Consider the following 110,636-nt stretch of genomic DNA (forward strand, 5'->3'; position numbering starts at 1 on the left):
CGGGTTCCCGTGTGAAAGTAGGTCATCGTCAGGCTCTTACAGCCAAGAAAAGCCCAGCCCCGAAAGGGTTGGGCTTTTTCTTTTGTCAGTTTAATAAAGCGCATTGTCTCCGACGGGCGCTTTTCTGTTGACCAAACATCGCTTGGTCTGTATCAGACGTTTCGGATGTATTCGCCGTCCACTGCAGCGGCGCCCGATGCGGCCAATTCCTTCAGAATCTCGCCGGCCAGCGCATCCAATGCCATCGCGGCAAAAAACCGCGATCGGATGCTTTCGAGATAAGGGGTACCGGTGATCCAACCGGCCCACTCCGTCCTGTCGACTGACTGGAGTTCCAGCAGCTTGAACTTCATCAGCACCTTGATGGCGTGTCGCGCGTGTTTGACAGGATCCCGCTGGAAGCCCTCGAGCCGCCGCCTCGCGGCGGCCAGCGCGCCCGCCACCTCCGAGAAGACTGCGCCATGGCCCGGAATGACCTGCTGCGGGCCCAGGCGCTCGATGCTGTCCAGCGTGGCCGCCATATCGTCGAACGACGGTTCGCCGACCAGCTCGGGAAAGGCGACGCCGAAGCCGTTGGCCCAGAGCGCGTCGGCAGAAATCAAGGTTCGTGAAAGCGGCTCGAACAGAATGACCGAATGCGGATCGTGGCCTGGTGCACCGTGCACCTGCCAGGGCGTTCCGCCCAACACGCATTCGGTCCCGGGCCGAAGCAGCCCGGTGAATCCAAAACGTGCGCAGCGCTGGCCGGTTGCCCTGAAGCTCAGGGCCTCTTCGTCCCATGCCGAGACCAGCCCAGCATCGCCGGGCGGGATGTCCGTGAGGAGCGCCGGATAGCGTTTCTGCAGGGCGGCGTTGCCGCCGCAGTGGTCGCTGTGCAGATGGGTATTGAGCACGCGGTCGAGCGGCCTGCCGCCGAGTACGCCTTCCACCAACGCGAGCGTCTGCCCGGCATGCGCCACATAGCCGGTGTCGACCAGCGTGGTCTCGTCCGCGCCGGTGAACAGCACGTTGTTCGACGACAGCCAGCCGCGCTCGAAAACGACGAGGTTCGCCGGCAATCCGGCCGCGGCAGGGTGGTCGCTCATTCAGGCATGCGTGTTGGTTCGAAGCTCGCGTCGAAGGATCTTGCCGACGTTGGTCTTCGGCAGCGCGTCGCGGAATTCGATGTGCTTGGGCCGCTTGTAGCCGGTCAGCTGGCTGTGGCAGTACTGCATGACGGCCTCTTCGGTCAGTGCGGGATCACGGCGGACCACGAAGACCTTGATCGCCTCGCCTTGCCTTTCGTCGGGCACGCCGATCGCCGCGCACTCGATCACGCCAGGACACAGAGAGATGACGTTCTCGAGCTCGTTGGGAAAGACGTTGAAGCCGCTCACCAGGATCATGTCCTTCTTGCGGTCGACGATGCGGGTGTAGCCGTCGTCCTGCATGACGGCGATGTCGCCCGTGCGCATGAACCCGTCCGCAGTGAACGCCGCGGCAGTCTCCTCGGGCTGGTTGTAGTAGCCCCGCATCACGTTCGGTCCCCTGATGCAAAGTTCGCCCGGCGTGCCCGCAGGCAGCGAGTTGCCCTCGTCGTCCTTGATGGCGATCGCTATGCTCGGCAGCGGCAGGCCGATCGTGCCGGTGAACGTGGTGTTCGACACCGGGTTGTTGGTGCCGATGGCGCAAGTCTCGCTCATGCCCCAGCCTTCGATCATCGGGCAGCCGGTGACCTCGAACCAGCGCCGGGCCGTGCCTTCCGACGCTGCCATGCCGCCGGCCTGCGAAACGAAAAGGGTCGAGAAATCGATCGACTTGAACTCCGGATGCATGAGCAGCGCGTTGAACAGCGTGTTCACCGCGGGCAGCATGTGGAAAGGCCGCTTCTTGAGTACCGCGACGAATTTGTCGAAGTCGCGCGGGTTCGGAATCAGCGTCATGTGCGAGCCCTGCCGGATCACCAGCAGGCACAGCGTGAGCGCAAAGATGTGATAGAGCGGCAGCGCCGCAATGCTGTTGACCTTGGCAAGGTCGCCGGCGCGCGCCAGGGCGGGGGTGAACCAGGCCTCCGCCTGCAGGGTGGCGGCAACGATGTTGCGGTGGGTCAGCACCGCGCCCTTCGAAAGGCCCGTGGTTCCGCCGGTGTACTGGAGGAATGCGATCGAGTCGAGCGTGGTCTGGTCGGGCCCGAGCGTGCGTCCGCGCCCCTCTGTGATCGCTTCGGAAAACGGCGTCACGGTGCGCCCGTCGCCGATGGGCAGCTTGAAAGGCGGAACCATCTTCGCCAGATGCCGGACCGCCACTGTGATCCAGGTGCCGTACAGCCCGCCGAGCAGGTCGCCCATCGACGTGATGGCCACATGCCGTATCGGCGTGCGGTCGATCACCTGCTCGAGTGTCGCAGCGAAGTTCTCGAGGATGACGATCGCCGTGGCGCCCGAGTCCTTGAGCTGGTGCTCGAGTTCACGCGCCGTGTAGAGCGGATTCACGTTCACGCAGGTGTAGCCCGCGCGCAGCACGCCGCACATCGTGACGGCGAACTGGGGAATGTTGGGCAGCATGATCGCCACGCGGGCGCCTGGCTCGAGCCCGAGCGACTGCAGCCACGCACCCAACGCCTTCGACAGCGTGTCGAGCTCGCCATACGACATCCAGCGCTCCATGCAGACCGAGAACGGCCGATCGGCGTAGCGGCCGAAGGCCTCGTCGAACATGTGGGGTAGGGACCGGTACGTGTCCGGGTCGATCTCGTGCGGCACGTCGGCCGGATAGTTCTGTCGTTGCGCGGATGTCTGCATGCGAGCTCCTTTGCGCGAATTGTGAGAGCCGCGTAGGCCCGCACGCCAGCGGGCTTGTCCTAGGAGTCTTGCGCCCGCTGTCGCCTGAGCGATAGCGAGCGAAGAAGAAAGAAACCAGAGCCGCCGGGATCAGGCCTTGCCGGTTTCGCCCGGCAGCAGCACCCCGGCGGGAACGTCCGGCTCGACTTCGAGCGCGCGATAAAGCGGCGTGAAGTCCGGCGCCGTGAGCTCGAAGAGCTGCGCGAAGCTCTCGATGACGAAGTAGTTGCTCTGGTAGGTGTCGATCTTGTATTGCGTGCGCATGGTGCGCATCAGGTCAAGCGGCAGCCGATGCGGCTCGCTGCTGCGCACCGCGTGCTGCAGTTCCCCGACCGAGCTCAGGATGCCGGCCCCATAGGCGCGCAGCCCGTCGGTCTGGCGGATCAGGCCGAATTCGACCGTATACCAGTACAGCCGCGCCAGCTTCTCGCCTGCACCGAGTTCGTGCGCCTTGATGCCGCCCTGGCCATAGCGCTGCACGTAGTCGGCGAACACCGGGTCGAACAGCATCGGCACATGGCCGAAGAGGTCGTGGAACACGTCGGGCTCGACGATGTAGTTGAACTCCTCGGGCTTGCGGATCCAGTCGGTCACCGGAAACTTGCGGTTGGCCAGCAGGGTGAAGAACGGCAGCTCCGGGATCAGCCCCGGCACTGCGACGATCTCCCAGCCCGTGGCCTTGTGCAGGCGCTCGTTGATCTCCTCGAAGCGCGGGATCCGGTCTTTCACGCCCAGCAGGGGCAGCGCCTGGATGAACGCATCGCAGGCAAGGCCCGGCAGCTGCGCCGCTTGGCGCTCGTAGAGGCGCTTGTAGGTGTCGTGATCCGCCGCCGTGTAGCTGGCCCAGTCCTGCGGGCAGGTGTAGTCGGCATGAACGGCGCCGCCGCGCGAATAGTCGCCGCGCGGCGGGCGGTCCGAAGCGCCGTAGACGGCCGGCGCCACGACAGCAGCAGTGGCAGGAATTTCCATGGAAGTGCTCTTCTCGGGTTAGGTGGGCCAGCGGTTCATCGCGGCCGCCTACTTTGTGGCGGTCAGCACGCCCCGACGCATCTGGTCGAGCTCGATGCTCTCGAACAGTGCCTTGAAGTTGCCGTTGCCGAAGCCGTCGTCGCCCTTGCGCTGGATGAACTCGAAGAAGATCGGCCCGAGCTGGTTCTCGCTGAAGATCTGCAGCAGCAGCGCATCCTTCTTGCCGTCGATCAGGATCTTGCGCTTGTGCAGCTCGGCCACGTCCTCGCCGTGGTCCGGAATCCGCTTGTCCACCAATTCGTAGTAGGTGTCGATGGTGTCGAGCAGCGTCACGCCCTTTGCGCGCAGCGCATCGACCGTCTCGTAGAGGTTGTCCGAGCCCATCGCGATGTGCTGGATGCCTTCGCCGCGGTACATGTCCAGGTACTCCTGGATCTGGCCGGCCTGTTCCTTGCCTTCTTCGTTGATCGGGATGCGGATCTTGCCGCAGGGGCTGGTCATGGCTTTGCTCTTCACACCAGTGACCTGGCCCTCGATGTCGAAGTACTTGACCTCTCGGAAGTTGAAGAGCTTCTCGTAGAACGCCGCCCAGGTGTTCATGCGGCCGCGGTAGACGTTGTGCGTCAGGTGGTCGATGTAGGTCAGTCCGTTGCCCTTGGGCGCGAGCGCTTCCTGCGAGGACACGCCGGCCAGCGGCTCGAAGTCCACGTCGTAGAAGCCGATGTTGCCGATGTCGCCGGGCTTCGCCCCGTTCTTGCCGGGCCAGCGGTCGACGAGATAGATCAGACTGTCGCCGATGCCCTTGATCGCAGGAATGTTCAGCTCGCCCGGGCCGGCCTTGTCGGCAAAGCCCCAGGCACCGAGCGAGATGGCGCGCTCATAGGCCTGCTTGGCGTCCTGGACGCGGAAGGCGATGGCGCAGACGCTCGGGCCGTGCTCGCGCGCGAAGCGCTGCGCGAACGAATCGGGTTCGGCATTGACGATGAAATTGATCCCGCCCTGGCGGTACAGCAGCACGTTCTTGTGACGGTGCTTGGCCACGGCGGTGAAGCCCATGCGCTCGAACACCTGGCCCATGGCGACCGGGTCCGGCGCCGCGTACTCGATGAATTCGAAACCGTCGGTGCCCATGGGATTCTCCCAGGGGGTGAAGGCGGGGGCGTCGGTGTGGCTCATGGGCAGTCTCCGAAAGAGGAATGTGGGGGCTGAAATGAAAGGTGGCAGCGAAAGGCCAGTCCCCACAATGTAGGCTGGAAGGCGTTCATGATTTCAGCGTTGTCGGGCGCTGAAGCAAGCCGCAGCGCAGGAAACCTGCAAAAATGCGTCCATGGAAGCACTGGACAAGATCGATCGGCTGATTCTGCGCACGCTCCAGGCAGACGGCCGCGCCACCTACGACCAGATCGCGGAGCAGGTCAGCCTCTCGCCGAGCGCGGTGCTGCGGCGAGTCAAGCGTCTCGAAGAAAGCGGGGTGATCGACCGCTACGTCGCACTCGTGCGCCCCGAAGTCGTGGGCCTCGGACTCACGGCCTACCTGAACGTCAGGCTCGAAAAGCACACCGAAAGCCACAAGCGCAATCCTATGGACCTGTTCCGCGCCAGCGTCCAGACCTGGCCCGAGGTGGTCGAATGCGCGGCGCTCACGGGCGAGATGGACTATCTGCTGCGCGTGGTGGTGGCCGACATGGGCCACTACAGCCGTTTCATCATGGACACCCTGCTCAAGCACCCCAGCGTCGAGGACTGCAAGACCAGCTTCGTGCTCGATCGTGTAAAGGCGACCACGGCTGTACCCGTCTAGCCACGGATCGGTGGCGCCAATGCCATGGGCGATCCACAATTGGTTCACAAATGAAGCCGGAAAGTACCCCTGTGGACTTGGAAGTTAAGGGAAAACCCTTATATTCGAAGCATGCTTACCGCCAAGACCCTTCTGCAGGCGTCTCTCGGCCTCGGCTCATTCCTGAAGGCGCCGATGGTTGAGGTGCAACCGCGCGCGACACCCGCGCCCGCCCCCGTCATGGTGCCGATCCGCTCGATCGGCCCACGCGAGCGCGACCGCATCGCGCGCCACCTGCTGGCGCTTTCGCCGCACGATCGCTACCTGCGCTTCGGCTATGCCGCGGGCGACGCCCAGGTCCAGCGCTACGTCGACGGGCTCGATTTCGACCGCGACGAACTCTTCGGCATCTACAACCGCCGGCTCGACCTGATCGCCATGGCGCACCTCGCGTTCGCGCCTGCGGGCCAGCACAGCGACTGTGCCGAGTTCGGCGTCTCGGTGGCGGCGCATGCGCGCGGCCGCGGCTACGGCGCCCGCCTGTTCGAGCGCGCCGTGGTCGTTGCACGCAACGAAGGCGTCGGGATGCTCTTCATCCATGCACTGAGCGAAAACGCCGCGATGCTGAAGATCGCCCGCAACGCCGGTGCGACCGTGGTGCGCAGCGGTTCGGAGTCCGAGGCACATTTGCAACTGCCCGGCGCCACCCTCGACAGCCGCATGAGCGAAATCGCGCTCGAGCACTTCGCCGCGGTCGACTACCACCTCAAGAGCCGCGCCAAACAGTTCTGGGCCTTTCTCGCGAGCCTGCAGGAAGTGCGCAGCGGCATCCGCGATGCGCGCGGCAAGTCGGCCCAGTAGGCTGGTCAGCCGGGCTGCGCCGCAAGCGGCTGCATCCTCCCTTGGCGCCAGGGATTTGACGGGGGTAGAGCCTGTCACACGCAATCCGGTATCCTTGTGCCTCTTCAACTACGCCTCCCGCAGTGGCCGAACCTCACCCTGAACGCGCTCCCGTCGAACGGGAAGACAAGCGCGGATTCCTCCAGAAACTGGCCGAATTCATCCATCCCGGACCCGACTCGCGCGACGAGTTGATCGAGACTCTCGCGGACGCCGAGGACAACGAGGTGATCGGCGCCGAGTCGCGCGTGATGCTCGAAGGCGTGCTGCGCATGGCCGACATGACCGCGGGCGACGTGATGGTGGCCGCGCCGCGCATGGATCTGGTGAACATCGACGCACCCTACGACGCGTTGCTGCACCTCGTCATCGACACCGCGCACTCGCGCTTTCCGGTGTACGAAGGCGAGAAGGAAAACATCATCGGCATCCTGCTCGCGAAGGACCTGCTCAAGCTCCAGCGCGCGCCGGGCCTGAACATCCGCGCGCTGCTGCGCCCCGCCACCTTCGTGCCCGAGAGCAAGGGCCTGAATGACCTGCTGCGCGAGTTCCGCGGCAACCGCAACCACCTTGCGATCGTGATCGACGAGTTCGGCCGCGTGGCCGGCCTCATCACCATCGAAGACGTGCTCGAGCAGATCGTCGGCGAGATCGAGGACGAGTTCGACATTGCCGAGGACGAAGGCGACATCTTCGGCCTGGCCGACCACACCTATCGCGTCTCGGGCGACACGCCGATCGAACGCGTGGGCGAGGCCTTCGGCATCGTCTTCGACGAAGAGCAGCTCGGCGAAGACTTCGACACCATCGGCGGCCTGATCGCACACGAGATGGGCCGCGTGCCCAAGCGCGGCGAGCACCACGCGATCGGCGGCTTCGACTTCGTCGTGCTGCACACCAAGGGCGGCGCGGTGCGCTGGTTCAAGGTGTCGCCGGCCCGCGGCGCCGACGCTTCCGATTGATGCGGCCCGCCGTCGGCCTGCTGCGCGTCTTCGGCTTTGCTTTCGCGGGCCTCGCACAGGCCGCGGCCATCGCCTGGCCCGGCAACGGCCGTCCGCTTTGGTGGCTGCAGCTCGTCTCGCTCGCCGTGCTCGTGGGCCTGCTCGGGTGGCTCCGCGCCGAGGGTGCGGGCTGGCGCCGCGCGGGCCTGCATGGCTGGCTCTTCGCCACCGCCTGGCTCACCGGCACCTTCTGGTGGCTTTTCATCTCGATGCACACCTATGGCGGGCTGCCGGCACCGCTGGCGGCCATCGCGGTGCTGTCGCTCGCGGCGGCGCTCGGGCTCTACTACGCGGTGGCCTGCGCCTGGTTCGTGGTGCGCGGCCCGCGCCGCGCCCTGGCCGGCGCGCTGGTGTTCGCGGCGCTCTGGACCCTGGCCGAACTCGTGCGCGGCAGCTGGTTCACCGGTTTTCCGTGGGGCGCTGGCGGCTATGCTCATGTCGACGGGCCGCTGGCCGCCTGGGCGCCGTGGATCGGTGTCTACGGCATCGGCGCGGTCGCGGCATTCGTGGCCGCGCTCGCGGGCCTGCTGCGGCCCGCGCGCACCAGGGCGGTGTTGGGCGCCGTGCTCGTCGTCGCGGCGGCGCTCGCCGCGCCGCACCTCGTGACCGCGCAGGGCGCCAAGGCATCGAGCGGAACACTGCAGGTCGCGCTGCTGCAGGGCAACATCCCCCAGGACGAAAAGTTCATCCCCGGCGGCGGCATCGACCTCGCGCTGCGCTGGTATGGCGAGCAGCTGCGCGATGCGACGGCCTCGCTGGTCGTCACGCCCGAGACGGCACTGCCGCTGCTGCCGCAGCAGTTGCCCGCCGGCTACCTCGACGCCATCCAGGCGCGCTACAGCCAGGGCGAACAGGCCGCGATCGTCGGCCTGCCGCTCGGCGGGCAGGGCACCTACCGCAATGCCGTGCTCGGGTTTCGGCCTGGTGTGGCCGAGCCCTACAGCTACGGCAAGCACCACCTCGTGCCGTTCGGCGAGTTCATCCCACCGGGCTTCCGCTGGTTCATCGACATGATGAACATACCGCTCGGCGACTTCGCCCGCGGCGGCCTCGCGCAGGCGCCGTTCGCCTGGCAGGGCCAGCGCATCGCGCCGAACATCTGCTACGAAGATTTGTTCGGCGACGAGATCGGCGCCAACTTCAAGAATGAGGCGAGCGCGCCCACGATCCTGCTCAACGTGAGCAACATCGCCTGGTTCGGCAACACCGTGGCCATCGACCAGCATCTGGCGATCTCGCGCATGCGCGCGCTTGAGTTCGCGCGCCCGATGGTGCGCGCCACCAACACCGGCGCCACGGTCGTCATCGACGCCGAAGGCCGCGTCACGCATGCGCTGCCGCGGCTCACGCGCGGCGTGCTCGAGGCGACGGTCGAAGGCCGTACCGGCCTCACGCCGTTCGCACGCTGGGTGGCGCCGTTCGGGCTCTGGCCGCTGTGGGGCCTTGCCTTCGCCGTCGTGGCGATCGCCTTCGCGCTGCGCCGCAAGAACTGAAGCAACGCGAAGCCGACGTGCGGCTCAGGCCGCGAGCGGCTCGGCTTTCTTCACCGGCCAGTCGCGCAGCTTGCCGGGGTTCAGGAGCCCCAGCGGATCGAAGCGCTGCTTCATTGCGATGACCTCGGGCGGTAGCGGGCCGCCCGCCTTGCCGTCCTCGACGATGTTCACATGCGGGTTGTTGATGTGCACCTTGTGCGCGCGGTGGATCTCGATGATCTCGGCAAGCCGCTCCTCGGTGCTGAAGCGCACCAGCTGGAGACCGCTGCAGGTCATGAGCCCCGCCACGTTGCGGATGAACTCGATGTGCATCATGACCTCGCCGCCAAGCAGCTGCTCCATCTCGGTGACCTGCGCCACATGCTGCCCCGGCACGAAGCCGCTCTGCAGGTAGGTCAGCGTGGGGTCGACCTTCAGCGCATGCAGCGTGGTGTGGTTCCAGGTGAACTCCGCCAGTGTGCGGTTGCTCTTCTGCACCTCGGCGGCCGTCCTGCGGTAGCTCACGTTGCCGCCGTGCGCCTCGGCCAGCTGCAGCATCGCGGCCTCGCACGACTCGGCCACCAGCGACAGTACCGTGTGGCAGCCCTTGGGCAGGTGCGCTGCGAGCTGCGCCAGGTGGTCCGCAATCGGTGCGGCGAAGAAGGCGATCTCGCGCTTGACGATGCCCGGCGCGTTCGCGAGCTTGTCGGCGAAGTGCAGCGCGTCGGCAAAGCTGGCGAATGTCACGAGCGTCTCGAGCCACGGATGCGCGGGTGCGAGCGCGATCTCGATTTCAAGCACCAGCCCGTTGGTGCCCCAGAGATGGTGCATGCGCATCGCCTCGGCGCCGCGCAGCTCGACCACCTGCGGCTCGGGCTCGATGGTCATGGCGCGGATGCCGAGCACATTGCCGGGCGCGCCGATCGGCCCGTAGTTGATCGAGCCCACACCGCCGAATCCGCCGCCGAACAGGCCGCCGAGCGTGGCGCTGCGGTAGGTCGAAGGCACGCTGCGCATCTCCTGCCCCGAGGGCCGGGTCTGCTTCTCGAGTTCGCCCAGGCGGATGCCGGCCTGCGCGCGGGCCACGCCGGGCTGCACCCAGAGGAACGCGTTGTAGCCGGTCATGTCGAGCACCACGCCGCCCGCGAGCGGTGTGGTCTGGCCGTAGTTGCCGGTGCCGCTGCCGCGGATCGTGATCGGTATGCCGCGCCGTGCGCAGGCGCCGACCACGGCGCGGATCTCGTCCTCGGTGCGCGGCCGCACGACGGCGTCGGCGCGCTTGTCCTTGAGCTGGCGGTTCAGCACCGGGCTGAACCAGGAGAAGTCCTGCGACAGGCGTGCCACGCGGCTTTCGTCGGTGATCCAGTCGAGGTTCGGCAGCTCGAACAGAAGTTGTTCGATGGCGGAGATGGAAGCGTTCATGGTCAAGGTCAGTCCTGAGAAAGTTCGCTCGCGTGCCACGATCCGAGCGCGAGCTTGGTGAGCCAGGCCATCAGCACGAAGAGCGCGACGCCGGTCAGTGAGATCAGGAGCAGGGCCGCGAACATGCGCGGGATGTTCAGTTGAAAGCCGGCCTGCAGGATCTGGTAGGCCAGCCCGGCGCCCGCGCCGCCGGTGCCGGCCACGAACTCGGCCACCACCGCGCCGATCAGCGCCAGGCCGCTCGAGATGCGCAGCCCGCCGAAGAAATACGGCAGCGCGCTCGGAATGCGCAGCCGCACCAACTGCTGCCAGCGCGTCGCGCGGTTGAGCTTGAAGTAGCTCTGCAGGTCGGGGTCGATGCTGCGCAGCCCGAGCGTGGTGTTGCTGATGATCGGGAACAGCGCCACGAGCGCCGCGCACACGGTCATTGCCGCTACAGGGTTCTTCACCCAGATGATGATCAGCGGCGCCACCGCGACGATCGGTGTCACCTGCAGCAGCACGGCATACGGAAACAGGGCCGTCTCGATGCCCTTGCTCTGCACGAACAGGAACGACACCAGCACACCCGCCACCGTGGCGAGCGCGAACGACAGCAGCGTGATCTTCAGCGTGACCCAGAGCGCACTGCCGAGCGGCGCCCAGTCGGTGACGAGCGTCTGCACCATCAGGATCGGCGAGGGCACCAGGTAGGGCGGCAGCTCCATGGCCACCACCATCCATTGCCACAGCGCGACCAGCACCACGCCGATGAGAAGGGGATAGACAACGCGCTGCACGCGCGGCCGGGCCAGCAGCGGCGGGTTCTTTCGGGCGGTCGTCGTCATCGTGCGTGCTCCTCGTCGGCGCGGCTCGCGCGCAGCAGGCTTTCCTGCAGGCCGCGCGCATGGCGGGCGAATTCGGGTGTCACCATGAAGTCGGGGCTGCGCGGATATGGCTCGTCGATCACGAACTGCTCCACCACCCGGCCGGGCCGCGCAGCCATCATCACCACCCGGGTCGACAGAAACACCGCCTCGTGGATCGAATGCGTCACGAAGACCACCGTGAGCTTCTTCTTGCGCCAGAGATCGAGCAGGTCGGCGTCGAGCTTGTGGCGCGTGATTTCGTCGAGCGCGCCGAAGGGCTCGTCCATCAGCAGCAGGTCGGGCTCGGTGACGAGCCCGCGCGCGATCGACACGCGCATCTGCATCCCGCCCGACAACGCACGCGGCAGCGCGTCGGCGAACTTCTCGAGGCCCACCAGCGCGAGCGAGTCCATCACCCGTGCCTCAGCCTCCCTGCGCGGCACGCCGGCCAGGTCGAGCGGCAGCCGCACGTTGGTCTTCACGCTGGCCCACGGCATCAGTGTGGCCGACTGGAACACGAACGACAGCTTGCGCGGGCAGCTGTGGATTTCCGCCACGGGCTTGCGCCACACCAGCAGCCGCCCGTCGCTTGGCTCGAGCATGCCCGCCACCATCTTGAGCAGCGTGCTCTTGCCGCAGCCCGAAGGGCCGAGCAGCGTGACGAACTCGCCTTCGGCGATCGACAGGTCCACCGGCAGCAGCGCCTGCGTGCCGTTGGGGTAGGTCTTCTCGGCCGAGAGCACTTCGACCGCCGGCACGGTGGGCGCGAGGCCGGCCGGCGGCGCAAGCGTGTGGGGTTCGATGCGGTTCATGCGCGGGCCTCCAGCAGCGTCGGCTTCAAGGCAGGACCTTGGCGTCCTTCACGAACTCGGTCGTGTAGGTCCTGGCGAGTTCGACCTTCGCAGGATCGAGCAGCTTGGCGCTTACGAGGAAGTCGTAGCTCGCCTTGGCGCGTGCATCGGTGATCACGCCGATGCCGAGTTGGCCCGCATCGCCGCCGGTGATCATGCCCATCTCCTTGAGCTTGGCCACGCTGTAGGCGAGCTGGTCGTCGGTCATGTTGGGGTTGTCCTTCTTGATCAGCGCGTTGGCGGGTGCGGGATTGGCGAGGTAGCTCTTCCAGCCTTCGGCCGAGGCCTTGATGAAGGCCGCCACCTGCTTGCTGCGCTCCTTCACTGTCTTCTCCATGCACGAGACCGTGGTTGCATAGGCGGGGAAGCCGTGGTCGCTGAACATCAGCACGGTGCTCTTCACCCCGGCCTTCTGGATCGCATACGGCTCCGAAGTCAGGTAGCCCTGCTGCGCGGTGTTCTTGTCGGCCACGAAGGGCTGGATGTTGAAGGTGTAGGGACGCGTCTGCTCGTCCTTGAGGCCGAAGCGGGCCTTGAGCCAGGGCCAGTAGCCGCGGTTGGCCTGGGCGCCGATCAGGAGCGTCTTGCCTTTCAGGTCCTCGAACTTCTTCACGTCGTCGTGCGCGATCAGCACCTGCGGATCCTTCTGGAAGAAGGCCGCCACGTTGACCACCGGCACGCCGCCTTCGCGCACCTGCATCATCTGGATGTCGCTCGAGCCCATGATGCAGTCGGCCTGGCCCGCGGCCATCATTTGCGTGATGTTGACTTGCGGGCCACCCATCCGGATGGTCACGTCGAGCCCGTGCTTCTTGTAGATGCCTTCGGCCACCGCCTGGTAGAAGCCGCCGTGCTCGGCCTGCGCGTACCAGTTGGTCATGTAGGTGAACTTGTCTTCGGCGTGCGCGGGAGCGGCTGCAGCGAGGAAGACGATGGCGGCGGCGCCGGCCAGGGAGCGTGCGAAGGAGCGCATGGGAGTCGACCTTTCGAGAGTGCGTGAGGTTGGGAAGAGAGAGAGCTACGGAAATGCCGGATGCAAGAAGCAGGCTCAGGCCGGCGCGAAATGCTGCTGGACGAAGCCCTGCTGGTGACCGCGCTCCCAGGTGGCTTCCTCGCGCACCAGCCAGCGCAGCGCATGCAGTTCGGTCAGCGCCTGCACCCAGCTGTCGGAGAGCGTCTCGAGGATCTGCTCGCCCTGTTCGCGGGTGGCGGTGGTCGGGTCGCCGATCACGCCGCTCGGGCCGAAGTCGCGCGCGGTCCAGGCGCAGGCCGGCCGGCCGTCGGGCGACAGCAGCTTGATCGGGAACGGAGGCGGAAAGTTGGCCACGGCGCGCGCCATGTGCACCGTGTCGGGTGCGAGCGCGAGCATCAATGCGGTCTCCGAATGGCCTGCGTGCATCGCGAGCTTCTTCTCCTGCTCGCTCACCTGCTGGCTGGCCGCGCTCGGCAGCCGCGAGACGCCGTGCGGCACCACCACGAAGTCGCCATGGCGCAGCCGCAGCTCGCGCGCCGCCATCTCGAGCACCTGCGGCTGGCCGCCGTGCCCATTGGCGAAAAGCAGCTTGCGAAAGCCCGAGCGGTACACCGATTCGCCGATCTCGATCACGGTCGACAGCAGCGTGGTGCCGGTCAGCGTCATGGTGCCCGGAAAGTGCAGGTGCTCTTCCGACTTGCCGTAGGTGATGGTCGGCAGCGCGAAGGCGCGCACCTCCGCGGGCAGCTTCTCGAGCGCCTTGCCCATCACGCCCGAGCAGATCACGCTGTCGACCGAGCACGGCAGGTGCGGGCCGTGCTGTTCGATTGCGCCGCAGGGCAGCACGATGACGGTGTTCTCGCGGTCCGGCAGGGCCGCGATCTCGGTCCAGCTGAGGTAAGGCAGGAAGCGGTGGGGTGGAATGTAGCCGTGGAGCATGGGCGCCTTGTGGGTTCTCTACGTGGGAAGAAACGGGGTCGGGTCGCCTTGCGTCACCTGGCCGTCGCGCAGCACCACGCGCTGAGCGCTGCGCGAGGGCCAGCCGTGGCGGTCGGCTTGCGTGAACAGCACCAGGTCGCCGCTGGCGCCGACCAGCGTGGGCACTGTGGCCGGCTCGCGCCGCAGCCAGTCCGCGCGGCACAGCGCCTCGGACCAGGTGTCGAAAGGGTCGTCGAGCTGTGCCACGAGTGCGGCCGTGCCCAGCGCCTCGACCGGATCGAAGCTGCCGAGCCGGCAGAAGGGGTCCTGCACGTTGTCGCTCGCGAACAGCACCGGGATGCCGCGCTCGCGCGCCTCCTTCACCAGCGTGATGCCGCGCAGGCGCGGCGTGCGGCCGGTCACTGCGTCCTGCAGCAGCAGGTTCGTGGCGGGCAGCGAGACCACGGTGATCGGGGCGCGCGCCACCGCGTCGAGCGTGGCGAGCGCCTGCGCTTCCGGCTGCACCGCCAGTGCGCAGACATGGCCGCAGACCACGCGGCCGCCATAGCCGATTTCGCGCAGGATGCGGGCCGTCGTCTCGAGGCCGACCGCCTGCGCGTTGAGTTCCTCGTCCACGTGCAGGTCCACGTCGAGCTCGCAGGCCTGGGCCGACAGCAGCAGGTTGCGCAGCGCGGTGTTGCTCCAGTTGGTGGAGTGCACGAAGCCGCCGAGCAGCGCATGCGGCCCGGTGGCCTTCACCTGCTGCGCGAGCCGCAGCGCCTGCGCGGCATCCTCGAACAGCGGCAGCTTGATCAGGCCGACCTGCTCCAGCCGCACGCGGCCGCGCCATTCCTGTGCAAGCTCGGCCAACACCGACCAGGCCATCGGCAACGCATCGGGCTCCCACCAGTCGACGTGCGTGCGCACCTGCGTGGTGCCGCATTCCCAGGCCCATTGCAGCGCGCGGGCCGCTCGCTCGCGCACATCGGCAGGCGTCCAGTGGGCGCGATCGGCCAGCATTGCATCGATGGCGCCAAGCAACCCCGGCTGCACCTGCTGCATGCGCGGCAGCGTGAAGGCCTTGTCGAGGTGCGTGTGGGCGTCCACGAAGCCCGGCAGTGCGAGCGCGCCGTCGAGGTTCCACCCTGCGGCAGAGCGGGCCGCATCGGTGGCAGGGCGCACCGACTGCACGCGGCCGGCCTCGAGCGCGATGCGTGCGAGCACGGGCACGCTCTCGCGCCCCGGCCAGTCGGCCGGCAGCAGCCAGCGCGGCAGCCGCACGTTGTCGAGCAGAGCGGGCGACGCGGTCATGCGAAGCGCCCCATCGCCCGGCCCACGCGCGCCATGAAGCGCTTCAATTGAGGCTCGGTCGCCACGTTCATGTGGTAGTGGGCGTGGTAGTCCACCGTTGCGCGCCGGCCGGTCAGCCGCAGCATGTAGCGGGTGACGATCTTGCGCGGCGGGTCGCCCATGTACCAGGCGACCCAGCGCGGCCGGCCGTAGGTCACCACGGCGCTGATGCGCTTGATGTGCGTCAGCATCGGCTTCACGTTGGCCGGATCGCTGATGTCGAAAGCCACGCCTGGCATGAACAGCCTGTCGAAGTAGCCCTTGAGCATGGCCGGCAGCCCGAAGCACCAGGTCGGGAAGCAGAAGACGATGCCCTCGGCCCATTGCAGCCGGGCGACATGGGATGCCAGCGGCAACCGGTTTTGCGGCACGTCGTGGTAGCCCAGGCGCTCCGCGCGCGAAAGCACCGGGTCGAAGCCCTCAGCGTAAAGGTCGCAGTCGTCCACCTCGTGCCCGGCCGCACGCAGATTCCTGAGCACCTCCTGGTGCAGTGCAGCGTGGAAGCTGGTTTCAACCGGATGGCAGTAGACGACGAGCACGCGCATGGTGTTTGACCGCTTAATCAGAGCAAGTGGTCAGGTTATGCAAGCGACGTGCCAGCGCGGAGGCACCGGCTTGGGGCGCAGAGGCGCCGATTCAGCGGAAAACTAGGCTTCGATACCGCAGCCGCTCAACACGAAGCCGACGAGCTCGCGCGCGATCGGCTCGCGCTCGATGGGCGCGTCGGGCGGCAGGCCGAGCATCACGCGCGTCTGTATCGCGTAGTCGGCATAGCTCTGGGTCATGGCCCAGATGTGCATCAAGAGCAGCCGCGCGTCGAGCGGGCGCATCTGCCCGCGCGCGATCCAGCCGTTGATGATGTCGACCTTCTTCTGCGTCCAGGCGCGCGCGTTCGGCCAGTAGCGGTCGAGGTTGCGGCCGCCGTCGAGCACTTCGCGCGTGAAGATGCGCGAGATCTCGGGGTTGTCGAAGGCATGGTCGAGCTTCTTGCGGATGTAGTCGCCGAGCACCGTGGCCGGGTCGCTCGCGTCCTCGAACGAGAACACCACCTTCCAGGCATGCAGCACCTGCATCAGCAGCTCTTCGTAGAGCTCCTCCTTGCCGGCGATGTAGTAGTGCAGCTGCGGCTTGGTGAGGCCGGCGCGCGCGGCGATGGCCTGGGTCGACGTGCCCTTCAGGCCGTTGAGGCTGAATTCGGCGATGGCCGCTGCCCGGATCGCCGCCATGATGCGCTCGCGCCCGGGCCGCGCCCGCGACAGCGGACCCTCGGGCGCGGGCATCTCCAGGGCAGGGGCGGGGGGGAGGGCGGCGGAATCGGCGTTCATGGGCGGGTGGCGGCAGTGCGCCGGCCCGATGGTAATCCCACGCGCATGGCCGCATGCCATGGCGGCATGGCCGGGGGCGGCATGCCGCCATGGTTCATGTATCTTCTCGCCGCTTCGCAGAATTGTTAACGCAAGGAGTTGTGCATGTACCTTTCATCCCGCCTTCGGGCCTTCGCGGCCGGTGCCGCATTGCTTGCCGCCAGCGCCATCGCCCAGGCGCAGCAGGCGCTTCCCAATGTGGTGATCCTGGCCACCGGTGGCACCATCGCAGGGGCCGGTGCCTCGGCCGTCAACAGCGCCACCTATGCGGCCGCCAAGGTGGGCGTCGACAAGCTGATCGCCGGCCTGCCCGAGCTGACGAAGATCGCCAACGTGCGCGGCGAGCAGGTGTTCCAGGTCGCGTCGGAGAGCATGACCAACGACCACCTGCTGACGCTCGCCAAGCGCGTGTCGGCGCTTTCGAAGCAGGCCGACGTGGACGGCATCGTCATCACCCACGGCACCGACACGCTCGAGGAGACCGCGTACTTCCTGACGCTCACCGTGCACACCAGCAAGCCGATCGTGGTGGTCGGCTCCATGCGCCCCGGCACCGCGCTCTCGGCCGACGGCGCACTCAACCTGTACGACGCCGTCAGCGTGGCCGGCAGCAAGGACGCGGCCGGCAAGGGCGTGCTCGTCACCATGGCCGACAACATCGACAGCGGCCGCGACGTGAGCAAGAACGTCAACATCAAGACCAGTGCGTTCTCGAGCCAGTGGGGCCCGCTCGGCATGGTGGTCGAAGGCCGCAACTACTGGTTCCGCGCGCCCGTGAAACGCCACACCACGACTTCGGAGTTCAACATCGACAGCATCGATGCGCTGCCGCCGGTGGAAATCGCGCTGGGCTACGAAGGGGTCTCGCCGATCGCCGTCGATGCCTATGCCAAGGCCGGCGTGAAGGCGATCGTCCATGGCGGCACGGGCAACGGCTCGGTGGCAGCGCGCGTGGTGCCGAACCTGCAGAAGGCGCGCGCCGATGGCGTGGTCGTGATCCGTGCCTCGCGCGTGGCCGACGGCTTCGTGCTGCGCAATGCCGAGCAGCCCGACGACAAGTACGACTGGGTGGTGGCGCACGACCTGCGTCCGCAGAAGGCGCGCGTCCTTGCAATGGTGGCGCTCACTAGAACGAGTGACACCAAGGAACTGCAGCGCATCTTCTGGGAGTATTGAGGCACGAAGCGGTGCAGCTCAGCGGAGGCGCCGGCGCCTGCGGTGCCGCGCGAATTCGAGGCTGCCCACGCACACGAGGAGCCAGGCCAGGCCGGTCGCCAGCCCGGCAAGCACATCGCTCGCGAAGTGCACCTGCAGAAACACGCGGCTGGAGCCGATGGTGACGATGGCGGCCGTGCCGGCCATGGCCGCGGGCACATGCCAGCGCGGCGGCAGCAGGCGCAACGCCAAGTACATCAGCATGCCGTAGCTCACGATCGCGCCGGCGGCGTGGCCGCTCGGGAAGCTGAAGCTGGTCTCGACCGTGAGGCCGTGGTCGTGCAGCGGCCGCGCGCGCTCGAAGATGCGCTTGAGCGCCGGGTTCAGCAGCACGATGCCGCCGAGCGCCATCACCCATCCGAGCGCGAGCCCGCGGTGCGCATGGCGCCACAGCAGCCAGGCCACAGCGATGCAGACCGGCGCCAGCAGTTCGAAGTCGCCGAGGTGCGTGAGCCAGCTGAAAACTACCAGCGCTCCCCAGGGCACGTGCGCCGCGATAGCATCGGCGAGCGCCTGGTCGGCCAGTCCCAGCAGGCGCCCGTCGCCGAGCTTCGAGGCGATGTAGGCCACCAGGCTCGCCGCCGCGAGGATGCCGCCGAAGCCGACGGCCAGCGCACCCGCGAGCCGCGGCTCGTCGGGTTCGCCGTCCGCTGCGGTGCGGGCGCGGCGCCGCTGCAGGCTCGCGCAGACCGCGCCCGTACCGAGCACCGAGACGATGAAGGCGGCCGCAAACCAGGCCAGGGCATGCTCGCCGAACTGGTGCGCGAGAAGAACGAGAGCGGGGGCATCCATGGGCATGCGCCTGACTTTAGCCCGGTCCCTTGAAACCCTCCGCCAGCGGCAGCTGCCATGTCTTGGCGCAGACGAACGCCTTTTCGATCGCCGAATGGTCCCAGCGCTCGGCCTGGCAGATGCGGCTGCCGTCTGCATCCGTCGTGCGCACCACATTCACCGAGTTGGGGTGCCCGCCGCGCACGCGCGACGACACGGCCGTGCCGGCCTGGACTGCCCACGCCGTGGGCGGGCAGGCGGTGCAGGCCGCGGCGAGCGGACGCACGAAAGGCAAGTGGATATGGCCGCCGAGGATCAGGTCCATGCCGGCCGCGCACCAGCGCGCAATGGCTGCTTCATGCCCGTGCACCCGGTTGCGCAGGTCTTCGGGCCGTGTCACCAGCACCGGCTGGTGCGTGACCACCACGCGCAGCTGCGTGGGGCGCGCACGCGCCAGCCGATCCGCCACGCGCCCGACCTGCGCGGGCGACACTTCGCCGTCCTCGTGCCGGTACCAACGCGTGGTGTTGACCGCGATGACCAGCCAGTCGGCGGACTCGAACACCGGCTCCAGCTCGGCGCCGAAGGCCTCGGCATACCGGCCGTAGGGCGAAAGCAGGCGTGCGCCCAACTGGAACAGCGGAATGTCGTGGTTGCCCGGAATCGCCACCACCGCCGGTGCCGCGATCCGGTCGACGAAGGTGCGCGCCGCCGCGAACTGGCGCCGCGTGGCCCTCTGCGTGATGTCGCCCGAGAGCACCACCACCTGCGGCGCGAGTTCGCGCGCGAAGCGTTCCAGCGCGGACAGCACCTCGGGCTGCTCGGTGCCGAAATGCGGATCGGAAATCTGCAGCAGGCCGCTCATTGCTTGGCGGCCTCCAGTTCCGGTGCCACCTCGGGCCGTACCAGCCACAGCGGCTCGGGCGAGACACGGAAAAGGAGCGGCATCTCGGCCCAGGCGATCTCGCCGTCCGTCGCCACCTTCACGCGCCGCGGGCCGCGCGAGCGGCCGGCATTCACCGTCAACGATTCGAACGGAAAGCTCAGCACCTCGTCGGCGCTGCCCAAGCGGCCCAGCGCGCCGCGCACCAGCAGACCCGGCATCGCGAGCATGCCCAGGGGCTTCAGCGTGACGGCGGCCAGCTGGCCGTTCTCGGGGGCGTCGGCATGCTCGATGCCGACCTGCAGCAGTTGCAGCGGGTTGTTGCCGACGAACAGTGTCGGTGTGCGGATCGACCGTTCCTGCCCGCGCCAGGCCATGCGCAGGTTCCAGTGGCGGCGGCCGCGCATCACCGTGAGCAGCCCGGCGAAGAAGGCGACCCAGCGCTTGCGGCCATAGCGCACCTTGTAACTCTCGCGGTCCTCGAGCAGCTCGGCATACAGGCCCATGCTGGCATTCACCAGGAAGGCGCGGTCGTTGACCAGCCCCACCTGCGCGGGCCGGGGCCGCTGGGTCAGCAGCACCTGCAGCGCCTCGGCGGTATCGCGCGGAATGCCATGGGCGCGGCTGAAGTAGTTGAAAGTGCCCTGCGGCAGCACGCCGAAGGCCAGTCCGCTGCCGAGCGTGGCCTGGGCCACCGCATTGATCGTGCCGTCGCCGCCCGCCGCCACCACGATCCCGCCCGCCGCGCGCGCCCGCTCGACCGCCTCGCGCGCCAGCGCCTGGACCGTCACGCGCCCGTCGATCTCGAAGATGCGGTGGCGGCGACCGGCCGCGGCGCAGCCTTCTTCGATAGTGCGGCGGGCCTCGGCGGCGTCCTCGCTGCCGGAGCTGGTGTTGAGGACGATGAACAGGGGGGATTCGGGGCCGATGTGGGGCGGTTGCATGTCTGTCTGTGAAGCGGTGGCACGCGGCCGGCCCTCGTTTGTCGCACACGCTGCGCGCCCGGCGCGGCAGCGACCATGCCGGACGGCTGTGGGAGAGTTGCCCTCCGACCGTAAAATCGCCTGCTTTCGCGGTGCTTCTTCACCGCGCTACCGTCCAATGTCCGGTCACGCCGGCCTGCTTCATGTTGACCTTCCAGCAAATCATTCTCAAATTGCAGTCGTACTGGGCCGACAAGGGCTGTGCGCTGCTGCAACCGTACGACATGGAGGTGGGCGCGGGCACCTCGCACACCGCCACCTTCCTGCGCGCGCTCGGCCCCGAACCCTGGAAGGCGGCCTACGTGCAGCCCAGCCGCCGGCCCAAGGACGGCCGCTACGGCGAGAACCCGAACCGGCTGCAGCACTACTACCAGTACCAGGTCGTGCTCAAGCCCGCGCCGTCCAACATCCTCGAGCTCTACCTCGGCTCGCTCGAAGCGCTGGGCTTCGATCTCAAGAAGAACGACATCCGCTTCGTCGAGGACGACTGGGAGAATCCCACGCTCGGCGCCTGGGGCCTGGGCTGGGAGGTCTGGCTCAACGGCATGGAAGTGACGCAGTTCACCTATTTCCAGCAGGTCGGCGGCATCGACTGCAAGCCGATCACCGGCGAGATCACCTACGGCCTCGAGCGCCTGGCCATGTACCTGCAGGGCGTGGACAACGTCTACAACCTGACCTGGACCGAAGGCCTGAGCTATGGCGACGTCTACAAGCAGAACGAGGTCGAGCAGTCGACCTACAACTTCGAGCACAGCGACGCCGAGTTCCTCTTCACCGCCTTCGCCGCACACGAGAAGCAGGCCAAGCACCTCATGGCCGAACAACTCGCGCTGCCGGCCTACGAGCAGGTGCTCAAGGCCGCGCACAGCTTCAACCTGCTCGACGCGCGCGGCGCGATCAGCGTGACCGAACGCGCCGCCTACATCGGCCGCATCCGCAACCTCGCGCGCAGCGTGGCGCAGAGCTATTACGAGAGCCGCGAGCGGCTGGGCTTCCCGATGGCGCCGCGCGAATGGGTCGCGCAGATCGCACCCAAAAAGGCAGCCTGAGCGATGACCATCCCCATGAACAACAAGAATTCCCTGCTGGTTGAACTGTTCGTCGAAGAACTGCCGCCCAAGGCATTGAAGAAGCTCGGCGAGGCCTTTGCCGGCGTGCTGCGCGACCAGCTCGTGGCGCAGGGCCTGGCCGAAGCCGGCTCGGTGCTCACCGCCTATGCCTCGCCGCGCCGCCTCGCCGCGCACCTCACGCTCGTGGCCGATCGCGCCGCCGACCGGGCCGTGTCGCAGAAGCTCATGCCGGTGTCGGTGGGGCTCGATGCCTCGGGCCAGCCGACGCCCGCGCTGCTGAAGCGCCTGGGCGCGCTCGGTGCCGATGCGTCGGCCGTTGCGGGCCTGAAGCGCGCGATGGACGGCAAGGCCGAGGCCCTGTTCTACGAAAGCACCGCCAAGGGCGCGACGCTCGCCGAAGGCCTGCAGAAGGCGCTGGCCGAAGCCATCGCCAAGCTGCCGATCCCCAAGGTCATGAGCTACCAGCTCGAAAGCGGATGCGAACTGCCGGGCTGGAGCAGCGTGAGCTTCGTGCGGCCCGCGCACGGCCTCGTGGCGCTGCATGGCGACGCCATCGTGCCAGTCGAGGCGCTCGGCCTGAAGGCCGGCCGCGAGACCCGCGGGCACCGCTTCGAGGCGGCTGTCGACCCGGTGGTGCTGCGCGATGCCAACAGCTATGCGCTGCAGTTGCAGGAAGAAGGCGCCGTCATCGCGGGCTTCGAGACGCGCCGCGCCGAGATCGCGCGCCAGCTCGCGGCCGCGGCGGTGCGCGTGGGCGGCGGCACCGTGCCGATTCACGACGACGCGCTGCTCGACGAAGTGACCGCGCTGGTCGAGCGCCCCAACGTCCTGGTCTGCAGCTTCGAGCGCGAATTCCTGGAAGTGCCGCAGGAATGCCTCATCCTCACGATGAAGGCCAACCAGAAGTACTTTCCGCTGCTCGACGCGCAGAACCGGCTCACCCACCAGTTCCTGGTCGTCAGCAACATCAGCCCCGACGACGCCAGCGCGGTCGTCGGCGGCAACGAGCGCGTGGTGCGGCCGCGGCTGGCCGACGCGAAGTTCTTCTTCGACCAGGACCGCAAGAAGTCGCTGGCTTCGCGCGTGGAATCGCTGGCCAAGGTGGTCTACCACAACAAGCTCGGCACCCAGGGCGAGCGCGTCGAGCGCGTCATGCGCATTGCACGCGGCATCGCCCAGGCGCTGGCCGGCAAGCTCGGCGACGCCACGCTCGCGGCCCACGCCACCCAGGCCGCGCAGCTCGCCAAGGCCGATCTCGTGACCGACATGGTCGGCGAGTTTCCCGAGCTGCAGGGCATCATGGGCCGCTACTACGCGCTGCACGACGGCCTCGATGCCGCGGTGGCCGACGCCATCGAAGACCACTACAAGCCGCGTTTCGCGGGCGACGAGCTGCCGCGCAATCCCGTCGGCCTCGTGGTCGCACTGGCCGACAAGCTCGAGACCCTGGTCGGCATGTTCGGCATCGGCAACCTGCCCACCGGCGACCGCGACCCGTTCGCGCTGCGCCGCCATGCGCTCGGCGTGATCCGCATGTTGATCGAGAAGAACCTGCCGCTCGACCTCGACGCGCTGCTGGCCGAGGCCTCTGCGCAGTTCGACGGAATCGAGGGCTTCGAGCGCCAGCGCGCCACCGCCGAGCTGCAGGACTTCGTGCTCGACCGGCTCGCCGGCAGCCTGCGCGAACAGGGCGCCAGCGCGCAGGAGGTCGACGCCGTGCTCGCGCCCCGCCCGCAGCGCCTGGGCGAAGTGCCGCGCCTGCTCGCGGCCGTGCGCGCCTTTGCCGCGCTGCCGGCCGCCGCCGCGCTGGCCGCCGCCAACAAGCGCATCGGCAACATTCTCAAGAAGGCGCCCGAGGCCGATGCGCACGTGAGCGAACTGCTGCTGCAGGAACCCGCCGAGCGGGCGCTGCACGCCGCCATGGCCGAGGTCGTGCCGGCCGCCAATGCGCAGTTCGACGCTGGCGACTACACCGGATCGCTGCAGACCCTGGCAGCCCTTCGCGAGCCGGTCGATGCCTTCTTCGACGGCGTGATGGTCAACGCCGAGCAGGCCGACCTGCGGCTCAACCGGCTCGGCCTGCTGATGTCGCTGCACGTGGCGATGAACCGCGTGGCGCAGCTCGAGCGGCTGGCGGCTTGAGGTTTGGCGTTCGCGCGGCGTCATCAGGAGTCTGAAGGGACAACCCCATGAAACTCGTCATCCTCGACCGCAACGGCACGATCAACGTGCACCGTGAAGACTTCGTGAAGAGCGACGTCGAGTGGACGCCGCTGCCCGGCGCGCTCGAAGCCGTGGCCCGGCTCAACCATGCGGGATGGCACGTGGTGATCGCATCCAACCAGTCGGGGCTCGGGCGCGGCCTGTTCGACATGGCCTCGCTCAATGCCATGCACGCCAAGATGCACAAGATGCTCGCGGCCGTGGGCGGGCGGGTCGAGGCGGTCTTCTATTGCCCGCACAGCCCCGACGAGGGCTGCGCCTGCCGCAAGCCGGCGCCCGGGCTGTTCCGCCAGATCGCCGACCGCTTCGGCTTCGATCTCAAGGGCGTGCCGACCGCGGGCGACAGCCTGCGCGACCTGCAGGCCGGCGCTGCGGCCGGATGCGAACCGCACCTGCTGCTCACCGGCATGGGCGCCGCCTGCCGCGGCGTCGATCCGCTGCCTTCCGAATACCCGGCGAACACCATGGTCCACAACGACCTGGCCGCCTTTGTCGACTTTCTGCTTGCGCGCGAAGCGCAGGCCGCACTGCAGGTGGCTGTCTGATGGCTTTTCTCCGTTCCGTGGTCCATGCCCTCTGGATGCTCGTCACCGTGGTGCCCTGGGGCATCATCATGTGCGTCAGCTCGCTCTGGAAGCGCGGCATCCCGCTCTACTGGATGGCCGCGCGCTGGCTCGGCTGGGCAATCGACGGTGCGCGGGTGCTGCTGGGCATCCGCACCCGCGTGAGCGGCATGGAGAACCTGCCCACCGACCAGCTCGCAGGCGCGATCCTGCTGGTCAAGCACCAGTCCACCTTCGAGACCTTCCTCATGCCCACGCTGATGCCGCACCCGCTGGCCTACGTGTTCAAGAAGGAGCTGATCTACGTGCCCTTCTTCGGCTGGGCGATGGCCCGGCTCGACATGATCCACATCGATCGCAGTCAGCGCGCCCAGGCCTTCAACAAGGTGGTGAACCAGGGCCGCAAGCTGCTCGCGCAGGGCATCTGGATCATCATGTTCCCCGAGGGCACGCGCATTCCGCGCGGGCAAAAAGGCACCTACAAGAATGGCGGCACCCGGCTCGCCTGCGAAACAGGCGTGCCGGTCATTCCGATCGCGGTCACCTCGGCCAAGGTCTGGCCGCGCAAGGCCTTCATCAAACGCCCCGGCGTGGTGGACGTGTCGATCGGCCCGGCCATTTCCAGCGTCGGACGCAAGCCCGACGAACTGATGCGCGAGGTCGAGGCCTGGATCGAAGCCGAGATGCACCGGCTCGATCCCGAGGCCTATCGCGACAGCAGCCCGCCCGTCGAGGCGCAGCAGGCGCACGGGCGCTGAAGAGAGCGCAGGCGGCGCAGGCAGGAAAGAGCCGGACGATGCAGGCACTGCTGCAGTTCACCATGGACCTGTTCGAGAAGCTCGGCAGCGAGTTCGCCGCGCCTGCACCGCCCGAGCACCGTCCGCGCACGCCGCGCAAGAAGAAAGCGCCGCAGGTGCCGCCGGCCGTGTCGCCTGCGCCCGCGCCTTCCGCGACCGACGAGGCTGCGCCGCATGCCGGCGCCGCGCCCGCAGTGCCCGCGATTCCGCTGCGCGACACGTTGGCGCTCGCGAGCTTCGTCCATCCGCAGGCCACGCGCGAAGTGGTCCTGGGCTCGGCGCGCGTGGGCTACGAGTTCAAACGCGGCAAGCGCAAGACCATCGGTTTTCTCGTCGGTGCCGAGGGACTGTCGGTGCGCGCCCCGCGCTGGGTCACGCTGCGCGACGTCGATGCGGCCGTGCAGGAGAAAGCCGACTGGATCCTGCGCAAGCTGCGCGAGACGCAGCAGCGCCAGGCGCGCGTCGAGGCCACGCGCATCGAGTGGAAGGACGGCGCCGAATTTCCGTTCATGGGCGAGCCGGTCGTGATCCGGCTCGACCCGAAGCACGGCTTCTCGAGCGTCGGCGGCACGCTCGACGAGGCCGGCGCCGAGGGCACGGGAGCGCGCGTCCTGCGCCTTGCGGTGGCGCAGAACGCAGCGCCGTCGCAGATCCGCGATGCCGCCCAGGCCTGGCTCATGCGCAGCGCGCGACGCCTCTTCATCGAGCGCCTCGACCATTTCGCGCCGCGGCTCGGCGTGCAGTGGCAGAAGCTGTCGCTCTCGAACGCCGCCACGCGCTGGGGCAGCGCGAGTGCCGACGGTTCGATCCGGCTCAACTGGCGGCTGATCCATTTCCGCCTGCCGGTGATCGACTATGTGGTGGCGCACGAGCTCGCCCACCTGCGCGTGATGGACCACTCGCACCGCTTCTGGGAAACGGTGGAGAGCGTGGTGCCGGACTACGGTGTTCTGCGCGCGCAGCTCAAGGACGAAGCCGTTCCCCGCTGGCGTTGATCCCGCGACGCGGCGCTGCGGGGCAGCCCGTTGTGCCTAGTCGGTTCCGCGCGTGTGGATCACGCCACCGTCGAGCACCAGCGTCGAGCCCAGCACGTAGTCGCCCGCGCGCGAGGCCAGGAAGATGGCCGCGCCGGCCATGTCCTCGGGGGTGCCGATGCGGCCGGCGGGAATGCGCTTGCCCACCTCTTCGGCGTTGTCGCGTGCATCCTTGTTCATGCTGGAGGCGAACGCGCCCGGTGCGATGGCGCTCACCACGATGCGGTCGCGCGCGAGCCGCGTGGCCATGCGGCGCGTCAGCTGGATCACGCCGGCCTTGCTGGCCGCGTAGGAATAGGTTTCGAGCGGATTGACCGCGATCCCGTCGATCGAGGCAATGTTGATCACCTTCGCCAGGTGGTCGGTGGCGCCGGCGCGCAGCATCGGCGTGAGCATCTGCGTGAGGAAGAAGGGCGTCTTCATGTTGAGGTCGACCACCTTGTCCCAGCCGCTCTCTGGAAATTCGTCGTAGGGCGCGCCCCAGGCGGCGCCGGCGTTGTTGACGAGGATGTCGAGCGTCTTTTCGTGGCCGGCATAGGCCTCGACCAGCGCCTTCATGCCCTCCTGCGTCGACACGTCGGCCGGCAGCGACACGCAGTGGCCGAAGGCCGAGAGCTCCTTGGCGGCGGCGTCGCAGGCATCGGCCTTGCGCGCCGAGATGTACACGCGCGCGCCCTGGGCCAGAAAGCCTTCGGCGATCATGCGGCCGATGCCGCGCGAGCCGCCGGTGATGAGGGCGCTGCGGCCCTCGAGCGAGAAGAGTCGGGTGGTGTCCATGTAGGTGTCTCCGGAGTCTTGAAAGATGCCGGAGGGAAGCTTAGTGCGCCGCGCGCCCGCGCGCCGTCACCTTGGCGGCAGCGCCAGGCTTCGGGGGCTGGTGAAAGTGCGCGCTTCGCCGCTCAGCGGGTCTTCGAATGCCACCGACTTGGCGAGCAGCTGCAGCGGTCGGTCGAAATCGTCGGCACCCTGCGGCAGCAGCGTGGGGTAGATCGGGTCGTTGACGATCGGCATGCCGAGCGCCATGCAGTGCACGCGCAACTGGTGGCGCCGCCCTGTGACCGGCGAGAGCCGGAGCAGCGCGTGGCCTCCCGCCTGCTGCGCGACCTCGATGTGCGTCTCGGAATTGGGCTCGCCGCCTTGTTCCTCCCTGACGCGCATGAAGTGCGCTTCGTCGTCGACGAGCCGGCTGCGGTAGATGGCCGGCACCGCCGACACCCCGGGCTGCCAGGGGACGACCGCCTCGTAGTGCTTGTCGATGCGGCGCTCCGGGAACAGCACCTGGTAGGCGCCGCGCGTTTCGCGGCGCACCGAGAACAGCACCAGCCCGGCCGTGCCGCGATCGATGCGGTGCATCGGCACCAGGCCGTCGATGCCGAGCTTGCGCTTCAGCCGCACCAGCAGGCTCTCGTGCAGGTACTTGCCGGTGGGAATGACGGGCACGAAGGGCGGCTTGTCGACCACCAGCAGGTCGGCATCGCGGTAGACGATTTGCTCCTCGAACGGGATGCGTGCCTCGCCGTCGAGCGTGCGGTAGTAATAGACCCTGAGCGGCGCCTCGTAGCGGCGCGACGCGGTCACGGGCACGCCGTACTCGTCGACCACGTCGTTGGCCGCCATGCGTTCGAGCCAGGCCTCGCGCGTGATCGCGGTGAAGCGCTCGACCAGGAACTCGGCGATGGTCGGCCACGGGCCTTGCGGCAGGCCGACGCAGCTCGGGCCGACGCCGTCGCGCGTGGGCAGCGGCAGTTGCGGTGGCGGGCGGCGCGTCATGGAGACGACAGCGCGCGTTCGATGAGCGGCAGTGCCTCGTCGAACGACGGGCGTGCGGCCGCATCGGGCTGCAGGCAGCGCGCCGCGAGCGCGGCGACCGCGGGCCCCGGCGCATCGGTGCAGCGTGCCAGCAGCTCTTCGAGCAGGCAGCCGAAGGCACGCATCTCGACGGCCTGGAAGGCGCGTGCCTGGGCCGCGCCGAGCGTGCCGGGCATCCAGGCCGCGCCGAAATCGCCGAGCCGCGCGCCGCCCTCCGGCCGCCACAGGATGTTGTGCGCGTAGAGGTCCCCGTGGACGATGCCGCGCGCATGCAGGTGCCGCATCGCAGAGGCGATGTCGCGTGCGATGCGGAGCGCCACCGCCGAAGGCCAGCGCGCGTCCTCGGCGTACACGTCGCGGGTGCACGAGTCGAAGCTCGGCGGGCTCGCGAGCGTGGCGAACGCCGGATCGACGAGCGCCATCACCAGGCCGTCGCACCCTTTGGGATGCCCGCCGATGCGGCCCTGCGCCGCGACCAGCGTGGGATGCTCGCCCGCCGCGACGCTGGCCGCCATCTCGCTGTGCGGCCAGCCGTCGCTCGTGACCGCCCCCTTGAACAGCTTGACCGCCACCGGCTGCACGCCGCGCAGCACGGCTTCATGGATCACGCCCGAGGCGCCCTGGCCGATCTTCTTGCCGAGCGCCAGCTCGTGCCACGGCACGCTCGGCACCGAAGGCGCGGCGATGGCCGCGTCTTCCGCGGCGGCATCGAAGGGATTGCCGGCCGCCGCGAGCCATGCGAGCCGGGGCATCGATGCCAGCCAGGCGGGCAACTGCTCGAAGCGGTTGGCCGCAATGCGCAGCAGCTCGAGCTGCCCGCAGGCCGCGAGCGATGCCGGCAGCGCCTGCAGGCGGTTGCCCGCGAGCATGAGCTTCTGCAACCGTGCGCAGCGCCCGAGCGCATCAGGCAGCGAATCGATCTGGTTGTCGGTGAGGATCAGCCAGCGCAGCAGCGGCAGTTCGAGCGCCGCCGCGGGCACGCTGCGGATGCGGTTGGCCTTGAAGCCGACCATCTCGAGCGAGCGGCATTGCCCGAGCGAGGCGGGCAGTTCGGTGAAGCGGTTGTCGGAGCAGAACAGCACGCGCAGCCGGTGCAGCCGGCTCAGGTCGTCAGGCAGCGCCTCGAGCGCATTGCCCGACAGGTTCAGTATTTCGAGCGAATCGGCGAGCGCGAAGATCTCGCGCGGAAACTCGGTCAGCCCGCACGAGAGATCGAGCCGCCGCGCGCCCGCCAGCCGGCCGGCGCGCAGCGCGGCGAGCGTGTGCGGCATGTTCATGGCCGCCAAGTCTATGCGGCCCCGGCTGCGGCGCGCACGGCGGCGGCTTCTTCTGCTTCGTCAGGCCGCCCTGAAGCGGTAGACGCCGTCCTCGCCCAGCTCGCGCCGCACCTGCCCTGCGAACCACAGCAGGTGCAGGTGCGCGACCGTCTCGCCCATCGCGAAGGTCATCTGGTGCAGGTCGAGCGCGCGCTTGAACAGGATCGGCAGGCCCTCGGCGGCCGTCAGCGGCCCTGCGATGCAGGCCTCGAGCAGCTCGGCCAGGCGGTCGCGGTGGTGTTCCTGCAGTTGGTCGACGCGGCGGTGGATGCCCGTGAAGGGCTTGCCGTGCGACGGCAGGCCGAGCGTGTCGGCCGGCAGCGCCTTGAACTTGTCGATGCTGTCCAAAAACAGCCGCAGCGAGTTGGCATCGGGTTCGCTGGCGTGCACGCTCACGTTGGTCGAGATGCGCGGCAGCATCATGTCGCCGCCGAGCAGCAGCTTCAGTTCGTCGCAGTAGAGCGCAATGTGCTCGGGCGCGTGGCCGTAGCCGCTGATGCAGCGCCATGCATGGCCGTCGATCATGACGGTGTCGCCGTCCATCATGCGCACGAAGCGGTCGGGCACCGCAGGCACCATGTTCGCGTAGTAGCTGGTACGCGCGCGGATCTTGGCCATCGCCTCCGGGTCGCTGAGGCCGTGCGAGGCGAAGAAGCGCGCCGCCGCCTCGCCGCCCGCGAGCGTGTCGCCGCTGGTGGTGAGCACACGTGCCACGTGGTAGTCGGTCGAACTGATCCACAACGGCGCGTTCCAGCGCGTGCAGAGCCATTCGGCCAGGCCGATGTGGTCCGGATGCATGTGGGTGACGATCACGCGCAGGATCGGCAGGCCCTGCAGTTGGGTCTCGAAGACCTGTTCCCATTGGGCGCGGGATTCGTCGTGCGCGATGCAGCAGTCGACCACCGTCCAGCCCTCGACGCCGCCGATGCTGTCGCGCAGCAGCCAGAGGTTGATGTGGTCGAGCGCGAAGGGCAGCCGCATGCGGATCCATCGCACGCCCGGTGCGACTTCCAATGCTTCGCCGGGGACGGGCAGGGTGTCGCCCAGGGGGTAGTGGAGTTCGCGTTCGAGGAGGTTCATGTAAGATTGACGTTTACGTAAACGTCATAGGTTGAGGGCACCATTGTAGGGACGGCGGCACAAACCTGCTGTCGCCACCGCAACGCCCTTCCGGACGTATTCCGCCCTTACCTTTCGCCACATGTCCGCGCAGACCTTCACCATCAGCCAGCTCGCGAAGGAGTTCGACCTCACGACGCGCGCCATCCGCTTCTACGAGGACATGGGGCTGCTCACGCCGGAGCGCTCGGGCATGCAGCGCATCTACAGCGCGCGCGACCGGGCGCGGCTCACGCTCACGCTGCGCGCGAAGCGCCTCGGCCTGAGCCTGACCGAGGCCAAGGACATCCTCGACATGTACGACAGCCCGCGCGACACCGTGGCGCAGCTGCAGAAGTTCCTTGGCGTGCTCGGCGCGCACCGCGCGCAGCTCGAGGCGCAGCTCGTCGAGCTGCAGGCCAATCTGGCCGAAGTGCGCGAGCAGGAGAAAAAAGGCCGCGCGGCGCTGGCCCGCGCGCAGAAAGCCGCCAGGCCGGCCTGAGATGCCGACATCGACCTTCGACCGAACCACGACTCATCGACAATCACCGCCATGACCGAAACACTCGACGACCTCTTCGCCCACAACCGTGCCTGGTCCGCACAGATGGAACGCGACCGGCCCGGCTTCTTCACCGGCCTGGTGAAGCAGCAGACGCCGCGCTACATGTGGATCGGCTGCTCCGACAGCCGCGTGCCCGCCAACCAGATCACCGGCCTCGAGCCCGGCGAGGTGTTCGTGCACCGCAACGTCGCGAACATCGTGGTGCACTCCGACCTCAATGCGCTGTCGGCGATCCAGTTCGCCGTGGAGCACCTGAAGGTCAAGCACATCATGGTGGTGGGCCACTACGGCTGCGCCGGCGTGGCGGCCGCTCTCAGCGGCAAGCGCATCGGCCTGGCCGACAACTGGATCCGCCACATTCAGGACGTGCGCGACCGGCACAACGTGATGCTCGACAGCCTGCCCGAGGACGTGCGCGCCGATGCGCTGTGCGAACTCAACGTGGCCGAGCAGGTGGTCAACGTGGCGGTGAGCACGGTCATGGTCGACGCCTGGAGCCGCGACCAGCAGGTCACGATCCATGGCTGGACCTTCGGCGTGCACGACGGCCTGCTGCAGGACCTGGGCCTGAGCGTGGACGGCGCCAAGCCGCTCGACGCGGTGTACAAGGCCGCGGTGCAGCGCATCCGCTTCAAGTGGAGCACGCCGTCCGAAGCCACGCCGCTGCCGCGTGCCGCCGTGGCGGCCGCCGACGAAGCCGGCCAGAACGCGACACCCACAAGCGCCGGCTGAACGCATGTTCCCGCAGCGTCTCGATTCCCCGCTGGCCTACGATATCGCCAAGGCGATGATCGACGGCTTCAACCGCCACTACACGCTGTTTCGCGCCGAGTCGGCGCGCGCCAAGCACCGGTTCGAAACAGCCGATTGGCATGGCCAGCAGCGCGCGCAGCGCGAGCGCATCGAGTTCTACGACCTGCGGGTGAACGAGGCGGTGGCCCGCCTCGAGAAGGAGTTCAAGGCCGGCGAGCAGCCCATGGAGGTGTGGCACCAGGTCAAGCTGCACTTCATCGGCCTGCTTGTGGACCACCACCAGCCCGAGCTGGCCGAGAGCTTCTTCAACTCGGTGACAACGAAGATCCTGCACCGCGCCTACTTCCAGAACGATTTCATCTTCGTGCGCCCGGCGATCAGCACCGAATACATCGAGCCGCGCGGTGCGCCCACATACCGGCCCTACTACCCGAGCGACGAGGCGCTGGCCGACACCATCGAACAGATGATCGACGACTATGCGCTGCAGGGCAGCTTCGCCGACAAGCGGCGCGACGCCGAGCGCGTGGCCAATGCCATGATGGGGCGCTTCGACCAGGTGAAGCTGCGCGCCAACTTTCAGCTGCAGGTGCTCTCGGGCCTGTTCTACCGCAACAAGGGTGCCTACGTGGTTGGCAAGATCATGAACGGCTTCACCGAGCTGCCGTTCTCGCTGCCGATCCTGCACGACAGCCGAGACCATTTCTACGTGGACGCGGTGCTGTTCGGCGAAGACGACCTGCAGATGCTCTTCAGCTTTGCGCGCGCGTACTTCATGGTCGACATGGAAGTGCCCTCGGCCTGCGTGCAGTTCCTGCGTTCGCTGATGCCGCGCAAGCCGCGCGCCGAGATCTACAACGCACTCGGCCTCGCTAAGCAGGGCAAGACGCTCTTCTACCGCGACTTTCTTTCGCACCTGAACTATTCGAGCGACCGCTTCCGCATCGCGCCCGGCATCAAGGGCATGGTCATGCTGGTGTTCGACCTGCCTTCCTTCCCGTTCGTGTTCAAGGTCATCAAAGACTTCTATCCGCCGCAGAAGGACACCACGCGCGAGCAGATCAAGGGCAAGTACCTGCTCGTGAAGCAGCACGACCGCGTCGGGCGCATGGCCGACACGCTCGAATACAGCGACGTGGGCTTTCCGCTCGACCGATTCGAGCCCGAACTCATCGAGGAGATCAAGAAATTCGCACCCAGCCAGCTCGAGATCGCCGACCGCGACGGCAACGGGGAGATGGAGCTGGTGCTCAAGCACGTCTACATCGAGCGCCGCATGATCCCGCTCAACATCTACCTGCAGGAGGCCTTCGACACGCTGGCCGACCCCGAAACCCCGGCGCACGCACGGCGCGCCAGGGAGCAGCTCGAGCATGCGGTCGTCGAGTACGGCAATGCCATCAAGGACATGGTCGCCGCCAACATCTTTCCCGGTGACATGCTGTGGAAGAACTTCGGCGTCACGCGTGGCGGCAAGGTCGTCTTCTACGACTACGACGAGATCGAATACATCACCGACTGCAAATTCCGCAAGGTGCCCGCGCCGCGCAACGAGGAGGACGAGATGAGCGGCGAGGTCTGGTATTCGGTGGGCCCGAAGGACGTGTTCCCCGAGACCTTCGGCCCGTTCCTGCTCGGCAACGACGCCGTGCGCGAGGCCTTCATGGCGCACCATGCCGACCTGCTCGACGCCGCCTTCTGGCAGCACCACAAGCAGCGCATCGAGGCCGGGCAGATGCTCGACGTCTTCCCGTACGAGGAATCGCAGCGTTTCCCGCACGAGGGGCATGCGACCCACTTCTGAACATCCATCCACAAGGAGATCTGAAATGTCCGAATCCATCGTCATCGTCGGTGCTGCACGCACTCCCATGGGCAGCTTCCAGGGCGACTTCGCGTCGCTCGCGGCGCACGACCTCGGCGGCGCTGCCATCAAGGCCGCCGTGGAGCGCGCCGGCATTGCGCCCGACAGCGTCGGCGAAGTGCTGTTCGGCAACTGCCTGATGGCGGGCCAGGGCCAGGCGCCGGCGCGCCAGGCGGCCTACAAGGGCGGCCTGCCCGACAGCGCCGGCGCGGTCACGCTCAGCAAGATGTGCGGCTCGGCCATGAAGGCGGCCATGCTCGCGCACGACCTGCTGCTTGTGGGCACCCACGAGGTGATGGTGGCGGGCGGCATGGAAAGCATGACCAACGCGCCGTATCTCATGCTCAAGGGCCGCGGCGGCTACCGCATGGGCCACGACCGCATCTTCGACCACATGATGCTCGACGGCCTCGAGGACGCCTATCAGCCGGGCCGTTCCATGGGCACCTTCGGCGAAGACTGCGCGGCCAAGTACAAGTTCACGCGCGAGCAGCAGGACGCCTTCGCGATCGCCAGCGTGCAGCGGGCCAAGGCCGCCACCGAATCCGGCGCGTTCAAGGACGAGATCGTGCCCGTCACCGTGAAGGGCCGCGGCGGCGATACCGTGGTCTCGATCGACGAGGGCCCGGGCAAGGTCAAGCTCGACAAGATCTCCACGCTCAAGCCCGCGTTCAAGAAAGAGAACGGCACCATCACCGCCGCCTCGAGCTCGTCGATCAACGACGGCGCCGCGGCGCTGGTCATGATGACCGAATCGCACGCCAGGAAGATCGGCGCAACGCCGATCGCCCGCATCGTGGGCCATGCGACGCATGCGCAGCAGCCCGAGTGGTTCTCGACCGCACCGGTCGGCGCTGTCGCCAAGCTGTTCAAGAAGACCGGCTGGAGCGTGCGCGACGTCGACCTGTGGGAAGTCAACGAGGCCTTCGCGGTGGTGCCGATGGCGCTGATGCACGAACTCGACGTTTCGCACGAGATCGTCAATGTGCATGGCGGCGCCTGCGCGCTCGGCCACCCGATCGGCGCGAGCGGCGCACGCATCATGGTCACGCTGCTGCATGCGCTCAAGGCGCGCGGCAAGAAGCGCGGCGTGGCGACGCTGTGCATCGGCGGAGGCGAAGGCACGGCGGTGGCACTCGAATTGCTATGAGCGGACGCCCCCCGGGCGCCCCCAGACCAACATCCAACAATGCGTAGAGCAGGAGTCTTCATGCGCCCTTCCTTTCACCGTACCGCCATGGCCGTCGTGCTGGCCACCGCCTTCGTGGCGAGCGCCGCCTGGGCCCAGAAGCGCGACAACGTGCTGTTTCAGGCCGCCACCGACGAGCAGCCCGCGCTGATCAAGACGCTGGAAAAACTCGTCAACCTCGAGACCGGCACCGGCGATGCCGAAGGCCTCGCGGCCGCCGGCCAGTACCTCGAGGGCGAACTCAAGAACCTCGGCTTCACGGTCACACGGCACAAGTCGGCGGGGCTCGTCGTGGGCGACAACATCGTCGGCAAGCTCAAGGGGCGCGGCGGCAAGAACCTGTTGCTGATGTCGCACATGGACACGGTCTATCCGAAGGGCACGCTCGCGAAGGCCCCGTTCAAGATCGAGGGCGACAAGGCCTACGGTCCCGGCATCGCCGACGACAAGGGCGGCAACGCCGTGATCCTGCACACGCTCAAGCTGCTGATCAAGGACTACGGCGTGCGCGACTTCGGCACCATTACCGTGCTGTTCAACACCGACGAGGAAAAGGGCTCCTTCGGTTCGCGCGACCTGATCCAGGAAGAAGCGAAGCAGGCCGACTACGTGCTGTCGTTCGAACCCACGAGCGCCGGTGACGAGAAGCTCTCCCTCGGCACCTCGGGCATCGCCTACGTGCAGGTCAACATCACCGGCAAGGCCTCGCATGCGGGCGCGGCGCCCGAGCTCGGCGTGAACGCGCTGGTCGAGGCCTCCGATCTCGTGCTGCGCACGATGGACATCGACGACAAGTCGAAGAACCTGCGCTTCAACTGGACCATCGCCAAGGCCGGCAACGTGTCGAACATCATCCCGGCAAGCGCCACGCTGAATGCCGACGTGCGCTACGCGCGCAACGAGGACTTCGACGCCGCGATGAAGACGCTCCAGGAGCGTGCGCAGCAGAAGAAACTGCCCGAAGCGGACGTCAAGGTGCTCATCACGCGCGGCCGTCCGGCCTTCAATGCCGGCGAAGGCGGCCGCAAACTGGTCGACAAGGCCATCGCCTTCTACAAGGAGGCGGGCGGCACGCTCGACATTGCCGAACGCACCGGCGGCGGCACCGATGCGGCCTATGCGGCGCTCTCGGGCAAGCCGGTGATTGAAAGCCTGGGCCTGCCGGGCTTCGGCTACCACAGCGACAAGGCCGAGTACGTCGACACCAGCGCCATCCCGCGCCGCCTGTACATGGCCGCGCGGCTGATCATGGACCTGGGCGCCGGCAAGTAGCCGCTGCAGGCCCGCGCCAAGAAAAAAAACACAGGAGACACAGCCATGCTGCTCAGTGCCGACCAGGAAGCCATCCGCGACGCGGTGCGCGCGTTCTCGCAAGCCGAACTCTGGCCCCACGCCACGCGCTGGGACCGCGAGCACATCTTTTCGAAGGAAGCGCACCAGGGCCTCGCGGCGCTGGGCGCCTACGGCATCTGCGTGCCCGAGGAGCACGGCGGCGCCGGCCTCGACTACCTGACGCTCGCGCTCGTGCTCGAGGAAATCGCCGCCGGCGACGGCGGCACCAGCACCGCCATCAGCGTGACCAACTGCCCGGTCAACGCCATCATGCTGCGTTACGGCAATGCACAGCAGAAGAAGCAGTGGCTGGAGCCGCTGGCGCAAGGACAGATGCTCGGCGCGTTCTGCCTCACCGAGCCGCAGGCCGGCAGCGACGCGTCGAGCCTGCGCACCACCGCGCGCAAGGATGCCGACGGCTGGGTCATCGATGGCGTCAAGCAGTTCATCACCAGCGGCAAGAACGGCCAGGTGGCGATCGTGATCGCGGTCACCGACAAGGCCGCGGGCAAGCGTGGCATGAGCGCGTTCATCGTGCCGACCGATGCGCCGGGCTACAACGTGGCGCGGCTCGAGGACAAGCTCGGCCAGCACAGCAGCGACACCGCGCAGATCAACTTCGACGGCTGCCGCATCCCGGCCGAGAACCTGATCGGGCAGGAGGGCGAGGGCTACAAGATCGCGCTTGGCGCGCTCGAGGGCGGGCGCATCGGCATCGCGGCGCAGAGCGTGGGCATGGCGCGCAGCGCGTTCGAGGTCGCGCTCGCCTATGCGAAGGAACGCCAGGCCTTCGGCGGCGCGATCTTCGACCAGCAGGCCGTGGGCTTCCGCCTTGCGGACTGCGCCACGCAGCTCGAGGCGGCGCGGCAGCTCATCTGGCATGCCGCGAGCCTGCGCGATGCAGGCCGGCCCTGCCTCAAGGAAGCCGCGATGGCCAAGCTGTTCGCGAGCGAGATGGCCGAGCGCGTCTGCAGTGCCGCCATCCAGACGCTCGGCGGCTACGGCTATGTGAACGACTTTCCGCTTGAGCGCATCTACCGCGACGTGCGGGTGTGCCAGATCTACGAAGGCACGTCGGACATCCAGAAGCTTCTTATTCAGCGCGCACTGGCCTGAGCGCCCGCCGCGCTTTCTGTCATCGGTTTCGACGACAGACAGCACCGCGGCGCCGGTGCAGCATGGCGGCCTCTTCATCGGAGGTTCTGTCGTGCCAAAGTCGTCCAAGAAAGCCGTTTCCCTTTCCCTTCTCCTGTGCAGCGCCGCCGCAGCCGCGCAGCCTGCCGCCGGCGACATCGCCGTGCTCACCGCCAGCGAAGCGGTCCGGCAGCTTTGCGCCGGCACGCTCTCCAGCGAGCAACTGGTGACGGCCTCGATCGCGCGGGCCAAGGCCCGGCCGGAGCTGAATGCCTTCGTCACGCTCGACGAAGCGGGCGCGCTGAAGGCCGCGCGCGCCGCCGATGCGCAGCAACGCCAGCGCCAGCGCGGCGGCGCTGCGTGCAAGCCGCTGGCCGGGCTGCCGGTGGTCATCAAGGACAACATCCAGGTGCAGGGCCTGCCCGCCACGGCCGGCACGCCCGCGCTCAAGGGTTTCGTGCCCGCCGCCGATGCGCCGGTGGTCGCGAAGCTTCGCGCGGCCGGCGCCGTGATCCTCGGCAAGACGAGCATGCACGAGCTGGCCTTCGGCGTGACGGGATGGAATCCGGCGTTCCAGAGCGGGCCCGAGGTGGGCGTGCGCAATGCCTACGACGCAAGCCGCGTCGCGGGCGGTTCGTCGTCCGGCAATGGCGCGGCGCTGGGCGCGCGGATCGTGACGGCCGCACTGGGCACCGACACCGGCGGCTCGGTGCGCATCCCGTGCGCGTTCAACGGCTGCGCCGCATTGCGGCCGAGCATCGGGCGCTATCCGCAGCAGGGCATCGCGCCCATTTCGCACACCCGGGACACCGCAGGGCCGATGGCCGCGTCGGTGGCCGACCTCGCGCTGCTCGACCGCGTGATCGCCGGTGGTGCGGCGGTCCGCCCGGTCGACCTGAAGCGCGTGCGGCTCGGCGTGGTGCCGGCCTTCCACGAGAACCTCGACGCCGACACGCGCGCGGCCACCGACGCGGCACTCGCCAGGTTGCGCGAAGCCGGCGCAACGCTGGTCGAGGTGGAGATGCCGAAGCTCATGGAACTCAACGGCGCCATCGGCTTTCCGCTGGCGCTCTACGAGGCGCACGACGACATGGTGGCCTATCTTGCGAAGTACCGCACCGGCGTCGACATGGCGCAGCTGGTCGCCGGCATCGCGAGCGCCGACGTCAAGGGCACCTTCGAAACCTTCGTCGTGCCGCGCAAGCTGCCCGCGCCGAATGGCGTGATCGATGCGAAGCCGGCCTACGACAACGCCATGAAGGTCGCGCGGCCGGCGCTGCAGAAGCTCTATCGCGACACCTTCGCGACGCACCGCCTCGATGCGCTGGTGTTCGCCACCGTGCCGCGCGTGGCGCTCGCGGCCGGGCCGGAGTCGAGCAGTCCCGAGAACTTCGGCGCGCTGATCCAGAACACCGACCCGGGGAGCAATGCCGGCATTCCGGGCCTGCAACTGCCATCGGGGATCGGCGCGGCGAGCGGGTTGCCGATCGGGCTGGAGTTCGACGGCCCCGCCGGCAGCGATCGCCGGTTGCTGGCGCTGGGGCTCGCGGTGGAAGCCGTGCTCGGGCGCATCGCCGCGCCGAAGTAGCGCGGCAGGGGGCGGCTCATTCAGCGCGTGGCCGGTGCTTCCGCGCCCATGCGTGCCGCCAGCGCCGAGCGCCGTTCGATGCCGAGCTTGTCGAAGGTGCGGCGCAGGTAGGTCCGCACCGTCGGCACGCCCACGCCCATGCGCCGCGCGATCTCCTTGTCGGTCAGGCCCTGCCGCACCGCGTCGGCCACCTGCTGCTCGCGCGCACTCAGCAGCGATGCGGCCGGCGCGCGATGCTGCTGCGCGCGCCTGAGCGCGCCGGCGAATGCCGGCTCCACCAGGTCGAGCAGTGCCTTCTCGTGGTCGCCGAAGTCGCTGCGGCCCTTGCGGCGCCAGATGCGCAGGTCGCCCAACGCATGCGCGCCTTCGAACGCATGAAGGTTCATGCCCCAGTGCAGGCCGTCGCGCGCGAGGAAGTCGCCGAAGAACGGCGTGCGCATCAGCGCGCGCTGCGGCATCACTTCGGTCACGCGCGTCGCTCGCCGCCGCGACTGCAGCACGAAGGTGATCGGGTCGTGGTGCTGGTGCCATTCGGCATAGCGGTCGAGGTTGGCCGGGTCCATGTTGAGGGCCACGCGCTCGCCGAAGCTGCCGTGCTCGGCGTGCCAGACGTACGAGGCGAACTGGTCGGCCCGCAGCAGGTCGAGCAGCGCCCAGCCAAGGCGCTCGCGGATCTCGCGCTCGCCGCGGTCTTCTGCCAACAGCGTGAAGACGCCGCGCAGCGCTTTGTGCTCGGAGGCCGTGAGGTACATCGCATCATCTCCTCGTGCCGGAAGCCTAGCTTGTAGCAAGCGCCGCGCCAACGGTGGATGCACCCATCCGGCGCGCTGCGGGGGGCCCCGCGCGGAAATGTTCCAATAGCGGTCTCCATGAGCGCCACCGATCCCACCTCCGGACCCTGCCCCTGCGGCCGCACCGACCGCCGCGACAAGCCCATCGGCTACACGATGTGCTGCGGCCGCTACGTCGACGACTTCGAGCACACGCCCGCGCCCGACGCCGAGTCGCTGATGCGCTCGCGCTATACCGCCTTCGTGCTGGAGCGCGCCCCCTACCTGCTCGCCACCTGGCATCCGACGAAGCGGCCGGCGTCGATCGACTTCGAGCCGGGCGTGAAATGGCTGGGGCTCGATGTGCGTTCGCGCTCGGTGCTCGACGCCGACCATGCCGAAGTCGAATTCGTCGCGCGCCAGCGCAGCGCTTCCAGCGGTGCCGCCACGCGCCTGCACGAGCGCAGCCGCTTCGTGCGCGAGGGCGAGCGCTGGTACTACCTCGACGGCGACCTGCAGCAGCCTGCCGGTTGACGCCCCGTGCGGCGGCCCGCACAATAGGCACCGCTCCGGGGTGCACGCATGTGGCGTGCTGAGATGGCAAGCTGCCGACCCGCGAACTTGATCCGGGTCATACCGGCGTAAGAAGAGCTGCACTCCCTGACTTCGGTCCGCCACACCATCTTGTGGCGGGCATCTGCCGAAGGCCACCGAGCGATTGCGGAGCACCCTGTCTTTCCACAAGGAGTGCCCGATCGATGAATGCCCCCGATAAGTTCACCTCGCTGCTGTCGCTGACGCGCGAGCCGTTCCCCGCATCGCACAAGTGCGTCATTCCCGGCAGCCGGCCCGACCTCGCCGTGCCCGTGCGTGACGTTCAGCTCACCAACGGCGAGACCGTCTCGCTCTACGACACCTCGGGCCCGTACACCGACCCGAAGGTGGAGATCGACGTGCGCCGCGGCCTGCCGGACGTGCGCGGCGCATGGGTCGCCGAACGCAACGACACCGAAAGCTACGAAGGCCGCATGCACCATGCGCTCGACGATGGCGCCAAGAACGAAGACCGCGATGCCCAGCGCCTGGCCGAACTGCGCGCCGGCGCCTCGGCATTGCAGCGCACGCCGCGCCGCGCCAAGTCGGGTGCCAACGTGACGCAGATGCACTATGCGCGCCGTGGCATCGTCACGCCCGAGATGGAGTACGTGGCGCTGCGCGAGAACGGCAAGCGCGAGTGGATGGCCGAGTACCTCGCCAACGAGGAGCGGGCGAAGCGCGTGGCCGGCAACCCGATGGGTGCGCAGATTCCGCGCATCATCACGCCCGAGTTCGTGCGCGACGAAGTGGCGCGCGGCCGCGCGATCATTCCCGCCAACATCAACCACCCCGAAGTCGAGCCGATGGCCATCGGCCGCAACTTCAAGGTCAAGATCAACGCCAACATCGGCAACTCGGCCGTCACCTCGAGCATCGAGGAAGAGGTGGAGAAGCTCGTCTGGGCCATCCGCTGGGGCGCCGACAACGTGATGGACCTGTCGACCGGCAGGAACATCCACACCACGCGCGACTGGATCGTGCGCAACAGCCCCGTGCCGATCGGCACCGTGCCGATCTACCAGGCGCTCGAGAAGGTCGGTGGCGTGGCCGAGGACCTGACCTGGGATATCTACCGCGACACGCTGATCGAGCAGGCCGAGCAGGGCGTGGACTACTTCACCATCCACGCCGGCCTGCGCCTGGCGTTCATCCACCTGACGGCCGACCGCATGACCGGCATCGTCTCGCGCGGTGGCTCGATCATGGCCAAGTGGTGCATCGCGCACCACAAGGAGAGCTTCCTCTACACGCACTTCGAGGACATCTGCGACATCATGAAGGCCTACGACGTGAGCTTCTCGCTCGGCGACGGCCTGCGCCCCGGCTCGGGTGCCGACGCCAATGACGAGGCGCAGTTCGCCGAACTGCGCACGCTCGGAGAGCTCACGCAGATCGCCTGGAAGCACGACGTGCAGACCATGATCGAAGGGCCGGGCCATGTGCCGATGCACATGATCCAGGCCAACATGGACGAGCAGCTCAAGCACTGCCACGAGGCGCCGTTCTACACGCTCGGGCCGCTGACGATCGACATCGCGCCAGGCTACGACCACATCTCCAGCGCGATCGGCGCCGCGATGATCGGCTGGGCCGGCACCGCGATGCTCTGCTACGTGACGCCGAAGGAGCACCTCGGCCTGCCGGACCGCGACGACGTGAAGCAGGGGATCATTGCGTACAAGATCGCCGCGCACGCGGCCGACGTGGCGAAGGGGCATCCGGGGGCGCGCTCGCGCGACGATGCGCTGAGCAAGGCGCGCTTCGAGTTCCGCTGGCAGGACCAGTTCAACCTCGGGCTCGACCCCGACACCGCGCGTGAATTCCACGACGAGACCCTGCCGAAGGATTCGAGCAAGGTGGCGCACTTCTGCTCGATGTGCGGGCCGAAGTTCTGCTCGATGAAGATCACGCAGGAGGTGCGGGAGTACGCGGCGAAGAAGGGGGTGGCCGAGGCGGAGGCTGCTTCGGCGGGGATGGCTGAGAAGTCGCGGGAGTTCGTGGCGGGGGGTGGGGAGATGTACATACCGATTCGGGCTGTGTCTTCTTCCTGATTCTTTTGGGTTCGGGGCCGGGGCGAAACCCGGCTCCGGAAAACAAACCTAGCTCACGCGTTGCTACCATCCCCAAAGCCCAAGATCCCCAAAAAGACACCTCAATGCCCACCTTCCCCTTCGCCGCAGTCCTCTTCGACTGCGACGGTGTACTCGTCGACTCCGAGCCCATCACCAACCGCGTGCTCGCCGAAATGCTCGGCGAGCTCGGCTGGCATCTCAGCACCGAAGAGGCGATGAACGCCTTCACCGGCAAGGCCGTGAAGGACGAGGCCGCGCTCATCGAATCGAAGACCGGCGTGCGGATCACCGAGGACTGGCTCAAGACCTTCCGCGGCCGCCGCAACGAAGCGCTCGAACGCGACCTCGAGGCCATTCCCCATGCGCTCGACGCGATCCGCAAGATCCACGCCACGCTAGACGGGCGCATCGCCTGCGCCTCGGGCGCGGATCGCCACAAGGTCGAGCTGCAGCTGGCCAAGACGGGCCTGATCGAGTTCTTCGAGGGCCGCATCTTCAGCGGCCACGAGATGCCGCGCTCCAAGCCGCATCCCGACGTCTACCTCGCAGCAGCGGCAGCGCTGGGCGTCGATCCGAAGCGCTGCGCGGTGGTCGAAGACACCGTGACGGGCGCCGCCGCCGGCGTGGCCGCAGGCGCCACGGTGTTCGGCTACAGCACCGGCGAATCAGGCCACAGCGGACCCGAGGCACTGCGCAGCGTCGGTGCGCTGCAGGTGTTCAGCGACATGCGCGAACTGCCCGCATTGCTCGCCGCGCACGGCATGCAGCAGGCCTGAAACCCCTGCGGCGAACAGGCCCGCGCGCTTTCTGCTGCAATGGCAACGAGCACGTTCACAAGGAGCCAGACCCCGATGACTTCCGAATACCAGACGGCGCAGCCCGAGCGCGCCGAGATCGATGCCCTCGAAGGCCCCGCCGTGGTCGAGTTCGGCACCAACTGGTGCGGCATCTGCAAGGCCGCGCAGCCGAACATCGCCGAGGCCTTTGCCCAGTACCCGCACATCCGCCGCATCAAGGTCGAGGACGGCAGCGGGCGGCCGCTCGGCCGCTCGTTCGGCGTGCGCCTCTGGCCCACGCTGGTGTTCATGCGCGACGGCAAGGAAGTCGCCAAGCTCGTGCGCCCCGAGGACAGCGCTTCCATCGCCGCGGCGCTGGCGCGCATCGACGCACCTGCGGCCGCCTGAGCGCTACTTCTACTTCTTCACCTGCTGGCGGAAATCGCTCGGCGCCTGCCCGGTCCATTGCAGGAAGGCGCGCGCGAAGCTCTTCTCGTTGCGAAAGCCCACCGCCAGCGCCACCTGCTTGATGGGGCGCGCCGTGCGGCGCAGCAGGTCCACGGCCATCTCGTGGCGCACCTCGTTCTTCAGCGCCTGGAGCGAGGTTCCTTCCTCGTGCAACTGCCGGTGCAGCGTGCGGCTCGACACATTGAGCCATGCGGACAGCCCCTCGGCGGTGGTGGCTTCGCCGGCGTGCGAGCGCAGCAGTTCGCGCACGCGCTGGCCCAGCAGCCGGTCGCGCCGGTACTGCAGGATCGTGAGGGGTAGCGCCCGCTTGAGCATGGTGCGCAGCGCGCGCTCGTCGCGCTGCAAGGGCAGGGCGAGGTAGCGCTCGTCGAACGCGATGCTCGCGCAGGCCGCGTCGAAGCGCGTGTCGGGCGTGAACATCGACGCATAGGCATCGCGGTGTGCCGGCGCCGCGAACGGAAAGCTGGCCTGGCGCAGCGAGATGCGCGAGTCGATGGCCCAGCACATGTAGCCGTGCATGAAGCGCAGGCTCGTCACCAGGCAGAACTCGCGGAATGCGTCGTCGAGCGCGCGGCGTTCGGCCACGCGCAGCGTGGCGACACCGCCCGCCATCTCGAGCGACAGGCCGATGTCGTCGGTCAGCAGGTGGTGGTGGCGGCACCAGCGCTTGATCGCCACGCCCAGGTCGGGCGCGGTCAGCGAGGCGCGGCACAGCATGCCGTAACTGCCCCAGGGCAGCCGGCGCGAGAACCAGCCGAGCGCTTCGTCGTCGAGTTCCCGCATGGCGTGATCCGACAGCACCTCGAACTGCGCGGCCGTGACCCGGGCGTCGGGCCGGGCCAGTTCGCGCGGCGTGATCTGTGCCGCGCGCAGCGCCTCGGACGGATCGATGCCATAGCGCTGGTAGCCGCGCACGATGGCTCGCACGAAGGCCATTGGCGTGACGGCGCGGGCGGGTCTGAGAAAGGCAGGAGACGACATCGGATGGCAGGCGCGGCGTGGCGCATTTTGCAACCATTGTGGCGCCAATTGCGGCGCGGCCAGGCGTAAGCTGCGTGGTTCCAAGCGCCAATCCGCGTGGGACCGCCTGCGCGCCGACCCCTCAGAGGAGACAAGACACATGCACGATCCCGGCCTGAACTTCGACCTGGGCGAGACCATCGACTCGCTGCGCAGCGCCATCCAGGACTTCGCGGCCCATGAAATCGCGCCGCGCGCGGCCGACATCGACAGCGACAACCTGTTCCCGCACGACCTCTGGAAGAAGCTCGGCGACCTCGGCCTGCACGGCATGACGGTGAAGGAAGAGTTCGGCGGCACCGAGCTCGGCTACCTCGCGCACATCGTCGCGATGGAAGAGGTCTCGCGCGCCTCGGCGTCGGTGGGGCTTTCGTACGGCGCGCACTCCAACCTGTGCGTGAACCAGATCCACCGCAACGGCAGCGACGCGCAAAAGAAGAAATACCTGCCCAAGCTGGTGAGCGGCGAGCATGTGGGCGCACTGGCCATGAGCGAGCCGAACGCCGGCTCCGACGTGGTCAGCATGAAGCTCAAGGCCGAGAAGAAGAACGGCCACTACGTGCTCAACGGCGGCAAGATGTGGATCACCAACGGCGGCGACGCCGACACCTTGGTGATCTACGCCAAGACCGAGCCCGAGATGGGCGCGCGCGGCATGACGGCCTTCATCGTCGAGAAGGGCTTCAAGGGCTTCTCGGCCGGCACCAAGCTCGACAAGCTCGGCATGCGCGGCTCCAACACCTATCCGCTGTTCTTCGACAACTGCGAAGTGCCCGAGGAGAACGTGCTCGGCGGCGAAGGCCAGGGCGCCAAGGTGCTGATGAGCGGCCTCGACTACGAGCGCGCGGTGCTCTCGGGCGGCCCGCTCGGGATCATGGCCGCCTGCATGGACGCGGTGCTGCCCTTCGTGCACGAGCGCAAGCAGTTCGGCCAGAGCATCGGCGAGTTCCAGCTCATGCAGGGCAAGCTGGCCGACATGTACTCGACCTGGCAGGCCACGCGCGCCTACGTCTACGCGGTGGGCAAGGCCTGCGACCGCAATGACCACGCCCGCACCTTCCGCAAGGACGCGGCCGGCGCGATCCTCTATTCGGCCGAGAAGGCGACCTGGATGGCCGGCGAGGCGATCCAGGCGCTGGGCGGCGTGGGCTACACGAAGGACTTTCCGGTCGAGCGGCTCTGGCGCGATGCCAAGCTGTACGAGATCGGTGCGGGCACGAGCGAGATCCGGCGCATGCTGATCGGGCGCGAGCTGTTCTCGGAAACCGCCTGAGCGGGTTTTCTCCCTCCCCTTCCGGGGGCGCCCATCCCAAAGGACATGGACATGACTTCTGCGTTGGACAAGAGCTACGCCAAGGGCGCCACCGACGTCCCGCTGATCGAACAGACCCTCGGCGATTTCTTCGACGGCATGGTCGAGAAGCAACCCGAGCGCGAAGCCCTGGTCAGTCGCCATGAAGGCCTGCGCTTCACCTACCGCGAACTGCAGGCCGAAGCCAACCGCCTCGCGAGCGCGCTGCTGAAACTCGGCCTGGCACCCGGCGACCGCGTCGGCATCTGGTCGCACAACAATGCGCCGTGGGTGCTGATGCAGATCGCCACCGCCAAGGTCGGCCTTGTCCTCGTCAACATCAACCCGGCCTACCGCACCGCCGAGCTCGAATACGCACTCAACAAGGTCGGCTGCAAGGCGCTGGTGACCATGGCCCGCTTCAAGACCAGCGACTACCTGGCGATGCTGCGCGAACTCGGACCCGAACGCCTGCCGCAGCTTGCGCACACCTTCTGGATCGACGGCAAGGAAGCGCCCGACGAGCCCGGCATGCAGCGCTTCAGCACGCTGCTCGCGAGCGGCGATGCGGCCGATGCGAAGGTGCAGCAGGTCCAGAAGACGCTGAAGGCGACCGACCCGATCAACATCCAGTTCACCAGCGGCACGACGGGCTTTCCCAAGGGCGCGACGCTGACGCACTGCAACATCCTCAACAACGGCTTCTTCATCGGCGAATGCATGAAGCTCACGCCGGCCGACCGGTTGTGCATTCCGGTGCCGCTGTACCACTGCTTCGGCATGGTGCTCGGCAACCTGGCCTGCCTCACGCATGGCGCGGCCATCGTGTACCCGAACGACGGCTTCGATCCGCTCACCGTGCTCGAGACCGTGGAGGCCGAGAAGTGCACCGGGCTGCACGGCGTGCCCACGATGTTCATCGCCGAACTCGACCATCCGCGTTTCAAGGACTTCGACCTGTCCACGCTGCGCACCGGCATCATGGCCGGCTCGCCGTGCCCGACCGAGGTGATGAAGCGCGTGGTCAACGAGATGCACCTCGGCGAGATCACCATCGCCTACGGCATGACCGAAACCAGCCCCGTGAGCTGCCAGAGCAGCACCGACACGCCGCTCGACCGGCGCGTGTCCACGGTCGGCACGGTGCAGCCGCACGTCGAGGTGAAGATCGTCGATCCCGAGACCGGCGCCATCGTCGCGCCCGGGCAGTCGGGCGAGCTGTGCACGCGCGGCTACCTCGTGATGCATGGCTACTGGGACGACGAGCCCAAGACGCGCGAGGCCATCGATGCCGAGCGCTGGATGCACACCGGCGACCTCGCCACCATGGACGCCGAGGGCTACGTCAACATCGTCGGGCGCATCAAGGACATGGTGATCCGCGGCGGCGAGAACATCTATCCGCGCGAGATCGAAGAGTTTCTCTACCGGCATCCGAAGGTGCAGGACGTGCAGGTGGTCGGCCTGCCCGACCGCAAGTACGGCGAGGAGCTCTGCGCGTGGATCATTCCCAAGCCCGGCCAGATGCTCGAAGAGGCCGAGGTGCGCGATTTCTGCAAAGGCCAGATCGCGCATTACAAGGTGCCGAAGTACATCCGCTTCGTCGAAGCTTTCCCGATGACCGTGACCGGCAAGATCCAGAAATTCAAGATCCGCGAAGCGATGGCCGAACAGCTCGGCCTCGAACAAGAAAAGACAGCATGAGCGCCGCGCAGAACCGCTTCAAGCAAGCTCGCTCCCCCTTGGGGGGAAGTGAGGACACGACAGTGCCGAACAAAGGGGCCCAATGAGCAAGATCGAAACCAAACTGAATGCGCGTTCGGCCGACTTCCAGGCCAATGCCGCCGCCATGCGCGCGCTGGTCGACGACCTTCGCGCGCAGTTCGCCAAGGTGGAGCAGGGCGGCGGCGAGGCCGCGCGCGCCAAGCACACCGCACGCGGCAAGCTGCTGCCGCGCGACCGCGTGGCCGAGCTGCTCGACCCGGGCACGCCGTTCCTCGAGATCTCGCCGCTCGCCGCGCACGGCATGTACAAGGGCGACGCGCCCGGCGCCGGGCTGATCGCGGGCATCGGCCGCGTCAACGGCGTCGACTGCATGGTGGTGTGCAACGACGCCACCGTGAAGGGCGGCACCTACTACCCGATGACGGTCAAGAAGCACCTGCGCGCACAGGAGATCGCCGAGCAGAACCGCCTGCCGTGCATCTACCTCGTCGACTCGGGCGGCGCCAACCTGCCGAACCAGGACGAGGTGTTTCCCGACCGCGACCACTTCGGCCGCATCTTCTACAACCAGGCCAACATGAGCGCCCAGGGCATCCCGCAGATCGCGGTCGTCATGGGCTCGTGCACGGCCGGCGGCGCCTATGTGCCGGCCATGAGCGACGAGTCGATCATCGTCAAGAACCAGGGCACCATCTTTCTCGGCGGCCCGCCGCTCGTGAAGGCGGCCACGGGCGAGGTCGTGACGGCCGAAGACCTCGGCGGCGGCGACGTGCACACCCGCCTGTCGGGCGTGGTCGACCACCTGGCGCAGAACGACCTGCATGCGCTCGCGCTGGCGCGCTCGGCGGTGGCGAACCTCAATGCGCAGCGGGGCGAAGAACAACGCGCCGCCCCGGCGGCCGACGAGGTGCGCGCACCCCTGTTCCCGCGCGAGGAACTCTACGGCGTGATCCCCACCGACACGCGCAAGCCCTTCGACGTGCGCGAGATCATTGCGCGCATCGTCGACGGCAGCGAGTTCCACGAGTTCAAGGCCCGATTCGGCGCCACGCTGGTCTGCGGCTTTGCCGAGATCGAAGGCATGCCGGTCGGCATCGTCGCGAACAACGGCATCCTGTTCAGCGAATCGGCGCAGAAGGGTGCGCACTTCATCGAGTTGTGCTGCCACCGCAAGATCCCGCTGGTGTTCCTGCAGAACATCACGGGCTTCATGGTCGGGCGCAAGTACGAGAACGAAGGCATCGCACGGCATGGCGCCAAGATGGTGACCGCCGTGGCCACCGCCAACGTGCCCAAGTTCACCATCATCATCGGCGGCAGCTTCGGTGCCGGCAACTACGGCATGTGCGGCCGGGCCTACAGCCCGCGCTTCCTCTGGATGTGGCCCAACGCGCGCATCAGCGTGATGGGCGGCGAGCAGGCCGCGAGCGTGCTGGCCACGGTCAAGCGCGACGGCATCGAACTGAAGGGCGGCAGCTGGAGCAAGGAAGAGGAAGAAGCCTTCAAGGCGCCGATCCGCCAGCAGTACGAAGACCAGGGCCATCCCTATTACGCCAGCGCGCGGCTCTGGGACGACGGCATCATCGATCCGGCCGACACGCGCCGCGTGCTCGCGCTCGGCCTTGCCGCTGCGCGCCATGCGCCCATTCCCGAACCCCGCTTCGGCATCTTCCGGATGTGACATGACCACCTTCACCAAGCTCAAGCTCGAATCCGGCGACGGCCCGGTCGCGCGCATCTGGCTCGACCAGCCCGACGCGCGCAATGCCTTCGACGACACGGTGATCGCCGAGCTCGCGCAGGCCTTCACCGAAGCCGGCGCCGCGCCGCAGGTCAGGGCCATCGTGCTCGGCGCCAACGGCCCGGCGTTCTGCGCGGGCGCCAACCTGCACTGGATGCGCCGCATGGCCGACTACACGCGCGACGAGAACATTGCCGACGCTGGCAAGCTCGCCGCCATGCTGCGCACCATCGCCGAATGCCCCAAGCCCACCATCGCGCGGGTACAGGGCGACGTGTACGCCGGCGGCATGGGCCTGGTGGCCGCGTGCGACATGGCCGTGAGCGTCGACAGCGCCTGGTACTGCCTCAGCGAAGTGAAGATCGGCCTCGTGCCCGCGACCATCAGCCCGTACGTGCTGCGCGCGATGGGCACGCGGGCTTCGCAGCGCTACTTCCTCACGGCCGAGCGCTTCAGCGCCGCCGAGGCGCACCGCATCGGCTTCGTGCACGAGGTGGTCGCGGCCGAGGCGCTCGATGCCAAGGTCGACGAACTGCTGAAGGCGCTCACCGGCGCGAGCCCCGCTGCGGTGCGTGCCTGCAAGCAGCTGATCGCCGACGTGGACGGCCGCCAGATCGACGACGCGCTGGTCGCGAAGACGGTCGAGGGCATCGCCGACATCCGCGCCAGCGACGAAGGCCGCGAGGGCGTGCAGGCCTTCCTGCAGAAACGCAAGCCTTCGTGGCTGGGCCGCTGAGCGCGCACGCATGACCGCGCTCGACATGCCCCAGCTGCTCGCACTGGCCGCCGCCATCGGCTGGGCCAGCGGCGTGCGCCTCTACCTCGTGGTGCTGCTGACGGGCCTCGTCGGCTATTTCGGCTGGGTGCCGCTGCCGGGCGGGCTGCAAATGCTCGCGCATCCGGTCGTCATCGCGGCGAGCGGCTTCATGGTCTTCATCGAGTTCTTCGCCGACAAGATCCCGGGGCTCGATTCGCTTTGGGACATGGTGCACACCGCGATCCGCATCCCGGCCGGCGCAGCGCTCGCGGCCAGCGTGTTCGGCGCCGACCATGGCGTGATGGCGATCGTCGCGGCGCTGCTCGGCGGCGGCTTCGCTGCGACGGCGCATGCGGCCAAGGCCACCACGCGCGCCGCGATCAACACCTCGCCCGAGCCGTTCTCGAACGTGGGCGCCTCGCTGGTCGAGGACACGATGGTGCCCGCGGGGCTGTGGCTGGCGGTGGCGCACCCGTTCGTGTTCCTCGTGCTGTTCGTGCTGGTGCTGGTCGCGAGCGTGTGGCTCATTCGAAAGAGCTGGCGCTTTCTCAGGGCGCTGTTCAGCCGCGTGGCCCGCATCTTCAGCGGCCGATCCGATCCGGGCGTCGTGCCGGCGTTCCAACTGAAAAAGAATCCTCCGGGAGACTCGTCCAATGTTCAAGAAAATCCTCATCGCTAACCGTGGCGAGATCGCGTGCCGGGTGGCGGCCACGGCGCGCCGCATGGCCATCCGCACCGTCGCCGTGTATTCCGACGCCGACGCGCACGCGAACCATGTGCGCGCCTGCGACGAGTCGGTGCACCTCGGCGGCAGCGCGCCCAAGGACAGCTACCTGCGCTGGCAGAAGATCCTCGAAGCCGCCAAGGCCACGGGCGCCGAAGCGGTGCATCCGGGCTACGGCTTCCTGAGCGAGAACGAGGAGTTCGCCCAGGCCTGCGCCGACGCGGGACTGGTCTTCATCGGCCCGCCGCCCTCGGCCATCAAGGCGATGGGGCTCAAGGCCGAGTCGAAGCAGCTGATGGAAAAGGCCGGCGTGCCGCTGGTGCCCGGCTACCACGGCCATGACCAGGACCCGGCGCTGCTGCAGCGCGAGGCCGACCGCATCGGCTATCCGGTGCTCATCAAGGCCAGCGCGGGCGGCGGCGGCAAGGGCATGCGCGCGGTCGACAAGGCGGCCGACTTCGAGGCCGCGCTCGCCTCGTGCAAGCGCGAGGCGATCAACAGCTTCGGCGACGATGCGGTGCTGATCGAGAAATACGTGCAGCGCCCGCGCCACATCGAGATCCAGGTGTTCGGCGATGCGCACGGCAACTACGTCTACCTGTTCGAGCGCGACTGCTCGGTGCAGCGGCGCCACCAGAAGGTGCTCGAGGAAGCGCCCGCGCCCGGCATGACCGAGGCGATGCGCAAGCAGATGGGCGAGGCGGCCGTGGCTGCGGCGCGCGCGGTGAACTACGTCGGCGCGGGCACGGTGGAGTTCATCGTGGAGCAGCGGGACGGCGGTGAGATGAATTTTTTCTTCATGGAGATGAACACCCGCTTGCAGGTGGAACATCCCGTCACCGAAGCGATCACCGGGCTCGACCTCGTCGAATGGCAATTGCGCGTGGCGTCGGGCGAGCTGCTGCCGGCGCAGCAAGCCGAGTTGCAGATCCACGGCCACGCGATCGAGGCCCGCATCTGCGCCGAGAACCCCGACAACAACTTCCTGCCCGCGACCGGCACGCTGCGCGTCTACCGCAAGCCACAGGCCACGGCGTTCCAACGCAGCCGCGTGCGCATCGACGACGGCGTGCGCGAGGGCGGCGAGATCTCGCCCTACTACGACTCGATGATCGCCAAGCTGATCGTGCACGGCGCCACGCGCGGCGAGGCGCTCGCGCGGCTCGATGCGGCGCTGGCGCAGGTGCACATCGTCGGCGTCGCGACCAACGTGCAGTTCCTGCGCGGCGTGCTCGCGACCGAATCGTTCGCCAAGGCAAATCTCGACACGGCGCTGATCGAGCGCGAGCGCGCCGTGCTGTTCGACCGCGAGCCGCTGGGCCTGCCGCTCGCGGCTGCCGCGGCGATCACGCGCACGCTGGTGGCCGAGGGCGCCGCGGCCGGCGCGTCCGACCCGTTTGCGCGCCGCGACGGCTGGCGTGCACTGGGCGCCTACACGCGCCGCTTCGATGTCGAGTTCCGCGGCGAGGCGCAGACCGCCTTGCTCACGTTCCGGCACGACGGCAGCCTCTGGCTCGAAGTCGGCGGTGTCGCGGGCCCGCTGACCGTCGGGCGTTTTCCTTCGGGCGAGTTCGAACTCGACTTCGCGGGCAACCGGCAGACGGTGAACGTCTACCTCGACGACGCGACGGCGCATGTCTTCGCAGCGAAGGGCGCCACGAAGATCACTGCCGTCGATCGCCTCGCGCATGCCGGTGACACGCAGGCCGAAGGCGGCCGGCTCACCGCGCCGATGCCGGGCAAGGTCGTGTCGTTCGCGGTGAAGGCCGGCGACAAGGTCAGCCGCGGCCAGCCGCTGGCAGTGATGGAAGCCATGAAGATGGAGCACACCATCGCCGCGCCGGCCGACGGCACGGTTGAAGAGCTGCTGTTCGCGCCGGGCGAGCAGGTGGGCGAGGGCGACGAACTGCTGCGGATGGCGACCGCGGCGGCCTGAAGAAAAAAATTAACCCCGCTGCAGGCGCCGGCGCGTAACAGCCGAGGTCGTCATCACTCAAGGAACGCCATGACCGCCTCTCGCCTGCCTTCGGGCTCCCCCCGCCTTCTTGCCGACCGCCTGCGCGCGGGCGGCCTGCTGCTTGCACTGGCCGCCGCGCTGTCGCTGGCCGGCTGCGGCCGCGACAGGGACGCCAACAACCACAGCAGCGAGCCGGTCGCACCGCCGGCCATGGCCTCGGCCCCGGCCGGCGGCATGGCGATGAAGGCACAGCGCATGCAGCCCGCCGCGGAATCCAGCGCGTCGTCGAACATGCGGCAGGACGTACAGCAGGATGCGCCGCTGCAGCGCTTCCTCGCGGTGCGGCAGGAGCTCGTCGTCGAGGTGCCGCCCGACCAGCTCGCGGCGGCCTTTGAAAAGATGCGCGATCTCTGCGGCACGCTGCAGTGCGAGCTGCTCTCGGCCTCGCTGCTGCGCGAAACGCCGCGGCAGCCCGGCAGCGCCATGCTCGAAGTGCGTGTTGCGCCGGCCGAGGTCGACAAGCTGCTCGGCGGGCTGGCGGGCGTCGCGAGCGTGGTCTCGCACACCACCACCAGCGAGGACAAGACCGCCGAGGTGATCGACGTCGAGGCCCGCATCAAGAACCGCACCGAGTTTCGCGACAGCCTGCGCGCGATGCTGGGCGATACCGTCACCAAGCGCACCATGGCAGACCTGCTGGCGATCCAGCGCACGCTGTCGAACACGCAGGCCGAACTCGACGCCACCGCCACGCAGCGCAAGGTGCTGGCGCAGCAGACCAGCAAGCAGCACATCCAGATCCAGTTCACGCCGAAGCGCGTGTTGGTGGCGGGCGGCGATGATGGCTACAGCCCGATGAGGGAGGCGCTGCGCAACGCGGGTGCGGTGCTGGCCGAAAGCGTCGGCGCGCTGATCACCTTCGTGGCGGCGGCGCTGCCATGGCTGGTGATCGTGGTGCTGCCGGTGGCGTGGCTCGCGCGCGTGCTGTGGCGCCGCCGCAGCCGCCGCGCGCGCTCGAGCTGACTCAGCCCACCACGACTTCGCTGACCTGCATCACCGGTGTGATGTCGGTGTAATTCTGGATGTCGGCCCGGATTTCCTTGGCGTGCGGGCCGAACGCCGCCTGGAACGCCTCGGCCGACTCGCAGAACACGTGGCACATGCCGACGTAGGCCGGCGGCGAGCCCGGCGCGCCGCCGCCGAGACCCTTGTCGATGGTGTACGAGAGGCACGCATCGCCCATGCGCTCTTTCAACAGAGGCATGTGCTTGTCGCGGTAGTAGGCATGGTCGAACCGTGCGCCTTCGGTGTAGGGATACATCACGCTGACTTTGATCATGGGGTCTCCTGGTGGATGTTGCGCCGAGCATAGCCAACCGCCCACGTCGCGTCAGCGCCCTCACTAAGATCCGTTCCATGAAAATAATCGTCTCCCTCACCGACAACCGCCCCGAACCCTGGATCGAAGGCCTGCGAGCCGAACTGCCCGGCGCGCAGATCGAAGCCTGGAAGCCCGGCGCGCCGCAGGCCGACCATGCCGTGGTCTGGGCCCCGCCGCAGCAACTGCTCGACGAGCAGCCGCAATTGCGCGGCCTGTTCAACATCGGCGCCGGCGTCGATGCGTTGCTCAAGCTCGAGGTTCCCGCCCACACGCGCATCGTGCGGCTCGACGACGCGGGGATGTCGGTGCAGATGGCCGAGTACGTCTGCCACACGCTGATCCGCCACTTTCGCGAGTTCGACGTCTACGAGGCCGATGCGCGCGAAGGCCGCTGGAGCTACCGCAAGCCGAAGCTGCGGCGCGACTTTCCGGTCGGCATCATGGGCCTGGGCGTGCTCGGCGAGCGCGTGGCGAAGGCGGTGGCGCACTTCGAGTTTCCGGTGCTGGGCTGGAGCCGCTCGCCCAAGGCGATCGACGGCGTGAAGGTGTTCAGCGGCGAGGCGCAGTTCGACGAATTCCTCGCGTCCACGCGCGTGCTGGTCAACCTGCTGCCGCTGACCGATGCCACGCGCGGCATCCTCAACCGCGACACGCTCGGCCGGCTCCGGCCCGAGGGCTACCTGATCAGCATCGCGCGCGGCGCCCACCTGGTCGAGGACGACCTGATCCCGCTGCTCGACAGCGGCAAACTCGCGGGCGCGACGCTCGACGTGTTCCAGGTCGAGCCGCTGCCCGCCGACCATGCGTTCTGGCGCCATCCGAAGATCACCGTGACGCCGCACGGCTCGGCGCGCACGCTGCGCGAGGAATCGATCACCCAGATCGCCGGGAAGATCCGCGCGATGGAACAAGGCCAGTCCATCACGGGTGTGGTCGACCCGACGCGCGGGTACTGACCTTCACCCGGCCGAGGCCGGGGCCGCAGGTGACGCCGAAGGCAGGGGAATCCCCAGGGCGCATTTTTCTTCATGTATGTGAAAATATTTTCATGACTGTGAAGACTGCCTTCCGCGTGATCGAGATCGTCGAGCTCTTCGCGCGCGAGAAGCAGCCGCTCGCGCTCTCGGAAATGGCGCGTCTGCTCGAGATGCCGGTGTCGAGCTGCCTCGGCCTGATCCGCACGCTCGAGGCGCAGGGCTACATGTACGAGACCGGCCGCCGCCAGGGCTATTACCCGACCGGCCGGCTGCTCGCGATGGCACAGGTGATCGCGGCGCACGATCCCGTGCTCGACCGCGTGCGCGCCACGCTTGAGGAGCTGCGCGACAGTGCGCGCGAGACCGTGCTGCTCGGCAAGTTCCGCGAGCCCGGCACCGTGATCTACCTCGAGGTGCTGAGCGCGCCGCAGCGCATCCGCTACACCGCCGAGTCGGGCGAAACCCGGCCTGCCTATGCCAATTCGATGGGGCGCGCGCTGCTGTCCACGCTGGCGCCCGAGGCGCGCCGCACACTGCTCGCGGCCAGCCCGCTCGCGCCGCTCACCGAGGCCACGCTGACCACGCCCGAGGCCATCGAGCAGGAGCTCGTGCGCGGCGCTGCGCGCGGCTGGTACGGCAACCTGGGCGAAAGCATCCCCGACCTCGCCGGCCTCGCATGGCCACTGCGCCTGGGCGGCGAGGCGTATGCGATCTCGATCGCCGGCCCGCGCTACCGCGTCGAGCCGCGCCTCGAGGAGATCGCCGCGATGCTGCGCGCGGCCTGCCTGTCGCTCGAACCCCAGACGCAGACCCCGAACCCGACCGAAAGCCCCCGATGACCGACAAGCCCACGCCCCGCTACTTCGTGCGAGAACAAGAGATTGCCGGCTACCACCCCGCCAACCACGTCGGCACGCTCAACAAGCGCCTGATCGGCCCTGAGACCGTGGGCGCGAAGCAGCTCGAGGTGCTGGTCGGCCACATCCAGAACGGCAAGGGCGCGCTGCCGCATGCGCATCCCGGCATCGAGCAGGTCTGCTACATGCTCGAAGGCCGCGCCGTCGCCGAGGTCGGCGGCCAGCGGCAGGAACTGCAGCCGGGCGACTGCTGCTTCTTTCCGGCCGATGCGATGCACACCTTCACGGTGGTGAGCGACGAGCCCGTGCGCGTGCTGGTGATCTACAGCCCGCCCTACGAAGAATCGCCGGAGCGCGTGATCCGGCCCTGACAACCCCAACCGGAGACAACCCCATGCAGACGACGAAGAAGAACGCGACAGAATCCCAACGGACGGTCGCGGTGGCCAGCCGCCGCCGTTTCATTTCCATCGGCGCCGCGGCGGGCCTGGCAGGCGCCGCGCCGTGGGCCTTTGCGCAAGAGGGCTACCCCAAGCAGCCGATCAAGCTCATCGTGCCGTTCGCGGCCGGCAGCGGCACCGATGCGGTGGCGCGCATCACCGCGCAGATGCTCGGCGAGGCGCTCAAGGGCTCGGTCATCGTCGACAACAAGGCGGGCGCCAGCGGCGTGATCGCGGCCGAGTTCGTGGCGAAGGCGCCGCCCGACGGCTACACGCTGTTCATGACCACCAACACCACGCACTCGGCCAACCCGAGCCTCATGAAGTCGCTGCCCTACGACCCGGTGAAGGACTTCGCGCCCGTGAGCCGCATGGGCAACCTGCCGTTCATGCTGGTGGTCAACAACGACCTGCCCGTGAAGAGCGTGGCCGAGCTGCTGGCCTGGGGCCGCGCGAACCCCGGCAAGCTGACCTATGCGAGCGGCAACAGCACGGGCATCGTGAGCGGCGCCACGCTGTCGCGCATGAGCGGCGTGCCGATGCTCCACGTGCCCTACAAGAGCACGCCGCCCGCCATCGCCGACCTGATCGGCGGGCAGGTGTCGATGATGGTGGTCGACCTCGCCGCGGGGCTCGCGACGGTCAAGGCCGGCAGGATGCGCGCGATCGCGGTCACCACGCAGGAGCGCACCCAGCTCTTTCCCGAGCTGCCGCCGCTGGCCGACACGCCCGAGCTCAAGGGCTTCGACATCACCTCGTGGAACGGCGTCTTCGCGCCCGCGGGCACGCCGAAGGACATCGTGCTGAAGCTCAACAAGGCGCTCGCGGAGATGGCGAACGGCCCGGTGTTTCGCGAGCGCGTGAGCAAGCTGGGCTTCGATGCGTTCGGCAGCACGCCGGAAGCGCTGGGCGCCTTCACAGTGTCCGAACTGACCAAGTGGAAGAAGCTGATCGAGGCCGCGGGCATTCAACCCGAATGAGCACGCCATCGTATTTCTCCCTCCCGCTCCGGGGGAGGGCAGGGGTGGGGGCAAGCGGCGCGGGGGAAGGAGCCAAGGCATGAACATCACCGGCCCCCTCCAGGGCATCCGCATCCTCGACCTCACGGCCGTGGTGATGGGCCCCTACGCCACCCAGACGCTCGGCGATCTCGGTGCCGACATCGTGAAGGTCGAACCGCCCTCGGGCGACAACCTGCGCGCCGTCGGGCCGATGCGCCATGCGGGCATGGGCGCCATGGCGCTGCACCTGAACCGCAACAAGCGCTCGATCGTGCTCGACCTCAAGCAGCCCGAAGGCCGCGAGGCCTGCCTGCGGCTGGCGGCGGGCTGCGATGCGCTGATCTACAACACGCGGCCGCAGGCGATGGCGCGGCTCGGCCTGGGCTACGAGGCGGTCGCGGCGGCCAATCCGAAGATCGTCTATCTCGGCGCCTTCGGCTACGGCGAGCAGGGCCCCTATGCCGGCAAGCCCGCCTACGACGACCTGATCCAGGGCGCGGCTGGCGTGGCCTCGCTGTTCGCGCAGCAAAGCGGCGGCGCGCCGCGCTATGCGCCGGTCACCCTCGCCGACCGCGCGGTCGGGCTGCAGGCCGCCATCGCGCTGCTGGCCGCGGTGCTGCATGCGCAACGCACCGGCCAGGGCCAGGCGGTGGAAGTCCCGATGTTCGAGGCGCTCTCGCAGTTCGTGATGGGCGACCACCTCGGCGGCCAGAGCTTCGAGCCGCCGCTCGGCCCGACGGGCTATGCGCGTCTGCTCGCGCCCCACCGTAAGCCCTACGCCACGGCCGACGGCCACCTGAGCGTGCTGATCTACAACGACAAGCACTGGCAGGCCTTCTTCGACGTGATCGGCCGGCCCGAGCTGCGCCACTCGCCGATGTTCGGCACCCACACCGCGCGCGCGGCGCACATCGCCGAGGTCTATGCCTTCGTGGCCGAGGTCATGGCCACGCGCAGCAGCGACGAATGGTTCGCGCTGCTCGAAGCGGCCGACATTCCCGTCGCACGGCTGCACAGCACCGAGAGCCTGCTCGGCGATCCGCACCTGCGCGCGGTCGGCTTCTTTCCCGAGGTCGACCATCCCACCGAAGGCCGCATCCGCACCATGGCGCCGGTGGGGCGCTACAGCGCCACGCCCGCCTCGCTGCACCGCCCCGCGCCGCGCATTGGCGAGCACAGCGTCGAGCTGCTGCGTGAAGCCGGCTACAACGAAGCGGCCATCGATGCGATGCGCGCGCGCGGCATCACGCTGCAGCCCGATCCACCCGAGAAAGAAGGCAAATGAATTTTTCCCTGAACGAAGACCAGCGCTCGCTGGTCGCGGCCATCGAACGGCTGTGCGAAGACTTTCCGATCGAGTATTGGCGCGACCACGACGAACGCGCCGCGTTCCCGCACGAATTCCACCGCGCCGTGGCCCAGAGCGGCTGGCTCGGCATCGCAATGCCCGAGGCCCAGGGCGGCGCGGGGCTCGGCATCACCGAGGCCGCGCTGATGATGCGCGCCATCAGCGCCTCGGGCGCGGGCATGTCGGGCGCCTCCGCGGTGCACATGAACATTTTCGGGCTCAACCCGGTGGTGGTGTTCGGCAGCGACGCGCAGCGCCAGCGCTTCCTGCCGCCGCTCATCGCGGGCACCGAAAAGGCCTGCTTCGCGGTGACCGAACCCGACGCGGGGCTCGACACCACGCACCTCAAGACGCAGGCCGTGCGCCAGCCCGGCGGCGGCTACCTGCTGCACGGGCGCAAGATCTGGATCTCGACCGCGCAGGTGGCCGACCGCATGCTGATCCTTACGCGCACCACGCCGCTCGACCAGGTGAAGAAGCCCACGCAGGGGCTCACGCTCTTCTACACGGCGCTGGACCGCAGCAAGGTCGAGGTGCGCGAGATCCACAAGCTCGGCCGCGCGGCGGTCGACTCGAACATGCTCTTCATCGACGGGCTTGCGGTGCCGGAGGAAGACCGCATCGGCGAGGAAGGGCGCGGCTTCGAGTACATCCTGCACGGGCTCAACCCCGAGCGCATCCTGATCGCCGCCGAAGCCATCGGCATCGGCCGCGCCGCGCTGCGCATCGCCGCGCAGTACGCGCAGGAGCGCGTGGTGTTCGGGCGGCCCATCGGGCAGAACCAGGGCGTGGCGCATCCGCTCGCGCGGGCCTGGGCCAACCTCGAGGCGGCCGACCTGATGATGCTCAAGGCCGCCACGCTGTACGACGCCGGCGCGCCCTGCGGCATCGAGGCCAACGCCGCCAAGTACCTGGCGGCCGAAGCCGCGCACGACGCCTGCCAGAACGCGGTGCTCACGCTCGGCGGCATGGGCTACGCGAAGGAATACCACGTCGAGCGGCTGCTGCGCGAGAGCTACATCCCGCGCATCGCGCCCGTGAGCCCGCAGATGATCCTGAACTTCATTGCGGAAAAGGCGCTGGGGCTGCCCAAGTCGTACTGAGCGCCGCGGCCCGACTGGCGCGATCTGCAACCCCGCTGGCGCGCATTGCAACCCCTCGCGCCGCACGTGCGGTGCAGGTGGCCGACAATCGCCGAACGGTTTTTTCTTCTTCAGAGACACGCCATGAAACTCCCCGCCAAGGTCCAGCTCGTCGATGTCGGCCCGCGCGACGGATTGCAGAACGAGAAGCAGCCCGTCGCCGCCGAAGTCAAGATCGCCCTCGTGCACCGCCTGCAGGAGGCCGGCCTGACGGAGATCGAGGTCACCAGCTTCGTGTCGCCCAAGTGGGTGCCGCAGATGGCCGACAACGCCGAGGTGATGCATGGCATCCGGCGCAAGCCCGGCGTGCGCTACTCGGTGCTCACGCCCAACATGAAGGGCTTCGAGGCCGCCATCGCCGCGCCGCGCGAAGAGTGGCCCGACGAGATCGTGGTGTTCGGCGCCGCGAGCGAGGCCTTCAGCCAGAAGAACATCAACTGCTCGATCGCCGAGAGCATCGAACGCTTCGCGCCCGTGGTGGCCGCGGCGCGCGCGAAGGGCATCGGCGTGCGCGGCGCCATGTCGTGCACCGTGGGCTGCCCGTACGAGGGCGACATCGCACCCGAACGCGTGGGCATGCTGGCCGGGCTGATGAAGGACATCGGCGTGCAGCGCGTTGACGTGGCCGACACCATCGGCGTGGGCACGCCGCGCAAGGTGCAGGCCGCGATCGAGGCGACGCTGGCGCATTTCGGCGTCGACCAGATATCGGGCCATTTCCACGACACCTACGGCCAGGCGCTGGTCAACACGCTGGCCTCGCTGGAGATGGGGGTCTGGAACTTCCAGTCGTCCTCCGCCGGGCTGGGCGGCTGCCCCTACGCCAAGGGCGCGACCGGCAACGTCGCGACCGAGGACGTGGTCTACATGCTGCACGGCATGGGCATCGAGACCGGCATCGACCTCGACCGGCTGATCGACGCGGGCGTGTACATCAGCGAGGCGCTCGGGCGCGAGCCGAACTCGCGCGCGTCGAAGGCGATCCGCACCAAACGCGCGGGATAGGCGGGGGGCGCGCGCCTCCGCTTCAGGCGCTGCCGTCGGGCGCGGCCGCCGCCGTGCCCGGGAGGCTCGCGAACTCACGCCGCAAGGCGCCGCGCGCCGAGTCGGCGAAGGTCTGCACCAGCCGGTGCTGCTCCATTTGCGTCGGGTACAGCAGCGCCACCGACATCGAGGTCTCCGGCAGGAACGGCCGCACCTGCAGCCGCGCCTCGCGCAGTTCGTCCTGCGCGGCCAGCGGGTTGATCAGCCCGATGCCGATGCCCGCCGCCACCAGCGCGCAAACCGTCGAACCGAGATTGGCCTCGGCCGTGATGGTGCAGCTGGCGCCGGCCTCGGCCAGCAGCCGGTCGCAGCGCTGGCGCAGGCTGCTGCCCTGGGCCGCGGCGACGAGCGCGTGGCCGTCGAGGTCGCGCGCGTGCACCACCCGAAGCTGCGTCAGCGGATGGTCGGGCGGCAGCACCACCACGAAGTTCGCGCGGTGCAGCACCTCGACCTGCAGGTCCTGCGCATCGGCCTCTTCGTCGTACAGCATGGCGAGACCGGCATCGCAGAAGCCCGAATGAACCCAGCGGTGCACCGCCTGCGCATCGCCTGAGTGAATGGCCACCAGCACCCGCGGATGGGCCAGCTTGAAGCTGGCCACGGCGCGGGCCATCGGCCCACCGGCCAGCCGCGGCATGGCGGCGACGCTGAGGCGCTGCGTGCCGAATGCGCGGATGTGGGTGGCCGCCGCTTCCAGGCTGGTCAGCCCGTCGAAGGTCTTGCGCACCTCGTTGTGAAAGCGCAGGCCCTCCAGCGTCGGCTTCAGCCGGCTGCCACTGCGCTCGAACAGCTTGAACTGGACGATCGCCTCCAGCTGGCCGATCAGCCGGCTGATCTGCGGCTGGGAGGTGTGCAGCGCCACCGCGGCACCGGTCATGGTGCCCAGGCGGATCACGCTGTTGAAGGCTTCGATGTGGCGCAAGGCCATGCGGTTAGTCATATCAGATCTGTATGGAAGACTGGTGAAGCGGCATTGGCCGCCATGGCGCAGACCGAGCATACTTTCGTTACACGCCGCCTACAGCGAACAGTTCGCGGGGGCAGCAGCCTCGGGCGAGCCGCCGGAAGCGGTCCGCCCGCCATACCAAACCGAAGGGGTAGAAGACATGAAATTCGGTCCATCGATCGTTCTCGGCGTCACCTTGCTGGTCGTCGCCGCCCAGGCTCAGGCCGGCCGCCTCGAGAAGATCCGCGAAACCGGCGCCATCGTGCTGGGGCATCCCGAAACCTCGGTGCCCTTTGCCTACCTCGACGGCGACCAGAAGCCGGTCGGCTACATGGTCGAGATCTGCGAGAACGTGGCGCGCGCGGTGCAGAAGTCGCTCAAGCTCGAGACGCTGCAGGTGCGCTACAACCCGACCACCTCGGCCACCCGCCTGCCGCTCCTGGCCAACGGCACGATCGACCTGGAGTGCGGCAACACCACCAACAAGCCCGAGCGCCACAAGATGGTCTCGTTCGCACCGACCACTTTCGTGGCGCAGGTGGTGCTGGTGGCGCGCAAGGATGCGGGCGTGGACGTGAACAACCCGGCCTCGTTCCGCGGCAAGACCATTGCCGCGCAGGCCGGCGGCCAGACCTTCAAGCTGATCTCGCAGATCAATGCGCGCGAGAACCTGGGCATCACGGTGGCGCCCGCCAAGAACACGGCCGAAGGCTTCCTGATGGTGGAAACCGGGCGCGCCGCCGGCTCCATCAGCGACGACGGGCTGGCCTACGGCGCGGTGGCCTCGGCGCGCAACCCGGCCGACTTCGTGGTCGGCACCCGCGGCCTCGAACTCGCGCCCTACGGGATCGTGGAGCCGAAGGACGACCCTGCTTTCAAGAAGGTGGTCGACGACGCCGTGGTGGCGCTGATCAAGGACGGCACTGTCGCCAAGCTGTACGACAAGTACTTCAACGCGCCGATCCCGCCCAAGCAGATCAACCTGCAGTTTCCGATGAGCGACGCGCTCAAGCGGGCGCTGGCCAAGCCCACCGATTCGGGCGACCCGAAGGCCTACGAGTAAGGCTCCCGCTGGGCACGGCGCACGCGCATGAACTACGACTGGAGCTGGGCGGTCTTCCAGGAGCTGTCGCTGGACGGGGTGAACCCCTACTGGGAGATGCTGCTGGTCGGCGTGGGCTGGACGCTGGCCCTGGCGCTGGTGGCCTGGGTGCTGGCGCTGCTGGGCGGCAGCCTGCTGGGCGTGATGCGCACGACCAGCGGGCGCGGCTGGCGGTTCGGCGTGACGATCTACGTCGAGGCGTTCCGCAGCGTGCCTTTGCTGGTGCAGATGTTCCTCTGGTACTTCGTGCTGCCCGAACTGCTGCCGAAGGCGTGGGGCGACGCGATGAAACAGATGCCGCAACCCTGGGGCCAGTTTCTGCCCGCCCTGGCCTGCCTGACCTTCTACGGGTCGGCGCGCGTGGCCGAGCAGGTGCGCTCGGGCATCCAGTCGCTGCCGCGCGGGCAGTTCAACGCCGCCACCGCGATGGGGCTGACCGAGTTCCAGCTCTACCGCCACGTCATCGTGCCGCAGGCCATGCGCATCGTGATCCCGCCGTTGACCTCTGAGTTCACCGGCATCATCAAGTATTCGTCGGTGGCCTTGACGATCGGCCTGCTGGAGCTCACCGGCCAGGCGCGCTCGATGCAGGAATACACCTTCCACATCTTCGAGGCCTTCAGCGCCGCGACAGCGGGCTACCTGGTCATCAACGGCGTGGTGGTGCTCGGCATGCGCAGCATGGAGCGCCGGCTTGCGGTGCCGGGGCTGATCGGCGCGGGCGACCGCAAGGCCTGACCGCACATGGCCTATTCCTTCGACTGGTCGGTCATTCTCGACGCGGCCCCCTACCTCTTCGCCGAGGGCATGCGCTTCTCGCTCACCCTGGCCGGGCTCTCCGCCGTGATGGGGCTGGCGCTCGGCACGGTGCTGGCGATCGCGCGGCTGTCGCCGCGCCGGCTGATCTCCTGGCCGGCGGGCATCTACGTCAACACGCTGCGCTCGGTGCCGCTGCTGCTGGTGATCTTCTGGTTCTATTTCCTCATGCCCTACCTGGGCGCGTGGATCACCGGCGCCTCGCGGCCGGTGGCGGTGGGGGCGTTCAAGTCGGCGGTGATCACCTTCACGCTGTTCGAGGCCGCCTACTTCTGCGAGATCATGCGCGCCGGCATCCAGTCGATCGCGCGCGGCCAGTCCGCCGCGGCGCAGGCCCTCGGGCTCACGCACTGGCAGAGCCTGCGCCACATCGTGCTGCCCCAGGCCGTGCGCAACATGATGCCGGCGCTGGTGACGCGGCTGATCATCCTTTTCCAGGACACCTCGCTGGTCTATGTGCTGTCGCTGACGGACTTTCTCGGTGCCGCCGCGAAGGTCGGCCAGCGCGACGGCCGGCTGGTCGAGATGTACCTGTTCGTCGCAGTCGTCTACATGGTGATCTGCGGCACCGCTTCGCAGATCGTTCGACTGCTGGAACAACGCAAGACCGTCATCCGATGAGCACCCAGACAATCCTTTCCGAAGCCGCTGACGCCGTCGATCTGCGCAGCGACACCGTCACCCGGCCGACCGATGCCATGTTCGAACGGGCGCGCAGCACGGCGCTCGGCGACGACGGCCTCGACGGCGACCCCACGGCCGTCGAGCTCGAGGCCTTTGCCGCCGTCGAGCTCGGCAAGGAGGCCGGCCTGTTCGTCCCCACCTGCACCATGGGCAACCTGCTCGCGGTGCTGGCGCAGGTGCCGCGCCATGGCCAGGTGGTGACGGAGGCCAGCGCCCACATGATCACGGCCGAGCGCGGCAGCGCCACGCTGACGGGCGCTTTCTATGTCGGCATTCCCGGCAGCGACGGCGCCATGGACGCGAACCAGCTGGAAGAGAACCTCTCGGCCGGCGGCCATCGGCTGCGCACGTCGCTGGTGGCCATGGAAACCTCGCACAACAACGCCGGCGGCGCGGTGCTGCCGCTCGCGCACATGGCGCAGGTGCATGCGCTGGCGCAGCGCCACGGGGCGGCGGTGCACCTCGACGGCGCCCGCCTGTACAACGCCGCAGTGGCGCTGCAGGCGCCGGTGGCGCACCTGGCACAGCATGTCGACAGCGTTTCGCTGTGCCTGTCGAAGGGATTGAGTGCACCGGCCGGCGCGGTGCTGGTGGGCAGCCGCGCACTGGTCGACCGGGCGCGCACGCTGCGGCGCATGCTCGGCGGCACGCAGCGGCAGATCGGCGTGCTGGCGGCCTTCGGCCTGGAAGCGCTGCAGACCATGGGCCAGCGGCTCGGCGAAGACCACGCGCGTGCGCAGCGCCTGAGCGAAGCACTGCGCGCCCTCGGATCGGCACTGGAGATTTCGCGGCCGATGACCAACATCGTGCTGGTCGATGTCTCGGCCACCGGCCGCAGCAGCGGCGACTGGGTGGCGGCATTGGGCGCTGCCGGCCTGCAGGTGCGGCCGTGGGGGCCGCGCGCGCTGCGCTGCGTGACGCACCGCCACATCGACGATGCGGCGATCGCACGGGCCGTGAACGCCTTCGAGCGCGTGCTGGCCGGGTAGGCCCCGCAGCGCGCCAGCGCGGCACCGCCGCATGGCCGACAATCGGCGCCGTCTTTCTTCATTTCCGTTGAACCACGATGTGCGGCGCTGAACTCCACTCCCTTCCCGATTCCGTCCAGCGCGTGGCGCGCGCCCTGCAGGACGCGGGCCATCCACACGCGCCGCGCATGCTCGACGACGCCTGCCGCACCGCGCAGCAGGCGGCCGATGCGCTCGGCATCGCGGTCGGACAGATCGCCAAGAGCATCATCTTCCGGCGCAAGAGCGACGACGCGGCGGTGCTGGTCATCACCTCGGGCGACAAGCGCGTGGACGAGAAGAAGGTCGATGCGCTGGTCGGCAAGACCGGCCGCGCCGACGCCGAGTTCGTGAAGGCGCGCACGGGCTTCACGATCGGCGGCGTGTCGCCGGTGGCGCATGCAACGAAGCCGGTGGTGCTGATCGACCGCGAGCTGTTCCGCTTCGACGAGATCTGGGCCGCGGCCGGCCATCCGCATGCGGTGTTCCAGCTGCGGCCGCACGACCTCGAGAAGCTCACCGACGGCGCGCCCGTGGCAGACGTCGTGTGACGTGAACCTCGACGCGGCGCGAACACTGGCCGAACGTGCGGCCGCCGTGCAGCAGTCGGCGGACGCCACGCCGTCGCCGTGCACCTCGGTCTGCCGCATGGACCGCCTGAGCGGCTTGTGCGAAGGGTGCCTGCGCACCATCCCCGAGATCGCCGGCTGGAGCCGCATGGACGACGATGGCCGGCGCGGCGTGTGGCGCGCGATAGAGTGGCGGGCACGCGCCGGCATCTGGCGCATGCCGGACCCATCTGGAGACAACGACACATGAAGCACATCGACTTCTATCTCGACTTCATCTCGCCCTACGCGCACCTGGCGTTCGAGCACCTGCCGCAGGCGCTCGAAGGCCTGAGCTACAGCGTGGCCTACAAGCCCGTGCTGCTCGGTGCGATCCTCAAGCACCACGGCCAGCTCGGCCCGGCCGAGATCCCGGCCAAGCGCGCCTGGACCTACCGCCATGTGCTCTGGCTCGGCCATGCCAACGGCATCCCGATCGAGATGCCGGCCTCGCACCCGTACAACCCACTCGCGCACCTGCGGCTCGCGCTGGCGACGTCGAGCGACGGCAGCATCAGCCGCCTCGCCGCGGAGACCCTGTTTCGCCATGTATGGCGCGGTGGCGAGGAAGCCGCCGATCCCGCGCGCCTGGCCGCGGCGGCGGCGCAACTCGGCACGCCGCTGCGCGACGCCAACGGCGACGAGAACAAGGCGCTGCTCAAGCGCAACACCGACGAGGCGATCCAGGCCGGGGTGTTCGGCACGCCGGCCTGCGTGGTCGACGGCCGGTTGTTCTGGGGCTTCGACGGCCTCTCGATGCTGCGCGGCTACCTTGCGGGCGATCCGTGGTTTGCTGGCGCGCAATGGGACGGCGCCGCCCAGCGCCCGTCCATGTTGCGCAGCAGCAAAGGCTGACAAAACGACGATTTCTTACAAGCTGAAACGTGCCCCGCGGGTTTCACCCTAATTCGTAAGCGTCGATTCAGTTTCGCGAAAGGCTCGGGTCAGTCGCGGCTCCAAGAATGCGTCACGGTCCCGGATGCCGGGGTCGAACGTACGCATTACACAGGAGACGACGCAAATGGCAACGACACTGGATTCGAAGGGGGTGCCGCATCCGGCCCCCCGGCCCATGTCCGCGGAGGAAAAGAAGGTCATCTTCGCTTCCTCCCTGGGCACGGTGTTCGAGTGGTACGACTTCTATCTCTATGGCTCGCTCGCCGCGATCATCGCCAAGCAGTTCTTTAGCGGCCTGGATGCGGGCGCGGCCTTCATCTTCGCGCTGCTGGCCTTTGCCGCGGGCTTCCTGGTGCGTCCGTTCGGCGCCATCGTGTTCGGCCGCCTCGGCGACATGATCGGGCGCAAGTACACCTTCCTGGTCACGATCCTGATCATGGGCCTGTCGACCTTCATCGTCGGCCTGCTGCCCAGCTACGCGACCATCGGCGTCGCCGCACCCGTGATCCTCATCGCGCTGCGCATGCTGCAGGGCCTGGCGCTCGGCGGCGAGTACGGCGGTGCGGCCACCTACGTGGCCGAGCACTCCCCGCACGGCAAGCGCGGCGCCTACACCTCGTGGATCCAGACCACCGCCACGCTCGGGCTGTTCCTGAGCCTGCTGGTGATCCTGGGCGTGCGCACCTGGCTCGGCGAACAGGCGTTCGGCGATTGGGGCTGGCGCATTCCGTTCCTGGTGTCGATCGCACTGCTCGGCATCTCGGTGTGGATCCGGCTGTCGCTGAGCGAATCGCCGGCTTTCCAGAAGATGAAGGCCGAAGGCAAGACCTCGAAGGCGCCGCTGGCTGAATCCTTCGGCGAATGGAAGAACCTCAAGATCGTGATCCTGGCGCTCGTCGGCCTGACCGCCGGCCAGGCCGTGGTCTGGTACACGGGCCAGTTCTATGCGCTGTTCTTCCTCACGCAGCAGCTCAAGGTCGACCCCACCACCGCCAACCTGATGATCGCCGCCTCGCTGCTGCTGGGCACGCCGTTCTTCGTGCTGTTCGGCATCCTGTCGGACAAGATCGGCCGCAAGCCGATCATCATGGCGGGCTGCCTGCTGGCCGTGGTGACCTACTTCCCGGTCTTCAAGATGATCACCGAGTACGCCAACCCCGACCTGGCCCGCGCCCAGGCGACGGCTGGCGTCACGGTCACGGCGGATCCGAAGTCCTGCTCGTTCCAGGGCAACCCGGTGGCACGCGAGATCGACTTCCGCAGCTCGTGCGACATAGCCAAGCGCTACCTGGTGCAGAACTCGGTGAGCTACGACAACGTCGAGGGCGCGCCGGGCTCCAAGGCCATCGTCAAGATCGGCGACAAGACCATCGAGGCGCCCGTGGGCAACGTGGTCAACCTGAAGTTCGACGAGGGCTCCGCCAAGGAGATCGCCGCCTTCAAGAAGGCCGTGGCCGACGACCTGAAGGTCGCGGGCTACCCGGCCAAGGCCGACCCCGTCAAGATGAACAAGGCCGTGGTCATCGCGCTGCTGTTCTGGTTGGTGCTGCTGGTCACCATGGTGTACGGCCCGATCGCCGCCATGCTGGTCGAGCTGTTCCCCACGCGCATCCGCTACACCTCGATGAGCCTGCCGTACCACATCGGCAACGGCTGGTTCGGCGGCCTGCTGCCGACTACCGCGTTCGCGATCGTGGCGACCACCGGCAACATGTACAACGGCCTCTGGTACCCGATCATCATCGCGGCCATGACGCTCGTCATCGGCACGCTGTTCATCCGCGAAACGAAGGACGTCGACATCTACGCCAATGATTGAGACGCCCCCCGAAGCGCCTTCGGCGCCTCCCCCCACTGGGGGGCGCACCCAGCGGCCTGGCAAAGCCAGTTCCGCGGGTGCACTTGGCTGAGCTGCTTGCGGCGCATGCGCCGGCGGGCTTCGGGAATTCTCAGGAAGGCGTAGGCCTTCCGTTCAACAAAGGGGCTTCATGCCGGTCCGGCACGAGGCCCTTTTCTTGAACCCCAGACATCACCAGGAGACAGCACCCATGTGGAAGATCGCCATCGGCTTCGTCATCTTTGCCGCCATCGCCCTTTACGTGATCTCGCAGGCCGGCGACAAGATCGACATGTCCGGCGAGAAGCACGGCGGCGACGTCATGCACGAGCCTGCGCCCGCGGGCCAGAAATAGGTCGGCAGGCGAGCGGCGCGGGGCGCGCCCGGCTCAGCGCTTGAAGCGGCCGTCGCTGATGATCGAAAGATCGGCGAAGTCGATGCCCGAATGGTCCTGGGGCGAATAGCTCACCTCCAGCCCGCCGAGATCGTAGGCACGCAGGCCGTCGAGTGCCGCCAGCACCTTCGCGCGCGTGGGCTTGGGCCCGGCGCGGCGCAGCGCCTCGACCAGCACCTTGCCGGCGGCAAAGCCCTCGAGCGCGGCCGGCGACAGCTCGGCCTGCCCCTTGGTGCGCGCCAGCGACAGGGCTTCCTTGACCATCGGGTAGCTGATCGAGCGCTCGTTCGGGAAGACCTGCGTCACGATCACGCCCTTGCTCGCTTCGCCGAGCTGCTTGACGAAACCCGAGGACGCATTGTTCGACAGCGTCACCACCTGCGCGGCGGAACCGGCCGCGCGCAGTGCCTTGATGCCTTCGACCACCACCGTGCCCGATCCGATCCACAGCACCGCCTGGGCATTGGCGCCCTTCACGGCCGCAATGATGGCCGGGTAGTCGGGCTTGTCGCGGTCGGCCGGCAGCGTCACCGTGGGCTTGGATTGGCCCTTGGCAAAGCCGGCCATCGCGCCCTCGAGCGCATCGAGACCGAACGAATCAGTGACATGGACCACGGCGATGCGCGAGATGCCAGTGGTCAGCAGGTGCTGCACCGCCTTCTCCGCCTCGCGCTGGTAGGTGGAACGCACGTTGAACACATGCTTCTGCACGGGCTTGTGCAGCACCATCGCGCCGGTGGAGGGCGCGATCAGCGCCACCTCGTGCCGGTCGAGCCAGGGCACGATGGCCTGCGAATGCGGCGTGCCGCGGCTCAGGAACAGCGCGACCACCTTTTTCTCTTCGATCAGCACGCGGGCGTTCTCGCCGGCGCGCTTGACGTCGAAGGCATCGTCCATGCGGATCACCTCGATCTTCTCGCCGTGGATGCCGCCCGCGGCATTGGCCGCGTCGATCACCAGTTGGGCACCGCCGATCGTCTCGTTCACGCTGGCGGCGACCGAGCCGGTCAGGCCCGCGGTCTGGCCGATCAGGATCTGCGCCGGGACGGCGGTGGCGGCCCCGGCCATCAGGGCGGCGCAGAGCAGGTGCAGCTTGTTCATGAAGTCACTTTCGGATGCCTGGCTTAGACGTAAGCAAAAGTCCTATTTGTTAATAAATTGTCACAACATGCATCCGTAGAAACCCCTGCGCGGGCGCGGAGCATCTGGCGCGGGGCGCATGAGCGTCATGGTTGGCTCCCTAGAATGTTTGCCCCACCCCCCAAGGCACTCATGACACAGGGCTCCATCCGGATTCGCGGCGCGCGCCAGCACAATCTCCAGAACCTCGACCTCGACATCCGCACCGGCGAGATGACGGTCGTCACCGGGCCCAGCGGCTCGGGCAAGTCGAGCCTCGTTTTCGACACCCTCTATGCCGAAGGCCAGCGGCGCTACGTGGAGACCTTCTCGGCCTACGCGCGCCAGTTCCTGGACCGCATGGACAAGCCGGCGGTCGACAAGGTGGAAGGCGTGCCGCCCGCCATTGCCATCGACCAGACCAACCCGGTGCGCTCCTCGCGCTCGACGGTCGGCACGATGACCGAGCTCAACGACCACCTGAAGCTGCTCTACGCACGGGCGGCGCAGCTCTTCGATCGCGAGACCGCGCTGCCGGTGCGCCACGATTCCCCCGACAGCATCTACGCCCGGATCGCCGAGCGCGCGGCGGCGGCGGGCGATCCGCGCATCCTGGTCACGTTTCCGGTCGAGCTGCCCGCGGGCACGTCGGCCGAGGAAGTCACGCAGTGGCTCTCGGCCAGCGGCTTCACGCGCGTGCAGTCGGAGCGCGAGGTGGCCACGCCCACGGGGCCGCGCAAGGTGCTCGACGTGGTGGCCGACCGCTTTCGCGTGTCGAGCGCCGAGCGCGCGCGCGTGGTCGAGGCGATCGAGGTGGCGCTCAAGCGCGGCAGCGGGCGCGTCACCGTGCACGCGCTGGCAGCGGACGAGAACGTGCCCGCCGAAGTCTGGAAGTTCTCGACCGGCCTGCATTGCCCCGAGAGCGACGTCCGCTACACCGACCCGATCCCGTCGATGTTCTCGTTCAACTCGGCCGTGGGCGCCTGCGAGACCTGCCGCGGCTTCGGCCGCGTGATCGGCGTCGACCTGGGACTGGTGATCCCGAACGACAAGCTCACGCTGCGCGCCGGTGCCATCAAGACCATCCAGACGCCGGCCTGGAAAGAGGCGCAGGACGACCTCATGCGCCACGCCGAGGCGGCCGGAATTCCGCGCGACACGCCCTGGTACAAGCTCACCGACGAGCAGAAGCACTGGGTGATCGAGGGCACGCCCAACTTCAAGCAGGGCAACTGGAACAAGCAGTGGTACGGCGTGCGCCGCTTCTTCGGCTACCTGGAAAGCAAGGCGTACAAGATGCACATCCGCGTGCTCTTGTCGAAGTACCGCAGCTACACGCCGTGCCCGGTGTGCAGCGGCGCGCGGCTCAAGCTCGAGAGCCTGCTCTGGCGCATCGGCAGCAACGAAGACGCCGACGCGGTGCTGCCGCCCGAGAAGCGCTTCATGCCGCAGGGCGTGAAGTGGACGCGCGCGCAGCTCGAGGCGCTGCCCGGCCTCTGCCTGCACGACCTGATGCTGCTGCCGATCGAGCGGCTGCGGCGGTTCTTCGACCGGGTCGAGCACCACGGCAACGGCACACCCGCGAGCGAAGGCGAGGCGCAGGCGCTGAAGCTGCTGTTCGAGGAAATCACCACCCGGCTGCGCTACCTGCACGACGTGGGCATCGGCTACCTCACGCTCGACCGCCAGAGCCGCACGCTGAGCGGCGGCGAGGTGCAGCGCATCAACCTGACGACCGCGCTCGGTACCTCGCTGGTCAACACGCTGTTCGTGCTCGACGAGCCCAGCATCGGCCTGCACCCGCGCGACATGAACCGCATCACCGAAGCGATGCTGCGTCTGCGCGATGCCGGCAACACGCTGGTGGTGGTCGAGCACGACCCGGCCGTGATGCTCGCGGCCGACCGCGTGATCGACATGGGGCCCGGGCCCGGCATCCGCGGCGGGCAGATCGTGTTCGACGGCAGCACCGACCAACTGCGCGATGCCGACACGCTCACTGGCCAGTATCTCGGCGGGCGCAAGAAGATCGGCATGGGCTTCAAGCGGCTGGTGAGCGAGAACACGCACCGGCTCATCCTCGAGGGCGTGCGCGAGCACAACCTGCAGAACATCACCGTGGAGTTTCCGCTCGCGCGCCTGGTGTGCGTGACCGGCGTCAGCGGCTCGGGCAAGTCGACGCTGGTGCAGGACGTGCTCGCGCCGGCGCTGATGCGCCACTTCGGCAAGGCCACCGAGACGCCGGGTGCGCACGACCGGATGCTCGGCGCCGATCACCTCGGCGACGTGGTCTTCGTCGACCAGTCGCCGATCGGCAAGACCGCGCGCTCCAACCCGGCAAGCTACGTCGGCGCCTGGGACGCGATCCGCGAGATCTTCGCCACCGCCGCACTCTCGCGCCAGCGCGGCTACACCGCGAGCAAGTTCAGCTTCAACTCGGGCGACGGACGTTGCCCGACCTGCGGCGGCTCGGGCTTCGAGCATGTGGAGATGCAGTTCCTGTCGGACGTGTACCTGCGCTGCCCCGACTGCGACGGCCGGCGCTACCGGCCCGAGATCCTCGAGGTCAAGGTCGAGCGCAAGGGCAGGAGCTACAGCGTGGCCGACGTGCTCGAGCTCACCGTGGCCGAGGCGGCCGCGGTGTTCGAGGCCGACCGCGACGTGGTGCGCGTGCTGCAGCCGATCTCCGACGTGGGGCTCGACTACGTCAAGCTCGGCCAGCCGGTGCCCACGCTGAGCGGCGGCGAGGCGCAGCGCCTCAAGCTCGCGGGCTTCCTGGCCGACGCCGCCAAGAGCGCGACGGCCAGCAGGCAATCGGTCGCGCGCCGGGGCACGCTGTTCCTGTTCGACGAGCCGACCACGGGCCTGCACTTCGACGACATCGCGCGGCTGATGCGCGCGCTGCGCAAGCTGCTCGACGCGGGCCATTCGCTGATCGTGATCGAGCACAACCTCGACGTGATCCGCGCCAGCGACTGGTGCATCGACCTCGGCCCCGAAGGCGGGGAGGGCGGCGGCCGGGTGGTGGCCGAGGGCACACCCGAGCAGCTGCGCGAGAACCGCGCCTCGCTCACCGGCGCGGCGCTGGCCGACTACGAGCTCGCGGTCGGGCCCGAGGCCTACAAGGTGGCCGAGCGCGCCGCGCGGCGCTACGTCGCCAATGCCAAGGCGGCGCCCGGCGGCAAGGCGATCGAGATCGTCAATGCGCGCGAGCACAACCTGAAGAACCTCAGCGTCCAGATCCCGCGCGGCAAGTTCAGCGTGGTGACCGGCGTCAGCGGCTCGGGCAAGTCCACGCTGGCCTTCGACATCCTGTTCAACGAAGGGCAGCGCCGCTACCTCGAATCGCTCAATGCGTATGCGCGCAGCATCGTGCAGCCCGCGGGCCGGCCCGAGGTCGACGCGGTCTACGGCATTCCGCCGACGGTGGCGATCGAGCAGCGCCTGTCTCGCGGCGGCCGCAAGAGCACGGTGGGCACCACCACCGAGGTCTGGCATTTCCTGCGCCTGCTCTACGTGAAGCTCGGCGTGCAGCACTGCACGCGCGACGGCGCGGCGGTGCAGCCGCAAACGCCCGACAGCATCGCCGCGCAGCTGATGCGCAACTTCAAGGGCCAGCACATCGGCCTGCTCGCGCCGCTGGTGAGCAACCGCAAGGGCGTCTACACCGAGCTGGCCGACTGGGCGCGCCCGCGCGGGTTCACGCACCTGCGCGTGGACGGCGAGTTCCTGCCCACCGCCGGCTTTCCGCGCATCGACCGTTTCAAGGAGCACAGCATCGAGCTGCCGGTGGCCAGCCTCGACGTGCTGCCGTCGCAGGAGACCGAGCTGCGCGAGGCACTGGCCCGGGCGCTCGAGCACGGCAAGGGCGTGGTGCATGTGCTGAGCGAACTCGACGGCCTCAGGGCCGCCATGATGGCCGGCGCGCCGGCCGCGGGCATAGGCCGCGTCCATGTGTTCTCGACGCTGCGCGCGTGCCCGGTCTGCAGCACCAGCTATGCCGAGCTCGACCCGCGCCTGTTCAGCTACAACAGCAAGCACGGCTGGTGCCCCGACTGCGTGGGCACCGGCGTCAAGCTCAGCAAGGACCAGCGCAAGGTCTTCGACGATTCGATCCGTGACGACGACAACAAGGGCCGCGAGCAGACCTTTGCCGAACCCGAGGTGGAGGACTTGGCCGACACCGCCTGCCCGACCTGCGAAGGCACGCGCCTCAATGCCACCGCGCGCGCGGTGAGCTTCGGCGTCTCGCAGGGCGACGGCTCGGGCGGCATCGGCATCACCGAGCTCGCACGCATGAGCGTGACCGAGGTGCGGCAGTGGTTCGAAGGCCTGGCGCTCACGGGGCGCGAAGCCGAGATCGCCCGCGACCTGGTGCCAGAGATCAAGAGCCGGCTCGAGTTCCTCGAGGAGGTGGGCCTCGGCTACCTCACGCTCGACCGCGGCGCGCCCACGCTCTCGGGCGGCGAAGCGCAGCGCATCCGCCTGGCGGCGCAGCTCGGCAGCAACCTGCAGGGCGTGTGCTACGTGCTCGACGAGCCGACCATCGGCTTGCATGCGCGCGACAACCAGATCCTGCTGAACGCGCTGCACAAGCTCGGCGAAAAGGGCAACACGCTGGTGGTGGTGGAGCACGACGAAGACACCATCCGCCGCGCCGACCACATCATCGACATCGGCCCGAGTGCCGGCAAGCGCGGCGGCCGCCTCGTGGCCGAAGGCTCGGTGGCCGACGTGCAGGCCGCGCCCGAGTCGCAGACCGGCCGCTACCTGCGCGATGCCATCAAGCATCCGCTGCAGGCCCGGCGCCTGATTCCCTCGCCCGATCCGAAGGCTGAGGACAGCGGCAACTGGCTCACCGTGCACGGCGCCGACCTGCACAACCTGCAGGACGTGACGGCCACGCTGCCGCTGCACCGCCTCGTGGTGGTGACCGGCGTCAGCGGCTCGGGCAAGTCGACGCTCGCGCGCGATGTGCTGCTGGCCAGCGTGCAGGGCATCGTGATCCAGCGCATGACCAAGGCCGGTCGCGACGCCGATGCCGCGGGCAAGCGCGCGGCCTGGTCCGGCTGCCGCAAGGTCGAGGGCTACGAGACCGTCGACCGCGTGCTCGAGGTCGACCAGACCCCGATCGGCAAGACGCCGCGCAGCTGCCCCGCCACCTACATCGGCTTCTGGGACACCATTCGAAAGCTCTTCGCCGACACGCTGGAAGCCAAGGCGCGCGGCTACGGCCCGGCGCGCTTCAGCTTCAACACCGGCGAAGGCCGCTGCCCCGGCTGCGACGGTGCCGGCGTGCGCACCATCGAGATGAGCTTTCTGCCCGACGTGAAGGTGCCCTGCGAGGTCTGCCACGGCGCGCGCTTCAACCCCGAGACGCTGGCCGTGAGCTGGCGCGGCAAGAGCATCGGCGAGGTGCTGCAGATGGAAGTGGACGAGGCGGTCGAGTTCTTCGCCGCCATGCCCAACATCGCCCATCCGCTGCAATTGCTGAAGGATGTCGGCCTCGGGTATCTCACGCTCGGCCAGCCGTCGCCCACGCTGTCGGGCGGCGAGGCGCAGCGCATCAAGCTCGTGACCGAGCTCAGCAAGGTGCGCGACGACGTGACCCGGCGCGGCCAGAAGGCGCCGCACACGCTGTACGTGCTCGACGAGCCGACGGTGGGGCTGCACATGGCCGACGTCGAACGGCTGATCCATGTGCTGCACCGGCTGGTGAACGGCGGCCACAGCGTGGTCGTGATCGAGCACGACCTCGACCTGATCGCCGAGGCCGACTGGATCATCGACCTCGGCCCCGAAGGCGGCAACGCCGGCGGCCGCATCGTGGCGGCGGCGCCGCCCGAGGAAGTCGTGCGCCTGGGCACCCATACCGGCGTGGCCCTCGCGCCGGTGCTGGCGCGGTGAACGGGATGCTCACCATCTACAACGACCGCCATGCGCTGCACCAGGGCAAGGTGGAGATGTTCCGCGGCGAACTGGTGCCCTGCTTCGAGGTGCCCGCGCGCGTCGACCATGTGAAGGACGAGCTGCTGCGCCGCGGCCTCGGCCCGCTCGCGGCGCCCGACGATGCCTTCGACGAAGCGCTGCTGGCCCGCGTGCATGCGCCGCGCTACCTCGACTTCATCGCCCATGCGTGGGACGAGTGGGTGGCGCTCGATCCGTCGAACGCCGCGCGCGATGCGCTGCCTTCGTACTGGCCCACGCGTGGCATGCGCACCGACGTGCTGCCAAAGAGCTTTCCGGCGCGCATGGGCCTGTTCGCCTTCGACGCGGGCACGCCGCTCATGGCCGGCAGCTGGGCCGCCGCGCGCCACGGCGTCGCCTGCGCCTGGACCGCGGCGCAGCGGGTGGGCGCCGGCGCGGGCGCGTCCTTCGCGCTCACGCGGCCGCCGGGTCACCATGCGGGCGCCGACTTCTTCGGCGGCTACTGCTTTCTCAACAATGCCGCGGTTGCGGCGCAGGCGCTGCGCGATGCGGGCGTGGAGCGCGTGGCCGTGCTCGACGTCGACTACCACCATGGCAACGGCACGCAGGCCATCTTCTACGAACGCGGCGACGTGCATTTCGCCAGCCTGCACGGCGATCCGTTGACCGACTACCCGTACTACCTCGGTCATGCCGACGAGCGCGGCGCCGGCGCGGGCGAGGGCTTCAACCACAACCTGCCGCTGCCGCGAGGCACCGACTTCGCGGGCTGGCGTGCGGCGCTCAAAACCGCGCTCGAACGGATCGCCGCTGTGAAGGCCGGCGCGCTCGTGGTCTCGCTCGGCGTCGACACCTTCGAAGGCGATCCCGTCGCGGGCTTTCGCCTTCGAAGCGACGACTACCTGCGCATGGGCGAAGACCTCGCGCGCGCCGGCCTGCCGACGGTCTTCGTCTTCGAAGGCGGCTATGCGGTGGACGAGGTCGGCGTGAATGCGGTCAACGTGCTGCAGGGCTTCGCGCAGGCCGCGAGAAAATAGGCCCCCTGCCGCGCACGCGACAGTCATCGGGTTGCCCCGATTGCCTCCGGCCCCGGCGCAGGGCCCAATGCGCGCTTTCGTTTTATTTTCATCCGTTTCTTCTTCAGGAATCTGCCATGTCCCGCCGCTCCCTTCTCTGTTGTGCCGCAACGCTCGCCGCTTGCGGAATCCTTTCGCCGCTGTCGGCGCTGGCGCAGGCTTTTCCCGCCAAGCCGATCAAGCTGGTGATCGCTTTCCCCGCCGGTGGCCCCACCGACATCACGATGCGCCAGCTCGCCGAGAACGCCAGCAAGATCCTCGGCCAGCCCGTCATCATCGACAACAAGCCCGGCGCCGGCGGCACCCTGCCCGCGCAGGCGCTGCAGACCGCGCAGCCCGACGGCTACACCGTCGCGCAGATCCCGCTCGGCGTGTTCCGCCTCGGCTACACCACCAAGCTGACCTGGGACCCGCTCAAGGACATCAGCTACGTGCTCAACGTCACCGGCTATGCCTTCGGCATCGTGGTGCCGACCGACAGCCCGTTCAAGAAGTGGGCTGACTTCGTCGCCTACGCCAAGGCCAACCCCGGCAAGCTCACCTACGGCTCCACCGGCAACCTCACGAGCCCGCACCTCACGACCGAGATCCTTGCGCAGCAGGCCGGCATCGAACTGCAGCACGTGCCCTACAAGGGCAGCGCCGACCTGATGCTCGCCGTACTCAGCGGCCAGCTCATGGCCGCCGCCGACAGCACCGGCTTTGCGCCGCAGGTCGAGGCCGGCAAGCTGCGCGTACTGAACACCTGGGGCGAGAAGCGCCTGGCCAAGTTCCCAGATGCGCCCACGCTGAAGGAGCTGGGCTACAACATCGTGCAGAACTCGCCGTTCGGCATCGGCGCCCCCAAGGGCACACCGCCCGAGGTGGTGAAGAAGCTGCATGATGCGTTCAAGCAGGCGATGGAAGAGCCAAGCTACGTCGCGTCGCTGGACCGCTACGACATGCTGCCCAACTACATGAGCTCGGCCACGTACACCAAGTTCGCGCAGGACACGGTCGTGCGCGAGAAGGCGGTGATCGACAAGCTGGGGCTGGCGAAGCAGAAGTAAGAAGACGGGCAAGAAGGCCGTGGAGCCTTCTTGCCAACGTTTTGGAGTTGCATGCGCGACAGGGCAAGGGCGAGCCCTGATTGCCGCGGCAGTGGCAGGCGAGCCCAATGCGCTTTCTCATACTTCAGGAGGAAGCCATGTCTCGCCGAACGTCTCTTCTGTGTGCCGCAGCGCTCGCGCTTTGCGGGATCGCCTCGCCTTTGTCAGCGCTGGCGCAGAACTTTCCCGCCAAGCCCATCAAGCTGATCATCGCCTTCTCGGCCGGCGGTCCGACCGACGTCACGATGCGCCAGCTCGCCGACAACGCGAGCAAGATCCTCGGCCAGCCGGTCCTCATCGAGAACAAGCCCGGCGCTGGCGGCACCCTGCCGGCGCAGACGCTGCAGATCGCGCAGCCCGACGGCTACACCCTGGCGCAGATCCCGCTCGGCGTGTTCCGGATTGGCTACACCACCAAGATCAACTGGGACCCGCTCCAGGACATCAGCTACGTGCTCAACGTCACCGGCTATGCCTTCGGCATCGTGGTGCCGACCGACAGTCCGCTCAAGACCTGGGCCGATTTCGTCGCCTACGCCAAGGCCAACCCCGGCAAGCTCACCTACGGTTCCACCGGCAACCTCACGAGCCCGCACCTCACGACCGAGATCCTTGCGCAGCAGGCCGGCATCGAGCTGCAGCACGTGCCGTACAAAGGCAATTCCGAGGCGATGTTCGCCATCCTCAGCGGTCAGATCATGGCGGTGTCCGACAGCACGGGCTTTGCACCGCACGTGGAGTCGGGCAAGCTGCGCGTGCTGAACACCTGGGGCGAGAAGCGCCTCGACAAGTTCCCGAATGCACCCACGCTGAAGGAGCTGGGCTACAACATCGTGCAGACCTCGCCGTTCGGCATCGGCGCCCCCAAGGGCACACCGCCCGAGGTGGTGAAGAAGCTGCACGATGCCTTCAAGCAGGCAATGGAAGAGCCGAGCTACGTGGCCGCGCTCGCCCGCTACGACATGCTGCCCGACTACAAGAGCTCGGCGGACTACACCCAGTTCGCGCGGGACACGGTGAAGCGCGAGAAGGCGGTGATCGACAAGCTGGGGCTCGCGAAGGAGAAGTGATCCACGCGGCGCGCGGAATGCCGAAATTCCGCCGCTTGTAAACCCGTTGACATACGGCACTGCGCGGTCTTCCTAGACTCGCCCGCAGTTCGACGCGCGCACGCCATCACATCAGGTGGCGCGCCGTCGCAGCCCCTCGATGTCACGGATGACGCAATGCGCATTGATTCTGTCGGTCAGACCCTGCTCCTGAAGCTGGATCAGCACGTTCGAGACCATGACGCGGCTCAGGCCGGTGATGTTGGCCATTTCCTGGTGGGTGAAGGCGATGCCGATCACCGTGCCGACCGTCGACGGCTCGCCGTAGGTGTCGGCAAGCTGCACCAGGTGATGGATCACGCGCTGCGCGGCAGTGGCCTGGCTCAGCAGCAGGTTCTGGTTGGCGAGTATGCGCAGCTTGACGTTGGCCAGCCACAGCACCTGGCGCAGGCAGGCAGCGTCGCGTTCCATGCATTGGAGCAACTGCGCTCGCCCGACCTGGCGCGCCACCACGTCCGACGAGGCCACGGCCGTCACCGAATGCCTGCCGTCCAGGAAGGCACTGCATTCGCCCACCATGCCGTGCGTTCCCACGATCGCCATGTGCTTCTCATGCCCCGCGGCCGACAACAGCACCAGCCGCACGCGGCCTTCTTCCACCACGTAGACGTGGCGCACGGCGTCGCCCTGGAAGAACAGCGTCTCGCCCTTGCCGAAGCGCACGACCGGCGCGTCGTCGGTGGCCAGCAGCGCGTCCCAGCAGAAATGCGGCAGTTCGATCCACGCAGAGGGAAACCCGGCGGGGTCGGCAGTCTTGTTCATCGCTCCAACGCCTTGTCGTCATGCAAGGCAGATTCATGAAACATCCATTCTCGTCCTACCGAAAGCTCTTTCCCATCCTGGCGCACACGGCCCAGCTCTCCAGTTGCTCGCAGAGCGCCTTGAGCCTGCCGGTGCGCCAGGCGATCGACGACTATCTCGATGTCTGGGTCCGCCGCGGCGCGGACTGGGGCTACTGGATGGAGCAGGTGGCGCTGGCGCGCGCCGAGTTCGCGCGGATGATCGGCGCGGACGCGAACGACGTGGCGGTGCTCGGCAGCGTCTCGGATGCGGCCTCGAGCATTGCTTCGACGCTGCGTTTCGAACCGGGGCGCGACACCGTTGTGACCACCACGCTGGACTTTCCGTCGCTGTGCCACGTGTGGCTCGCGCAGCAGCCGCGCGGCGCGCAGGTGCGCCTCGTGCAGGCGCAGGCCGGCGAGGCTCGCGCCGCCGACCGGATCGTCGAGGCGATCGATGCGCGGACCGCGCTGGTCTCGGTATCGCAGGCCTGCTACTACGACGGGCAGATCGTCGACATCGCCGCCACCGGCCGCGCCGCGCGCGCCGCCGGCGCCATCCAGTTCGTGGATGCGTACCAGTCGGCGGGAGCTATCGACATCGATGTCCGCGCGCAAGACGTCGACGTGCTCGCCGCCGGTGCGCAGAAGTACCTGCTCGGCATTCCCGGCATCGCTTTTCTCTACGTGCGGCCCGCACTCGCGCGGCAGCTCACGCCGACGGTCACGGGCTGGTTCGGCCGCGTGGACCCGTTCGCCTTCGATCCCGCGGGGCTCGACTTTGCCGACGGCGCGGCGCGCTTCAACACCGGCACGCCGCCCATGATGTGCGCCAGCGTGGCGCGCGCGAGCATGGCGTTGCTCAACGAGATCGGCATTCCGGCCATCGAGTCCTATCTGGCCGGGCTCTCGGCCGTGGCGCTCGAGGAAGCCGCGCAGCTCGGGCTGTCGGTCGCGAGCCCGGCGCTGCCGGCCGTGAAGGGCGCCAACACGGCCATTCGCGTGCCCGGCAACTCGGCCGCGCTCGAAGCGCAGATGCTGAAGGCCGGCTACGTGGTCTCGGCGCGCAACGACGTGGTGCGCATCGCGCCGCACTTCTACAACACGGCCGACGAAGTGGTCGGCGCACTGCGCGCGCTGGCGCAGCTGACCCGATGACGACCACGGCCCATTGCGCGTCGGTACGGTGCAGCGTGACGGCAGGGCGCGCGCAGGCGTACCTCGCCGACGGGCTGCGGCTCGGCCGCTGGGCGCTGGGCTGCTGGCAGGCGGAGCCGGTCGGCGACGGCGTGGTGCGCGGCCATTCGCTGTTCGATGGGCAGCCCGCGTGGGTCCGGCCCGTGGCCGATGCGCAGGGCTTCGGCGTGACCTACCACGTCGGCGATTCGGCGGCCACGCTGGTCCCGCGCATCCGCGCCACGGTCGAGCCCACCTCCAACGGAACCGCCTGCCACATCGGCCTGCACGCGGAGCGCACACCTGGCATGGACGATGCACGCTGGCTGCGGCTGGTGCGCTGCCACGAGGTGGAGGTCTTGCTGATCGAAGCGCAATTGATGGCGCTGCAGGCTTTGCCACCTCCCGCCGCCCCTCTTTGACAACCCTGGAGAAGACATCATGCAACGACGAACATTCGGTCCGGCCCTCGCGGCCACCCTGCTGGCGCCCTGGTTGTCGGCGCCGCTGCCGGCGCGTGCGAAGCGCCCGGGCGGACCCATCCGCGTGCTCGTGGGCTTCTCGCCTGGCGGCGCCACCGACGTGGTGGCGCGTGCGCTGATCGAGCGCCTTGGCAAGGCCATGGACGGGCAGCTCTTCATCGTCGAAAACCGGCCCGGCGCTGGCGGACAGATCGCGGCGCAGCTGCTGAAGGCGGCACCGCCCGACGGTGGCACGATCATGCTGTCGATCGACCACACCCAGGTGATCGTGCCGCTCACCATCGCCGCGGCGGGCTACGACCCCGTGGCCGACTTCACCGCGATGGCCGGCGTGGCCACCTACTACAACGTGATCGCTGTGAGCTCGCGCATCGGCGTCAAGACGCTGCCCGAACTCGGCGCCTGGATGAAGGCCAACCCGAAGGAGGCCAACTACGGCATCCCCGCTGCCGGCAGCGTGCCGCAGTTCATCGGCCAGATCGTCGGCCGCTCCTTCGGCGTGGCGGTGAACCCCGTGCCTTACAAGGGCGGCGCACCGATGGTGCAGGATCTGCTGGCCGGCCAGGTGCCGATCGGCATCGCGTCCATGACCGAGCTGATCGAACACCACCGCGCGGGCAAGGTGCGCATCCTCGCCAGCTCCGGCACTGAGCGCAGCCGTACCGCGCCGGACATCCCCACTTTTCTGGAGCTCGGCTTCAAGGGGGTCGACAAGAATCCCTGGCTGGCCTTCTTCGGTCCGAAGGGGCTGCCGCAGGAATTCGTGCTGCAGTTCGACGGCGCGGTCAAGGCGGTGCTCGCGCAGCCTGATCTGCAGGAGAAGCTGGCCCGCATGGGCAACGAAGTAATGGCCGCGCCCGCGCGCGAGGTGCAGCAATGGGTGGTCGATGCCACGGCGCACTGGGGCCGCGTGATCCGCGAGACCGGATTCAAGCCGGTATGAAAAGCATCGACGAACCCGGCACCGGCCGCCGTTTCATCCAGAGCGGATCGCCGTACGAGGAACTCGCCGGCTATTCGCGCGCCGTGGTCGACGGCGACTGGATCATGGTGTCCGGCACCATCGGGCAGGACTTCGCGAGCGGCGAATTTCCGGACTCGGCCGAAGCGCAATGCGAGTTGGCACTCGACACCATCGAAGCGGCGCTGGCCGAGGCGCAGTCCGATCTCGGCGACGTGCTGCGCGTGCGCGTCTACGTGCCCGACCGCGGCGACGTGGTGGCCGTCAGCCAGGTGCTGCGCCGCCGGCTCGGCGCGAACCGTCCCGCCAACACCACCGTGTGCTGCCCGCTCGCGGTGGCGCAGGCGAAGGTCGAGCTCGAGGTGACTGCGCGGCGGCGCCGAGGCGCGCCGGATTCCGCCTGAAGCGGCGGTCAGGCGATCCATTTGTTGTTCTTGTTCACTGTTCTTGCCAAGGATCCTTCGATGAGCCTTCTCACGCAACTCGCCCAGGCCATGGGCAACCGTTCGGTCCGCACCATCGACCTCACGCACACCCTGAGCGAGGATTTCCCCGCGCTGCAGCTGCCGCCGCAGTTCGGCCAGGTGGCAGGCTTCAAGATGGAGCGTATCTCCCATTACGACGAGGCGGGACCGGGCTGGTACTGGAACAACTTTTCGTGCGGCGAGCACACCGGCACCCACTTTGATGCGCCCGCGCACTGGATCACCGGCAAGGACCATCCGCACAACACGGTCGACACCATCGAGCCGGGCGCCTTCATCGCGCCCGCGGTGGTGATCGACGCCAGCGCCGAGGTGGCGCAGAACGACGACTGGCTGCTCGATGTCCCGTTCCTGCAGGCCTGGGCATCGCGGCATGGCCACATCCCCGAAGGCGCATGGGTGCTTCTTCGCACCGATTGGTCCCGCCGCGTCGGCGACCCGGCGGCCTTCGTCAATATGCGCGAGGACGGCGCGCACACGCCGGGGCCCACGCAGCAGGCTGTCGAATGGCTGATCGGCGAGCGACGGGTGCACGGCTTCGGCGTCGAGACCATCAACACCGATGCGGGCCAGTCCTATGGCTGGCCGATCGCGTATCCGTGCCACACGCTGATGCACGGCGCCAACAAGTACGGGCTGCAATGTCTCCGGAACCTCGACCAGCTGCCGCCGACCGGCGCGCTGATCGTGTCGGCACCGCTGAAGATCCAGGGCGGGTCGGGGAGTCCGCTGCGGGTGCTGGCGTTGGTGGAAGACTGAGGCTGGGGAAAATTCCTGAGGACTTTTTCCTCGGTGTCGCGCCGGCTCCGGCGGGGCGTTTTACTGGCTGACCGATCAATTAAAGAATGCTTTAGTGCCCCGGTCCGCCGTTCAAGAACGCTTTCATCCATGCGCAGACGGGGTCCTGCGGACGGCGACTGAGAGGGTACCGTCTGTTCGAGCTGTTGCCCCTGATGCCGCGCTTCACCATCGAGCGGGTGCGCCAGAAGCTCGATACCACTTTTCCGACGGCCACTGCGGCCGTGAAGACGCTCGAAGATCTGGGCATCGTGGCGGAGCTGACCGGCCAAAAGACGAACCGCAGATTCAGCTATCAGCGGTACATCGCACTGCTGACGGGTTGAAACCGAAGATCAATTGGAAGAGGAAACGGGCGGCTGGTTGCGCGCGGCCAGCACCGCCCGCACCGCCTCCGCAAACCCCGCCCCCCTCTCGCCCTGCGTCACATAGCGCGGCAGGTGCTCCAGCTGCGGCACGAAGCGCGCCACGTTCGCCACGCCGATGCTGTGCGCGAAGCTGCGGAACATCAGCTGGTCGTTCGTCGAATCGCCCACGTAGGCCCAGCGGTCGATCTCGTCGTCGAGCGTGCGGCCCCAGAGCTCGCGCGTGATCCAGCGGGCGCCCTCGAGCTTGTCGTTGTCGCCGTACCAGCCATTGACGTGGATGCTGCTCACGGTGGCGTGCATCCCTTCGCTGCGCATCAGGGCGACCACCTGCGCGATGGTGTCGTCGCCGAGCTGCACGAACTCGCTGTGGTCGATGGCGATGTCGGTCTCGCGGCCGGCCGAGTCGGTGGCGCGCCGGGCGCCGGGGATCTCGCGCTCGATGCGTGCGAGCACGGCCTGCATGCGCGCGAAGTTGGCGGCGCGGGTCGCCGCGTCCTGCTGGTAGCGCTTCTGCAGCTTGCCGCCCGGAAGCGGCAGCAGCGCCACCGCGCCGTTCTCGGCCACGATCGAATCCACGGGCCAGGCCGAGACGAAGGGCTCGCTCCAGCCCACGGGGCGGCCGGTGATGGCCACCACGTGCAGCCCGGCGGCCTTGAGGTCGGCAAGCGCCTGCAGCGCGTCGGGCGTGATCGCACCGTCGGTTGTCAGCGTGTCGTCGATGTCGGTGAACACGCCCATCAGGTTGGCGCGCGCGGCGGTCGGCCACTGCCTGAGCGACAGCAGGTGATGGGGCGAAGGGGGCAGGGGAGGCGACGGTTGCATGGCGGTGAATCGGTGGGGAGCCGTGATCCTACGGCGCTTTCGTGGTGTAGCATCCCGCCCCCGCAGCGCCATCGGGCGGTGCGCCGCCTGCTTCCATGTCCCACATCGCCGTCGACCGACTCCGCAAGACCTACCGCATCTCCGAGCGCGACCCGGGCGTGATGGGCGCGTTGCGCGGGCTGGTGCAGCGCCGGTACCGCACGGTCGAGGCGCTCTCGGGCGTGTCGTTCTCGCTGGAGCGCGGAGAGCTGCTGGGCTTCATCGGACCGAACGGCGCGGGCAAGTCGACCACCATCAAGATCCTCGCCGGCATCCTCCGGCCCGACGGGGGCAGCGTGACGGTCGACGGGCGCGATCCTTTTGCCGACCGCGAACGCCACGTGGCGCGCATCGGCGTGGTGTTCGGCCAGCGCACCCAACTCTGGTGGGACCTGCCCGTGGGCGACGGCTTCGACCTGCTGCGCGACATCTACCGCGTGGACGCCGCGCGCTACCGCCGCACGCGCGACGAACTGGTTGCACTGCTGCAGCTCGAGCGCGTGCTCGACCAGCCGGTGCGGCAGCTGTCGCTCGGCCAGCGCATGCGCGCGGAGATCGCGGCGGCGCTGCTGCACGAGCCCGAGATCCTGTTCCTCGACGAGCCCACCATCGGCCTCGACGCGCCCTCGAAGCTCGCGGTGCGCGACTTCGTGCGCCGCGCCAACCGCGAGCGCGGCACCACGGTGCTCCTGACCACGCACGACATGCACGACATCGAGGCGCTGGCGCGGCGCGTGATCGTGATCGGCCATGGCCGCGTGCTGGCCGACAGCCCGGTGGAGGCGCTGCGCGCGCAGGTACTGGCCGAGCGGCGCCTGGTGGTCGATTTCGCGCCAGGTGCGGAACTGCCCGCGCAAGTGGACGGCGCGCGGGTGCATTCGCGCGACGGCCAGACGCTGGTGCTCGACTTCGATCCGGCCAAGACCGCCGCGCCCGCGCTGATTTCGCGCATCGCGGCCGCGCATGCCGTGGAAGACATCCGCCTCGAGGGCCTGCCGATCGAGGCCGTGATCGCGCGCTTCTATGCCATGCACGGAGCGGCCGAAGCGTGAACCTCCGGACCCGCGCGCGTCCCTACGCGGCCGCTTTTGCGTCGCGCTTCCTGCAGATGCTGCAGTACCGCACCGCCGCGCTCGCGGGCTTTGCCACGCAGTGCTGGTGGGGCGGCATCAAGGTGATGGTGCTCGCTGCGTTCTATGGCGGCGCGGCAGTCGCAGGCTCGCCGATGTCGCTGGCCCAGGCCGTGACCTACACCTGGCTCGCGCAGGGCCTGCTCGCGCTGCTGCCGTGGCTCGGCGACCCCGAAGTGGCGCAGGCGGTGCGCACCGGCGCCGTGGCCTATGACCGGTTGCGCCCGGTCGATGCCTATGCGCTGTGGTTCGCGCGCAGCGCTGGCTGGATCGCCGCGCGCGTGCTGCCGCGCGTGGCGCTGATGGCCGCCTTCGCGGCCGTCGCGCTGCCTCTGGCCGGGTTTGACAACTGGGCCTGGCAGCCGCCCGCGAGCCTGGCCGCCGCGGCCGCGTTCCTCGCGTCGGCGGTGCTGGCGCTGCTGCTGTCGACGTCGATGGTGATGCTGCTCAACATCGCGGCAGCGGCGGCGCTCAACGAACGCGGCATCAATGCGCTGACGGCACCGGTGGTCATCGTGTTCTCGGGCAACCTGCTGCCGCTGGCGCTGCTGCCCGATGCGTGGCAGCTGGCATTGCTGCTGCAGCCCTTTGCGGGCATCGTCGACATTCCCGCGCGGCTGTATTTCGGTATGGTGCAAGGGCCGCAGGCGTTGGCCGCGCTCGGCCTGCAGTGCTTCTGGATCGCGGCGGTGGTCGCGATCGGCCACCGGGCGATGCACCGCACGATGCGCAGCCTTGAAGTGCAGGGCGGCTGAGGGGCGTTGAAGCGATGGGATCGACCGCGCTCTTCCTGCGCCTCGTGCGCGCCTCGCTCGCCGGGCAGGCCCGCTATCCGGCGTCGGCGCTGATGCTGACGCTGGGGCAGTTCCTCGCGACCGGCATCGAGGTGGTCGCGGTCTGGGCGCTGTTCCACCGCTTCGGCGACGTGCAGGGCTGGACCCTCGGCGAAGTCGCCGTGTTCTACGGCTTGGTCAACTGCATGTTCGCCGTGGCCGATGCGCTGGGGCGCGGCTTCGACGTGCTGGGCACCGAGTTCTTGCGCACCGGCGCCTTCGACCGGCTGCTGCTGCGCCCGCGGCCGCTGGTGCTGCAACTGATGGGCCACGACTTCCGCATCAGCCGCCTGGGACGCCTGCTGCAGGGCGTGCTGGTGCTGGGTCTCGGCACCGCGCAGACGGGCATCGGCTGGACGCCCGATGCGGTGGCGGTGGCGCTGTTTGCGCTGGCCGGCGGCGTGGCGCTGTTCCTCGGCATCCTCGTGCTGCAGGGCACGCTGTCGTTCTGGACCGTCGAAAGCCTGGAGCTCGCCAACGTGCTGACCTATGGCGGTGTGCAGGCGGCGCAATATCCGTTGGCGCTCTATGCGCAGTGGTTCCGCCGCGTGCTGACCTTCATCGTGCCGCTGGCCTGCGTCGCCTACTACCCGGTGCTCGCGATCCTCGGCAAGCCCGATCCGCTCGGCGCGCCGCCGTGGCTGGGCTGGGTCTCGCCGCTCGCGGGCTTCGTGTTCCTTGCGGCGGCGTTCGGCGCGTGGCGCGTGGGCCTGCGCCGCTACGCTTCCACCGGCAGCTGAACAAAGAGCAGGCTACCCGGCGTTCTGCAGCGCCAACCCCGCATGCTCGCGCAGCGGATGGAAGTGGATCTTCGGAAAGCGCTCCTGCGCCAGCCGCACGTCGTAGGGCGAGGTGCACAGGAAGGCCAGCGTGTCGGCCGCGTCCTTCGCCATGCGCTGCGGGTACGCGTTGACGAACTCGCGCAGCTCGGGCGGCGCGTCGGCCGTGATCCAGCGCGCGCCGGTGTACTGGCAGCCTTCGAGCCGCACGTCGGCGTCGTACTCGGCCTTCAGGCGGTGCTGCACCACTTCGAACTGCAGCTGGCCCACGGCGCCGAGCAGCATCGGTCCGCCGATCTCGGGGCGGAACACCTGGATCGCGCCTTCCTCGCCGAGCTGGGCCAGGCCCTGCTGCAGCTGCTTGGTGCGCAGCGGGTTCTTCAGGATCACGGTCATGAAGAGCTCGGGCGCGAAGAACGGCAGGCCGGTGAACTGGAGCGACGCGCCGTCGGTGATGGTGTCGCCGAGCTGCACGCCGCCGTGCGTGGTGAAGCCGACGATGTCGCCCGCGTAGGCTTCTTCCACCGCCTCGCGGCGCTGGCTCATGAAGGTGACGACGCTGGTCGGCCGCAGCTCCTTGGCGGTGCGCTGCACCTTGAGCTTCATGCCCGGCGTGTACTTGCCCGAGGCCATGCGCACGAAGGCGATGCGGTCGCGGTGGTTGGCGTCCATGTTGGCCTGCACCTTGAAGACCACGCCCGCGAAGTCGCGGTCCTCGGGCTGGATCTCCTTGACGACCGGCTGCCGGTTGACCAGCGTGGTGCTGGTGCGCGACTGCGGCGAGGGCGCGAGGTCGACCAGCGCCTCGAGCACTTCCATCACGCCGAAGTTGTTGACGCCGGAGCCGAAGAACACCGGTGTCTGCTTGCCTGCCAGGAAAGCCTCGCGGTCCCAGGTGGGGGAGGCGCCGGTGGCGAGCTCCATGCTTTCCATCGCCGACTCGAAATCGGCGCCGAAGCGCTTGGTGAGCGTGTCGCGTTCACTCAAAGGGATGGTTTCGAAGTCGTGCGGCAGCCGCTCGCTGCCCGATTCGAACACCGTCATCGCCTGCGTGCGCAGGTTCATGATGCCGCGGAAGCTCTTGCCCTGGCCCACGGGCCAGGTCATCGGCACGCAGGGCATGCCGAGCTCGCGCTCCACCTCGTCGAGGATGTCGAGCGGCTCGCGCACCTCGCGGTCCATCTTGTTGACGAAAGTGATGATCGGCGTGTCGCGCTGGCGGCAGACCTCGATCAGCCGCCGCGTCTGCGCCTCCACGCCGTTGGCCGCGTCGATCACCATGAGCGCGGAGTCGACGGCCGTGAGCACGCGGTAGGTGTCTTCGGAGAAGTCCTTGTGGCCGGGCGTGTCGAGCAGGTTGATCACGTGGTCGCGGTACAGCATCTGCATGACCGACGAGGCCACCGAGATGCCGCGCTGCTTCTCGATTTCCATCCAGTCGGAGGTGGCGTGGCGCGAGGCCTTGCGCGCCTTCACCGAACCGGCGATCTGGATCGCGCCCGAGAACAGCAGCAGCTTCTCGGTCAGCGTGGTCTTGCCGGCGTCGGGGTGGGAAATGATGGCAAACGTCCGTCTGCGCCTGACTTCATCAGTGAATGGGCCGTGAGCCATTGATCACTCTCTTGTCTGTGTGCACACAGTTGTGCGCGTTTTCAAAGCTGCTCCAGGGGAGCAATGCAGCATAATAACCTAAAAATTACTTGACATCAAAACCTAGAATTCGTGCAACAATAAAACCTAATTATCACGAAGCAGAATTCCCTAACAATGGCAACGCCCGCAGACAAGCTCGCCCAGTCCCTCGCTGCCTTGAAGGCACTACAGGACACGCGGGCGGTCGCCATTCGAGCCTCCGACCTGACGCGCGTTCATCGGGAGCGCCTGCTCAGGAATGGCTTCATCCGTGAAGTGATGAAGGGCTGGTATGTCCCGGCCAGGCCTGACGGCGCGGCCGGCGAGAGCACCGACTGGTATGCCTCGTTCTGGCCCTTCTGCGCAGCCTACCTGACGGAGCGGTTCGGGGAGGACTGGTGCCTCGGCGCAGAGCATTCCGTCGCGCTGCATACCGGCAACTGGGACGTGCCGCGTCAGCTCCTCGTGCGCGCGACACGCGGCGGCAACAAGCCGACCGGGCTGCTGCACGACACGTCGATCTTCGACCTGCGCCTCGAAGTTCCCGCTGCCCGAGACATCGAGGTGGTGGACGGCCTGCGTCTCATGCGCCTGCCCACGGCGCTGGTGGCCTGCGCGCCCGGGCACTTCGCGGCGCACGCGGTCGAGATGCGGGCAGCACTCGCCATGATTGCCGATGCCTCCGACGTTCTGGCGCGCCTGCTCGACGGGGGACACAGCAGCATCGCCGGACGGCTCGCCGGCGCCTTCCGCAACATCGGCCGCGACCCGATTGCGGAGACGATCACCGCGACGATGCGCACGGCTGGCTACACCGTCAACGAAACCGATCCCTTCAACGACCGCCCGTCGGTCGCGATCGGACAGCGGGAAACATCTCCCTCCGTCAACCGGCTGCGCATGTCCTGGGCAGAAATGCGCGGGCCCGTGCTGGAGCGCTTTCCGCGTGCGCCCGGCCTGCCCGTCGACGCCGCGGCGTATCTGCGCCAGGTGGAAGACGTCTACGTGGCCGACGCCTACAACTCCCTCTCCATCGAGGGCTACCGGGTCAGCGCCGAACTGATCGAGCGCGTGCGTTCCGGCAGCTGGAACCCCGACACCGCGGCAGACCGCGCGCATCGGGACGCACTGGCGGCCCGTGGCTACTGGCAGGCCTTCCAGAAGATCAAGGAAACGCTGGGCCGGATTCTGCAAGGGCTGAACGCAGGGGAGGCCGCGCGAGCCGACCACGGCACCTGGTACAGGGAGATGTTCGGCCCCAGCGTCGCGGCAGGCATCCTGAAGCCTGCGGATCTCGCGGGCTATCGCAGCGGGCCCGTGTTCATTCGCCAGTCCATGCATGTGCCGCCGCGCAGCGAAGCCGTGCGGGCGTTGATGCCCGCCTTCTTCGATCTCCTGCGCGAGGAGCCGGAAGCTTCGGTGCGGGTCGTGCTCGGCCACTTCTTCTTCGTGAACATCCATCCGTACTTCGACGGCAATGGACGCATGGGCCGCTTCCTCATGAATGCGATGCTGGCATCGGGCGGGTATCCATGGGCCATCATTCCGCTGGCGCAACGGTCCCGTTACATGGCCGCGCTCGAGGCGGCGAGCGTCGGCCGGGACATCCGGCCTTTCGCTGAGCTTCTGGCCGAGCTGGTGGCCGCCGGCAAGACGCCTTAGGCCATCGGCGCAGCGCCCGCTTCAATGCTGCAGGATCTTCGACAGGAACTGCTGCGCCCGGTCCGACCGCGCCGCCGGGTTGCCGAAGAACTCCTCCTTCGGGCAGTCCTCCACGATGTGGCCCTGGTCCATGAAGATCACGCGGTGCGCGACCTTGCGCGCGAAGCCCATCTCGTGGGTGACGCACATCATCGTCATGCCCTCGCGCGCGAGCTCGACCATGACGTCGAGCACCTCGTTGACCATTTCCGGGTCGAGCGCCGAGGTGGGCTCGTCGAACAGCATCGCGACCGGGTTCATCGCAAGCGCGCGCGCAATGGCCACGCGCTGCTGCTGGCCGCCGGAGAGCTGGCCGGGGTATTTGTGCGCATGGGCGCGCATGCCGACGCGCTCGAGCAGCGCCATGGTGGCGGTGCGCGCCTCGCCGGCCGAGCGCTTCAGCACCTTCTGCTGCGCGATCGAGAGGTTCTCCTCGATCGACAGGTGCGGAAAGAGCTCGAAGTGCTGGAACACCATGCCCACGCGCGCGCGCAGCTTGTTGAGGTCGGTCTTGGGGTGGCCCACCGAGACGCCGTCGACGGTGATGCTGCCGCTCTGGAACGGCTCCAGCGCGTTGACGCATTTGATGAGCGTGGACTTGCCCGAGCCCGAAGGCCCGCAGACCACCACCACTTCGCCCTTGCGGACCTGGGTGGTGCAGTCGGTCAGCACCTGGAAGGCGCCGTAGTGCTTGTTGACGTGGCTGATGTCGATCATGGCGGGTTCCTGCGCAGTGCTTCAGCGCGCGAGCAGTTGATGGAGAACGTTGGCGACCACGCAGGTGGCGCGGCGCAGGTCGTCGAGCGGCACGCGCTCGTCGGCACGGTGGCCGTTGGCCTCGAGCAGCGACTCGGGGCCGGCGCCGTACATCACGGTCGGGATGCCGGCCTCGCTGTAGAGGCGCGCGTCGGTGTAGAGCGGCACGCCGATCGGCGTGACCGGCTTGCCCATCACCTCGCTGGCCTCGCGGCACACCAACGCGGCAAAAGCGTCGGCGCCAGGCGCGGGCGCGAACGGCCGCGCCAGCAGGATCTGGCGGATCTCCACCGAGATGCCGGGCAGGCCGCGGCAGGCGACCTCGATCACCTCACGCAGCGCGGCCTCGACGGCCTCGGGCGATTCCTCCGGAACGATGCGGCGGTCGATGCGCAGGCTCAGCTTGTCGGCCACCACGTTGGTGTTGATGCCGCCCTCGATCAGGCCGACCACCATCGTGGGATGGCCGATGCCGGGCGTGCGCGAGGGGTGTGCGGCGAGGCCGTCGCGGTAGCGGTAGAGCGCGGGCAGCAGCGTGGCCGCGGCTTCGATCGCGTCATGGCCGGTGTCGGGCCGCGCGGCATGCGCCGAGGTGCCGCGCAGCGTCACCTCGAGGTGCAGGCAGCCGTTGTGCGCCACCACCACGTGGTGCGAGAAGGCGGCCGACAGCACGTAGTCGGGCCGGCTCAGGCCTTTCGACAGGATCCAGCCGGGGCCGGTCATGCCGCCGGTTTCCTCGTCGTAGGTCAGGTGCAACTCGACCGCGCCGGCCAGCGCGGTGCCCGAGGCGGCCAGAGGTGCGCTCCGCCAGCCTCGCGGAGCAGGCCTACGAACGGCTGCGCATGCTGATCCTCGACCGCCAGATCTCTCCGGGCAGCCCACTGCAGGAGGCCAGGCTGGCCGAAGACCTGCGCATTTCGCGCACGCCCATGCGCGAGGCGCTGGTGCGGCTCGCGGGCGAAGGCCTGCTGGTGCGGCGCGATGCGCGCTCGTATGCGGTGCGGGCGCTCGGCACCAAGGAGTACTTCGACTGCATGCGCGCACGCGAGGTGATCGATGCGAGGCCATCGCGCTTGCAGTCGGCAAGATCACCGACGCCGAGATCGAAACGCTCGAAGCCGAGATCCACGCACTGGGCGAGGGCGAGCACAGCGAGACGGAGCACTGGCATTTCGACGACCGCTTCCACCTGCTGATCGCCAACGCCAGCGGCAACGTGGTGTTTCCGCGGCTGGTGGAAGAGCTGCGGGTCAACGCGCGCCTGTTCCGGCTTCACAGCCCGCTGCACCGCCACAGCGAAAACCACGACGAGCACCGCGAGATCGTGGGCGCGCTGCGCACCCGCAACGCTGAAAGTGCCCGCACGGCCATGCGCGAGCACCTGCGCAGCCTCCAGGAAGACGTCCGGCGCGCGCTGATCGACTGAGCGGCGCCCAAGCGCCTACTTGCGCTTGAGCATCTGCGTCACTTCGTCGACGTTGGCCTGGATGCGCTGGCGCACAACCTCGAACGCGTCGGCCTGCGACTTGGCGGCGAGGCCGGCGAGTTCCTGGATGTCGTCCACCGCGCGCTGAAACGACTGCCGACCGAGCTCGTCGAGCTTGGCGAGATTCTCCTTCGCATCCTTGCCGGGCATGCCCTTGGCCGCGGTCTGCCATTCGCCGATGGCCTGCTTGATCATCTCGGTCTGCCGCTGCACCACCGTCTGCAGGCCCTGGAACGACTTCTCGTTGGCCTGCATCAGCGCCTGCAGGTCCTTGCGGCTGCTTTCCAGCACCTTGCCGGCACCGCCCGTGAGGTCGAGGTCCTGCAGGCGGTCGGCCATGGCCTTGAGGGGGTTGAACATCTCCGCGGCGCCGGGGGGCGTCTTCTTCGTGTCGGTGGCGCTTGCGTTGCTGCTCGCGGTGGTCTTGCGGGGGGCGGCTTTCCTGGCAGTGGCCATGGTGACATCTCCTGTTGCGTCGTGTGAGGAAGAGAGAGAAAGGCTTGGCCGCCCGGGCGGCGAAGTGCCGCCGCCACGATACGCCGGCTGCCCGTTTTTCTCAATGTGGGAAGTCCCGCCGATTGGCCCCGGAAGGCCTCACGCTTACAATCCCCGATTCCGAGGAGCGTTGCAGCGCCATCAGGCGTGAGGCTCGGACCACATCGCAACCACGCTCATCCGCTGTTCTCGCGGTGAGTCTTTTTTCCCCGAACGCAGTGGCATCTTTCAAACCAGCTTTGTTGGAGTTCTCATGAGCGCTGTTCTCAAGCCCACCCCCGTCTCCTCCGCCGACCAGGCAATCGCCGACCTCTCGCTCGCTGCCTGGGGCCGCAAGGAAATCAGGATCGCCGAAACCGAAATGCCCGGCCTGATGGCCATCCGCGAGGAGTTCTCGAAGGCGCAGCCGCTCAAGGGTGCGCGCATCACGGGCTCGCTGCACATGACGATCCAGACCGCGGTGCTGATCGAGACGCTGCAGGCGCTCGGTGCCGAGGTGCGCTGGGCCTCGTGCAACATCTTCTCGACGCAGGACCATGCCGCCGCCGCGATCGCCGCCGCAGGCACGCCGGTGTTCGCGATCAAGGGCGAGTCGCTGAAGGACTACTGGGACTACACCCACGCGATCTTCGACTTCGGTCCCAAGGGCTCGAAGGGCGAAGGCCCGAACATGATCCTCGACGACGGCGGCGACGCCACGCTGCTGATGCACCTGGGCCAGCGCGCCGAGAAGGATCTCGGCGTGCTCGCCAACCCGGGCAGCGAGGAAGAGCGCATCCTCTACGCGGCCATCAAGGCCAAGCTCGCGGTCGATGCGACCTGGTACACGCGCAAGTCGGCAGAGATCATCGGCGTGACCGAGGAAACCACCACCGGCGTGCACCGCCTCAACGAGATGAGCGCCAAGGGCACGCTGCTGTTCCGCGCCATCAACGTGAACGACTCGGTCACCAAGAGCAAGTTCGACAACCTGTACGGCTGCCGCGAGTCGCTGGTCGACGGCATCAAGCGCGCGACCGACGTGATGATCGCCGGCAAGGTCGCCTGCGTGGCCGGCTACGGCGACGTGGGCAAGGGCTCGGCCCAGGCACTGCGCGCGCTGAGCGCCCAGGTGTGGGTGACCGAGATCGACCCGATCAACGCCCTGCAAGCCGCGATGGAAGGCTACAAGGTCGTCACCATGGAATATGCCGCCGACAAGGCCGACATATTCGTGACGACCACGGGCAACAAGGACGTCATCACGCACGACACGATGGTGAAGATGAAGGACCAGGCCATCGTCTGCAACATCGGCCACTTCGACAACGAAATCGATGTCGCGTCGATCGAGAAGTACGAGTGGGAAGAGATCAAGCCGCAGGTCGACCACATCACCTTCCCCGACGGCAAGAAGATCATCCTCTTGGCCAAGGGCCGGCTCGTGAACCTGGGCTGCGGCACGGGCCACCCGAGCTTCGTGATGTCGTCGTCGTTCGCCAACCAGACCATCGCGCAGATCGAGCTCTTCACCAAGCCCGACGCCTACCAGGCCGGCAAGGTCTACGTGCTGCCCAAGCACCTCGACGAGAAGGTCGCGCGCCTGCACCTGAAGAAGGTCGGCGCCATGCTCACCGAGCTGACCGACGCGCAGGCCGCCTACATCGGCGTGGACAAGAACGGCCCCTACAAGCCGGACACGTACCGCTACTGATGCGCGCCGACCAGCTGCTGGTGGAACGCGGCCTTGCCGCCTCGCGCTCGCAGGCCGTGCGGCTCATTGCCGGCGGCATGCGCTGGCGCGATGCGGGCACGGCCGACGCATGGCGCACCGTCGTGAAGAACCGCGACGAGGTGCCGGAGTCCGCCGAGCTCGCGCTCGACGATGCGGCCGAGGCGCGCTACGTCTCGCGCGGCGGGCTCAAGCTCGAAGGCGCACTGGCCGTGAGCGGGGTGGACCCGGCCGGCCTGCTGTGCCTCGACGTCGGCCAGTCGACCGGCGGTTTTACCGACTGCCTGCTGCAGCGCGGCGCGGCCCGGGTGGTGGGCGTCGATGTCGGCCACGGGCAGCTGCATGCGAAGCTGCGCGAGGACGAGCGCGTGCTCGCCATCGAGGGTGTCAATGCGCGTGCGCTGTCGGCGGAGGACCTGCAGGACAAGGGCGAGGATGAGGAAGAGGGCGCCGCAGAGACCGACGCGCCAGCCGAACCGCGCTTCGACCTGATCGTCGGCGACCTGTCCTTCATCTCGCTCACGCTGGTGCTGCCGGCCGTGGTGCAGTTCCTGGCCGCAGACGGCCGCCTGCTGATGCTCGTCAAGCCGCAGTTCGAGCTGCAGCCCGGGCAGGTCGGCAAGGGCGGTATCGTGCGCGATCCGGCGATGTACGAGATCGTCGAGAAGCGCCTGCGCGACGCCTGCGAGGCGCTCGGCCTGCGCGTGGTGCAGTGGTTCGAGAGCCCGATCGCCGGTGGCGACGGCAACCGCGAGTTTTTCATCCATGCCGTCCCTGCGGACGGCGCCTGAGGGGACGCCTGTGCGCCTTCCGCTGAGTTTCGAATTCTTTCCGACCAAGACGCCCGAGGGCGCGGTCAAGCTGCGCGCGGTGCGCCAGCAGCTCTATGCGCGCAAGCCCGAGTTCTGCTCGGTGACCTACGGCGCCGGCGGCTCCACGCACCAGGGCACCTTCGGTGCGGTGCAGGAGATCCTGTCCGAAGGCGTCGACGCCGCCAGCCATTTCTCGTGCATCGGCGCCACGCGCGCCACCGTGCGCGAGCAGCTGGCCGAGCTCAAGGCCATGGGCGTCAAGCGCCTCGTGGCGCTGCGCGGCGACCTGCCGAGCGGCTACGGCGTCGGCGGCGAGTTCATGTACGCGAGCGACCTCGTGGCCTTCATCCGCGAGGAGACCGGCCGCGACTTCCACATCGAGGTGGCCTGCTACCCCGAAGTGCATCCGCAGGCGCGCTCGCCCGAAGCCGACCTTCAAGCCTTCGCCGCCAAGGTGAAGGCCGGCGCCGATTCGGCGATCACGCAGTACTTCTTCAGCCCCGAGGCGTACTTCCGCTTCGTCGACGACGTGCGCAAGTTCGGTCTCGATACGCCGATCGTGCCCGGCATCATGCCGATCACCAGCTCGACGCAGCTCATGCGTTTTTCCGATGCGTGCGGCGCCGAGATCCCGCGCTGGATCCGCTTGCGGCTGCAAGGCTTCGGCGACGACACCGCATCGATCAAGGCCTTCGGCCTCGATGTGGTGACCGAACTCTGCGCGCGCCTGCGCGATGCCGGCGCGCCGGCGCTGCACTTCTACACGATGAACCAGTCGGCGGCGACGCTGGCCGTGCTGGAGCGCCTCGACTGATGGCGTGGGGCGTGCGATCGGGAAACCCGTTGCGCGTCGCGCTCGTCGCCGTGACCTGCGCGCTGGCCGGCTGCGCCATGCCGCCTGCGACAGAAGGCGCGGCAACGACGGGCGAAAAGAGTGAAAGCGAAGTCCGCCTGCTGCCGCTCCAGCGCAAGCTGTCGGTCCCGGCGGGCGCCGCGCCGCGCTCGAACGTGCCGTCGGTTCGGTACGACCTGGCGGTGTCCGAGATGGACGGGCCCGAGGACGACGGCGTGCCGGGCGACAGCGCGCCGCGCAAGATCTTCGAGCGCGGCGGAGCCTCGTGGTACGGCATTCAGTTCCATCGGCGCAAGACGGCCAGCGGCGAACTCTTCGACATGGGCGCCATGACGGCGGCGCACAAGACGCTGCCGTTCAACACCCGCGTCTGCGTGCGCAGCCTCGTCAATGGCAGCGAGGTGCTGGTGCGCATCACCGACCGCGGGCCCTTCACCCAGGGACGCATCATCGACCTGAGCCGCGCGGCCGCCGAGCGCATCGACCTGATCAGCCTCGGCATCAAGCAGGTGGCGCTGACCATCATCGACCAGCACGGCATGCGCTGCGGCGGCGAGGCTGTGGAGCCGGGGGAGACCACGATGGCGCAGGCGCCAGGAACCGATGCTGAAGCGCCGGCCAAGCCGGCGCGCCGCAAGGTGAGCGCACAGAAACGCCGCCGCCCGTAAGGGGCTGCGAGCGGTGCCTCAGCCGCCCGCGTCGAGCGAGAACCCCGCGTTTCGGTCCTGCGCGAGCCGTTCCGCGAGCTGCGGCAGGGCAGCGGCCAGCTGCGGTTTCAGCGTGTACGGCGGGTTGATCAGGAACATGCCGCTGGCAGGCAGCCCAGGACGTTGGGTCTCGCCCGTGGGCGTGACGCTCAGCTTGCTCGACTTGACCGTGAGCGTGGCGTGCAGCCACGGCTTGCCGGCCTTGGTTGCCAGGGTCTTGAGCCGGCGCGGCAGATCGTGCGCCTCGGGGCGCGGAATGATCGGATACCAGATCGCGTAAGTTCCCGTCGCGAAGCGCTTGAGCGCCTCGGCCGTGAAGTCGAGCACGCGACCGTAGTCGGTCTTCATCTCGTAGCTCGGGTCCATCAGCACCAGCGCGCGGCGCGACGGCGGCGGCAGGAACTTGGTGGCGCTGCCGAAGCCGTCTTCGGGCAGCACCGCGATCTGCCGGCCCGCCTCGAGCTGCGCGATGTTGGCGTCGAGCGTGCGGGCATCGGTCGGATGCAGTTCGAACAGCTTGAGCCGGTCGTGGTCGCGCAGCAGGTGCTGCACGATGAACGGCGAGCCGGGGTAGACGCGCGCGCCGCCCTTGGGGTTGAAGTCGTGGATCACGCCGAGGTAGCGCGCGATCGCATCGGCGAGCGGGGCTTCGGCCGCGGCGGCCGGCTTCTTTTTGGCCTCCGCCGCAGGCGCGGCCGCCGGCTTGTCGTTCGGCACCAGCCGCAGGATGCCTTCGGCCGCCTCGCCGCTGGTGCCGGCATAGTCGCCGTCGAGCCGGTACAGGCCGGCGCCGGCATGGGTGTCGACCACGGTGAGCGCGGTCTCTTTCTCGAGCAGGTGCTCGAGCGTGGCAATCAGCACCGTGTGCTTGAGCACGTCGGCGTGGTTGCCGGCATGGAAGGCGTGGCGGTAACTGAACATGGGTCGATGGTAACGGCAAGGCGGTCGCAGGGCAGGTATTTGCCCGCATTGGCCGGTTCTTCGTATAATGGCAGGCTTCGCAGCGTTTCAGCAGTCCCGCGGCGAAGGCGCATTCTCCGCTCTGCGGGCATTGTGCAACCCACCTAAGAGATTCCCATCAGAGGAACGCCGACCGTGGAAAAGGGCTCGCCAAACCCTCTTTTCAAGAGAAAACTCATGACCAAAACGTTCAGCGCCAAGCCCGCTGACGTGACGCACGAGTGGTTTGTGATTGACGCGACCGACAAGGTCCTCGGACGAGTAGCCAGCGAAGTTGCTCTCCGTTTGCGCGGCAAACACAAGGCCATTTACACGCCTCACGTCGATACCGGTGACTTCATCGTCATCATCAACGCCGCGCAACTGCGCGTCACCGGCGCCAAGTCCATCGACAAGGTGTACTACCGTCACTCGGGCTACCCGGGCGGCATCAGTGCCACCAACTTCCGCGACATGCAATCCAAATTCCCGGGCCGCGCCCTGGAAAAGGCCGTCAAGGGCATGCTGCCCAAGGGTCCGCTTGGCTACGCGATGATCAAGAAACTCAAGGTGTACGGTGGTGCAGAGCACCCGCATACCGCCCAACAGCCCAAAGTGCTGGAACTGTAAGGAGCCTTGAGAATGATTGGTGAATGGAACAATGGCACCGGCCGTCGCAAATCGAGCGTCGCCCGTGTGTTTCTGAAGAAGGGCACCGGCAAGATCACGGTCAACGGCAAGGACATCCAAGAGTTCTTCGGCCGCGAAACCTCGATCATGATTGCCAAGCAGCCCCTGGTGCTGACCAACAACACCGAAGCGTTCGACGTCATGGTCAACGTGGCGGGCGGCGGCGAATCGGGCCAGGCCGGCGCCACGCGCCACGGCATCACCCGTGCGCTGATCGACTACGACGCAAGCCTCAAGCCGGTGCTGAGCCAGGCCGGCTACGTCACGCGCGATGCACGTGAAGTCGAGCGTAAGAAGGTCGGCCTGCACTCTGCACGCCGCCGCAAGCAGTTCAGCAAGCGCTGATTCTGTTCGCTGCGAACAAGAACGAGCCGCCTCCGGGCGGCTTTTCTTTTTCTACCGCGCCTTGGTCCGGCGGCGTTCGACCCCACTTCCAATGGGTGCTCGGTGCCGCCGTCCACCCAGGAATGCGGCATTGCAGTAGCATTGGTTCATTGGCCGCATGTACGGCCCCCAAGGAGTTACCCCCATGAGCGCTGTTGCCGAAAACATCCAGACCCAAATGCCCGAGCCGATCGTCTTCACCGACAGCGCGGCCGCCAAGGTGGCCGACCTGATCGCCGAAGAGGGCAATCCCGAGCTCAAGCTGCGCGTGTTCGTGCAGGGTGGAGGCTGCTCGGGCTTCCAGTACGGTTTCACCTTCGATGAAATCACCAACGAAGACGACACGACCATGACCAAGAACGGCGTGTCGCTGTTGATCGACGCCATGAGCTACCAGTACCTGCTCGGCGCCGAGATCGACTACAAGGAAGACCTGCAGGGCGCCCAGTTCGTGATCAAGAATCCGAACGCCACCAGCACCTGCGGCTGCGGCTCGAGTTTCTCGGCCTGATCGGCCTTCCGCCGCCTTTCGAAGCCGCCTTCGGGCGGCTTTTTGCTGCGCGGCCTGTGTCAGGCCGGGGCTGAGTGCCCGCGCGGCTCAGGCCGCCGGATAGACCGCGCCGAGCACGCGCGGGCCGCGCGCGCCGGTCACGCTCGCCAGGTTGCCGGGCTCCCGCCGCAGCGTGCAGCGCGCGAGCCAGGCGAAAGCCGCGGCTTCGACCTGCAGCGGCGGCAGGCCGTGCGCCGCGGAGGTGTCGATCGTCACCGCCGGCAGCAGGCCGCGCAGCCGGGCCAGCAGATGATCGTTCAACGCGCCGCCGCCGCAGACGATCAGCAATCTGGTGCCACTGGCGTGGCGAAGCAGGTCGGCGGCGCAGGCGCTCGCGGTGAACGCCGCGAGCGTGGCCTGCACGTCGGCCGGGGCGGCGTCCGCGGCGGCATCGCCGAGGGCCGCGGCGAGCCAGGTGGGGTTGAACAGGTCGCGGCCGGTGCTCTTGGGCGGCGGCTTGGCGAAATAAGGGTCCGATTGCAGGCGTGCGAGCAAGTCCGGCAGCAGCCGTCCGCTCGCCGCCCAGTGGCCGGCGCGATCGAAAGCCTCGCCGGTATGGCGCTGGCACCAGTGGTCCATCAGGGCATTGCCGGGGCCGCAATCGAAGCCGAGCACCGCAGGGCCGGCCGCTGCCGCACGGCTCGCCGGCAGCAGGCTCAGGTTCGAGATGCCGCCGATGTTGAGCACTGCGACCGCTTCGCCGGCGCGACCGAACAGCGCGCGGTGGAACGCCGGCACAAGGGGCGCGCCTTGCCCGCCGGCCGCGAGGTCGCGGCTGCGAAAGTCCGCGACCACGTCGATGCCGGTCAGCTCGGCCAGAAGCGAGGGGTTGTTGATCTGCAGCGTGTAGCCGACGCCATCGAACTCGGTCGGCCGGTGGCGCACGGTCTGTCCGTGGGCACCGACAGCAACGACGGCGCTGGCGGGCGTTGCGCTGTCCGCGAGCAGCCGGTCGACGACTTCGGCGTAAATGCGCGCCAGGCCGCTGCCGGCGAGCGCGGCGCGATGGAGTTCGTTGTCACCGGGGGTGTTGAGCGCCATCAGTTCGGCACGCAACGCGGCATTAAAAGGGGCCGTGGCGTAGGCCCGCACGGCGATGCCGTCGTTCGAGAAATCGGCCAGCACGCCGTCGACCCCGTCGAGCGACGTGCCCGACATCAGGCCGATGAACAGCTCGGCAGGCATGTCTTGCTGCGAAACTCCGGCGGGCGTGGCGCCGCAGCCTAGTAGGCGCCGCCGCTCAGTCGGCGCTGGCCTGGATGACCGAGAACGCGGCGGCCAGTTCGGTGCGGGCACCGACGGCCACGCGCTCGAATGCCGGACGCATGGCGGCGGTGATCGGCGCGCCGCCTTCCTGGGCGATCGACGCAGGGTTCTGGTATTCGCCGTTCACGCGGAACTCGAAATGCAGATGGGGGCCCGTCGCCCAGCCGGTGGAGCCCACGGCGCCGATCTTCTGGCCCTGGCTGATGCTCTCGCCGGTCTTGACCTCGATCCGGCTCAGGTGGGCGTAGGCCGTCTGCTGGTTGTTGCGGTGCTTGATGATGACGATGTTGCCGTAGCCGCTCTGCGTTCCCGCGAAATCGACCATGCCGTCGCCGACGCTGCGCACCGCGGTGCCGGTCGGGGCGGCGTAGTCGACGCCGTTGTGCTGGCGCCAGCTGTTCAGGATCGGATGCATGCGCATCGCAAAGCCGCTCGACACCCGCGTGAACTCGACCGGCGAGCTCAGATAGGCCTTGCGCAGGCTGTCGCCGTTCGGGCGGTAGTAGCTGCCCTTCTGACCCGGGGGCTGGAACCAGACGGCCTGGTGGATCTTGCCGTTGTTCTCGAACTCGGCCGAGAGCACGCGGCCGCTGCGCAGCGCCTGACCGTCGGCTTCGAAGGTCTCGTAGACCACGGCAAAGCGGTCGCCCTTGCGCAGCGCGCGCACGTCGACGTCGCCGGCGAAGATGTCGGCCAGCTGGGTTGCCACGTTGTCGGGAATGCGCGCGTCGTCGGTGGCCGCGAACAGCGAGGAGCGGATCGTGCCGCTCGCGAGGCGCGAGCCCGGGGTCAGCTCGTCGTTTTCGGTGAGCGCGACGAAGCCGGAGGGCGTGCGCTCGATGACGAAGCGCTTGAAGCTGCCGTCACCATCGGGAATCCAGCGCGCGCTGAGCTTCTGGAGCTGGTTTTCCTGCGTGGCCTCGGCCGTGACGGTGCGTCCGGCGCGGGCGAAGAGGGCCTTGCGCGCATCGCCGCTGCTGCGAACGAACGCGGCGGCGGCCGGGTCGGAAATGCCCAGCCGCTTCAGCAGCGCCTCGGCCGTGTCGCTCGAGCGCGTGACGTCGGTGCGAAACAGCGTGAAGCTGAAGCTCTCGAGCGACTCGCTCTGTTCCGCGAAGGACAGGGGCGAGACCGCCTCGAGCACTTGCTGCACGGGAAGGTCGGATGCGTCGGGGCCGAGGGAGGCCACCGCCAGGGTTCCGGCGCTCAGCAAAGCCGCCGCAATGGCCGCGGTGATCTGCTTGGGGTAGGTCCGGAACGTATAGGCCACGCGAGAAGCCAGGAGCTCCTCGGCGGCAAGAATGCCTTTGATCAAACTGTGAATTCCAGCTCAGGTTCTGCAAATCCGTGCTGCAGAAGCCCAGGGCGGACAGGGCGGCAGGACGGTGCGGAAAGCAGCGCCGCTTAGAATTCGGCGCTTGTAAGTCGGGCTGAGTATAGCTTCGGCAGCCAGAAAACCAGCGAAAAAAGCCTATGAAAGCCGAATCTGTTACATCCGCCGACCTCTCTGATGGTGTAAGACGAGCGCTCGAAATCTCCCTCCGGGGCACTGACGAGTTGTTGCCGCAAGACGAGTGGGTGCGCAAGCTGCAGCGCTCGGAGGCCACGGGGACCCCGCTGCGCATCAAGCTGGGCATGGACCCGACCGCCCCGGACATCCACGTCGGCCACACGGTGGTGCTCAACAAGATGCGCCAGCTCCAGGACCTGGGCCATCGGGTGATCTTCCTGATCGGGGATTTCACGACCGCCATCGGTGACCCGTCCGGCCGCAACAGCACGCGGCCCCCGCTGACCCGAGAGCAGATCGAGGCCAACGCCCAGACATACTACAAGCAGGCCAGCCTGGTCCTGGACCCCGAGAAGACCGAGATCCGCTACAACTCCGAATGGAGCGACCCGCTCGGCGCCCGCGGCATGATCCAGCTCGCGGCCAAGTACACCGTGGCGCGCATGATGGAGCGCGACGACTTCAACAAGCGCTTCAAGGCCGGCCAGTCGATCTCGGTGCACGAGTTCCTCTACCCGCTGATGCAGGGCTACGACTCGGTCGCGCTGAAGAGCGACCTCGAGCTCGGTGGCACCGACCAGAAATTCAACCTGCTGGTCGGCAGGCATCTCCAGCAGGAATACGGCCAGGAGCCGCAGTGCATACTTACTATGCCGCTGCTGGAGGGGCTCGATGGCGTCGAGAAGATGTCCAAGAGCAAGAACAACTACATCGGTATCAGCGAAAACGCCAACACCATGTTCGCCAAGGTGCTGTCGATCTCCGATGACCTGATGTGGCGTTGGTACCTCCTGCTGAGCTTCCAGTCGCTGGCGCAGATCGCGGCGCTCAAGGCCGAGGTCGCGGCCGGGCGCAATCCCAAGGAGGCCAAGGTGGCGCTGGCCAAGGAAATCACCACGCGCTTCCACAGCGCGGCGGCAGCCGACGCGGCGGAACAGGATTTCATCAACCGCAGCAAGGGCGGTGTGCCCGACGACATTCCCGAGGTGGCCCTTTCGGGCGCGCCGCTCGGCATTGCGCAACTGCTCAAGCAGGCGGGGCTCGCGCCTTCGACCTCTGAAGGCAACCGGCTGGTCGACGGGGGCGGCGTGCGGGTCGATTCGGTGGTGGTCAGCGACAAGGCGCTGAAGCTGCCCGCGGGCAGCTACGTCGTGCAGGTCGGCAAGCGCAAGTTCGCGCGGGTGACCCTCTCCTAACGAACCTCGATCGTCACGCGCCGGTTGCGCAGTTCGTGCGTCTCGTCGGGCGTGGGAACGGCGAGCTGCCGTTCACCGCGGCCCACGGCCTCGATGCGCGCGGGCGGAAACTGCTTTTCGATGAAGAGCTGCGCCACTTCCTGGGCACGGCGCCGGGAGAGCAGGTCGTTCTGTTCGAGCGGCCCGGTGGTGTCGGTGTGCCCGGTCACCACGATATCGCTTCCGCTGCGGGTCTGGGCCGCGATCAGCGCTTGGTTGATGACGTGCTGCGAGTCGGCCGTGAGCGTGGTGCCCCCGAGCTCGAAGTACACCGTGTAGTGCTGCGCCGGGGGTGGCCGCATCTCGAAGAGCGGCTTGTACTGGGCCTGCACCTTGGCGGGGTCGGCCTGATCGACAGCCACGGCGCCCGAGGCGCCGCCCGAAGCGGTTGCGCGCTGGTAGGGCTCGGAAAGAACCTGTTCTGCGTCCTTCATCCGCACCACGACGGCCGAAGGCTGGCCGTTCGCCTGGGGCAGCAGCAGCACCCGGGTCTGCGGCGTCGAACACCCCACGATCAGCACGGTGGCCGCCAGCAGGAAAGAAAGGACGACGTTGCGCGCGCCGAACCGCATCATTGCTGGGCGTCGGTCTGCACGATGAAGTCGGTCCCGCGAATCCCGATGGTCGCGGTCTGCGTCTCGACCCGGACCGCTTCGGGGTTCCGCTTGCCGATCAGGCCGGTGATCATTCGCATGGAGCCGCGCAGCAGCGAGACGAGCATGCCGCCTTCGTGCGTGGTGGCGTTGAAATGGAACTCCTTCAGGTCGAGCCGGGACGAGGGGCCGACCACCAGCGTCGTGTCGTCACGCAGCACCACCGAAGCAGAAGAAACGGGTCCGGTCACGATCCGGTCCACCGGCGCGAGCGCATCGCCTGCGCTGGCCGCACGGGTTGCGCCACCGGGGCCGAGCAACTGAACGTCGCCGCGCACCGATTTCACGAAGCCTGCCTGCACCTCCGGGCGGGGGACGGCCGCAGGTGACGGGGCCTGCGCTTGCGACACTGCGGCGATTCCCCACATGGCCAGGGCCCCCAGGGCGTTCACGATTCTGTTCATATCCGCTTCCTGTCGTCGGTTGTTCTTTTGATTTCAGAATGTTAAGCGCATCCACCCCAGGGCGCGGTGCCATCCATCCATAATCCGACGCCGGCTGGCGATCTTTTCCCGCATTTCGTTGATTTTTGTGGCTTCGCTCACTCCCGCCTCCGCATGAACCTCGCCCCGACGACCCTGCTGCGTGTTTCCATCGCCGTGGCGCTGGCCACGATCCTGCTGAAGGGGATGGCGGGGTACCTGACGAACTCGATGGGCCTGATCTCGGACGCCATGGAGTCGTTCGTCAATCTCGCCAGCGCGATGTTCGCCCTGGCGATGGTGACGGTCGCCGCTCGGCCGGCCGATGAAGACCATCCCTACGGCCACCACAAGGCCGAGTACTTCTCGTCGGGATTCGAGGGCATCCTGATCGTCGGCGCGGCGGCCGCGATCCTCTGGGTCTCGGTGGAGCGGCTGCTTTCACCGCAGCCGCTCGAGCAATTGGGATGGGGCCTGGCGCTGTCGGTGCTCAGCTCGGTCTTCAACGCGGCGCTGGCCTTCGTGCTGTTCCGCGCAGCGCGCATGCACCGGTCGATTGCGCTCGAAGCCGATGCGCGGCACCTGATGACCGACGTGTGGACCTCCGCCGCGGTGCTGATCGGCCTCGTCGCGGTGCATTTCAGCGGCTGGCTCTGGCTCGATCCGCTGTTGGCGATCGGCGTGGCGCTCAACATCGTGCGCGAAGGCGTCAAGCTGGTGTGGCGATCGTCGCAGGGGCTGATGGACGAGGCGCTGGACGCCGACACCATCGCCACGCTGCAGGCCACGATCGGCGGGTTCGCCGCACGCCAGCCCGAAGGCGCACGCATGCGCTTCGACGACATGGTGACGCGCCAGGCAGGTCAGCGCCGCTTTGCCGACCTGCACATGCATGTGCCCGGCGAGTGGACGCTGCAGCATGCCGCGGCCATGCGCGACCAGCTCGAGCAGGCGCTGATGGATGCCGTGCCGGGCCTGCGCGTGACCATCCAGCTGCTGCCGCTCGGCATGGAGGCGCGCGCCAACCGACTCGAGGAGAAGAACGCATGAAGGTTGTGGTGCAGCGCGTGGCGCGCGCACGCGTGGAAATCGGCGGCGAGGTCGTGGGTGCGATCGATGCCGGCCTGCTCGTGCTGCTGTGTGCCGAGCGCGGCGACGGCGAGGCGCAGGCCGACCGGCTGCTTGCCAAGCTGCTGAAACTGCGCATCTTCTCCGACGAGACCGGCAAGATGAACCGCAGCGTCCAGGACATCGGCGGCGGCCTGCTTGTGGTGAGCCAGTTCACGCTGGCGGCCGACGTGAGCGGCGGCAACCGCCCCAGCTTCACCCAGGCGGCGGCGCCCGACGAGGGCCGGCGGCTCTATGCGTACTTCGTGGCCCAGGCCCGCGCGGCGCATCCGGTGGTGGCCACGGGCGAGTTCGGCGCCGACATGCAGGTGCACCTGGTCAACGACGGACCGGTGACGATCCCGATCCAGATGAACTGAGGCGCCGGCCGGGCCGGTGTCAGGCGGGTTCCGGTGCGCGCCGCAGCGCCGCTTCCCAGAGCACCTTGGGGAATTCGTAGCGCATGACGGTGCGCTCCTCGAGCCCAATCCATTCCCATCCCGAGGCGAACATCCGTTCCACGGCGTCGCGATCGAAGAAGCGCTTGTCCCAGCCGTCGACGCGCAGGAAATACGGGTCGTCGGGGTCGATGCGCGGATGGTCGCCGCCGGCGCCATGGTGCACGTCCTGCACCGAATTCAGGCGACACAGCAGCAGCCCGCCCGGCCTGAGTACCTGGCGGATGCGCGCGGCGAGCGCGAGCGTCTCGGGCCAGCTGAAATAGTGCAGCGACAGGCTTGCGAGCACGGCACCGACCTCGCCCGGGGCGCGTTCGCCTACGGGGAAGGGCGCGCGCAGGTCCTGCAGATGGAAAGCCGCGCCGGCCGGCACGCGTTCGCGCGCCTGGTCGATCTGCGTGGGCAGCAGTTCGATCGCCACCACGGGCAGTCCGGCCGCCGCCAGCACCTCGGTGTCGCGCCCGGTGCCGCAGCCGAGTTCGAGCACGGGCGCGCCGCCCGCGGCCTGCACGCTCGTCTGCAGCAGCGGCAGCCAGCGCGGCAGCCAGTCGTCGGGCGTGCCCTGCAGCATGCTCAGCGCCCGCCGCGGTAGGGATTGCGGATGCCCAGCCCCGCGAGGATCTCGATCTCGCGTGCTTCCATGGCCTCGGCATCGGCCTCGCCGGTCTCGTGGTCCCAGCCTTGCGCATGCAGCGTGCCGTGCACGAGCAGGTGCGCATAGTGCGCGGCGAGCGTCTTGCGTTCGGCCTTCGCCTCGGCGGCGACCACCGGCGCGCACAGCACCAGATCGGCCATCACCAGGGGGCGCTGGGTGTAGTCGAAGGTCAGCACGTTGGTGGCGTAGTCCTTGCCGCGAAACTCGCGGTTCAGGCGCTGGCCCTCGTCGGCATCGACGACGCGGACCGTGATCTCGCCGTCGGTCTCGAGCGCGTGTCGGATCCAGCGTGTCACCGCATGGCGCGGCAATGCGGCGCGGTGCCGTTCGACACCCTGGAAGCGGCCGAACTGCAGTGACAGCGACAGTGCGGGAAGCGCCATGTCAGCCGCCCGCGCGCTTGCGCTGGCCGTCGTAGGCGTCGACGATCTTGGCCACCAGCGGATGCCGTACCACGTCGACGCTCGTGAAATGCGTGATCGCGATGCCGTTGACGCGCTTGAGCACGCGCTCGGCGTCGATCAGGCCGCTCAGCTGTTGCTTGGGCAGGTCGATCTGGCTCACGTCGCCCGTGACCACGGCCTTGGCGCCGAAGCCGATGCGGGTCAGGAACATCTTCATCTGCTCGGGCGTGGTGTTCTGCGCCTCGTCGAGGATCACGAAGGCGTTGTTGAGCGTGCGCCCGCGCATGAAGGCCAGCGGCGCGATCTCGAGCGCGTTGCGCTCGAAGGCCTTCTGCACCTTCTCGAAGCCCATCAGGTCGTAGAGCGCGTCGTACAGCGGGCGCAGGTAGGGATCGACCTTCTGCGTCAGGTCGCCGGGCAGGAAGCCGAGCCGCTCGCCGGCCTCCACCGCCGGGCGCGTGAGCACGATGCGCTGTACCGCGGCGCGCTCCAGCGCATCGACTGCGCAGGCCACCGCGAGGTAGGTCTTGCCGGTGCCGGCCGGACCGATGCCGAAGGTGATGTCGTGCTTGGCGATGTTGTCGAGGTACAGCGCCTGCGTGGGCGTGCGTGCGCGCAGGTCGGTACGCCGGGTCACGAGCATCGCCGCGTCTTCGTCGCCACCCGTCATCGAGCCGTCGCCGGCCAGCGTGAGCTGCACCACGGCGGGGTCGATCGGGCGCTGGGCGATCTCGTAGAGCGCCTGCAGCACGTCCATCGCACGCTGCGCGGCCGCCTTGGGGCCGTCGATCTTGAACTGCTCGTGGCGGTGCGCGATCTTCACGCCCAAGGCTTCCTCGATGCGGCGCAGGTGCGCGTCGAGCGGGCCGCAGAGGTGGCCGAGGCGCGTGTTGTTGGGCGGGGAGAAGGTGTGTCGCAGAATCACGCCGGACATTTCAAGGAAAAAGGGCTCCCATGATAGGCAAACTCACCGGCATCCTGGCGGAGCGTAATCCGCCCCAGGTGGTCGTGGACTGCAACGGCGTCGGCTACGAGGTCGACGTGCCGATGAGCACGTTCTACAACCTGCCGAACGTCGGCACGAAGGTGTCGCTGCTCACGCATTTCGTGGTGCGCGAGGACGCGCAGATTCTCTACGGTTTCGGCAGCGCCGAGGAGCGTGCGGCGTTTCGGCAACTCATCAAGATCACGGGCGTGGGCCCGCGCACCGCGCTCGGCGTGCTCTCCGGCATGAGCGTGGGCGAGCTGTCGCAGGCCATCACCACGCAGGAGCTCGGCCGGCTCGTGAAGATCCCGGGCATCGGCAAGAAGACCGCCGAGCGGCTGCTGCTCGAGCTCAAGGGCAAGCTCGGCGCCGACATCGGCCTGCCGGCCCACGCGGCGAGCGATGCGCAGGCCGACATCCTGCAGGCGCTGATCGCGCTCGGCTACAGCGACAAGGAGGCGGCGCTGGCGCTCAAGGCGCTGCCCAAGGACGCGAGCGTGAGCGAAGGCATCAAGCTTGCGCTGAAGGCGCTTGCCAAATAGGCTTTGAAGCCTTCAAGGCACCCACCAGTAGCGCAGCGCATGAAAGTACACCGGCGCCGCGAAGATCACCGAATCGAGCCGGTCGAGCATGCCGCCATGGCCCTCGATCATCGATCCCCAGTCCTTCACGCCGCGGTCGCGCTTGATGGCCGACATGACCAGGCCGCCAAAGAAGCCCATGAGGCAGACGGTCAGCGAGATCAGCGCCGCCTGCCACGGGTTGAATGGCGTGGCCCACGAGAGCGCGGCGCCGAGCGCGGTGGCGCTCGCGACGCCGCCGACCAGGCCCTCCCAGGTCTTGGACGGCGACAACTCGGGCGCGACCTTGCGCTTGCCGAAGAGCTTGCCCCACACGTACTGCAGCACGTCGCTGCCCTGCACCACGATCACGAGGAAGGCGATCAAGAGCAGGTTGCGGCCCTCGAAGCCCGGAATCTGCAGCGTGAGCAGCGCGGGCACGTGGCTGATGCAGAAC

Annotated in this window: 109 protein-coding genes, 1 pseudogene and 2 riboswitches (1 of these 112 running past the window's edge); of the genes and pseudogenes, 71 read left to right on the forward strand and 39 right to left on the reverse strand. The window is 68.2% G+C overall.

Annotation, left to right across the window (positions count from 1 at the left end):
- Positions 1–152 precede the first annotated feature (152 nt).
- From AC3A6J_RS22945 to hppD, 4 genes are all read right to left on the reverse strand, one after another.
- Positions 153–1,085 (reverse strand): MBL fold metallo-hydrolase, encoded by a 933-nt coding sequence (locus tag AC3A6J_RS22945; protein ID WP_487862310.1) that lies wholly within the window; start codon positions 1,083–1,085, stop codon positions 153–155.
- On the reverse strand, positions 1,086–2,780 hold the full coding sequence (locus tag AC3A6J_RS22950; protein WP_487862311.1) for an AMP-binding protein: 1,695 nt from the start codon (positions 2,778–2,780) through the stop codon (positions 1,086–1,088).
- Positions 2,781–2,909: 129 nt separating this feature from the next.
- Positions 2,910–3,788 (reverse strand): phenylalanine 4-monooxygenase, encoded by an 879-nt coding sequence (gene phhA, locus AC3A6J_RS22955; RefSeq protein ID WP_487862312.1) that lies wholly within the window; start codon positions 3,786–3,788, stop codon positions 2,910–2,912.
- A 48-nt stretch (positions 3,789–3,836) separates the two neighbouring features.
- Positions 3,837–4,964, reverse strand: a complete 1,128-nt coding sequence (gene hppD, locus AC3A6J_RS22960; RefSeq protein WP_487862313.1) for a 4-hydroxyphenylpyruvate dioxygenase — start codon at positions 4,962–4,964, stop codon at positions 3,837–3,839.
- Between the two features lie 151 nt (positions 4,965–5,115).
- Here hppD and AC3A6J_RS22965 point away from each other — a divergent pair, with 151 nt between their 5' ends.
- From AC3A6J_RS22965 to lnt, 4 genes are all read left to right on the forward strand, one after another.
- Positions 5,116–5,589: an Lrp/AsnC family transcriptional regulator gene (locus tag AC3A6J_RS22965; protein ID WP_487862314.1), complete on the forward strand. Its 474-nt coding sequence runs from the start codon at positions 5,116–5,118 to the stop codon at positions 5,587–5,589.
- Positions 5,590–5,700: 111 nt separating this feature from the next.
- Entirely contained in the window at positions 5,701–6,429 is a 729-nt protein-coding gene (locus AC3A6J_RS22970) for a GNAT family N-acetyltransferase (RefSeq protein ID WP_487862315.1), read from the forward strand.
- Between the two features lie 122 nt (positions 6,430–6,551).
- Positions 6,552–7,430, forward strand: coding sequence for a CorC family transporter (locus AC3A6J_RS22975; RefSeq protein ID WP_487862316.1), 879 nt, complete (start codon positions 6,552–6,554; stop codon positions 7,428–7,430).
- Complete coding sequence (gene lnt / locus AC3A6J_RS22980; protein ID WP_487862317.1) at positions 7,430–8,962, forward strand: apolipoprotein N-acyltransferase; 1,533 nt, start codon at positions 7,430–7,432, stop codon at positions 8,960–8,962. The genes AC3A6J_RS22975 and lnt overlap by 1 nt, the downstream gene beginning before the upstream one ends.
- 24 nt (positions 8,963–8,986) lie before the next feature.
- Here lnt and AC3A6J_RS22985 read toward each other — a convergent pair whose 3' ends face one another.
- From AC3A6J_RS22985 to AC3A6J_RS23020, 8 genes are all read right to left on the reverse strand, one after another.
- Positions 8,987–10,363: an FAD-binding oxidoreductase gene (locus AC3A6J_RS22985; RefSeq protein WP_487862318.1), complete on the reverse strand. Its 1,377-nt coding sequence runs from the start codon at positions 10,361–10,363 to the stop codon at positions 8,987–8,989.
- Positions 10,364–10,371: 8 nt separating this feature from the next.
- Complete coding sequence (locus AC3A6J_RS22990; RefSeq protein ID WP_487862319.1) at positions 10,372–11,190, reverse strand: ABC transporter permease; 819 nt, start codon at positions 11,188–11,190, stop codon at positions 10,372–10,374.
- A complete protein-coding gene (locus AC3A6J_RS22995; RefSeq protein ID WP_487862320.1) occupies positions 11,187–12,023 on the reverse strand; it encodes an ABC transporter ATP-binding protein in 837 nt (278 codons plus the stop codon). Before AC3A6J_RS22995 ends, AC3A6J_RS22990 begins: the two co-directional genes overlap by 4 nt.
- Before the next feature lie 25 nt (positions 12,024–12,048).
- Positions 12,049–13,035, reverse strand: a complete 987-nt coding sequence (locus AC3A6J_RS23000) for an ABC transporter substrate-binding protein (protein WP_487862321.1) — start codon at positions 13,033–13,035, stop codon at positions 12,049–12,051.
- Positions 13,036–13,110: 75 nt separating this feature from the next.
- Positions 13,111–13,974: a creatininase family protein gene (locus AC3A6J_RS23005; RefSeq protein WP_487862322.1), complete on the reverse strand. Its 864-nt coding sequence runs from the start codon at positions 13,972–13,974 to the stop codon at positions 13,111–13,113.
- 18 nt (positions 13,975–13,992) lie between these two features.
- Positions 13,993–15,264, reverse strand: coding sequence for an amidohydrolase family protein (locus AC3A6J_RS23010; protein ID WP_487862323.1), 1,272 nt, complete (start codon positions 15,262–15,264; stop codon positions 13,993–13,995).
- Complete coding sequence (locus tag AC3A6J_RS23015) at positions 15,261–15,848, reverse strand: NAD(P)H-dependent oxidoreductase (protein ID WP_487862324.1); 588 nt, start codon at positions 15,846–15,848, stop codon at positions 15,261–15,263. The genes AC3A6J_RS23010 and AC3A6J_RS23015 overlap by 4 nt, the downstream gene beginning before the upstream one ends.
- A gap of 102 nt (positions 15,849–15,950) precedes the next feature.
- Positions 15,951–16,628 carry a TetR family transcriptional regulator C-terminal domain-containing protein gene (locus AC3A6J_RS23020; protein WP_487862325.1) on the reverse strand — a complete coding sequence of 226 codons (678 nt, stop codon included), beginning with the start codon at positions 16,626–16,628 and terminating at the stop codon, positions 15,951–15,953.
- A 144-nt stretch (positions 16,629–16,772) separates the two neighbouring features.
- Between AC3A6J_RS23020 and AC3A6J_RS23025 the strand changes: the two genes are divergently transcribed.
- Positions 16,773–17,843: a type II asparaginase gene (locus AC3A6J_RS23025; RefSeq protein ID WP_487862326.1), complete on the forward strand. Its 1,071-nt coding sequence runs from the start codon at positions 16,773–16,775 to the stop codon at positions 17,841–17,843.
- An 18-nt stretch (positions 17,844–17,861) separates the two neighbouring features.
- On the opposite strand, the gene AC3A6J_RS23030 is transcribed toward AC3A6J_RS23025, so the two are convergent.
- From AC3A6J_RS23030 to AC3A6J_RS23040, 3 genes are read right to left on the reverse strand one after another with little or no spacing between them, the layout of a single operon-like run.
- Positions 17,862–18,674 (reverse strand): phosphatase PAP2 family protein, encoded by an 813-nt coding sequence (locus tag AC3A6J_RS23030; RefSeq protein ID WP_487862327.1) that lies wholly within the window; start codon positions 18,672–18,674, stop codon positions 17,862–17,864.
- Between the two features lie 16 nt (positions 18,675–18,690).
- Positions 18,691–19,518 carry a metallophosphoesterase family protein gene (locus AC3A6J_RS23035; RefSeq protein ID WP_487862328.1) on the reverse strand — a complete coding sequence of 276 codons (828 nt, stop codon included), beginning with the start codon at positions 19,516–19,518 and terminating at the stop codon, positions 18,691–18,693.
- Positions 19,515–20,480, reverse strand: a complete 966-nt coding sequence (locus AC3A6J_RS23040; RefSeq protein ID WP_487862329.1) for a diacylglycerol/lipid kinase family protein — start codon at positions 20,478–20,480, stop codon at positions 19,515–19,517. The genes AC3A6J_RS23035 and AC3A6J_RS23040 overlap by 4 nt, the downstream gene beginning before the upstream one ends.
- A 182-nt stretch (positions 20,481–20,662) precedes the next feature.
- Between AC3A6J_RS23040 and glyQ the strand changes: the two genes are divergently transcribed.
- The 5 genes from glyQ to AC3A6J_RS23065 are packed head-to-tail and all read left to right on the forward strand — an operon-like array spanning position 20,663 to position 26,170.
- Positions 20,663–21,571, forward strand: coding sequence for a glycine--tRNA ligase subunit alpha (gene glyQ / locus AC3A6J_RS23045; protein WP_487862330.1), 909 nt, complete (start codon positions 20,663–20,665; stop codon positions 21,569–21,571).
- A gap of 15 nt (positions 21,572–21,586) precedes the next feature.
- Entirely contained in the window at positions 21,587–23,734 is a 2,148-nt protein-coding gene (gene glyS, locus AC3A6J_RS23050; protein ID WP_487862331.1) for a glycine--tRNA ligase subunit beta, read from the forward strand.
- A gap of 47 nt (positions 23,735–23,781) precedes the next feature.
- On the forward strand, positions 23,782–24,360 hold the full coding sequence (gene gmhB, locus AC3A6J_RS23055) for a D-glycero-beta-D-manno-heptose 1,7-bisphosphate 7-phosphatase (protein WP_487862332.1): 579 nt from the start codon (positions 23,782–23,784) through the stop codon (positions 24,358–24,360).
- Positions 24,360–25,136, forward strand: coding sequence for a lysophospholipid acyltransferase family protein (locus AC3A6J_RS23060; protein ID WP_487862333.1), 777 nt, complete (start codon positions 24,360–24,362; stop codon positions 25,134–25,136). Before gmhB ends, AC3A6J_RS23060 begins: the two co-directional genes overlap by 1 nt.
- A gap of 38 nt (positions 25,137–25,174) precedes the next feature.
- Positions 25,175–26,170, forward strand: coding sequence for a M48 family metallopeptidase (locus AC3A6J_RS23065; protein ID WP_487862334.1), 996 nt, complete (start codon positions 25,175–25,177; stop codon positions 26,168–26,170).
- 36 nt (positions 26,171–26,206) lie between these two features.
- Here the strand turns inward: AC3A6J_RS23065 and AC3A6J_RS23070 are convergent, their stop codons facing one another.
- The 4 genes from AC3A6J_RS23070 to AC3A6J_RS23085 form a co-directional block, all read right to left on the reverse strand.
- Positions 26,207–26,986 (reverse strand): SDR family oxidoreductase, encoded by a 780-nt coding sequence (locus AC3A6J_RS23070; RefSeq protein WP_487862335.1) that lies wholly within the window; start codon positions 26,984–26,986, stop codon positions 26,207–26,209.
- 66 nt (positions 26,987–27,052) lie between these two features.
- On the reverse strand, positions 27,053–27,979 hold the full coding sequence (locus tag AC3A6J_RS23075; protein WP_487862336.1) for a pseudouridine synthase: 927 nt from the start codon (positions 27,977–27,979) through the stop codon (positions 27,053–27,055).
- Entirely contained in the window at positions 27,976–29,289 is a 1,314-nt protein-coding gene (locus AC3A6J_RS23080) for a leucine-rich repeat-containing protein kinase family protein (protein ID WP_487862447.1), read from the reverse strand. Before AC3A6J_RS23080 ends, AC3A6J_RS23075 begins: the two co-directional genes overlap by 4 nt.
- A 66-nt stretch (positions 29,290–29,355) precedes the next feature.
- Entirely contained in the window at positions 29,356–30,414 is a 1,059-nt protein-coding gene (locus AC3A6J_RS23085) for an MBL fold metallo-hydrolase (protein ID WP_487862337.1), read from the reverse strand.
- 121 nt (positions 30,415–30,535) lie between these two features.
- On the opposite strand from AC3A6J_RS23085, the gene AC3A6J_RS23090 reads away from it, so the two are divergent.
- From AC3A6J_RS23090 to iaaH, 7 genes are all read left to right on the forward strand, one after another.
- The gene (locus AC3A6J_RS23090) at positions 30,536–30,934 is read left to right on the forward strand and encodes a MerR family transcriptional regulator (RefSeq protein ID WP_487862338.1); all 399 of its coding nucleotides are present in this window, start codon (positions 30,536–30,538) and stop codon (positions 30,932–30,934) included.
- Positions 30,935–30,985: 51 nt separating this feature from the next.
- Positions 30,986–31,729 carry a carbonate dehydratase gene (gene can / locus AC3A6J_RS23095; protein ID WP_487862339.1) on the forward strand — a complete coding sequence of 248 codons (744 nt, stop codon included), beginning with the start codon at positions 30,986–30,988 and terminating at the stop codon, positions 31,727–31,729.
- 4 nt (positions 31,730–31,733) lie between these two features.
- Positions 31,734–33,554, forward strand: a complete 1,821-nt coding sequence (aceK, locus tag AC3A6J_RS23100; RefSeq protein ID WP_487862340.1) for a bifunctional isocitrate dehydrogenase kinase/phosphatase — start codon at positions 31,734–31,736, stop codon at positions 33,552–33,554.
- Positions 33,555–33,579: 25 nt separating this feature from the next.
- Positions 33,580–34,764, forward strand: a complete 1,185-nt coding sequence (locus AC3A6J_RS23105; protein ID WP_487862341.1) for an acetyl-CoA C-acyltransferase — start codon at positions 33,580–33,582, stop codon at positions 34,762–34,764.
- Between the two features lie 60 nt (positions 34,765–34,824).
- Positions 34,825–36,075 carry a glutamate carboxypeptidase gene (locus AC3A6J_RS23110; protein WP_487862342.1) on the forward strand — a complete coding sequence of 417 codons (1,251 nt, stop codon included), beginning with the start codon at positions 34,825–34,827 and terminating at the stop codon, positions 36,073–36,075.
- Positions 36,076–36,120: 45 nt separating this feature from the next.
- Positions 36,121–37,251 carry an acyl-CoA dehydrogenase family protein gene (locus AC3A6J_RS23115; RefSeq protein WP_487862343.1) on the forward strand — a complete coding sequence of 377 codons (1,131 nt, stop codon included), beginning with the start codon at positions 36,121–36,123 and terminating at the stop codon, positions 37,249–37,251.
- Positions 37,252–37,342: 91 nt separating this feature from the next.
- Positions 37,343–38,857 carry an indoleacetamide hydrolase gene (gene iaaH / locus AC3A6J_RS23120; protein WP_487862344.1) on the forward strand — a complete coding sequence of 505 codons (1,515 nt, stop codon included), beginning with the start codon at positions 37,343–37,345 and terminating at the stop codon, positions 38,855–38,857.
- A 20-nt stretch (positions 38,858–38,877) separates the two neighbouring features.
- On the opposite strand, the gene AC3A6J_RS23125 is transcribed toward iaaH, so the two are convergent.
- Positions 38,878–39,609 carry a helix-turn-helix transcriptional regulator gene (locus AC3A6J_RS23125; RefSeq protein ID WP_487862345.1) on the reverse strand — a complete coding sequence of 244 codons (732 nt, stop codon included), beginning with the start codon at positions 39,607–39,609 and terminating at the stop codon, positions 38,878–38,880.
- A 117-nt stretch (positions 39,610–39,726) separates the two neighbouring features.
- Here AC3A6J_RS23125 and AC3A6J_RS23130 point away from each other — a divergent pair, with 117 nt between their 5' ends.
- The 4 genes from AC3A6J_RS23130 to AC3A6J_RS23145 all read left to right on the forward strand — a co-directional run bounded on the left by AC3A6J_RS23130 (position 39,727) and on the right by AC3A6J_RS23145 (position 43,480).
- Positions 39,727–40,161 (forward strand): YchJ family protein, encoded by a 435-nt coding sequence (locus AC3A6J_RS23130; RefSeq protein ID WP_487862346.1) that lies wholly within the window; start codon positions 39,727–39,729, stop codon positions 40,159–40,161.
- 26 nt (positions 40,162–40,187) lie between these two features.
- A riboswitch (TPP riboswitch) is annotated at positions 40,188–40,292 on the forward strand.
- Positions 40,293–40,385: 93 nt separating this feature from the next.
- On the forward strand, positions 40,386–42,275 hold the full coding sequence (gene thiC, locus AC3A6J_RS23135; protein ID WP_487862347.1) for a phosphomethylpyrimidine synthase ThiC: 1,890 nt from the start codon (positions 40,386–40,388) through the stop codon (positions 42,273–42,275).
- A 104-nt stretch (positions 42,276–42,379) separates the two neighbouring features.
- On the forward strand, positions 42,380–43,072 hold the full coding sequence (locus AC3A6J_RS23140; protein WP_487862348.1) for an HAD family hydrolase: 693 nt from the start codon (positions 42,380–42,382) through the stop codon (positions 43,070–43,072).
- A gap of 75 nt (positions 43,073–43,147) precedes the next feature.
- Complete coding sequence (locus AC3A6J_RS23145) at positions 43,148–43,480, forward strand: thioredoxin family protein (RefSeq protein WP_487862349.1); 333 nt, start codon at positions 43,148–43,150, stop codon at positions 43,478–43,480.
- Positions 43,481–43,489: 9 nt separating this feature from the next.
- On the opposite strand, the gene AC3A6J_RS23150 is transcribed toward AC3A6J_RS23145, so the two are convergent.
- Positions 43,490–44,521, reverse strand: coding sequence for an AraC family transcriptional regulator (locus AC3A6J_RS23150; RefSeq protein ID WP_487862350.1), 1,032 nt, complete (start codon positions 44,519–44,521; stop codon positions 43,490–43,492).
- Positions 44,522–44,660: 139 nt separating this feature from the next.
- On the opposite strand from AC3A6J_RS23150, the gene AC3A6J_RS23155 reads away from it, so the two are divergent.
- The 7 genes from AC3A6J_RS23155 (at position 44,661) to AC3A6J_RS23185 (ending at position 53,778) form a co-directional block, all read left to right on the forward strand.
- A complete protein-coding gene (locus tag AC3A6J_RS23155; protein ID WP_487862351.1) occupies positions 44,661–45,833 on the forward strand; it encodes an isovaleryl-CoA dehydrogenase in 1,173 nt (390 codons plus the stop codon).
- A 45-nt stretch (positions 45,834–45,878) separates the two neighbouring features.
- Positions 45,879–47,555, forward strand: a complete 1,677-nt coding sequence (locus AC3A6J_RS23160; protein WP_487862352.1) for an AMP-binding protein — start codon at positions 45,879–45,881, stop codon at positions 47,553–47,555.
- An 82-nt stretch (positions 47,556–47,637) separates the two neighbouring features.
- A complete protein-coding gene (locus AC3A6J_RS23165) occupies positions 47,638–49,257 on the forward strand; it encodes a carboxyl transferase domain-containing protein (RefSeq protein WP_487862353.1) in 1,620 nt (539 codons plus the stop codon).
- 1 nt (position 49,258) lies between these two features.
- Positions 49,259–50,053: an enoyl-CoA hydratase/isomerase family protein gene (locus tag AC3A6J_RS23170; protein ID WP_487862354.1), complete on the forward strand. Its 795-nt coding sequence runs from the start codon at positions 49,259–49,261 to the stop codon at positions 50,051–50,053.
- A gap of 10 nt (positions 50,054–50,063) precedes the next feature.
- On the forward strand, positions 50,064–50,753 hold the full coding sequence (locus AC3A6J_RS23175) for a DUF4126 domain-containing protein (protein WP_487862355.1): 690 nt from the start codon (positions 50,064–50,066) through the stop codon (positions 50,751–50,753).
- Positions 50,728–52,734 carry an acetyl/propionyl/methylcrotonyl-CoA carboxylase subunit alpha gene (locus AC3A6J_RS23180; RefSeq protein WP_487862356.1) on the forward strand — a complete coding sequence of 669 codons (2,007 nt, stop codon included), beginning with the start codon at positions 50,728–50,730 and terminating at the stop codon, positions 52,732–52,734. The genes AC3A6J_RS23175 and AC3A6J_RS23180 overlap by 26 nt, the downstream gene beginning before the upstream one ends.
- 69 nt (positions 52,735–52,803) lie before the next feature.
- Complete coding sequence (locus AC3A6J_RS23185; RefSeq protein WP_487862357.1) at positions 52,804–53,778, forward strand: DUF4349 domain-containing protein; 975 nt, start codon at positions 52,804–52,806, stop codon at positions 53,776–53,778.
- A gap of 1 nt (position 53,779) precedes the next feature.
- Here the strand turns inward: AC3A6J_RS23185 and AC3A6J_RS23190 are convergent, their stop codons facing one another.
- Entirely contained in the window at positions 53,780–54,094 is a 315-nt protein-coding gene (locus AC3A6J_RS23190; protein ID WP_487862358.1) for an EthD family reductase, read from the reverse strand.
- A 77-nt stretch (positions 54,095–54,171) separates the two neighbouring features.
- On the opposite strand from AC3A6J_RS23190, the gene AC3A6J_RS23195 reads away from it, so the two are divergent.
- The 7 genes from AC3A6J_RS23195 to AC3A6J_RS23225 all read left to right on the forward strand — a co-directional run bounded on the left by AC3A6J_RS23195 (position 54,172) and on the right by AC3A6J_RS23225 (position 60,906).
- Complete coding sequence (locus tag AC3A6J_RS23195; RefSeq protein WP_487862359.1) at positions 54,172–55,092, forward strand: 2-hydroxyacid dehydrogenase; 921 nt, start codon at positions 54,172–54,174, stop codon at positions 55,090–55,092.
- 92 nt (positions 55,093–55,184) lie between these two features.
- Positions 55,185–55,952, forward strand: coding sequence for an IclR family transcriptional regulator (locus AC3A6J_RS23200; protein ID WP_487862360.1), 768 nt, complete (start codon positions 55,185–55,187; stop codon positions 55,950–55,952).
- On the forward strand, positions 55,949–56,341 hold the full coding sequence (locus AC3A6J_RS23205) for a cupin domain-containing protein (protein WP_487862361.1): 393 nt from the start codon (positions 55,949–55,951) through the stop codon (positions 56,339–56,341). The genes AC3A6J_RS23200 and AC3A6J_RS23205 overlap by 4 nt, the downstream gene beginning before the upstream one ends.
- A 23-nt stretch (positions 56,342–56,364) precedes the next feature.
- Entirely contained in the window at positions 56,365–57,390 is a 1,026-nt protein-coding gene (locus AC3A6J_RS23210) for a Bug family tripartite tricarboxylate transporter substrate binding protein (protein ID WP_487862362.1), read from the forward strand.
- Positions 57,391–57,469: 79 nt separating this feature from the next.
- Positions 57,470–58,696, forward strand: coding sequence for a CaiB/BaiF CoA transferase family protein (locus AC3A6J_RS23215; RefSeq protein WP_487862363.1), 1,227 nt, complete (start codon positions 57,470–57,472; stop codon positions 58,694–58,696).
- Positions 58,693–59,862, forward strand: a complete 1,170-nt coding sequence (locus AC3A6J_RS23220; RefSeq protein ID WP_487862364.1) for an acyl-CoA dehydrogenase family protein — start codon at positions 58,693–58,695, stop codon at positions 59,860–59,862. The genes AC3A6J_RS23215 and AC3A6J_RS23220 overlap by 4 nt, the downstream gene beginning before the upstream one ends.
- Positions 59,863–59,985: 123 nt before the next feature.
- A complete protein-coding gene (locus tag AC3A6J_RS23225; RefSeq protein ID WP_487862365.1) occupies positions 59,986–60,906 on the forward strand; it encodes a hydroxymethylglutaryl-CoA lyase in 921 nt (306 codons plus the stop codon).
- Between the two features lie 22 nt (positions 60,907–60,928).
- Here the strand turns inward: AC3A6J_RS23225 and AC3A6J_RS23230 are convergent, their stop codons facing one another.
- Positions 60,929–61,873, reverse strand: coding sequence for a LysR family transcriptional regulator (locus AC3A6J_RS23230; RefSeq protein ID WP_487862366.1), 945 nt, complete (start codon positions 61,871–61,873; stop codon positions 60,929–60,931).
- A 178-nt stretch (positions 61,874–62,051) separates the two neighbouring features.
- On the opposite strand from AC3A6J_RS23230, the gene AC3A6J_RS23235 reads away from it, so the two are divergent.
- From AC3A6J_RS23235 to AC3A6J_RS23275, 9 genes are all read left to right on the forward strand, one after another.
- Positions 62,052–62,954, forward strand: coding sequence for an amino acid ABC transporter substrate-binding protein (locus AC3A6J_RS23235; protein WP_487862367.1), 903 nt, complete (start codon positions 62,052–62,054; stop codon positions 62,952–62,954).
- Positions 62,955–62,981: 27 nt separating this feature from the next.
- Positions 62,982–63,731, forward strand: coding sequence for an amino acid ABC transporter permease (locus AC3A6J_RS23240; RefSeq protein WP_487862368.1), 750 nt, complete (start codon positions 62,982–62,984; stop codon positions 63,729–63,731).
- A gap of 6 nt (positions 63,732–63,737) precedes the next feature.
- Positions 63,738–64,430 (forward strand): amino acid ABC transporter permease, encoded by a 693-nt coding sequence (locus AC3A6J_RS23245; protein WP_487862369.1) that lies wholly within the window; start codon positions 63,738–63,740, stop codon positions 64,428–64,430.
- Positions 64,427–65,482 carry a threonine aldolase family protein gene (locus AC3A6J_RS23250; RefSeq protein WP_487862370.1) on the forward strand — a complete coding sequence of 352 codons (1,056 nt, stop codon included), beginning with the start codon at positions 64,427–64,429 and terminating at the stop codon, positions 65,480–65,482. Before AC3A6J_RS23245 ends, AC3A6J_RS23250 begins: the two co-directional genes overlap by 4 nt.
- A gap of 77 nt (positions 65,483–65,559) precedes the next feature.
- A complete protein-coding gene (locus AC3A6J_RS23255) occupies positions 65,560–66,051 on the forward strand; it encodes a YbaK/EbsC family protein (protein WP_487862371.1) in 492 nt (163 codons plus the stop codon).
- 1 nt (position 66,052) lies between these two features.
- A complete protein-coding gene (locus AC3A6J_RS23260) occupies positions 66,053–66,319 on the forward strand; it encodes a DUF1289 domain-containing protein (RefSeq protein ID WP_487862372.1) in 267 nt (88 codons plus the stop codon).
- Positions 66,316–66,963 carry a 2-hydroxychromene-2-carboxylate isomerase gene (locus tag AC3A6J_RS23265; RefSeq protein ID WP_487862373.1) on the forward strand — a complete coding sequence of 216 codons (648 nt, stop codon included), beginning with the start codon at positions 66,316–66,318 and terminating at the stop codon, positions 66,961–66,963. The genes AC3A6J_RS23260 and AC3A6J_RS23265 overlap by 4 nt, the downstream gene beginning before the upstream one ends.
- Positions 66,964–67,129: 166 nt before the next feature.
- A complete protein-coding gene (locus AC3A6J_RS23270) occupies positions 67,130–68,824 on the forward strand; it encodes an MFS transporter (RefSeq protein ID WP_487862374.1) in 1,695 nt (564 codons plus the stop codon).
- A gap of 229 nt (positions 68,825–69,053) precedes the next feature.
- On the forward strand, positions 69,054–69,197 hold the full coding sequence (locus AC3A6J_RS23275; protein ID WP_487862375.1) for a hypothetical protein: 144 nt from the start codon (positions 69,054–69,056) through the stop codon (positions 69,195–69,197).
- Positions 69,198–69,230: 33 nt separating this feature from the next.
- On the opposite strand, the gene AC3A6J_RS23280 is transcribed toward AC3A6J_RS23275, so the two are convergent.
- Positions 69,231–70,337: an ABC transporter substrate-binding protein gene (locus tag AC3A6J_RS23280; protein WP_487862376.1), complete on the reverse strand. Its 1,107-nt coding sequence runs from the start codon at positions 70,335–70,337 to the stop codon at positions 69,231–69,233.
- A 171-nt stretch (positions 70,338–70,508) separates the two neighbouring features.
- Here AC3A6J_RS23280 and uvrA point away from each other — a divergent pair, with 171 nt between their 5' ends.
- From uvrA to AC3A6J_RS23300, 4 genes are all read left to right on the forward strand, one after another.
- Positions 70,509–76,262 carry an excinuclease ABC subunit UvrA gene (uvrA, locus tag AC3A6J_RS23285; RefSeq protein WP_487862377.1) on the forward strand — a complete coding sequence of 1,918 codons (5,754 nt, stop codon included), beginning with the start codon at positions 70,509–70,511 and terminating at the stop codon, positions 76,260–76,262.
- Between the two features lie 5 nt (positions 76,263–76,267).
- Positions 76,268–77,320: a histone deacetylase family protein gene (locus AC3A6J_RS23290; protein WP_487862378.1), complete on the forward strand. Its 1,053-nt coding sequence runs from the start codon at positions 76,268–76,270 to the stop codon at positions 77,318–77,320.
- Positions 77,321–77,436: 116 nt separating this feature from the next.
- Positions 77,437–78,408 carry a Bug family tripartite tricarboxylate transporter substrate binding protein gene (locus AC3A6J_RS23295; protein WP_487862379.1) on the forward strand — a complete coding sequence of 324 codons (972 nt, stop codon included), beginning with the start codon at positions 77,437–77,439 and terminating at the stop codon, positions 78,406–78,408.
- 137 nt (positions 78,409–78,545) lie between these two features.
- Positions 78,546–79,517 (forward strand): tripartite tricarboxylate transporter substrate binding protein, encoded by a 972-nt coding sequence (locus AC3A6J_RS23300; protein WP_487862380.1) that lies wholly within the window; start codon positions 78,546–78,548, stop codon positions 79,515–79,517.
- Positions 79,518–79,628: 111 nt separating this feature from the next.
- On the opposite strand, the gene AC3A6J_RS23305 is transcribed toward AC3A6J_RS23300, so the two are convergent.
- Positions 79,629–80,318, reverse strand: coding sequence for a Crp/Fnr family transcriptional regulator (locus AC3A6J_RS23305; protein ID WP_487862381.1), 690 nt, complete (start codon positions 80,316–80,318; stop codon positions 79,629–79,631).
- A 35-nt stretch (positions 80,319–80,353) separates the two neighbouring features.
- Here AC3A6J_RS23305 and AC3A6J_RS23310 point away from each other — a divergent pair, with 35 nt between their 5' ends.
- The 6 genes from AC3A6J_RS23310 to AC3A6J_RS23335 all read left to right on the forward strand — a co-directional run bounded on the left by AC3A6J_RS23310 (position 80,354) and on the right by AC3A6J_RS23335 (position 84,563).
- On the forward strand, positions 80,354–81,493 hold the full coding sequence (locus tag AC3A6J_RS23310) for an aminotransferase class V-fold PLP-dependent enzyme (RefSeq protein ID WP_487862382.1): 1,140 nt from the start codon (positions 80,354–80,356) through the stop codon (positions 81,491–81,493).
- Positions 81,490–81,933 (forward strand): hypothetical protein, encoded by a 444-nt coding sequence (locus AC3A6J_RS23315; RefSeq protein ID WP_487862383.1) that lies wholly within the window; start codon positions 81,490–81,492, stop codon positions 81,931–81,933. The genes AC3A6J_RS23310 and AC3A6J_RS23315 overlap by 4 nt, the downstream gene beginning before the upstream one ends.
- A gap of 19 nt (positions 81,934–81,952) precedes the next feature.
- Positions 81,953–82,936, forward strand: a complete 984-nt coding sequence (locus AC3A6J_RS23320) for a Bug family tripartite tricarboxylate transporter substrate binding protein (RefSeq protein WP_487862384.1) — start codon at positions 81,953–81,955, stop codon at positions 82,934–82,936.
- Positions 82,933–83,358, forward strand: a complete 426-nt coding sequence (locus AC3A6J_RS23325; RefSeq protein WP_487862385.1) for a RidA family protein — start codon at positions 82,933–82,935, stop codon at positions 83,356–83,358. Before AC3A6J_RS23320 ends, AC3A6J_RS23325 begins: the two co-directional genes overlap by 4 nt.
- Before the next feature lie 60 nt (positions 83,359–83,418).
- Positions 83,419–84,198, forward strand: coding sequence for a cyclase family protein (locus AC3A6J_RS23330; RefSeq protein WP_487862386.1), 780 nt, complete (start codon positions 83,419–83,421; stop codon positions 84,196–84,198).
- Between the two features lie 194 nt (positions 84,199–84,392).
- Positions 84,393–84,563 (forward strand): hypothetical protein, encoded by a 171-nt coding sequence (locus AC3A6J_RS23335; RefSeq protein WP_487862387.1) that lies wholly within the window; start codon positions 84,393–84,395, stop codon positions 84,561–84,563.
- Positions 84,564–84,572: 9 nt separating this feature from the next.
- Here AC3A6J_RS23335 and AC3A6J_RS23340 read toward each other — a convergent pair whose 3' ends face one another.
- Positions 84,573–85,427, reverse strand: coding sequence for an HAD-IIB family hydrolase (locus tag AC3A6J_RS23340; RefSeq protein ID WP_487862388.1), 855 nt, complete (start codon positions 85,425–85,427; stop codon positions 84,573–84,575).
- Positions 85,428–85,522: 95 nt separating this feature from the next.
- Between AC3A6J_RS23340 and AC3A6J_RS23345 the strand changes: the two genes are divergently transcribed.
- From AC3A6J_RS23345 to AC3A6J_RS23355, 3 genes are read left to right on the forward strand one after another with little or no spacing between them, the layout of a single operon-like run.
- On the forward strand, positions 85,523–86,518 hold the full coding sequence (locus AC3A6J_RS23345; RefSeq protein WP_487862389.1) for an ABC transporter ATP-binding protein: 996 nt from the start codon (positions 85,523–85,525) through the stop codon (positions 86,516–86,518).
- A 56-nt stretch (positions 86,519–86,574) separates the two neighbouring features.
- Positions 86,575–87,351 carry an ABC transporter permease gene (locus AC3A6J_RS23350; RefSeq protein ID WP_487862448.1) on the forward strand — a complete coding sequence of 259 codons (777 nt, stop codon included), beginning with the start codon at positions 86,575–86,577 and terminating at the stop codon, positions 87,349–87,351.
- 14 nt (positions 87,352–87,365) lie between these two features.
- Entirely contained in the window at positions 87,366–88,169 is an 804-nt protein-coding gene (locus tag AC3A6J_RS23355) for an ABC transporter permease (protein WP_487862390.1), read from the forward strand.
- Positions 88,170–88,181: 12 nt separating this feature from the next.
- Here the strand turns inward: AC3A6J_RS23355 and AC3A6J_RS23360 are convergent, their stop codons facing one another.
- Positions 88,182–89,819, reverse strand: a complete 1,638-nt coding sequence (locus AC3A6J_RS23360) for a peptide chain release factor 3 (protein WP_487862391.1) — start codon at positions 89,817–89,819, stop codon at positions 88,182–88,184.
- A 156-nt stretch (positions 89,820–89,975) separates the two neighbouring features.
- Between AC3A6J_RS23360 and AC3A6J_RS23365 the strand changes: the two genes are divergently transcribed.
- Positions 89,976–91,502, forward strand: coding sequence for a Fic family protein (locus tag AC3A6J_RS23365; protein ID WP_487862392.1), 1,527 nt, complete (start codon positions 89,976–89,978; stop codon positions 91,500–91,502).
- A gap of 21 nt (positions 91,503–91,523) precedes the next feature.
- Here AC3A6J_RS23365 and AC3A6J_RS23370 read toward each other — a convergent pair whose 3' ends face one another.
- Positions 91,524–92,258 (reverse strand): amino acid ABC transporter ATP-binding protein, encoded by a 735-nt coding sequence (locus tag AC3A6J_RS23370; RefSeq protein WP_487862393.1) that lies wholly within the window; start codon positions 92,256–92,258, stop codon positions 91,524–91,526.
- Positions 92,259–92,279: 21 nt separating this feature from the next.
- Positions 92,280–93,092: pseudogene (locus tag AC3A6J_RS23375) on the reverse strand (M20/M25/M40 family metallo-hydrolase); the annotation flags it as partial.
- Positions 93,093–93,094: 2 nt separating this feature from the next.
- Between AC3A6J_RS23375 and AC3A6J_RS23380 the strand changes: the two are divergent.
- Together AC3A6J_RS23380 and AC3A6J_RS23385 are read left to right on the forward strand one after the other, a co-directional pair.
- Positions 93,095–93,493 (forward strand): GntR family transcriptional regulator, encoded by a 399-nt coding sequence (locus AC3A6J_RS23380; protein WP_487862394.1) that lies wholly within the window; start codon positions 93,095–93,097, stop codon positions 93,491–93,493.
- A complete protein-coding gene (locus AC3A6J_RS23385) occupies positions 93,400–93,723 on the forward strand; it encodes a FadR/GntR family transcriptional regulator (protein WP_487862449.1) in 324 nt (107 codons plus the stop codon). Before AC3A6J_RS23380 ends, AC3A6J_RS23385 begins: the two co-directional genes overlap by 94 nt.
- 15 nt (positions 93,724–93,738) lie before the next feature.
- Here AC3A6J_RS23385 and phaP read toward each other — a convergent pair whose 3' ends face one another.
- Positions 93,739–94,239, reverse strand: coding sequence for a TIGR01841 family phasin (gene phaP / locus AC3A6J_RS23390; protein WP_487862395.1), 501 nt, complete (start codon positions 94,237–94,239; stop codon positions 93,739–93,741).
- A gap of 155 nt (positions 94,240–94,394) precedes the next feature.
- A riboswitch (S-adenosyl-L-homocysteine riboswitch) is annotated at positions 94,395–94,463 on the forward strand.
- Positions 94,464–94,531: 68 nt separating this feature from the next.
- Between phaP and ahcY the strand changes: the two genes are divergently transcribed.
- The 4 genes from ahcY to AC3A6J_RS23410 are packed head-to-tail and all read left to right on the forward strand — an operon-like array spanning position 94,532 to position 98,322.
- Positions 94,532–95,971, forward strand: coding sequence for an adenosylhomocysteinase (gene ahcY / locus AC3A6J_RS23395; protein WP_487862396.1), 1,440 nt, complete (start codon positions 94,532–94,534; stop codon positions 95,969–95,971).
- Positions 95,971–96,780, forward strand: a complete 810-nt coding sequence (locus AC3A6J_RS23400) for a TlyA family RNA methyltransferase (RefSeq protein ID WP_487862397.1) — start codon at positions 95,971–95,973, stop codon at positions 96,778–96,780. The genes ahcY and AC3A6J_RS23400 overlap by 1 nt, the downstream gene beginning before the upstream one ends.
- Positions 96,781–96,790: 10 nt before the next feature.
- Positions 96,791–97,615, forward strand: a complete 825-nt coding sequence (gene metF / locus AC3A6J_RS23405) for a methylenetetrahydrofolate reductase [NAD(P)H] (protein WP_487862398.1) — start codon at positions 96,791–96,793, stop codon at positions 97,613–97,615.
- An 11-nt stretch (positions 97,616–97,626) separates the two neighbouring features.
- Positions 97,627–98,322 carry a septal ring lytic transglycosylase RlpA family protein gene (locus AC3A6J_RS23410; RefSeq protein ID WP_487862399.1) on the forward strand — a complete coding sequence of 232 codons (696 nt, stop codon included), beginning with the start codon at positions 97,627–97,629 and terminating at the stop codon, positions 98,320–98,322.
- Positions 98,323–98,340: 18 nt separating this feature from the next.
- On the opposite strand, the gene AC3A6J_RS23415 is transcribed toward AC3A6J_RS23410, so the two are convergent.
- Entirely contained in the window at positions 98,341–99,282 is a 942-nt protein-coding gene (locus AC3A6J_RS23415) for a 23S rRNA (adenine(2030)-N(6))-methyltransferase RlmJ (RefSeq protein ID WP_487862400.1), read from the reverse strand.
- A 216-nt stretch (positions 99,283–99,498) separates the two neighbouring features.
- On the opposite strand from AC3A6J_RS23415, the gene rplM reads away from it, so the two are divergent.
- The 3 genes from rplM (at position 99,499) to erpA (ending at position 100,885) form a co-directional block, all read left to right on the forward strand.
- Positions 99,499–99,930 (forward strand): 50S ribosomal protein L13, encoded by a 432-nt coding sequence (gene rplM / locus AC3A6J_RS23420; RefSeq protein WP_013543664.1) that lies wholly within the window; start codon positions 99,499–99,501, stop codon positions 99,928–99,930.
- 12 nt (positions 99,931–99,942) lie between these two features.
- The gene (rpsI, locus tag AC3A6J_RS23425; protein ID WP_021012545.1) at positions 99,943–100,335 is read left to right on the forward strand and encodes a 30S ribosomal protein S9; all 393 of its coding nucleotides are present in this window, start codon (positions 99,943–99,945) and stop codon (positions 100,333–100,335) included.
- A 184-nt stretch (positions 100,336–100,519) separates the two neighbouring features.
- Positions 100,520–100,885 (forward strand): iron-sulfur cluster insertion protein ErpA, encoded by a 366-nt coding sequence (erpA, locus tag AC3A6J_RS23430; protein ID WP_487862401.1) that lies wholly within the window; start codon positions 100,520–100,522, stop codon positions 100,883–100,885.
- Between the two features lie 87 nt (positions 100,886–100,972).
- Here erpA and AC3A6J_RS23435 read toward each other — a convergent pair whose 3' ends face one another.
- Together AC3A6J_RS23435 and AC3A6J_RS23440 are read right to left on the reverse strand one after the other, a co-directional pair.
- Complete coding sequence (locus AC3A6J_RS23435) at positions 100,973–102,109, reverse strand: anhydro-N-acetylmuramic acid kinase (RefSeq protein ID WP_487862402.1); 1,137 nt, start codon at positions 102,107–102,109, stop codon at positions 100,973–100,975.
- A gap of 55 nt (positions 102,110–102,164) precedes the next feature.
- On the reverse strand, positions 102,165–103,505 hold the full coding sequence (locus AC3A6J_RS23440) for a peptidoglycan DD-metalloendopeptidase family protein (protein WP_487862403.1): 1,341 nt from the start codon (positions 103,503–103,505) through the stop codon (positions 102,165–102,167).
- Between the two features lie 158 nt (positions 103,506–103,663).
- On the opposite strand from AC3A6J_RS23440, the gene tyrS reads away from it, so the two are divergent.
- On the forward strand, positions 103,664–104,896 hold the full coding sequence (gene tyrS, locus AC3A6J_RS23445; RefSeq protein WP_487862404.1) for a tyrosine--tRNA ligase: 1,233 nt from the start codon (positions 103,664–103,666) through the stop codon (positions 104,894–104,896).
- On the opposite strand, the gene AC3A6J_RS23450 is transcribed toward tyrS, so the two are convergent.
- The gene (locus tag AC3A6J_RS23450; RefSeq protein ID WP_487862405.1) at positions 104,893–105,510 is read right to left on the reverse strand and encodes an OmpA family protein; all 618 of its coding nucleotides are present in this window, start codon (positions 105,508–105,510) and stop codon (positions 104,893–104,895) included. The genes tyrS and AC3A6J_RS23450 overlap by 4 nt on opposite strands.
- Positions 105,507–105,992 carry a FecR family protein gene (locus tag AC3A6J_RS23455; RefSeq protein WP_487862406.1) on the reverse strand — a complete coding sequence of 162 codons (486 nt, stop codon included), beginning with the start codon at positions 105,990–105,992 and terminating at the stop codon, positions 105,507–105,509. Before AC3A6J_RS23455 ends, AC3A6J_RS23450 begins: the two co-directional genes overlap by 4 nt.
- Positions 105,993–106,145: 153 nt before the next feature.
- Here AC3A6J_RS23455 and AC3A6J_RS23460 point away from each other — a divergent pair, with 153 nt between their 5' ends.
- Together AC3A6J_RS23460 and dtd are read left to right on the forward strand one after the other, a co-directional pair.
- Positions 106,146–107,060 (forward strand): cation diffusion facilitator family transporter, encoded by a 915-nt coding sequence (locus AC3A6J_RS23460; RefSeq protein WP_487862407.1) that lies wholly within the window; start codon positions 106,146–106,148, stop codon positions 107,058–107,060.
- Entirely contained in the window at positions 107,057–107,497 is a 441-nt protein-coding gene (gene dtd, locus AC3A6J_RS23465) for a D-aminoacyl-tRNA deacylase (protein WP_487862408.1), read from the forward strand. Before AC3A6J_RS23460 ends, dtd begins: the two co-directional genes overlap by 4 nt.
- Positions 107,498–107,516: 19 nt before the next feature.
- Here dtd and AC3A6J_RS23470 read toward each other — a convergent pair whose 3' ends face one another.
- The 3 genes from AC3A6J_RS23470 to AC3A6J_RS23480 are packed head-to-tail and all read right to left on the reverse strand — an operon-like array spanning position 107,517 to position 109,568.
- Positions 107,517–108,146: a class I SAM-dependent methyltransferase gene (locus AC3A6J_RS23470; protein ID WP_487862409.1), complete on the reverse strand. Its 630-nt coding sequence runs from the start codon at positions 108,144–108,146 to the stop codon at positions 107,517–107,519.
- Positions 108,147–108,148: 2 nt separating this feature from the next.
- On the reverse strand, positions 108,149–108,613 hold the full coding sequence (ybeY, locus tag AC3A6J_RS23475) for an rRNA maturation RNase YbeY (RefSeq protein WP_487862410.1): 465 nt from the start codon (positions 108,611–108,613) through the stop codon (positions 108,149–108,151).
- A 1-nt stretch (position 108,614) separates the two neighbouring features.
- Positions 108,615–109,568 carry a PhoH family protein gene (locus AC3A6J_RS23480; protein ID WP_487862411.1) on the reverse strand — a complete coding sequence of 318 codons (954 nt, stop codon included), beginning with the start codon at positions 109,566–109,568 and terminating at the stop codon, positions 108,615–108,617.
- Positions 109,569–109,588: 20 nt separating this feature from the next.
- Here AC3A6J_RS23480 and ruvA point away from each other — a divergent pair, with 20 nt between their 5' ends.
- Positions 109,589–110,161 (forward strand): Holliday junction branch migration protein RuvA, encoded by a 573-nt coding sequence (ruvA, locus tag AC3A6J_RS23485; RefSeq protein ID WP_487862412.1) that lies wholly within the window; start codon positions 109,589–109,591, stop codon positions 110,159–110,161.
- 12 nt (positions 110,162–110,173) lie between these two features.
- Here the strand turns inward: ruvA and AC3A6J_RS23490 are convergent, their stop codons facing one another.
- Positions 110,174–110,636 carry the 3' end of a phosphatidate cytidylyltransferase gene (locus tag AC3A6J_RS23490; protein ID WP_487862413.1) on the reverse strand. 494 nt of this gene lie beyond the right edge of the window, so 463 of the gene's 957 nt are visible here — the last part of the coding sequence; the start codon falls outside the window, past its right edge; its stop codon occupies positions 110,174–110,176.

The organism is Variovorax sp. Soil_C_39 (assembly GCF_057656815.1).

Coding starts and splice junctions, on each gene's coding strand:
- AC3A6J_RS22945 (WP_487862310.1), bottom strand. CDS start 1,085: ATGAGCGACCACCCTGCCGCGGCCGGATTGCCGGCGAACCTCGTCGTT.
- AC3A6J_RS22950 (WP_487862311.1), bottom strand. CDS start 2,780: ATGCAGACATCCGCGCAACGACAGAACTATCCGGCCGACGTGCCGCAC.
- phhA (WP_487862312.1), bottom strand. CDS start 3,788: ATGGAAATTCCTGCCACTGCTGCTGTCGTGGCGCCGGCCGTCTACGGC.
- hppD (WP_487862313.1), bottom strand. CDS start 4,964: ATGAGCCACACCGACGCCCCCGCCTTCACCCCCTGGGAGAATCCCATG.
- AC3A6J_RS22965 (WP_487862314.1), top strand. CDS start 5,116: ATGGAAGCACTGGACAAGATCGATCGGCTGATTCTGCGCACGCTCCAG.
- AC3A6J_RS22970 (WP_487862315.1), top strand. CDS start 5,701: ATGCTTACCGCCAAGACCCTTCTGCAGGCGTCTCTCGGCCTCGGCTCA.
- lnt (WP_487862317.1), top strand. CDS start 7,430: ATGCGGCCCGCCGTCGGCCTGCTGCGCGTCTTCGGCTTTGCTTTCGCG.
- AC3A6J_RS22985 (WP_487862318.1), bottom strand. CDS start 10,363: ATGAACGCTTCCATCTCCGCCATCGAACAACTTCTGTTCGAGCTGCCG.
- AC3A6J_RS22990 (WP_487862319.1), bottom strand. CDS start 11,190: ATGACGACGACCGCCCGAAAGAACCCGCCGCTGCTGGCCCGGCCGCGC.
- AC3A6J_RS22995 (WP_487862320.1), bottom strand. CDS start 12,023: ATGAACCGCATCGAACCCCACACGCTTGCGCCGCCGGCCGGCCTCGCG.
- AC3A6J_RS23000 (WP_487862321.1), bottom strand. CDS start 13,035: ATGCGCTCCTTCGCACGCTCCCTGGCCGGCGCCGCCGCCATCGTCTTC.
- AC3A6J_RS23005 (WP_487862322.1), bottom strand. CDS start 13,974: ATGCTCCACGGCTACATTCCACCCCACCGCTTCCTGCCTTACCTCAGC.
- AC3A6J_RS23010 (WP_487862323.1), bottom strand. CDS start 15,264: ATGACCGCGTCGCCCGCTCTGCTCGACAACGTGCGGCTGCCGCGCTGG.
- AC3A6J_RS23015 (WP_487862324.1), bottom strand. CDS start 15,848: ATGCGCGTGCTCGTCGTCTACTGCCATCCGGTTGAAACCAGCTTCCAC.
- AC3A6J_RS23020 (WP_487862325.1), bottom strand. CDS start 16,628: ATGAACGCCGATTCCGCCGCCCTCCCCCCCGCCCCTGCCCTGGAGATG.
- AC3A6J_RS23025 (WP_487862326.1), top strand. CDS start 16,773: ATGTACCTTTCATCCCGCCTTCGGGCCTTCGCGGCCGGTGCCGCATTG.
- AC3A6J_RS23030 (WP_487862327.1), bottom strand. CDS start 18,674: ATGGATGCCCCCGCTCTCGTTCTTCTCGCGCACCAGTTCGGCGAGCAT.
- AC3A6J_RS23035 (WP_487862328.1), bottom strand. CDS start 19,518: ATGAGCGGCCTGCTGCAGATTTCCGATCCGCATTTCGGCACCGAGCAG.
- AC3A6J_RS23040 (WP_487862329.1), bottom strand. CDS start 20,480: ATGCAACCGCCCCACATCGGCCCCGAATCCCCCCTGTTCATCGTCCTC.
- glyQ (WP_487862330.1), top strand. CDS start 20,663: ATGTTGACCTTCCAGCAAATCATTCTCAAATTGCAGTCGTACTGGGCC.
- glyS (WP_487862331.1), top strand. CDS start 21,587: ATGAACAACAAGAATTCCCTGCTGGTTGAACTGTTCGTCGAAGAACTG.
- gmhB (WP_487862332.1), top strand. CDS start 23,782: ATGAAACTCGTCATCCTCGACCGCAACGGCACGATCAACGTGCACCGT.
- AC3A6J_RS23060 (WP_487862333.1), top strand. CDS start 24,360: ATGGCTTTTCTCCGTTCCGTGGTCCATGCCCTCTGGATGCTCGTCACC.
- AC3A6J_RS23065 (WP_487862334.1), top strand. CDS start 25,175: ATGCAGGCACTGCTGCAGTTCACCATGGACCTGTTCGAGAAGCTCGGC.
- AC3A6J_RS23070 (WP_487862335.1), bottom strand. CDS start 26,986: ATGGACACCACCCGACTCTTCTCGCTCGAGGGCCGCAGCGCCCTCATC.
- AC3A6J_RS23075 (WP_487862336.1), bottom strand. CDS start 27,979: ATGACGCGCCGCCCGCCACCGCAACTGCCGCTGCCCACGCGCGACGGC.
- AC3A6J_RS23080 (WP_487862447.1), bottom strand. CDS start 29,289: ATGCCGCACACGCTCGCCGCGCTGCGCGCCGGCCGGCTGGCGGGCGCG.
- AC3A6J_RS23085 (WP_487862337.1), bottom strand. CDS start 30,414: ATGAACCTCCTCGAACGCGAACTCCACTACCCCCTGGGCGACACCCTG.
- AC3A6J_RS23090 (WP_487862338.1), top strand. CDS start 30,536: ATGTCCGCGCAGACCTTCACCATCAGCCAGCTCGCGAAGGAGTTCGAC.
- can (WP_487862339.1), top strand. CDS start 30,986: ATGACCGAAACACTCGACGACCTCTTCGCCCACAACCGTGCCTGGTCC.
- aceK (WP_487862340.1), top strand. CDS start 31,734: ATGTTCCCGCAGCGTCTCGATTCCCCGCTGGCCTACGATATCGCCAAG.
- AC3A6J_RS23105 (WP_487862341.1), top strand. CDS start 33,580: ATGTCCGAATCCATCGTCATCGTCGGTGCTGCACGCACTCCCATGGGC.
- AC3A6J_RS23110 (WP_487862342.1), top strand. CDS start 34,825: ATGCGCCCTTCCTTTCACCGTACCGCCATGGCCGTCGTGCTGGCCACC.
- AC3A6J_RS23115 (WP_487862343.1), top strand. CDS start 36,121: ATGCTGCTCAGTGCCGACCAGGAAGCCATCCGCGACGCGGTGCGCGCG.
- AC3A6J_RS23125 (WP_487862345.1), bottom strand. CDS start 39,609: ATGTACCTCACGGCCTCCGAGCACAAAGCGCTGCGCGGCGTCTTCACG.
- AC3A6J_RS23130 (WP_487862346.1), top strand. CDS start 39,727: ATGAGCGCCACCGATCCCACCTCCGGACCCTGCCCCTGCGGCCGCACC.
- thiC (WP_487862347.1), top strand. CDS start 40,386: ATGAATGCCCCCGATAAGTTCACCTCGCTGCTGTCGCTGACGCGCGAG.
- AC3A6J_RS23140 (WP_487862348.1), top strand. CDS start 42,380: ATGCCCACCTTCCCCTTCGCCGCAGTCCTCTTCGACTGCGACGGTGTA.
- AC3A6J_RS23145 (WP_487862349.1), top strand. CDS start 43,148: ATGACTTCCGAATACCAGACGGCGCAGCCCGAGCGCGCCGAGATCGAT.
- AC3A6J_RS23150 (WP_487862350.1), bottom strand. CDS start 44,521: ATGTCGTCTCCTGCCTTTCTCAGACCCGCCCGCGCCGTCACGCCAATG.
- AC3A6J_RS23155 (WP_487862351.1), top strand. CDS start 44,661: ATGCACGATCCCGGCCTGAACTTCGACCTGGGCGAGACCATCGACTCG.
- AC3A6J_RS23160 (WP_487862352.1), top strand. CDS start 45,879: ATGGACATGACTTCTGCGTTGGACAAGAGCTACGCCAAGGGCGCCACC.
- AC3A6J_RS23165 (WP_487862353.1), top strand. CDS start 47,638: ATGAGCAAGATCGAAACCAAACTGAATGCGCGTTCGGCCGACTTCCAG.
- AC3A6J_RS23170 (WP_487862354.1), top strand. CDS start 49,259: ATGACCACCTTCACCAAGCTCAAGCTCGAATCCGGCGACGGCCCGGTC.
- AC3A6J_RS23175 (WP_487862355.1), top strand. CDS start 50,064: ATGACCGCGCTCGACATGCCCCAGCTGCTCGCACTGGCCGCCGCCATC.
- AC3A6J_RS23180 (WP_487862356.1), top strand. CDS start 50,728: ATGTTCAAGAAAATCCTCATCGCTAACCGTGGCGAGATCGCGTGCCGG.
- AC3A6J_RS23185 (WP_487862357.1), top strand. CDS start 52,804: ATGACCGCCTCTCGCCTGCCTTCGGGCTCCCCCCGCCTTCTTGCCGAC.
- AC3A6J_RS23190 (WP_487862358.1), bottom strand. CDS start 54,094: ATGATCAAAGTCAGCGTGATGTATCCCTACACCGAAGGCGCACGGTTC.
- AC3A6J_RS23195 (WP_487862359.1), top strand. CDS start 54,172: ATGAAAATAATCGTCTCCCTCACCGACAACCGCCCCGAACCCTGGATC.
- AC3A6J_RS23200 (WP_487862360.1), top strand. CDS start 55,185: ATGACTGTGAAGACTGCCTTCCGCGTGATCGAGATCGTCGAGCTCTTC.
- AC3A6J_RS23205 (WP_487862361.1), top strand. CDS start 55,949: ATGACCGACAAGCCCACGCCCCGCTACTTCGTGCGAGAACAAGAGATT.
- AC3A6J_RS23210 (WP_487862362.1), top strand. CDS start 56,365: ATGCAGACGACGAAGAAGAACGCGACAGAATCCCAACGGACGGTCGCG.
- AC3A6J_RS23215 (WP_487862363.1), top strand. CDS start 57,470: ATGAACATCACCGGCCCCCTCCAGGGCATCCGCATCCTCGACCTCACG.
- AC3A6J_RS23220 (WP_487862364.1), top strand. CDS start 58,693: ATGAATTTTTCCCTGAACGAAGACCAGCGCTCGCTGGTCGCGGCCATC.
- AC3A6J_RS23225 (WP_487862365.1), top strand. CDS start 59,986: ATGAAACTCCCCGCCAAGGTCCAGCTCGTCGATGTCGGCCCGCGCGAC.
- AC3A6J_RS23230 (WP_487862366.1), bottom strand. CDS start 61,873: ATGGCCTTGCGCCACATCGAAGCCTTCAACAGCGTGATCCGCCTGGGC.
- AC3A6J_RS23235 (WP_487862367.1), top strand. CDS start 62,052: ATGAAATTCGGTCCATCGATCGTTCTCGGCGTCACCTTGCTGGTCGTC.
- AC3A6J_RS23240 (WP_487862368.1), top strand. CDS start 62,982: ATGAACTACGACTGGAGCTGGGCGGTCTTCCAGGAGCTGTCGCTGGAC.
- AC3A6J_RS23245 (WP_487862369.1), top strand. CDS start 63,738: ATGGCCTATTCCTTCGACTGGTCGGTCATTCTCGACGCGGCCCCCTAC.
- AC3A6J_RS23250 (WP_487862370.1), top strand. CDS start 64,427: ATGAGCACCCAGACAATCCTTTCCGAAGCCGCTGACGCCGTCGATCTG.
- AC3A6J_RS23255 (WP_487862371.1), top strand. CDS start 65,560: ATGTGCGGCGCTGAACTCCACTCCCTTCCCGATTCCGTCCAGCGCGTG.
- AC3A6J_RS23265 (WP_487862373.1), top strand. CDS start 66,316: ATGAAGCACATCGACTTCTATCTCGACTTCATCTCGCCCTACGCGCAC.
- AC3A6J_RS23270 (WP_487862374.1), top strand. CDS start 67,130: ATGGCAACGACACTGGATTCGAAGGGGGTGCCGCATCCGGCCCCCCGG.
- AC3A6J_RS23275 (WP_487862375.1), top strand. CDS start 69,054: ATGTGGAAGATCGCCATCGGCTTCGTCATCTTTGCCGCCATCGCCCTT.
- AC3A6J_RS23280 (WP_487862376.1), bottom strand. CDS start 70,337: ATGAACAAGCTGCACCTGCTCTGCGCCGCCCTGATGGCCGGGGCCGCC.
- uvrA (WP_487862377.1), top strand. CDS start 70,509: ATGACACAGGGCTCCATCCGGATTCGCGGCGCGCGCCAGCACAATCTC.
- AC3A6J_RS23290 (WP_487862378.1), top strand. CDS start 76,268: ATGCTCACCATCTACAACGACCGCCATGCGCTGCACCAGGGCAAGGTG.
- AC3A6J_RS23295 (WP_487862379.1), top strand. CDS start 77,437: ATGTCCCGCCGCTCCCTTCTCTGTTGTGCCGCAACGCTCGCCGCTTGC.
- AC3A6J_RS23300 (WP_487862380.1), top strand. CDS start 78,546: ATGTCTCGCCGAACGTCTCTTCTGTGTGCCGCAGCGCTCGCGCTTTGC.
- AC3A6J_RS23305 (WP_487862381.1), bottom strand. CDS start 80,318: ATGAACAAGACTGCCGACCCCGCCGGGTTTCCCTCTGCGTGGATCGAA.
- AC3A6J_RS23310 (WP_487862382.1), top strand. CDS start 80,354: ATGAAACATCCATTCTCGTCCTACCGAAAGCTCTTTCCCATCCTGGCG.
- AC3A6J_RS23315 (WP_487862383.1), top strand. CDS start 81,490: ATGACGACCACGGCCCATTGCGCGTCGGTACGGTGCAGCGTGACGGCA.
- AC3A6J_RS23320 (WP_487862384.1), top strand. CDS start 81,953: ATGCAACGACGAACATTCGGTCCGGCCCTCGCGGCCACCCTGCTGGCG.
- AC3A6J_RS23325 (WP_487862385.1), top strand. CDS start 82,933: ATGAAAAGCATCGACGAACCCGGCACCGGCCGCCGTTTCATCCAGAGC.
- AC3A6J_RS23330 (WP_487862386.1), top strand. CDS start 83,419: ATGAGCCTTCTCACGCAACTCGCCCAGGCCATGGGCAACCGTTCGGTC.
- AC3A6J_RS23335 (WP_487862387.1), top strand. CDS start 84,393: ATGCCGCGCTTCACCATCGAGCGGGTGCGCCAGAAGCTCGATACCACT.
- AC3A6J_RS23340 (WP_487862388.1), bottom strand. CDS start 85,427: ATGCAACCGTCGCCTCCCCTGCCCCCTTCGCCCCATCACCTGCTGTCG.
- AC3A6J_RS23345 (WP_487862389.1), top strand. CDS start 85,523: ATGTCCCACATCGCCGTCGACCGACTCCGCAAGACCTACCGCATCTCC.
- AC3A6J_RS23350 (WP_487862448.1), top strand. CDS start 86,575: ATGCTGCAGTACCGCACCGCCGCGCTCGCGGGCTTTGCCACGCAGTGC.
- AC3A6J_RS23355 (WP_487862390.1), top strand. CDS start 87,366: ATGGGATCGACCGCGCTCTTCCTGCGCCTCGTGCGCGCCTCGCTCGCC.
- AC3A6J_RS23360 (WP_487862391.1), bottom strand. CDS start 89,819: ATGGCTCACGGCCCATTCACTGATGAAGTCAGGCGCAGACGGACGTTT.
- AC3A6J_RS23365 (WP_487862392.1), top strand. CDS start 89,976: ATGGCAACGCCCGCAGACAAGCTCGCCCAGTCCCTCGCTGCCTTGAAG.
- AC3A6J_RS23370 (WP_487862393.1), bottom strand. CDS start 92,258: ATGATCGACATCAGCCACGTCAACAAGCACTACGGCGCCTTCCAGGTG.
- phaP (WP_487862395.1), bottom strand. CDS start 94,239: ATGGCCACTGCCAGGAAAGCCGCCCCCCGCAAGACCACCGCGAGCAGC.
- ahcY (WP_487862396.1), top strand. CDS start 94,532: ATGAGCGCTGTTCTCAAGCCCACCCCCGTCTCCTCCGCCGACCAGGCA.
- AC3A6J_RS23400 (WP_487862397.1), top strand. CDS start 95,971: ATGCGCGCCGACCAGCTGCTGGTGGAACGCGGCCTTGCCGCCTCGCGC.
- AC3A6J_RS23415 (WP_487862400.1), bottom strand. CDS start 99,282: ATGTTCAGTTACCGCCACGCCTTCCATGCCGGCAACCACGCCGACGTG.
- rplM (WP_013543664.1), top strand. CDS start 99,499: ATGACCAAAACGTTCAGCGCCAAGCCCGCTGACGTGACGCACGAGTGG.
- rpsI (WP_021012545.1), top strand. CDS start 99,943: ATGATTGGTGAATGGAACAATGGCACCGGCCGTCGCAAATCGAGCGTC.
- erpA (WP_487862401.1), top strand. CDS start 100,520: ATGAGCGCTGTTGCCGAAAACATCCAGACCCAAATGCCCGAGCCGATC.
- AC3A6J_RS23435 (WP_487862402.1), bottom strand. CDS start 102,109: ATGCCTGCCGAGCTGTTCATCGGCCTGATGTCGGGCACGTCGCTCGAC.
- tyrS (WP_487862404.1), top strand. CDS start 103,664: ATGAAAGCCGAATCTGTTACATCCGCCGACCTCTCTGATGGTGTAAGA.
- AC3A6J_RS23450 (WP_487862405.1), bottom strand. CDS start 105,510: ATGATGCGGTTCGGCGCGCGCAACGTCGTCCTTTCTTTCCTGCTGGCG.
- AC3A6J_RS23455 (WP_487862406.1), bottom strand. CDS start 105,992: ATGAACAGAATCGTGAACGCCCTGGGGGCCCTGGCCATGTGGGGAATC.
- AC3A6J_RS23460 (WP_487862407.1), top strand. CDS start 106,146: ATGAACCTCGCCCCGACGACCCTGCTGCGTGTTTCCATCGCCGTGGCG.
- dtd (WP_487862408.1), top strand. CDS start 107,057: ATGAAGGTTGTGGTGCAGCGCGTGGCGCGCGCACGCGTGGAAATCGGC.
- AC3A6J_RS23470 (WP_487862409.1), bottom strand. CDS start 108,146: ATGCTGCAGGGCACGCCCGACGACTGGCTGCCGCGCTGGCTGCCGCTG.
- ybeY (WP_487862410.1), bottom strand. CDS start 108,613: ATGGCGCTTCCCGCACTGTCGCTGTCACTGCAGTTCGGCCGCTTCCAG.
- AC3A6J_RS23480 (WP_487862411.1), bottom strand. CDS start 109,568: ATGTCCGGCGTGATTCTGCGACACACCTTCTCCCCGCCCAACAACACG.
- ruvA (WP_487862412.1), top strand. CDS start 109,589: ATGATAGGCAAACTCACCGGCATCCTGGCGGAGCGTAATCCGCCCCAG.